General features: G+C 40.4%; 103 protein-coding genes, 5 tRNA genes, 1 pseudogene and 1 riboswitch (2 of these 110 running past the window's edge). Of the genes and pseudogenes, 52 read left to right on the top strand and 57 right to left on the bottom strand.

The window, feature by feature from the left end:
* From HX021_RS02485 to rpe, 3 genes are all read right to left on the bottom strand, one after another.
* On the bottom strand, positions 1 to 67 hold the 5' end (the start) of the coding sequence (locus tag HX021_RS02485; RefSeq protein WP_286588100.1) for an aconitate hydratase. The gene continues 2,198 nt to the left of window position 1, outside the view; only the first 67 of its 2,265 coding nucleotides appear in the window; the start codon lies at positions 65 to 67; the stop codon falls past the left edge of the window.
* Between the two features lie 55 nt (positions 68 to 122).
* The gene (locus HX021_RS02480) at positions 123 to 2,885 is read right to left on the bottom strand and encodes a bifunctional aconitate hydratase 2/2-methylisocitrate dehydratase (RefSeq protein WP_286588098.1); all 2,763 of its coding nucleotides are present in this window, start codon (positions 2,883 to 2,885) and stop codon (positions 123 to 125) included.
* A 302-nt stretch (positions 2,886 to 3,187) separates the two neighbouring features.
* Positions 3,188 to 3,868: a ribulose-phosphate 3-epimerase gene (gene rpe, locus HX021_RS02475; RefSeq protein WP_286588096.1), complete on the bottom strand. Its 681-nt coding sequence runs from the start codon at positions 3,866 to 3,868 to the stop codon at positions 3,188 to 3,190.
* Positions 3,869 to 4,013: 145 nt separating this feature from the next.
* On the opposite strand from rpe, the gene HX021_RS02470 reads away from it, so the two are divergent.
* Positions 4,014 to 6,131, top strand: coding sequence for an HD family phosphohydrolase (locus tag HX021_RS02470; protein WP_286588095.1), 2,118 nt, complete (start codon positions 4,014 to 4,016; stop codon positions 6,129 to 6,131).
* A 127-nt stretch (positions 6,132 to 6,258) separates the two neighbouring features.
* Positions 6,259 to 6,348, top strand: a tRNA-Ser gene (locus HX021_RS02465).
* Between the two features lie 107 nt (positions 6,349 to 6,455).
* Here HX021_RS02465 and HX021_RS02460 read toward each other — a convergent pair.
* The gene (locus HX021_RS02460) at positions 6,456 to 7,703 is read right to left on the bottom strand and encodes a multidrug effflux MFS transporter (protein ID WP_286588093.1); all 1,248 of its coding nucleotides are present in this window, start codon (positions 7,701 to 7,703) and stop codon (positions 6,456 to 6,458) included.
* Between the two features lie 122 nt (positions 7,704 to 7,825).
* Between HX021_RS02460 and HX021_RS02455 the strand changes: the two genes are divergently transcribed.
* The 9 genes from HX021_RS02455 to HX021_RS02415 all read left to right on the top strand — a co-directional run bounded on the left by HX021_RS02455 (position 7,826) and on the right by HX021_RS02415 (position 17,403).
* Complete coding sequence (locus HX021_RS02455) at positions 7,826 to 8,680, top strand: helix-turn-helix domain-containing protein (protein ID WP_286588092.1); 855 nt, start codon at positions 7,826 to 7,828, stop codon at positions 8,678 to 8,680.
* 176 nt (positions 8,681 to 8,856) lie between these two features.
* Positions 8,857 to 9,720: a hypothetical protein gene (locus HX021_RS02450; protein ID WP_286588091.1), complete on the top strand. Its 864-nt coding sequence runs from the start codon at positions 8,857 to 8,859 to the stop codon at positions 9,718 to 9,720.
* Between the two features lie 55 nt (positions 9,721 to 9,775).
* Positions 9,776 to 12,145, top strand: a complete 2,370-nt coding sequence (locus HX021_RS02445) for a hypothetical protein (protein ID WP_286588090.1) — start codon at positions 9,776 to 9,778, stop codon at positions 12,143 to 12,145.
* 317 nt (positions 12,146 to 12,462) lie between these two features.
* Positions 12,463 to 13,395, top strand: a complete 933-nt coding sequence (locus HX021_RS02440) for a TIGR01777 family oxidoreductase (protein ID WP_286588089.1) — start codon at positions 12,463 to 12,465, stop codon at positions 13,393 to 13,395.
* Positions 13,396 to 13,453: 58 nt separating this feature from the next.
* Positions 13,454 to 14,314, top strand: a complete 861-nt coding sequence (locus HX021_RS02435) for a fumarylacetoacetate hydrolase family protein (RefSeq protein WP_286588088.1) — start codon at positions 13,454 to 13,456, stop codon at positions 14,312 to 14,314.
* A 201-nt stretch (positions 14,315 to 14,515) separates the two neighbouring features.
* Entirely contained in the window at positions 14,516 to 15,535 is a 1,020-nt protein-coding gene (locus HX021_RS02430; RefSeq protein ID WP_286588086.1) for a methionine ABC transporter ATP-binding protein, read from the top strand.
* A complete protein-coding gene (metI, locus tag HX021_RS02425; protein WP_286588084.1) occupies positions 15,528 to 16,181 on the top strand; it encodes a methionine ABC transporter permease MetI in 654 nt (217 codons plus the stop codon). The genes HX021_RS02430 and metI overlap by 8 nt, the downstream gene beginning before the upstream one ends.
* Before the next feature lie 15 nt (positions 16,182 to 16,196).
* The gene (metQ, locus tag HX021_RS02420) at positions 16,197 to 17,009 is read left to right on the top strand and encodes a methionine ABC transporter substrate-binding lipoprotein MetQ (RefSeq protein ID WP_286588082.1); all 813 of its coding nucleotides are present in this window, start codon (positions 16,197 to 16,199) and stop codon (positions 17,007 to 17,009) included.
* 13 nt (positions 17,010 to 17,022) lie between these two features.
* On the top strand, positions 17,023 to 17,403 hold the full coding sequence (locus HX021_RS02415) for a YchJ family protein (RefSeq protein WP_286588081.1): 381 nt from the start codon (positions 17,023 to 17,025) through the stop codon (positions 17,401 to 17,403).
* A gap of 112 nt (positions 17,404 to 17,515) precedes the next feature.
* On the opposite strand, the gene HX021_RS02410 is transcribed toward HX021_RS02415, so the two are convergent.
* The gene (locus tag HX021_RS02410; RefSeq protein WP_286588079.1) at positions 17,516 to 18,952 is read right to left on the bottom strand and encodes a dicarboxylate/amino acid:cation symporter; all 1,437 of its coding nucleotides are present in this window, start codon (positions 18,950 to 18,952) and stop codon (positions 17,516 to 17,518) included.
* 13 nt (positions 18,953 to 18,965) lie between these two features.
* Between HX021_RS02410 and HX021_RS02405 the strand changes: the two genes are divergently transcribed.
* Positions 18,966 to 19,112 (top strand): hypothetical protein, encoded by a 147-nt coding sequence (locus HX021_RS02405; protein ID WP_286588077.1) that lies wholly within the window; start codon positions 18,966 to 18,968, stop codon positions 19,110 to 19,112.
* A gap of 15 nt (positions 19,113 to 19,127) precedes the next feature.
* Here the strand turns inward: HX021_RS02405 and HX021_RS02400 are convergent, their stop codons facing one another.
* Positions 19,128 to 19,478, bottom strand: a complete 351-nt coding sequence (locus tag HX021_RS02400; RefSeq protein ID WP_046672889.1) for a 4Fe-4S dicluster domain-containing protein — start codon at positions 19,476 to 19,478, stop codon at positions 19,128 to 19,130.
* 159 nt (positions 19,479 to 19,637) lie between these two features.
* Between HX021_RS02400 and HX021_RS02395 the strand changes: the two genes are divergently transcribed.
* From HX021_RS02395 to HX021_RS02370, 6 genes are all read left to right on the top strand, one after another.
* The gene (locus HX021_RS02395; protein WP_286588074.1) at positions 19,638 to 20,651 is read left to right on the top strand and encodes an acyl-CoA reductase; all 1,014 of its coding nucleotides are present in this window, start codon (positions 19,638 to 19,640) and stop codon (positions 20,649 to 20,651) included.
* A 56-nt stretch (positions 20,652 to 20,707) separates the two neighbouring features.
* Positions 20,708 to 20,911 (top strand): hypothetical protein, encoded by a 204-nt coding sequence (locus HX021_RS02390; RefSeq protein WP_046672891.1) that lies wholly within the window; start codon positions 20,708 to 20,710, stop codon positions 20,909 to 20,911.
* 5 nt (positions 20,912 to 20,916) lie between these two features.
* Positions 20,917 to 21,597, top strand: coding sequence for a cell division ATP-binding protein FtsE (locus HX021_RS02385; RefSeq protein WP_286588073.1), 681 nt, complete (start codon positions 20,917 to 20,919; stop codon positions 21,595 to 21,597).
* A gap of 159 nt (positions 21,598 to 21,756) precedes the next feature.
* Positions 21,757 to 22,305: a nucleotide exchange factor GrpE gene (locus tag HX021_RS02380; protein ID WP_286588071.1), complete on the top strand. Its 549-nt coding sequence runs from the start codon at positions 21,757 to 21,759 to the stop codon at positions 22,303 to 22,305.
* 10 nt (positions 22,306 to 22,315) lie between these two features.
* Positions 22,316 to 23,470 carry a molecular chaperone DnaJ gene (dnaJ, locus tag HX021_RS02375; RefSeq protein ID WP_286588070.1) on the top strand — a complete coding sequence of 385 codons (1,155 nt, stop codon included), beginning with the start codon at positions 22,316 to 22,318 and terminating at the stop codon, positions 23,468 to 23,470.
* 313 nt (positions 23,471 to 23,783) lie between these two features.
* Entirely contained in the window at positions 23,784 to 24,371 is a 588-nt protein-coding gene (locus tag HX021_RS02370; protein WP_286588068.1) for an outer membrane beta-barrel protein, read from the top strand.
* Between the two features lie 49 nt (positions 24,372 to 24,420).
* On the opposite strand, the gene HX021_RS02365 is transcribed toward HX021_RS02370, so the two are convergent.
* Positions 24,421 to 25,206, bottom strand: coding sequence for a C40 family peptidase (locus HX021_RS02365; RefSeq protein WP_286588066.1), 786 nt, complete (start codon positions 25,204 to 25,206; stop codon positions 24,421 to 24,423).
* A gap of 74 nt (positions 25,207 to 25,280) precedes the next feature.
* Here HX021_RS02365 and HX021_RS02360 point away from each other — a divergent pair, with 74 nt between their 5' ends.
* Entirely contained in the window at positions 25,281 to 25,760 is a 480-nt protein-coding gene (locus HX021_RS02360) for a universal stress protein (protein ID WP_286588064.1), read from the top strand.
* A gap of 100 nt (positions 25,761 to 25,860) precedes the next feature.
* Here HX021_RS02360 and HX021_RS02355 read toward each other — a convergent pair whose 3' ends face one another.
* From HX021_RS02355 to HX021_RS02330, 6 genes are read right to left on the bottom strand one after another with little or no spacing between them, the layout of a single operon-like run.
* Positions 25,861 to 27,036 carry an RsmB/NOP family class I SAM-dependent RNA methyltransferase gene (locus HX021_RS02355; RefSeq protein WP_286588062.1) on the bottom strand — a complete coding sequence of 392 codons (1,176 nt, stop codon included), beginning with the start codon at positions 27,034 to 27,036 and terminating at the stop codon, positions 25,861 to 25,863.
* 7 nt (positions 27,037 to 27,043) lie between these two features.
* Positions 27,044 to 28,330, bottom strand: coding sequence for an ABC transporter substrate-binding protein (locus HX021_RS02350; protein ID WP_286588060.1), 1,287 nt, complete (start codon positions 28,328 to 28,330; stop codon positions 27,044 to 27,046).
* Complete coding sequence (gene guaA, locus HX021_RS02345; RefSeq protein ID WP_286588059.1) at positions 28,287 to 29,837, bottom strand: glutamine-hydrolyzing GMP synthase; 1,551 nt, start codon at positions 29,835 to 29,837, stop codon at positions 28,287 to 28,289. Before guaA ends, HX021_RS02350 begins: the two co-directional genes overlap by 44 nt.
* Before the next feature lie 42 nt (positions 29,838 to 29,879).
* On the bottom strand, positions 29,880 to 30,716 hold the full coding sequence (gene pyrF, locus HX021_RS02340; RefSeq protein ID WP_286588057.1) for an orotidine-5'-phosphate decarboxylase: 837 nt from the start codon (positions 30,714 to 30,716) through the stop codon (positions 29,880 to 29,882).
* A 23-nt stretch (positions 30,717 to 30,739) separates the two neighbouring features.
* Positions 30,740 to 31,330, bottom strand: a complete 591-nt coding sequence (locus HX021_RS02335; RefSeq protein ID WP_286588055.1) for a TlpA family protein disulfide reductase — start codon at positions 31,328 to 31,330, stop codon at positions 30,740 to 30,742.
* 18 nt (positions 31,331 to 31,348) lie between these two features.
* Positions 31,349 to 32,092: an RluA family pseudouridine synthase gene (locus HX021_RS02330; RefSeq protein WP_286588054.1), complete on the bottom strand. Its 744-nt coding sequence runs from the start codon at positions 32,090 to 32,092 to the stop codon at positions 31,349 to 31,351.
* 83 nt (positions 32,093 to 32,175) lie between these two features.
* On the opposite strand from HX021_RS02330, the gene panB reads away from it, so the two are divergent.
* The 6 genes from panB to HX021_RS02300 all read left to right on the top strand — a co-directional run bounded on the left by panB (position 32,176) and on the right by HX021_RS02300 (position 39,469).
* Positions 32,176 to 32,991, top strand: coding sequence for a 3-methyl-2-oxobutanoate hydroxymethyltransferase (gene panB / locus HX021_RS02325; RefSeq protein ID WP_286588052.1), 816 nt, complete (start codon positions 32,176 to 32,178; stop codon positions 32,989 to 32,991).
* Positions 32,992 to 33,003: 12 nt separating this feature from the next.
* Positions 33,004 to 33,606 carry a PH domain-containing protein gene (locus tag HX021_RS02320; RefSeq protein ID WP_286588050.1) on the top strand — a complete coding sequence of 201 codons (603 nt, stop codon included), beginning with the start codon at positions 33,004 to 33,006 and terminating at the stop codon, positions 33,604 to 33,606.
* A 91-nt stretch (positions 33,607 to 33,697) separates the two neighbouring features.
* Complete coding sequence (locus HX021_RS02315; protein ID WP_286588048.1) at positions 33,698 to 33,850, top strand: 30S ribosomal protein THX; 153 nt, start codon at positions 33,698 to 33,700, stop codon at positions 33,848 to 33,850.
* 159 nt (positions 33,851 to 34,009) lie between these two features.
* A complete protein-coding gene (locus HX021_RS02310; protein ID WP_286588046.1) occupies positions 34,010 to 35,071 on the top strand; it encodes an efflux RND transporter periplasmic adaptor subunit in 1,062 nt (353 codons plus the stop codon).
* A gap of 6 nt (positions 35,072 to 35,077) precedes the next feature.
* The gene (locus HX021_RS02305) at positions 35,078 to 38,161 is read left to right on the top strand and encodes an efflux RND transporter permease subunit (protein ID WP_286588044.1); all 3,084 of its coding nucleotides are present in this window, start codon (positions 35,078 to 35,080) and stop codon (positions 38,159 to 38,161) included.
* A gap of 6 nt (positions 38,162 to 38,167) precedes the next feature.
* On the top strand, positions 38,168 to 39,469 hold the full coding sequence (locus tag HX021_RS02300; RefSeq protein ID WP_286588042.1) for a TolC family protein: 1,302 nt from the start codon (positions 38,168 to 38,170) through the stop codon (positions 39,467 to 39,469).
* Between the two features lie 37 nt (positions 39,470 to 39,506).
* Here the strand turns inward: HX021_RS02300 and HX021_RS02295 are convergent, their stop codons facing one another.
* Complete coding sequence (locus HX021_RS02295; RefSeq protein WP_286588041.1) at positions 39,507 to 39,773, bottom strand: hypothetical protein; 267 nt, start codon at positions 39,771 to 39,773, stop codon at positions 39,507 to 39,509.
* Between the two features lie 321 nt (positions 39,774 to 40,094).
* On the opposite strand from HX021_RS02295, the gene HX021_RS02290 reads away from it, so the two are divergent.
* Entirely contained in the window at positions 40,095 to 40,820 is a 726-nt protein-coding gene (locus HX021_RS02290; protein WP_286588039.1) for an acyl-[acyl-carrier-protein] thioesterase, read from the top strand.
* A 47-nt stretch (positions 40,821 to 40,867) separates the two neighbouring features.
* Here HX021_RS02290 and HX021_RS02285 read toward each other — a convergent pair whose 3' ends face one another.
* The 16 genes from HX021_RS02285 to HX021_RS02210 all read right to left on the bottom strand — a co-directional run bounded on the left by HX021_RS02285 (position 40,868) and on the right by HX021_RS02210 (position 58,095).
* Positions 40,868 to 41,497 carry a gluconate 2-dehydrogenase subunit 3 family protein gene (locus HX021_RS02285; protein ID WP_286588037.1) on the bottom strand — a complete coding sequence of 210 codons (630 nt, stop codon included), beginning with the start codon at positions 41,495 to 41,497 and terminating at the stop codon, positions 40,868 to 40,870.
* Positions 41,498 to 41,516: 19 nt separating this feature from the next.
* Positions 41,517 to 42,950, bottom strand: coding sequence for a Gfo/Idh/MocA family protein (locus HX021_RS02280; protein WP_286588035.1), 1,434 nt, complete (start codon positions 42,948 to 42,950; stop codon positions 41,517 to 41,519).
* Positions 42,951 to 42,973: 23 nt separating this feature from the next.
* On the bottom strand, positions 42,974 to 44,659 hold the full coding sequence (locus tag HX021_RS02275) for a GMC oxidoreductase (protein ID WP_286588034.1): 1,686 nt from the start codon (positions 44,657 to 44,659) through the stop codon (positions 42,974 to 42,976).
* Between the two features lie 41 nt (positions 44,660 to 44,700).
* Entirely contained in the window at positions 44,701 to 45,945 is a 1,245-nt protein-coding gene (locus HX021_RS02270) for an MFS transporter (protein ID WP_286588517.1), read from the bottom strand.
* A gap of 95 nt (positions 45,946 to 46,040) precedes the next feature.
* Positions 46,041 to 46,958, bottom strand: a complete 918-nt coding sequence (locus HX021_RS02265) for a hydroxypyruvate isomerase family protein (protein WP_286588032.1) — start codon at positions 46,956 to 46,958, stop codon at positions 46,041 to 46,043.
* A 16-nt stretch (positions 46,959 to 46,974) separates the two neighbouring features.
* Positions 46,975 to 47,997 (bottom strand): FAD:protein FMN transferase, encoded by a 1,023-nt coding sequence (locus HX021_RS02260; protein ID WP_286588031.1) that lies wholly within the window; start codon positions 47,995 to 47,997, stop codon positions 46,975 to 46,977.
* A gap of 13 nt (positions 47,998 to 48,010) precedes the next feature.
* On the bottom strand, positions 48,011 to 49,324 hold the full coding sequence (locus HX021_RS02255) for a Gfo/Idh/MocA family oxidoreductase (protein ID WP_286588029.1): 1,314 nt from the start codon (positions 49,322 to 49,324) through the stop codon (positions 48,011 to 48,013).
* 67 nt (positions 49,325 to 49,391) lie between these two features.
* On the bottom strand, positions 49,392 to 50,360 hold the full coding sequence (locus HX021_RS02250) for a formylglycine-generating enzyme family protein (protein WP_286588027.1): 969 nt from the start codon (positions 50,358 to 50,360) through the stop codon (positions 49,392 to 49,394).
* Positions 50,361 to 50,555: 195 nt separating this feature from the next.
* A complete protein-coding gene (locus tag HX021_RS02245) occupies positions 50,556 to 51,146 on the bottom strand; it encodes a hypothetical protein (RefSeq protein WP_286588024.1) in 591 nt (196 codons plus the stop codon).
* Between the two features lie 4 nt (positions 51,147 to 51,150).
* Positions 51,151 to 51,894: a hypothetical protein gene (locus HX021_RS02240; protein ID WP_286588023.1), complete on the bottom strand. Its 744-nt coding sequence runs from the start codon at positions 51,892 to 51,894 to the stop codon at positions 51,151 to 51,153.
* Positions 51,895 to 52,089: 195 nt separating this feature from the next.
* On the bottom strand, positions 52,090 to 52,353 hold the full coding sequence (gene rpmA, locus HX021_RS02235; protein ID WP_046672918.1) for a 50S ribosomal protein L27: 264 nt from the start codon (positions 52,351 to 52,353) through the stop codon (positions 52,090 to 52,092).
* 43 nt (positions 52,354 to 52,396) lie between these two features.
* Positions 52,397 to 52,708, bottom strand: coding sequence for a 50S ribosomal protein L21 (gene rplU, locus HX021_RS02230; RefSeq protein WP_028068281.1), 312 nt, complete (start codon positions 52,706 to 52,708; stop codon positions 52,397 to 52,399).
* Between the two features lie 114 nt (positions 52,709 to 52,822).
* Positions 52,823 to 54,865 (bottom strand): M13 family metallopeptidase, encoded by a 2,043-nt coding sequence (locus HX021_RS02225; protein WP_286588012.1) that lies wholly within the window; start codon positions 54,863 to 54,865, stop codon positions 52,823 to 52,825.
* A gap of 68 nt (positions 54,866 to 54,933) precedes the next feature.
* Positions 54,934 to 56,442 carry a bifunctional GNAT family N-acetyltransferase/carbon-nitrogen hydrolase family protein gene (locus HX021_RS02220; protein WP_286588011.1) on the bottom strand — a complete coding sequence of 503 codons (1,509 nt, stop codon included), beginning with the start codon at positions 56,440 to 56,442 and terminating at the stop codon, positions 54,934 to 54,936.
* Between the two features lie 152 nt (positions 56,443 to 56,594).
* The gene (locus tag HX021_RS02215) at positions 56,595 to 56,939 is read right to left on the bottom strand and encodes a DUF3467 domain-containing protein (RefSeq protein WP_286588010.1); all 345 of its coding nucleotides are present in this window, start codon (positions 56,937 to 56,939) and stop codon (positions 56,595 to 56,597) included.
* A 37-nt stretch (positions 56,940 to 56,976) separates the two neighbouring features.
* Complete coding sequence (locus tag HX021_RS02210) at positions 56,977 to 58,095, bottom strand: M42 family metallopeptidase (RefSeq protein ID WP_286588008.1); 1,119 nt, start codon at positions 58,093 to 58,095, stop codon at positions 56,977 to 56,979.
* A 162-nt stretch (positions 58,096 to 58,257) separates the two neighbouring features.
* Between HX021_RS02210 and lgt the strand changes: the two genes are divergently transcribed.
* Both lgt and HX021_RS02200 read left to right on the top strand, forming a co-directional pair.
* Positions 58,258 to 59,076, top strand: coding sequence for a prolipoprotein diacylglyceryl transferase (lgt, locus tag HX021_RS02205; RefSeq protein WP_286588006.1), 819 nt, complete (start codon positions 58,258 to 58,260; stop codon positions 59,074 to 59,076).
* 293 nt (positions 59,077 to 59,369) lie between these two features.
* Positions 59,370 to 59,942 carry a helix-turn-helix domain-containing protein gene (locus HX021_RS02200; RefSeq protein ID WP_286588005.1) on the top strand — a complete coding sequence of 191 codons (573 nt, stop codon included), beginning with the start codon at positions 59,370 to 59,372 and terminating at the stop codon, positions 59,940 to 59,942.
* Between the two features lie 98 nt (positions 59,943 to 60,040).
* On the opposite strand, the gene HX021_RS02195 is transcribed toward HX021_RS02200, so the two are convergent.
* The 7 genes from HX021_RS02195 to HX021_RS02165 all read right to left on the bottom strand — a co-directional run bounded on the left by HX021_RS02195 (position 60,041) and on the right by HX021_RS02165 (position 71,353).
* Positions 60,041 to 62,221, bottom strand: coding sequence for a DUF4954 family protein (locus HX021_RS02195; RefSeq protein WP_286588003.1), 2,181 nt, complete (start codon positions 62,219 to 62,221; stop codon positions 60,041 to 60,043).
* A gap of 8 nt (positions 62,222 to 62,229) precedes the next feature.
* Positions 62,230 to 64,071 carry a glutamine--fructose-6-phosphate transaminase (isomerizing) gene (gene glmS, locus HX021_RS02190; protein ID WP_286588001.1) on the bottom strand — a complete coding sequence of 614 codons (1,842 nt, stop codon included), beginning with the start codon at positions 64,069 to 64,071 and terminating at the stop codon, positions 62,230 to 62,232.
* Positions 64,072 to 64,227: 156 nt separating this feature from the next.
* On the bottom strand, positions 64,228 to 67,380 hold the full coding sequence (locus HX021_RS02185) for an efflux RND transporter permease subunit (RefSeq protein ID WP_286588000.1): 3,153 nt from the start codon (positions 67,378 to 67,380) through the stop codon (positions 64,228 to 64,230).
* A gap of 112 nt (positions 67,381 to 67,492) precedes the next feature.
* A complete protein-coding gene (locus tag HX021_RS02180) occupies positions 67,493 to 68,548 on the bottom strand; it encodes an efflux RND transporter periplasmic adaptor subunit (protein ID WP_286587998.1) in 1,056 nt (351 codons plus the stop codon).
* Positions 68,549 to 68,562: 14 nt separating this feature from the next.
* The gene (locus tag HX021_RS02175) at positions 68,563 to 69,879 is read right to left on the bottom strand and encodes a TolC family protein (RefSeq protein ID WP_286587997.1); all 1,317 of its coding nucleotides are present in this window, start codon (positions 69,877 to 69,879) and stop codon (positions 68,563 to 68,565) included.
* Positions 69,880 to 69,907: 28 nt separating this feature from the next.
* Positions 69,908 to 70,507, bottom strand: a complete 600-nt coding sequence (locus HX021_RS02170) for a TetR/AcrR family transcriptional regulator (RefSeq protein ID WP_286587996.1) — start codon at positions 70,505 to 70,507, stop codon at positions 69,908 to 69,910.
* Positions 70,508 to 70,681: 174 nt separating this feature from the next.
* Positions 70,682 to 71,353, bottom strand: a complete 672-nt coding sequence (locus HX021_RS02165) for an NUDIX hydrolase (RefSeq protein WP_286587994.1) — start codon at positions 71,351 to 71,353, stop codon at positions 70,682 to 70,684.
* A 184-nt stretch (positions 71,354 to 71,537) separates the two neighbouring features.
* Between HX021_RS02165 and pfkA the strand changes: the two genes are divergently transcribed.
* The 6 genes from pfkA (at position 71,538) to HX021_RS02135 (ending at position 74,849) form a co-directional block, all read left to right on the top strand.
* Entirely contained in the window at positions 71,538 to 72,515 is a 978-nt protein-coding gene (pfkA, locus tag HX021_RS02160; protein WP_502958993.1) for a 6-phosphofructokinase, read from the top strand.
* A 17-nt stretch (positions 72,516 to 72,532) separates the two neighbouring features.
* Positions 72,533 to 73,384: a hypothetical protein gene (locus HX021_RS02155; protein ID WP_286587990.1), complete on the top strand. Its 852-nt coding sequence runs from the start codon at positions 72,533 to 72,535 to the stop codon at positions 73,382 to 73,384.
* 4 nt (positions 73,385 to 73,388) lie between these two features.
* Entirely contained in the window at positions 73,389 to 74,387 is a 999-nt protein-coding gene (gene gap, locus HX021_RS02150; protein WP_286587989.1) for a type I glyceraldehyde-3-phosphate dehydrogenase, read from the top strand.
* Positions 74,388 to 74,563: 176 nt separating this feature from the next.
* A tRNA-Phe gene (locus tag HX021_RS02145) sits at positions 74,564 to 74,639 on the top strand.
* A 47-nt stretch (positions 74,640 to 74,686) separates the two neighbouring features.
* Positions 74,687 to 74,759 (top strand) — tRNA-Gly (locus HX021_RS02140).
* A 5-nt stretch (positions 74,760 to 74,764) separates the two neighbouring features.
* Positions 74,765 to 74,849 (top strand) — tRNA-Leu (locus tag HX021_RS02135).
* Between the two features lie 105 nt (positions 74,850 to 74,954).
* Here the strand turns inward: HX021_RS02135 and HX021_RS02130 are convergent.
* Entirely contained in the window at positions 74,955 to 76,007 is a 1,053-nt protein-coding gene (locus HX021_RS02130) for a S41 family peptidase (RefSeq protein WP_286587987.1), read from the bottom strand.
* A gap of 766 nt (positions 76,008 to 76,773) precedes the next feature.
* On the opposite strand from HX021_RS02130, the gene arr reads away from it, so the two are divergent.
* Both arr and HX021_RS02120 read left to right on the top strand, forming a co-directional pair.
* Positions 76,774 to 77,178 (top strand): NAD(+)--rifampin ADP-ribosyltransferase, encoded by a 405-nt coding sequence (gene arr / locus HX021_RS21655; protein ID WP_502958992.1) that lies wholly within the window; start codon positions 76,774 to 76,776, stop codon positions 77,176 to 77,178.
* 176 nt (positions 77,179 to 77,354) lie between these two features.
* Positions 77,355 to 78,170: a retropepsin-like aspartic protease gene (locus tag HX021_RS02120; RefSeq protein WP_286587984.1), complete on the top strand. Its 816-nt coding sequence runs from the start codon at positions 77,355 to 77,357 to the stop codon at positions 78,168 to 78,170.
* Positions 78,171 to 78,218: 48 nt separating this feature from the next.
* Here HX021_RS02120 and HX021_RS02115 read toward each other — a convergent pair whose 3' ends face one another.
* The 4 genes from HX021_RS02115 to HX021_RS02100 form a co-directional block, all read right to left on the bottom strand.
* Positions 78,219 to 79,199, bottom strand: a complete 981-nt coding sequence (locus HX021_RS02115; RefSeq protein WP_286587982.1) for an AraC family transcriptional regulator — start codon at positions 79,197 to 79,199, stop codon at positions 78,219 to 78,221.
* A gap of 312 nt (positions 79,200 to 79,511) precedes the next feature.
* The gene (locus HX021_RS02110) at positions 79,512 to 79,934 is read right to left on the bottom strand and encodes a hypothetical protein (RefSeq protein WP_286587979.1); all 423 of its coding nucleotides are present in this window, start codon (positions 79,932 to 79,934) and stop codon (positions 79,512 to 79,514) included.
* Between the two features lie 100 nt (positions 79,935 to 80,034).
* A complete protein-coding gene (locus HX021_RS02105; RefSeq protein WP_286587978.1) occupies positions 80,035 to 81,855 on the bottom strand; it encodes a serine hydrolase domain-containing protein in 1,821 nt (606 codons plus the stop codon).
* Between the two features lie 628 nt (positions 81,856 to 82,483).
* The gene (locus tag HX021_RS02100) at positions 82,484 to 82,960 is read right to left on the bottom strand and encodes an RNA polymerase sigma factor (protein WP_286587976.1); all 477 of its coding nucleotides are present in this window, start codon (positions 82,958 to 82,960) and stop codon (positions 82,484 to 82,486) included.
* Positions 82,961 to 83,230: 270 nt separating this feature from the next.
* On the opposite strand from HX021_RS02100, the gene HX021_RS02095 reads away from it, so the two are divergent.
* Positions 83,231 to 83,959 carry a DUF72 domain-containing protein gene (locus tag HX021_RS02095; protein ID WP_286587974.1) on the top strand — a complete coding sequence of 243 codons (729 nt, stop codon included), beginning with the start codon at positions 83,231 to 83,233 and terminating at the stop codon, positions 83,957 to 83,959.
* Between the two features lie 236 nt (positions 83,960 to 84,195).
* Here HX021_RS02095 and HX021_RS02090 read toward each other — a convergent pair whose 3' ends face one another.
* Entirely contained in the window at positions 84,196 to 86,838 is a 2,643-nt protein-coding gene (locus tag HX021_RS02090) for an alpha-L-rhamnosidase (protein WP_286587973.1), read from the bottom strand.
* Positions 86,839 to 87,062: 224 nt separating this feature from the next.
* A riboswitch (TPP riboswitch) is annotated at positions 87,063 to 87,158 on the top strand.
* A gap of 62 nt (positions 87,159 to 87,220) precedes the next feature.
* On the opposite strand from HX021_RS02090, the gene thiS reads away from it, so the two are divergent.
* From thiS to HX021_RS02055, 7 genes are read left to right on the top strand one after another with little or no spacing between them, the layout of a single operon-like run.
* A complete protein-coding gene (thiS, locus tag HX021_RS02085; RefSeq protein WP_286587971.1) occupies positions 87,221 to 87,427 on the top strand; it encodes a sulfur carrier protein ThiS in 207 nt (68 codons plus the stop codon).
* Positions 87,428 to 87,475: 48 nt separating this feature from the next.
* On the top strand, positions 87,476 to 89,290 hold the full coding sequence (thiC, locus tag HX021_RS02080; RefSeq protein ID WP_286587970.1) for a phosphomethylpyrimidine synthase ThiC: 1,815 nt from the start codon (positions 87,476 to 87,478) through the stop codon (positions 89,288 to 89,290).
* Positions 89,287 to 89,928 (top strand): thiamine phosphate synthase, encoded by a 642-nt coding sequence (locus HX021_RS02075; RefSeq protein ID WP_286587968.1) that lies wholly within the window; start codon positions 89,287 to 89,289, stop codon positions 89,926 to 89,928. The genes thiC and HX021_RS02075 overlap by 4 nt, the downstream gene beginning before the upstream one ends.
* Positions 89,850 to 90,482: a thiamine phosphate synthase gene (gene thiE / locus HX021_RS02070; protein ID WP_286587966.1), complete on the top strand. Its 633-nt coding sequence runs from the start codon at positions 89,850 to 89,852 to the stop codon at positions 90,480 to 90,482. Before HX021_RS02075 ends, thiE begins: the two co-directional genes overlap by 79 nt.
* Positions 90,479 to 91,249: a thiazole synthase gene (locus HX021_RS02065; RefSeq protein ID WP_286587964.1), complete on the top strand. Its 771-nt coding sequence runs from the start codon at positions 90,479 to 90,481 to the stop codon at positions 91,247 to 91,249. The genes thiE and HX021_RS02065 overlap by 4 nt, the downstream gene beginning before the upstream one ends.
* 10 nt (positions 91,250 to 91,259) lie before the next feature.
* On the top strand, positions 91,260 to 92,384 hold the full coding sequence (gene thiH, locus HX021_RS02060) for a 2-iminoacetate synthase ThiH (protein ID WP_286587962.1): 1,125 nt from the start codon (positions 91,260 to 91,262) through the stop codon (positions 92,382 to 92,384).
* 4 nt (positions 92,385 to 92,388) lie between these two features.
* Positions 92,389 to 93,099 carry a HesA/MoeB/ThiF family protein gene (locus HX021_RS02055; RefSeq protein ID WP_286587960.1) on the top strand — a complete coding sequence of 237 codons (711 nt, stop codon included), beginning with the start codon at positions 92,389 to 92,391 and terminating at the stop codon, positions 93,097 to 93,099.
* A 133-nt stretch (positions 93,100 to 93,232) separates the two neighbouring features.
* On the opposite strand, the gene HX021_RS02050 is transcribed toward HX021_RS02055, so the two are convergent.
* The 6 genes and pseudogenes from HX021_RS02050 to HX021_RS02025 form a co-directional block, all read right to left on the bottom strand.
* Positions 93,233 to 94,387: a TIGR03364 family FAD-dependent oxidoreductase gene (locus HX021_RS02050; RefSeq protein WP_286587958.1), complete on the bottom strand. Its 1,155-nt coding sequence runs from the start codon at positions 94,385 to 94,387 to the stop codon at positions 93,233 to 93,235.
* Between the two features lie 25 nt (positions 94,388 to 94,412).
* A pseudogene (locus HX021_RS02045) lies at positions 94,413 to 95,561 on the bottom strand (DUF5690 family protein).
* Positions 95,562 to 95,753, bottom strand: coding sequence for a hypothetical protein (locus tag HX021_RS02040; RefSeq protein WP_286587956.1), 192 nt, complete (start codon positions 95,751 to 95,753; stop codon positions 95,562 to 95,564). It lies immediately after the preceding pseudogene.
* A 192-nt stretch (positions 95,754 to 95,945) separates the two neighbouring features.
* The gene (locus tag HX021_RS02035) at positions 95,946 to 96,524 is read right to left on the bottom strand and encodes a helix-turn-helix domain-containing protein (RefSeq protein WP_286587954.1); all 579 of its coding nucleotides are present in this window, start codon (positions 96,522 to 96,524) and stop codon (positions 95,946 to 95,948) included.
* Between the two features lie 154 nt (positions 96,525 to 96,678).
* Positions 96,679 to 97,503 carry a glycoside hydrolase family 16 protein gene (locus HX021_RS02030; RefSeq protein WP_286587952.1) on the bottom strand — a complete coding sequence of 275 codons (825 nt, stop codon included), beginning with the start codon at positions 97,501 to 97,503 and terminating at the stop codon, positions 96,679 to 96,681.
* Between the two features lie 131 nt (positions 97,504 to 97,634).
* Complete coding sequence (locus HX021_RS02025) at positions 97,635 to 98,171, bottom strand: nuclear transport factor 2 family protein (RefSeq protein WP_286587951.1); 537 nt, start codon at positions 98,169 to 98,171, stop codon at positions 97,635 to 97,637.
* Positions 98,172 to 98,550: 379 nt separating this feature from the next.
* On the opposite strand from HX021_RS02025, the gene HX021_RS02020 reads away from it, so the two are divergent.
* The 3 genes from HX021_RS02020 to HX021_RS02010 are packed head-to-tail and all read left to right on the top strand — an operon-like array spanning position 98,551 to position 100,494.
* The gene (locus HX021_RS02020) at positions 98,551 to 99,483 is read left to right on the top strand and encodes a ring-cleaving dioxygenase (protein WP_286587950.1); all 933 of its coding nucleotides are present in this window, start codon (positions 98,551 to 98,553) and stop codon (positions 99,481 to 99,483) included.
* Positions 99,484 to 99,535: 52 nt separating this feature from the next.
* Positions 99,536 to 99,835: a GNAT family N-acetyltransferase gene (locus HX021_RS02015; RefSeq protein WP_286587948.1), complete on the top strand. Its 300-nt coding sequence runs from the start codon at positions 99,536 to 99,538 to the stop codon at positions 99,833 to 99,835.
* Positions 99,836 to 99,873: 38 nt separating this feature from the next.
* Positions 99,874 to 100,494 carry an alpha/beta hydrolase gene (locus tag HX021_RS02010; RefSeq protein WP_286587947.1) on the top strand — a complete coding sequence of 207 codons (621 nt, stop codon included), beginning with the start codon at positions 99,874 to 99,876 and terminating at the stop codon, positions 100,492 to 100,494.
* A gap of 89 nt (positions 100,495 to 100,583) precedes the next feature.
* Here the strand turns inward: HX021_RS02010 and HX021_RS02005 are convergent, their stop codons facing one another.
* Entirely contained in the window at positions 100,584 to 101,867 is a 1,284-nt protein-coding gene (locus tag HX021_RS02005) for a Gfo/Idh/MocA family protein (RefSeq protein WP_286587946.1), read from the bottom strand.
* Between the two features lie 322 nt (positions 101,868 to 102,189).
* Here HX021_RS02005 and HX021_RS02000 point away from each other — a divergent pair, with 322 nt between their 5' ends.
* From HX021_RS02000 to HX021_RS01990, 3 genes are all read left to right on the top strand, one after another.
* Entirely contained in the window at positions 102,190 to 102,381 is a 192-nt protein-coding gene (locus HX021_RS02000) for a cold-shock protein (RefSeq protein ID WP_077434921.1), read from the top strand.
* A 192-nt stretch (positions 102,382 to 102,573) separates the two neighbouring features.
* Complete coding sequence (locus HX021_RS01995; RefSeq protein ID WP_286587937.1) at positions 102,574 to 103,704, top strand: DEAD/DEAH box helicase; 1,131 nt, start codon at positions 102,574 to 102,576, stop codon at positions 103,702 to 103,704.
* A gap of 331 nt (positions 103,705 to 104,035) precedes the next feature.
* On the top strand, positions 104,036 to 104,254 hold the full coding sequence (locus tag HX021_RS01990) for a hypothetical protein (RefSeq protein ID WP_286587935.1): 219 nt from the start codon (positions 104,036 to 104,038) through the stop codon (positions 104,252 to 104,254).
* 120 nt (positions 104,255 to 104,374) lie between these two features.
* On the opposite strand, the gene HX021_RS01985 is transcribed toward HX021_RS01990, so the two are convergent.
* A complete protein-coding gene (locus HX021_RS01985; protein WP_286587934.1) occupies positions 104,375 to 105,559 on the bottom strand; it encodes a thiolase family protein in 1,185 nt (394 codons plus the stop codon).
* 326 nt (positions 105,560 to 105,885) lie between these two features.
* Here HX021_RS01985 and HX021_RS01980 point away from each other — a divergent pair, with 326 nt between their 5' ends.
* Together HX021_RS01980 and HX021_RS01975 are read left to right on the top strand one after the other, a co-directional pair.
* Positions 105,886 to 107,064 carry an acyl-CoA dehydrogenase family protein gene (locus tag HX021_RS01980; RefSeq protein ID WP_286587933.1) on the top strand — a complete coding sequence of 393 codons (1,179 nt, stop codon included), beginning with the start codon at positions 105,886 to 105,888 and terminating at the stop codon, positions 107,062 to 107,064.
* A gap of 30 nt (positions 107,065 to 107,094) precedes the next feature.
* Positions 107,095 to 109,215 (top strand): 3-hydroxyacyl-CoA dehydrogenase NAD-binding domain-containing protein, encoded by a 2,121-nt coding sequence (locus HX021_RS01975; RefSeq protein ID WP_286587930.1) that lies wholly within the window; start codon positions 107,095 to 107,097, stop codon positions 109,213 to 109,215.
* 141 nt (positions 109,216 to 109,356) lie between these two features.
* Here HX021_RS01975 and HX021_RS01970 read toward each other — a convergent pair whose 3' ends face one another.
* From HX021_RS01970 to HX021_RS01945, 6 genes are all read right to left on the bottom strand, one after another.
* Positions 109,357 to 110,808 carry a bifunctional 2-methylcitrate dehydratase/aconitate hydratase gene (locus HX021_RS01970; RefSeq protein ID WP_286587926.1) on the bottom strand — a complete coding sequence of 484 codons (1,452 nt, stop codon included), beginning with the start codon at positions 110,806 to 110,808 and terminating at the stop codon, positions 109,357 to 109,359.
* 140 nt (positions 110,809 to 110,948) lie between these two features.
* Positions 110,949 to 112,100: a bifunctional 2-methylcitrate synthase/citrate synthase gene (prpC, locus tag HX021_RS01965; RefSeq protein ID WP_286587924.1), complete on the bottom strand. Its 1,152-nt coding sequence runs from the start codon at positions 112,098 to 112,100 to the stop codon at positions 110,949 to 110,951.
* 60 nt (positions 112,101 to 112,160) lie between these two features.
* Positions 112,161 to 113,045 carry a methylisocitrate lyase gene (prpB, locus tag HX021_RS01960; protein WP_286587923.1) on the bottom strand — a complete coding sequence of 295 codons (885 nt, stop codon included), beginning with the start codon at positions 113,043 to 113,045 and terminating at the stop codon, positions 112,161 to 112,163.
* 307 nt (positions 113,046 to 113,352) lie between these two features.
* Positions 113,353 to 114,666: a PDZ domain-containing protein gene (locus tag HX021_RS01955; protein ID WP_286587921.1), complete on the bottom strand. Its 1,314-nt coding sequence runs from the start codon at positions 114,664 to 114,666 to the stop codon at positions 113,353 to 113,355.
* A gap of 453 nt (positions 114,667 to 115,119) precedes the next feature.
* Positions 115,120 to 115,199, bottom strand: a tRNA-Leu gene (locus HX021_RS01950).
* A 114-nt stretch (positions 115,200 to 115,313) separates the two neighbouring features.
* Positions 115,314 to 115,343: the end of an SIMPL domain-containing protein gene (locus HX021_RS01945; protein ID WP_286587919.1), read on the bottom strand. Its footprint extends 705 nt past the window's final position; the window shows 30 of its 735 coding nt (coding positions 706-735); its start codon lies off the right edge, out of view — the gene reads right to left on this strand; its stop codon occupies positions 115,314 to 115,316.

The following is a 115,343-nucleotide window of genomic DNA, read 5'->3' as shown; positions in this document are numbered from 1 at the left end:
GGGCTGCAGCAATGCGCTCATCATAACGGCTATAGACCTTTTTAATCATATCTATATCAAATGCCATATCTCTCTAATTTATGTTATTTAATCAATTACTAACCTGTAAATATAAGCTTTTTTTACTTTGTCGAAATAGGTGCAAATTTAGTTAGGTTGATCCCTTTAACAGCTGCTTTATATTCATCAATATTAGGAATGCGCCCTAAAATAGCTGACAGCACGACAACAGGTGTCGAAGCAAGCAAAGACTCACCTTTTTTGCCATCTCTATCTTCAACAACACGTCCCTGAAATAAACGGGTCGAGGTAGCCATTACCGTATCTCCTTTTGCAGCTTTCTCCTGATTACCCATACACAAGTTACAACCTGGACGCTCTAAATACATAATATTTTCATATTCAGTCCGCGCTGTGCTTTTTGGTAGCGCATCACTAAATTCAAAACCTGAATACTTTTGCAAGAATTCCCAATCCCCTTCTGCCTTCAGCTCATCGATAATATTGTAAGTTGGAGCAGCAACAACCAGCGGTGCTTCAAAAGTGACAACACCTTTTTGCTCTTCAATGTTTTTCAACATTTTTGAAACGATTTTTAAATCGTCTTTATGCACCATACATGAACCGACAAAACCTAAGTCTACTTTTTTATTGCCGCCGTAGTAGGTCAAATCGCGAATAGTATCGTGTGTATATCGTTTGGAAACATCTTCATTATTGACATCGGGATCGGCAATCATAGGCTCTTCAATGATATCCAAATCAATGACTACTTCAGCATAGTATTTGGCATTCACATCTGGAGCCAAAGCTGGTTTTGCACCCGATTTAATTTCTTCGATACGCTTGTTGGCTTTTTCAATTAAACCATGCAAAACGTTGTTCTTGTTTTCCATCCCCTTATCAATCATGATCTGGATACGGCTTTTAGCAATCTCCAACGATTCGATCAGCGTATTGTCCTGTGAAATACAGATAGAGGCCTTCGCTTTCATCTCTGCTGTCCAATCAGTAAATGTAAATGCCTGATCGGCAAGAAGTGTACCGATATGGACTTCAATGATTCTACCTTGGAACACGTTTTCACCGGCAAATTGTTGCAACATTTGCGCCTGGGTAGCATGTACCACATCACGGAAATCCATATGCTCTTTCATGCTGCCTTTAAAGGTAACTTTTACTGATTCAGGAATTGGCATTGAAGCTTCTCCGGTAGCTAAGGCTAAAGCAACAGTACCGGAATCAGCACCGAAAGCAACCCCTTTTGACATACGTGTATGTGAGTCACCACCGATAATAATTGCCCACTCATCAATCGTAATATCGTTTAATACTTTATGGATAACATCAGTCATGGAATGATAAACTCCTTTAGGGTCACGTGCCGTGATCAAACCAAAGTCATTCATAAACTTCATCAATTTTGGAATATTGGCTTGTGCTTTCTTATCCCATACAGATGCCGTATGGCAACCTGATTGGTAGGCCCCGTCAACCGTAGGAGCGATTACTGTAGCCGCCATTGCCTCTAACTCCTGTGCGGTCATCAAACCTGTGGTATCCTGCGAACCAACAATGTTCACTTTAACACGAACATCTGATCCAGCATGCAATACTTTACCTGGAGTAACGCCAACTGCATTTTTATTGAAGATTTTTTCGACTGCTGTCAACCCTTGCCCTTCAATGGTAATTTCTTTTGAAGGAGCAAATACTACAGGTGCCTGAACCCCTAAAGTCTGTGCAGCGAATGTTTGGATTTTTTTACCAAATACAATGGCATATGAACCACCCGCTTTGATAAATTCCATTTTTTGAGGTGTCAATGCTTTTGAAATATCAATTAACTCTTGATCACCATTGTATAGTTTCTTGGTTTTCGTATTAATAGTTAATACCGTACCTGTCGCTACTGAATAGACTTCTTCTAAAATTGGCTCATCTTTTTCATTACGTACAACATGTCCATTTTCATCAACTTTCTTCACCCAGTTTTTTAGGTCAATACCGATACCACCGGTAACATCCACTGTAGTCAAGAAAATCGGAGAAATACCGTTAGTACCGCCAACGATTGGAGCGATATTTACAAAAGGAACATAAGGGCTCGCCTGTTTACCAGTCCACAAGGCTACATTGTTCACACCTGACATACGTGATGAGCCAACACCCATTGTCCCCTTTTCAGCGATCAACATCACGCTTTTACCAGGATGTTGTGCCTGCAATTCACGGATTTGTTGTTGTGCTTCCGGTGTGATCATACATTTACCATGTAGCTCACGATCCGAACGTGAGTGCGCCTGATTACCCGGAGATAATAGGTCAGTAGAGATGTCACCTTCACCTGCGATGAAAGTAACCACTTGAATTTCTTCAGCGACTTCAGGAAGTTTAGTAAAAAACTCAGCTTTTGCATAACTCTCCAAAATACCTGTAGCTATAGCATTCCCTTTTTCGAAAGCTTCCTTTAAACGAGCGGTATCAGCATCATATAGGAAAACCTGTGTTTTAAGCACCTCAGCTGCTTGTTCAGCAATATGAATATCAGCACCTAAAGCTAAATCCAATAACACATCAATAGAAGGTCCCCCCTTCATATGCGATAATAATTCAAAGGCAAACTTAGGTGTAATCTCAGCAACAACTGATTCACCTAAGATAATTTCTTTTAGGAACTGCGCTTTCACTACAGCAGCAGGTGCGGTACCTGGCAAAGTATTATAAATAAACAATCGTAAAGATTCCTCTCTATTTGCATTGTCTACATCTTTAATTTGGGCAATTACTTCACTCAGTAACTCCGCTCCATCAATCGGCTTAGGATGTAATCCCTGGCCTTTTCGTTCTACAACCTCTTGTACGTAATCGTTGTAAATACTCATAGGTATCAATCTTTCTATTTTAAGGGTGGATTCGAAAAAATATACTTACACATCTTCTATGGCCACCATGTCTGTAATTAATTTATTTTTATTGGTTTAATTCGGCATAAACCAATATTTTCACTGAACACAAAAATAGCGAAATTCAAATTTTAAATGTATGCATTCCATTTATTTAAGTCAATTTGGAATTAATCTAAACAATAAGCATCCAATCCTGCCATTTCTTTTCAAAACTGTCTATTTTTGTTGGGCTAGGGGTAAAAAAAGAGGTGATTTATTAAATAAATCACCTCTTTCTCTTATAGGGTCTGTACGTTTATATCAATATCTTTCAATGACTGCACGGTCTGCAAGGGATCATCGGCATTAAAAACAAAAGAGCCTGCTACTAATACGTCAGCCCCAGCATGTAACAGTTGGGTCGCATTCGCAGTGGTTACTCCGCCATCAATTTCAATCAGCAGATTATCATTCACGCCAATGGCCATCGCTCTTAATTCCTGAACTTTAGCATAGGTGTTCGGAATAAACTTTTGGCCACCAAAACCCGGATTGACAGACATTAGGCAAACGAGGTCCAGGTCAGCCAATACGTCCTTTAATAAAGATACCGGTGTATGTGGATTTAAGGCTACGCCTGCTTTACAGCCCAGCTCCTTGATAGCTGCAAGTGTACGGTGTAGGTGGGTACAAGCTTCATAGTGCACAGTAATCACCTCTGCTCCGGCATCTTTACATGTTTGAAGGTATCTATCTGGATCGACAATCATCAAATGTACATCTAAAGGTTTTGTAGCATATTTTGCGATGGCTTGCATAACAGGGAATCCAAATGAGATATTGGGCACAAAAACCCCGTCCATAATATCAATATGAAACCAATCGGCCTTACTGTTGTTTACCATCATGATATCATCATGTAAGTGGGCAAAGTCAGCAGCAAGAACGGATGGCGCAATGAGATGTGATTTTGTCGACATGTCGTATTTTTTTTGCAAAGATAACAAGTATTTTTTGTTCAGCACAGTATTCCTTACATTTAATACAAATCGAACCGTATGGACCAGAAGCTATAAAAATAAATTATAACTACATTTGTATCATTAACAAAAAACAGCGTTAACAGTGGGAAGATTAAAAATTAAATATAAAAGAGAATTAAATACGACAGAAAATCTCATTCGAAAAATTGGGTTAATACTCATCACCATCATATTGATCTGTATTTTTCTTCCCAAACAACCCCGTTTCCGATATGAATTTCAAAAAGGGAAAGTCTGGAATCATGAGAATTTAATATCACCTTACAATTTCGCGATCCTTAAAACGCAGGAAGAACTGAATGCTGACAAAAAAAGCATCCTGAATACGATCCAACCTATTTATAATGCAAATACAACCACCAGCAAGGAACAGATTGACCAATTTAATACAGATCTCTCTGAAAAATGGCAAAGCAGTAAGCTTGACACCACACATGAGGACATCGCTGATTACCGAAGTGCAGGAAACGCCATACTGAATCATCTCTATGGCAAAGGGATACTTTCGCTCAATAATAGATTTCAGAACCGCAATAATGATAAATCTCCGGCATCCAGGCATTATAATTTTACGCTCATCCAAGATAAAGTAGCGACACAAAAAAACACGGCTGATTGCTATACCATTGAAAGTTCCTACGGCTATATGGATGACCTAATGCCTAAATTGACCAAGATTAAGCAAAAAGGCTGGCTACAAGAGACTTTGAAGAATTATATTACCATAAACTATATTTATAATGATCAGCAGACTGAAGCATTAGAACAAAATGCAATTACTAATATATCCGCAACCCGTGGTGTGGTTCAAAAAGGTGAACTTATAGCTGAAAAGGACAAAATTATTTCCAATGAAACTTACCAAAAACTTGAATCGTTAAAAAGAGTCTATGAGGATGAAGGAAAAATAAGTGGTAATCAGAGTTATGTTACGCTTGGGCAATTTCTCATCATCTCACTTGCACTCTCCATTCTAATGGTGTTCCTTTTTCTGTTCCGCAAGGATATTTATTTCAATAACCGGTTATTGATGATCATCATGATTGTCATCATAGGTATGTTGGGCGTACTTTCCTGGGCCATAAAAATTAAGATACCAAATTTATATTACATTCCTTTTTGCGCTGTCCCCATTATCATCCGTATTTTGTTTGATACGCGGGTGGCTTTGAACATTCATCTTTTAATGGTCCTGTTGGCCGGACTTTTTGTCCCAAATAGCTTTGAATTTGTCTTTTTACAATTTATCGCTGGAATTGTTGCGATCTATAGCATCAAGACACTGGTAAAGCGGGAGCAGCTATTTGTTTCCTCAGCCATTATCCTGGCGACATACTGGATTGCCTATATTGGACTCGTTATTACCCGGAATGGCTCAATAGATATCATATATTGGTCAGATCTCCTACCCTTCTTTGTCAGTGTGATGATCACTTTGCTGGCCTACCCCATGATCTATGCTTTCGAAAAACTTTTTGGAATTGTCTCAGACCTTACATTAATGGAACTGACCAATAGTAACTCCAAATTATTACGGGAGCTATCTTTCAAAGCGCCGGGGACCTTTCAGCATTCTTTACAGGTCGCCAATCTGGCGGAGGCTGCCATCTATAAAATTGGAGGCAATCCCCTGCTTGTACGCGCAGGAGCGCTCTATCATGATATCGGAAAATTGACCAATCCACAGTTTTTTATTGAGAACCAAAAGACAGAAAAGAATCCACATGATGAGCTTTCCCCAGAACAAAGTGCACAAGTTATCATCTCCCATGTGATAAAGGGTGTTGATATCGCAAAAAAACATCAGCTACCTGAAGTTATCCTTGATTTTATCCGTACGCATCATGGAACAACCCGCGTGGATTATTTCTACAATCTTTTTGTCAAAAACAACCCTGACAAACTTGTGGATGAATCATTATTTACTTATCCTGGCCCTATTCCTTTTTCCAAAGAAACGGCGGTATTAATGATGGCCGATTCAGTTGAGGCGGCATCCAGAGCGCTGAAAGAGCCTTCAGAGGAATCGATAAACAATCTGGTGGATAAAATCATTGAACATAAATTGATGCGAGGACAATTCAATAATAGTAATATTACCCTAAAAGATATCACCGAATCAGCAGTTATTTTCAAATCCATGTTGAAAAGCATCTATCACGTCCGGGTAGATTACGATTTGAGCAAAAAAACATTGTAATTTTAACTCTCAAACAACAAATTGAAATTCAAATGCTTATTGAAACGTTATGTTTTTTTTGTATTTTTTTTAATATTTAGACTTTGCAGAATCAAATAATTGCCTTATGTTTGCAATGTCAAAACACGGAAGGGTGCCTGAGTGGCCGAAAGGAACAGTTTGCTAAACTGTCGTACTGGAAACGGTACCGCGGGTTCGAATCCCGCCTCTTCCGCCAAGACAATGAAAGCTATCTGAACATTCAGATAGCTTTTTTTTTGATCAGCTCAACATCAATTTGTGTGCTCATTCAGATAACTTTCAAAAGGCCATTTTCTGACAAGATCAACTGTTGGATCGACATGGGGCAGTTCTTGGAATCAACGTATCAGCAGCCTTTACATTGCGTTTCCAACTGGGCCTCCGAATAACTAGGAGTATGGTTGCGATCAATAGCAGAAGGATCAGGTAGGAAACTGAAAGTGTCTGTTGATCCCCTATATTAATGGTGTTGGAAATCGAAAAACTGGCTATAGAAAAAACAATATATGATCCTCCACTCGCTAATCCCCCGGCAGTAGCGGCATATTCAGGAAATCTTGTTAATGAATAAGTGAAATAGATGTTGTACGTAAAGCCCTGCCAGAAGTGGAGTAACATCGCAAATATGACAATGGGCAGCAGTTCATGAAAAAAACCAGCGGTCATGAACATGATCAACGCAACCAGGATCTGTGATAAGTTTGCCAACTTCAATTTTTTATGAAACGATCTATTGATTAAATACCGACTAAAAAGACCTCCAAAAAATATGGCAATACCCGAAGCTAAAGCACTGTATCCCGACACCACGGATGATAATTGAAATTTATGCTCCACAATGAACGGTATGCTCATACCAAAGATCATGACCATAGCATAGCTTAGTCCAAGCACCAATATCCCTAAGCTAAACTCTTTTGTAGAAAGCATTTTCTTATACACATCGAAAATGCTTTTCAGCTGAAAACTCTTCCTTTCTTGAATGGTCTCCCCACTGAATTTAAGCTCAAGGAGCAACATGACAAAACCATATAATGCCAGAAAATAAAAATTGGACCTCCAGCTAAAACTATGCTGTAGATACCCCCCAAGAAAAGGGGCAACAATAGGTGCAATAGACCAGACTATGGTCAACATACTGGTATAATGTTTTCTTTTTTCACCTGTATACACATCCACCAGAAATACACGTTTACTGACAACAATGAATGAAATTGCAATTCCCTGGATAAACCTAAGCAAAAATATCAGGGAGATATCTTGGGAAAATATGATACCAATACAGCTTAACGTAAACACCAATAATGAAACAAGGTTTATTTTATAACGCCCGAAGCTATCCAAAATACTCCCCACAAACAATTGCGAAATACCATAACTGAGCAAAAAAATTGTCATAGTGAGTTTAATATTGGAGGCTGAAGTATTGAGGTCCATGGCCATTTGTGGAAAGGATGGAATATATACATCAATGGCAAACCCTGAGATCGGAACCAATGCAAAAGCAAGTACCGTACTGATATTAATATTTTCTTGCCGAAGATTTTTCATATAACAAACGATTTAATAACACAAAATTCTACATAAAAAAATAAAAATATCTGTACATATTTTCCTTAAAATGGTATATTTATATCAATTTGATTTTTTATTTAAATTCAACTAAAAGGATCATGAGAAGAGAGCATTTATATGTACCGTTTGAAATAGTACAGCAAACATTCGATGTATGCCCAAAACCCTGCCATCAGCATTCATTTTTTGAGCTCGTTTATATTGTTTCCGGTACCGGAAAACAGTATATTAACATGCATCAGTTAAACTATAAACCGGGACAGCTCTTTTTGATTGCACCGCAAGATTATCATTGGTTCGATGTAGCTACCACGACACAATCCTTTATCCTGCGTTTCAATAATATTTACATCAAATCAAAAGCGCTCCAAACGGAAAACATCCAGCGGTTGGAATTTATTTTGCACAATGCCAACCACCAGCCCACTTGCCTTTTAAAAAATCAAACAGATAAAGCTCTTGTCCACCCTATCATAGAGGCACTGATAAGGGAAACCGAAAACAAAGACCTTTACCATAATGAAATCACCCAGCAACTTGTCAACACCTTGATTATCATTGTAGCCAGAAATATTGCGAAATATATGCCTCAAAAAATAAGTGAAACAACTGAAGAAAAAATCGTTTCTATACTTAGTTATATCCAGGCCAACATCTATGAACCGGAAAAGCTTCGAGCTGAAGCCATCTGTCAGCAATTTGGAGTCTCAGAAAATTATTTGGGCCGTTATTTTAAAAAGCATAGCGGCGAGACATTACAATCTTATATCAGTACCTACAAATTAGCCTTGATTGAATACCGGCTAAAACATAGCGACAAACGTATCAATGAAATTGTTGCTGAATTAGGCTTTACGGATGAAAGTCACCTCAATAAATTTTTCAAGCAAAAAAGGGGGCTTAGTCCCAAGGCATTCCGTGAGAATTATATGAATACACTGCATACAGCATAATTCGCCAACTTGCCGTTCAGCAGCGCGCAATATTCAAAGAACAATGTATGGCACTCAGCCGAAATACGGTCAGCTCCTATCGCTGCTCCCCCCCTAACTTCACCAAAAAAATACCTGAAACCAGTGATAAGCTTCCCCTAAAAATCATCTATTTTTGTGGGAAAGAACAGTAAAAAATGAAAGTAGTCTATCTTATCGCAATATTTACCTGTACATTCCTTCCTTTTTCAAAAGCGCAGAATGAGCTTACCTTTGATGATGATTTTAATCTTTGGAATCTTCAAAAGGGCCACGAGGCAACTATTTTTGCAAATACGGCCTATATCCGCTCACGACCAAACCTTCAGGGACAAATAATAGATTCACTTTCATTGGGAAATTGTTTAACGATCAGTAGCGAACCATTCAAAGGAAATCGGATTAAAAATTTTTATGCTCCTTGGTACCAAGTCACCTATACCAAAGATGGAGAAAAGAAAAGCGGTTTTATTTGGCTTGGATTATTGGCTCTTGGAAAACAGGTTGATGCAGATGGTTTTGTATACATGTATGGCTTCGAACGTTTTATCAAGCGACCTGATCATGAAGCAGATTATTTCTTAACCACGATCAAACGCCTGAATAAGGAAGGAACGCTTTTAACAAGTCATTCATTTTCTTTTGTCTTTTCGGGACAAATGGCAACCCAAAGTAAAATCCTCCCTGCCATGGGGCTAAAAAATGTAAAACAGATTTTGCGTTTTGAGTTTATCGCTGAAGCCTGTGGGATTCCGACAGATTTTACTTATGTGGCATGGACAGGTGAAAAATTTATAGATCTCCCAAGCAGGTATTCAATCGCTGATGCCGGTGTTTTTTATCACGACGAGAAAATCCTATTTCCATCGGAACACAAAAAAAACAATCAGATCATCTATAAGTACATTGAAGAAGGCGAAGTAATTGATGACAATGCCCTGGATCCGAACTACAATATTTCAAAAAAAGAAGAACAATTTCAATGGGATGGCAATCAATTTAATAAGATTGACAACAGATAATATTGCCCCAAAATTTTCATATCAAAAAGAAAAAACAAAAAGCAACAAATAACAGATGGAAGAAAGAAATATTTATGATTTGTTCTATAGCGGTGAATTGGACATGTTCATTATAGCAGGAGAAAACCAGTTAAAAGAAAACGATCAAGACGCTGTATTGTGGACCCATTTAGCCATCGCCTATCACGACCAGGTATTTTATGAAGGCCATGAAGCTATCTTCGACATCATTCAAGAAAAAATGATTCCTTATTTCCAAAAAGCATTGGAGGTAGACCCAGATAACGAGACGACGCTATACCATATTTTAGATTATGTGCTCAGCAATCAGTCCGTACTGGCACAGATCAACCGCCCCAGGCAACATATCGATTCCAACAACAAAGATGTATTCATCGGTTATGCCCAAAAATTAATCTCAATTCCGGAAATGACGGCATACGGGTACAATTTTTTGGTTAAAATTCATGAAAGTCTCCAAGATGAACCATCCTTATTAATGGCTCTAGAAAATGGAATCAATTATTTTAACGAGGCTTTTAGAGCGGACCGCGAAACTTATGACCACAATTTCTCCATATTCTGGATGAAAAGAGTCTACCTACTGGATCGTACCAAACAAGTAGATGGGCCAACATTGTCCAAACTGATCCGCGATCAATTTGACCGTTTCATCAGCAGCGATGAAATGAACTATGTTGACCTAGCCGAAATTGCTTATGAAAGCAACAATATTGACCTGTCCTTAAAGATATTATCCAAATTAATTAAAGGAGAAAATTCTGCTGCCCATATCCATAAAGAATTGGTTAAATGGCATGGGCGTTTTGAGGATCTTATCGCAGATGGTTACGAAAACTCAGCCGTATTCTATTATCAACTCATTATTGAGCGAAATTATTCCGAGGATATTGGGATACCATTTGATTATTATTATCTGCATGCCTTAAAATTGATTGATCAATATCCGGATTCCTTTGTTGGCTACCATTTTGCAGCGGCCTATCTATACGATGATGAACAGTATGCTGCTGCCATCCCCTATCTACAACAGGCAGGAGAAAGAAAATGGAACGCAACACTATGGCGGCGCTTGGTGGAATGCACCTATCTGGTCTCCGGTGAAATATATACGGAAGTTCCACAATTTGATGACTTGCCCCGCGAGCTTTATAATGAAGGGGTTAACTTACACGATTTTATCGATACATTGGATGATCTTCCTTCAACAGATAGGTTGGCATTGAGCCATTTATATCTCGAGCTCTACCGTCAGGCCCATGAAGCTTTCAAACAATACTTTGAGCAAGGGAAATATGAAAGTGATTATTTTGGAGGTAGTCACAACCGTGCGATGAACTGCAATAACTTCGCGATTGCCTTAAAAACCACCGATCAATTTGAACTTAGTTATGAAATCGCCACCGAAGGGTTAAACTATTCCGATTTTGAAGAGTTACATTACACCCGTTTCTATGCATTATTAGCACTGGAAGATTACGAGCGTTTAAAAGATGTTGTTCAGCAATATCTGAATACCTATCCCATCAGTTTAGAAGAGCTAGCAGAAGAGCACATGGAGGAAGACCAATTATCTGAAGACCACAGCAGTCCTTCATTCCCGAGTGGCTACCAGATGTTTGTGCAGCAGCTCAATGCCAATTATCATTTGGGGCTTTCTGAAGATATTCAGGCAGAAGCTCAACATCTGTTGGAGCAGCTTTACCAGTTCTATATCAATCATCCCAATTTGGATGACTATCATTATCGAGATTTTGAAGCCTCAAAAAATGTGGTAGAAAATATAATTTATCAGATACTGGAAGAGCATGGCCTTGATGAACGCATTGGTTATTATGAAGATATGGCACAAAAATATAGTCGTGAAGCCCAACCCCAATACGTATTAATGCAGCTCTATAATGAAAAGTCTGCTTATAAAGCCATCAACGAGGCGGCTCAAAGGTATCTCATAAATAAGAAAGCATTTATTATTGACGATTTTGATAAAGCCAAAACCTTATACCTCGTGATCAAAAGCTATTACTTCCTTGGTGAACATAAAGCAGGAACGGAAGTATTCCAGCAATATGACAGTTGGGTAGGGACGGTAATGGATCCCGATGATTACGTACTGTGGGTTAAGTTTGGCATTTTACTATTTGCAGAACAAGAAAATATACAGAAAGTCAATGCGTACCTGACCATTTTCAACGATATCTACGCGCAAAATGAATGGAGCTATGATGATGATTGTGAGTCCGTAAAACTTGCCGAAGCATTGGTCAACTACAAAACAGGTAACCTCAAAAAAGCACATCATATCCTGAATGAAGTCTTAGCCTATTCCGATCATTCAGCACTTGCGGATGAATACAAAAGTACATGGAAAAAGCCCGGTTTCTTGTCAAGTTTTAAATTTTGACCAAGATTGACACTTATCGGATGTGTAATCTAGTAAGTACTGTTTTAAATATACAGACCGATAAAAGCAGCGGGAGAATCACACGCTCCCCTGCTTCTATCCCTGGGCTTATCTTTTCCAATCGAATATCCCGTGATTCCCAATAAAACATTCGAAGGGATCAAATTAGGAAGGTCATCCGTATTGATCCATAAAATTAAAGCTGCTATTATTGATCCAAAACAGTATATTAGGGCTAGCATCAGCAAAGCATGACCAAGATCAAACGATAACACGAAATAAATAGATATCAGGACTAATCATAGGAAATTAAATTCATGGAAAAAGTAATCATCACAGGTGGAACAGGTGCAATAGGCCTTCATTTGACGAAATTATTGGTCGCCAATTTCTATGAGGTTATTATCTTCACCAGAAATCCAAATGCTCATCCGCCTCAATCCCATGTCCGTTATGTCCAATGGGATCCTAAAAAGCAGATCATAGATTCCAAATCAATTCAGGAAGCTGATTATATCATCAATTTGGCCGGAGCCAATCTCAATGCATCACGCTGGACAAAATCCTACCAACAAGAAATCATTTCGAGCCGTGTAGAAAGTGGCCAACTGATCTATCAGGCATTAAAACAAATTCCCAATCAGGTCAAAGCTGTACTTTCAGCATCAGCGATTGGTTGGTATGGAGCCGACGACAGCTACAAAAAAAAGCCTTTTGAAGAAGGTGATCCGCAGGGCGGCAACTTCCTATCATGGGTATGTAACCTCTGGGAGGCCAGCGTCAAACCCATTGAAACACTGGGAACAAGGCTGGTTGTTTTTCGTTTCGGCGTTGTGATCAGCAAAGATCAGGGCTTGCTCAAAGAGGTCAATCGTTTACTCCGTTTTAGATTAAATCCGATTTTTGGGTCTGGTAAGCAGATGCTGAGCTGGATTCACATCGATGACCTTTGTCGTATGTTTTTGTTTGCTATGCAGAACAATACAGTCTCTGGACTTTATAATGCCTGTGCTTCTGATCCGATGCCAATCGCTCAGTTTACCAAACGTTTTGCAAAAAGAAGATACGGGCTACTATACCTACCATTTCCAATCCCCGAGGTTCTTATAAAGCTCTTGCTAGGAAAGAAAGGACAAGAAATGGTACTACAAGGTACTTGGGTAAGCAATAAAAAAATTGTCCAGGAAAACTTCCCATTCAAGTATCCTGTTCTGGACAATAATTGTATAGATAATTTACACATTGGTTAATTGTTTATTCCGGTTAATTTCACCCCATTTCAGGGCAAAATCCGTATATTTGCGCCCTATGAAGATTTTTAGATATGGCGCAAAGGGCTCCGAAAAAGCGGGAGTCATTTTAAATGAAAAGAAATACGATGTTTCAGCAGGAAACTTTCAATATAACGGCGATTTTTTTGCAGATATGGCAAATTTGGAAAGACTCCAGGCCTATGTTCAAGAGAATAAAGAACACCTAATGGAAATATCTTCCAATGAACGTATCGGCACACCATTGGAAACACCTTCCAAGATTCTGTGCGTGGGACTCAATTTTGACGATCATGTGAAAGAAACCAAATTACAGCAAGCCGCTGAACCCATTGTTTTTATGAAATCCGTTTCCGCATTTAACGGTCCTTTTGATGGTATTACCTTACCAAAAAATTCTGTTAAATCTGACTGGGAAACCGAACTGGCAATTGTTATCGGCAAAAAGGCTTCTTATGTCAGTGAGGAAGAAGCATTGGACCATGTCTTTGGTTATGTCCTGCACAACGATGTTACCGAACGGGAATTTCAGATTGAAAGAGGTGGCACCTGGGATAAGGGAAAAGGATGTGATACCTTTGCTCCAATAGGTCCATTCATTGCCACAAAAGACGAAATTCAAGATGTGGATAATTTAAAAATCTGGCTAAAATTAAATGGTAATATCATGCAGGATGGCAATACACGGGATTTTATCTACAAGGTTCCCAAACTAATTTCGTATTTAAGCCAATTCATGTCATTACTTCCGGGTGATATTATTTCAACAGGATCACCAGCTGGATCCGGTATGGGTAAATCGCCGCAACGGTTTCTCCGAGACGGTGATATCATTGAATATGGCATAGAAGGACTGGGTTCCGGAAAACATATCGTATCGGCCCACCCGCAATCATAATATGCTGTTCTTTGTCCCTGTCTTTCTGTAGGCCTTCAAAAATACCTACATAAAGATGATGCAGCTCCGCAATCAATGATTAAAACCGGCTACTGCTTAGTCATTTTTTTGTCATTTCATTGTATTTTATCAACTGCATTTGTGTACATTTATAGTGACATCCGCTAGTGTTAAATAAATAGGTAAATCCCAATAGGGTTCATGATTCAACTCAACAACATATCCAAATCATTCAAGGTCAAATCCCATCGGATTGAAGCCTTAAAAAATCTCTCATTGGCTATTGCCAAAGGAGAGATTTTTGGTGTCATTGGGGCTTCTGGTGCCGGAAAAAGTACATTGATCCGCTGTGTCAATTTACTGGAAAGGCCAGATACAGGTCAAGTGATCATTGAAAATGACGACTTGATGTCCATGTCATCAAAGGACTTAATGCTGAAACGGAGAAAAATTGGAATGATATTTCAGCACTTCAATCTATTGTCCTCCCGAACAGTCTCCGAGAACATTTCTTTTCCCTTGGAACTGGAAGGAAAATCAAAAGAATTTATCCAGCAAAAAGTTACCGAGCTCTTAAATCTGGTTGGGCTGGCAGATAAAGCCAAAAGTTATCCCGCCAATTTATCTGGTGGTCAAAAACAACGGGTAGCCATCGCACGTGCTTTGGCAAATGATCCTGCGATTTTGCTGTGTGATGAAGCCACCAGTGCATTAGATCCCGCCACAACAAAGTCTATCCTTAAGCTGCTGAAAAAAATTAATAAGCATCTTGATCTAACCATTTTACTGATCACACATGAAATGGATGTCATCAAAAGTATCTGTGATCAAGTCGCCGTATTGGATCAGGGCAAACTTATTGAAACAGGTCCTGTGGAAACCATCTTTGCCAACCCACGGGAAACAACCACTCAACATTTTATCCAGTCATCTTTGCAGGTTGATATCCCGTTAAATTTTCAGGAACGCCTAAAGGAAAGTGGAAATCCACTGGTAGAGATCTTTCTGACTTCAAACGAAGAATCAATCCCCTTTATCCAGCAACTGGAACATCAGTATCAAGTTAAAACGAATATCATAAGTGCCCAGATCGATTATGTGGGTGAAATGAAATTTGGTGTTATACTCGCCGAATTATCTGGTGAAAAAGAAAATATCAACAGTAGCCTCTCCTATCTCAGGGAAAAGCATGCTCAAACTAAAATATTAGGTTATGTCTGATCAGGTATTTAATTTGCTTCTTTCAGGAACGCTTGAAACGTTAATGATGACTTTTCTATCTGGTTTCTTTGGTTTTCTCATCGGACTTCCTCTTGGCATTTACTTATTCCTGACCAGAAAACACCAGCTGCTGGAAAACAAAAGCATGCATCAGATTGTTTCGCTCATAGTGAATGTGTTCAGGTCTATTCCATTCATTATTCTTATTGTATGGATGATTCCATTCACACGTAACATTGTTGGCACATCCATAGGTATGTCTGCCGCCATGGTGCCCTTGAGCATTGGTGCAGCCCCTTTTATCGCACGGTTGGTAGAAAATAGTTTATTGGAAATTCCTAATGGTTTGATTGAAGCCGCAAGGGCAATGGGCGCATCTACCCAGCAGGTTATTTTTAAAGTATTGCTCCCAGAGGCATTACCTTCTCTGGTCAACAATGCGACAATAACCTTGATTACACTCGTGGGTTATTCCGCTATGGGAGGAGCTGTAGGTGCTGGCGGACTGGGACAGATTGGTTATCAATATGGTTATGTGGGTTATGATACCTTTATCATGAATTCTGTGCTAATTTTATTAATTTTAATCGTATTCTTATTACAATATACAGGAGATTACATATCAAAAAAAGTAAACCATCGTTAACATTAATTGTATCATATGAAAAAATTGAACGCTGCATTTGCAATCTTAGCCTTGAGTCTGATGACTGTTGTTTCTTGCAATAACAAGGCAAAAAAAGAAAGTGTCCTCAAAGTCGGTGTTGTAACTGGTCCTGAAAAGGAGCTGGCAGAAACAGCTAAGAAAGTCGCAAAAGAAAAGTTCAATCTGGATGTAGAGCTTGTCTCGTTCAATGATTACGTTGTCCCCAATGAAGCCCTAAACCAGGGCGATATTGATATTAATGTATTTCAACATCAGCCCTATTTACAAGAACAATCAAAACAACGTGGTTTCACCAAATTGACCATCGTTGGAAATACATTCGTATTTCCGATCGTCGCCTATTCAAAAAAAATCAAAACGATTACTGAATTACAGCCCGGTGCCAGTATTGCGATTCCAAACGACCCTACCAATGGTGGCCGTGCTTTATTACTGCTCCAACGAGAAGGAATTATTGGCTTAAAAGAAAATGTAGGCATACAGCCTAAAGTGACTGATATCGTCAGCAACCCCAAACAAATAAAAATCATTGAAATGGAAGCTCCACAGCTACCACGTGTCCTTGACGACCCGCAGGTTGCTATTGCAATCATCAATAACAGCTTTGCTTCTCAGGCTGGCTTAGACCCCGAAAAACAAGGCTTATTTACCGAAGATAAAGAATCACCCTATGTCAACCTTATCGTGGCTCGTTCGGACAATAAAAATGATGAAAAGGTCCTACAATTTATTCAAGCATATCAATCACCGGAAGTAGAAGCAACTGCTAAAAAGGTATTTAAGAACGGGGCCATCAAAGGCTGGTAATTGATCAATTCATATGATAAATACAGCTAGTCATTGTCCCTGTGGATCGGGAAATTCTTTCGGAGCATGCTGCAAAGCAATCCATATTTCCCATGCTGCTGCAGCTGGTGCCGAACAACTTATGCGTGCTCGCTATAGTGCCTTTGTTGTTCGTAATATTGATTTTTTATACAATACATTCCATCCATCCACAAGACGATTTCAAGACAAAAATGCCATCAGAAAATGGTCAGTGGAGAATAAATGGATGCAGCTCCACATCTTAAAAACAACCTTTCAGACCGTGGAGTTCGAGGCACATTATCTGAATACAGAGATGGAAGTTCAGATCCACCATGAAAAATCTACCTTTAAAAAACTGGGAAACCTTTGGTATTATGTAGATGGCAAATGAACAATACTCAGCAGTTCTCTACCCTATACAATAAATGCTGTTTCAATTTGATTTGAAACAGCATTTATTTTTACAGGTACAGTTGGTATATACACAACTGATTATTTGAGTTTTAAGCCAGCTCTTCTGTATCTTCGCGGTAAGGTGCTTCTTCATCAAATTCACCTTCCCATTTCGCTACCACCACAGTTGCCAAACAATTTCCTACAACATTAACAGAAGTGCGGGCCATATCCATCAGCTCATCTATTCCCAGAATTGCTGCGACAACAAAAGTAGGCAGGCCGAATTGATCTGCGGTCGCAATCAGGATAATTAAAGAGGCACGCGGAACAGCAGCAACACCTTTGGATGTGATCATCAATGTAAAGGCTATCATGAGCTGTTCTCCAAATGACAGATGAATTCCTGCTGCTTGGGCAACAAAAATGGCGGCCAAGGATAGGTAAAGAGACGTGCCATCCAAATTGAAGCTGTATCCTGTAGGGATGACAAATGAAACGATTTTACGCGGGACGCCAAATTTCTCCATGGCACTCATCGCTTTAGGGAGTGCAGCATCAGAGCTTGTCGTCGCAAAGGCTATAGACACTGGTTCTTTGATCGCATTGATAAAACGTCTTACAGGAATTTTTAGATAGAGTGCAACCGGCAGCAATACCAAAGTTAAAAAGCATAACAGGGCAAAATATAAGGTTGCTAACAGCATAAATAAGTTTTTCAAGATATCAACACCTAGATGGCCTACGGTATAGGCCATCGCTGCACCAACGCCGACTGGGGCAAAGTACATGATGATATTGGTAAACTTAAACATCGTTTCGGACATGCTTTCCGTAAAGTCAACCAAAGGTTTACGCTTCTTCTCATCCACCATTGCCAGTCCTATTCCGAATAAAACCGAAAATACGACAATTTGAAGCACCTGATTATCCGCAACCGACTTTACGACATTTTCAGGAAAAAGATCACGGATAAATGAGGTAAACTTATAAACGGGGTGAACATTATCCGGCAGCGTTTTTAGGATATGCTCATCCATACTTTCTTTCGGTGCTGGTAGTTCTTCATGCGGCATATGGGCAACATCAACGCCCACACCTGCACGTGTCAAATTGATAGCACCCAAACCTATAAAAATTGCGCAGGTCGTCGCACAGAAAAAATACAGCATGGATTTCCATGCCATTCGGCCCACCTGTTTTAAATCAGAGTGGCCAGCAATGCCATAGACAAGAGTTGCAAAAAGGATAGGTCCAACAATCGTTTTCACTAATTTAATAAAGCCTTTACTTAGCGGTTGTAACGATATCGCCAAGTTAGGAAAATCCAATCCCACAAATATCCCCATCATCATAGCCGTTAGGATCCAAGTAGTCAAATTTTTCTTAAATAGCGCATTTACAACCAAAACAGCAGCAACTATCCATCGGACAGCCATTAGAAATTCATGCGAAAAGCCTACAACTTCAAATTCGTATAATACAGCAATGATACAAGCTAATGTAACTGTGATCAGGGTTATCAACCCTATTTTGGTTTTTAACATTTAAAAGATTTTAATGGTCAAAAGAACAAAAATAAAAAAATACTATGCTTTTGCAAATATTATTATTTCAAAAGCCCCACTTTCGCAACAAAATATCGGTTTAAAAAAAACTCAAGAAAAAAAAGGCAGGAAAATTGCTTATCCTGCCTTATATTTCTAAAAAGGAATAATAACCTTATTCCGCGTGTAACCAAGCTTTTTTCGCTAACAGCTCATCGTTAGACTCACGTACATCTTCATCATCCACGCAGCAATCTACAGGGCAAACAGCTGCACACTGCGGTTCATCGTGAAATCCAACACATTCGGTACATTTATCTGAAACAATATAATAGACTTCATTAGAGATAGCCTCTTGTGATTCATTTGCATCTAAGGTAACACCATCACCAAAATCAATGACACCATCAAGAGCTGTCCCATCTGAAAATTTCCAAGTTACACCAGCATCGTATATTGCATTATTTGGGCATTCCGGTTCGCAAGCACCACAGTTAATGCATTCGTCTGTAATTTTAATCGCCATTTATAACCTCACAATTATGATAAATAAACTATTTTTGCATTATCAATATGAAAAACAACGTCTGATTTGAACAATAAGGCTAGTTGATTCACGTTGATTAATGTTAACAGCACAAATATAATACAAATTTGTGTATTCATCTTTTAAAAATTTAATATTTTGACAAAGCAACAACGAATAAATGCGTTTGTAAAACTAGGTGAACAGTTGCAGAACCAGCCTGGGGATCTAATACAAATCATGCAGGTGGCGCAACATAAAAATCCATGGTACACGATCAACAACGTCGAAAGCGCCCTTCAGGCAATTATCTCCAATTTAACCTTCGACAAACTCAATCAATGGCTGCTCCCCTATCCGGATGTCAATTCAGCTAAATACGTAGGATTGATTCTGGCTGGAAATATTCCATTAGTAGGTTTCCATGACATTCTTTGTGTGCTTGTCAGCGGCTTCAAGGCAAAAATTAAAGTATCCTCTGATGATGCGGGCTTAACACACTACATACTCAATAAATTACAACAGATTGAACCCGAATTCAGTCAGGCTGTTGAAATAGTTGATAAACTGAAAGATTTTGATTTGGTTATCGCTACAGGTTCAAACAATACTTCCCGTTATTTTGATTATTATTTCGGTACCAAGCCACACATTATTCGACGTAATCGAAATAGTATAGCCGTCATCAGCGGCCAAGAGACTTCGGCGCAATTGCGGGCTTTAGGTCATGATATATTCGATTACTTTGGCCTAGGCTGCCGTTCGGTATCGAAACTCCTCATCCCAAAAGACTATTCAATAGCACAGTTCTTTGAAGGGATCGCCGATTTCAAAACAATCACAGAACATTTCAAATACAACAACAATTACGATTACAACAAGTCCATTTATCTTATTAATGGTGACAAACATTTTGACAATGGGTTCCTCTTGCTTAAACAAGATCCACGCACAGCCTCACCATTAGCCGTCGTATATTATGAAGAATATGAAAATATATCGGCTGTGGAAAACACGCTCCAGGCACAGCATGAAAATATCCAATGCATTGTATCCGAAATTCCATTAAATGTTCAATCGCCGGTCTTTCATTTTGGTGAAAGCCAATGCCCTGCATTGGATGACTACGCCGACGGTGTGAATACCCTGGACTTTTTATTTGCAAACCAATAAGTGGTCTGTTAAATTCATAGTAAAGAAATTGCATTAAAAATACTAACTTTGAAATCATGTATATCATTAAAGTAAAAGGTGTCGCCAAAATTCCTGATTACGTACAGTTAAGGGATGATGCCTTCACCTTGTTGGCATATTTTAGAGTCGACCGGCCGGATAAATCGCTTGATAAGATCGGATTAGGAGAAAAAGCGGAATATATCATGCAATTGGTTAGAGAAATGCCTTTTGGGCAAATTAAGAAATTAGAATTTTAGCTCCCATGATTGAAAATAAAGTAATAACATTAAAAAACGTTGACATCTTCCAGCAGAAACATCTGGTCCTATCCAATGTTAACCTTAGCATTGGTAAAGGTGAATTCATTTATCTTATAGGACAGTCCGGTAGTGGAAAAAGTAGTTTATTAAAAATTATTTACGGGGATTTATATATTGGCAATGGAGAGGGAATGATCGCCGGCTTTGACCTCAAAAAGCTTCATGAGAACGACGTACCTTATTTGCGTAGAAAACTAGGTATTGTCTTTCAGGATTTCCATTTGCTTTCTGACAGAACTATCGAGAAAAATCTGGAGTTTGCATTAAAGGCTACGGGTTGGAAAGACAAGAAAATGATTGATGCACGTATCCTAGACGTTTTAGAAAAAGTTGGTTTACGTTCCAAATTAAAGAAAATGCCACACGAACTCTCTGGGGGTGAGCAGCAGCGGATTGTGATAGCCCGGGCATTATTGAACAATCCTGAAATTATTTTGGCAGATGAGCCTACCGGTAATTTAGATCCCGCAACTTCAGAAGAGATTGTTTTATTATTACGTGATATTGCTAATTCCGGAACAGCCATTTTAATGGCCACACATGATTACACCATCATCCGAAGCATGCCTTCCCGGATTATCAAAACTGGTGATGGCATTTTACAGGATGATGTCAGCATCTAAACAAAAAACTGACAGGTAAAAAGATATTTTTGCAAATTCCGACAAATTGTTAGGCTTTTTTAATAAAATCTGACAAGCTGTCGGAATTTTATTGTTTGGCAAAAACTTTGACAAGAGAAGCATATAGTAAATTTTTGAATCTATTTTAGCATTGAAGATATGAATGAGCAAGATAATTATAATGATGAGAGTCAAGATCAGGTAGAAACCAATTCTTCTGATCAACAGGAGCAGTCTTCCGAGAACCAAGTAGAATTGTCTATTGAAGAAAAATTAGCTACTGAATTGGCAGAGGCAAAGGATAAATACATTCGTCTTTCTGCTGAATTTGACAATTATAGAAAACGTACAAGCAAAGAACGTGTTGAATTGATTCAATCGGCAGGAAAAGATGTAATTGGTAAATTATTACCCACATTGGATGATTTTGACAGGGCCTTGAATGCCATGGAAACAGCTGTAGATGTTGAATCGGTGAAAACAGGGATGGAAATTGTAAACAATAAATTGAGACAGACGTTGTCACAATTGGGTTTAAAAGAGATGGAAGCTATTGGTCAAGCTTTTGACCCTGAATTACAGGAGGCTATCACGACCATTCCAGCACCTACGGCAGATTTAAAGAGTAAAGTAGTAGACGTTATCGAAAAAGGATACTATTTGGGTGACAAAGTTATCCGTCACGCTAAAGTAGTTATAGGTCAATAATATTAAGACAATGTCAAAAAGAGATTATTACGATATACTTGGTGTCGCACGATCAGCGGACGAGAAGGAAATTAAATCAGCATATCGCAAGCTGGCGATCAAATATCACCCGGATAAAAACCCTGGTGATCATGAGGCTGAAGAGAAGTTTAAGGAAGCTGCTGAGGCATACGACATCCTAAGCAATCCTCAAAAGCGTCAACGTTATGATCAATTTGGCCATGCAGGAAACTCTGCCAGTGGAGGCTTTGGTGGTGGCGGTGGTATGAATATGGAAGACATATTCAGCCAATTTGGTGACATTTTTGGTGGTGGACACCCATTCGAAAGCTTTTTTGGCGGTGGTGGCGGTCAGCGCGGAGGTCGTAGAGTCGCTCGTGGCAGCAACTTGCGCATCAAAGTCAAATTGACACTGGAAGAAATCGCCAAAGGTGTAGAGAAAAAAGTGAAGGTCAACAAGCAAGTAGTCTGTCGCAGCTGTGATGGATCTGGTGCCAAAGACAAATCGTCATTCCACACCTGTAAAACATGTGGTGGATCAGGGTCTGTCAGACGGGTAACCAATACCATTCTAGGACAAATGCAAACCACCAGCACCTGCCCTACCTGTAACGGTGAAGGTGTAGAAATTACCGCAAAATGTACGACCTGTAGAGGCGAAGGTCTGGAACGTGGAGAAGAGACAATCTCAATCAACATTCCCGCAGGTGTCAGTGAAGGCATGCAACTTTCTATGAGTGGCAAAGGAAATGCTGCTCCCCGGGGTGGTGTTCCTGGAGATCTCATCATCCTCATCGAAGAAGTACCGCATGAAAGTTTAAAACGTGATGGCCTAAATGTTATTTACGATTTATACATTAATTTTGTTGATGCAGCCTTAGGTACAAGTGTTGAAGTTCCAACCATTGACGGAAAAGCTAAAATTAAAATTGAACCCGGTACACAAGGTGGAAAAATATTACGTTTGAAAGGAAAAGGTATTCCTGAGGTCAACTCTTATCACAAAGGAGATGAACTTGTCTATGTAAATATCTGGACACCGAAAGCAGTATCTTCCGAAGAAAAAGAGTTACTGAATAAACTCAAAGAATCACCAAATTTCAAACCTCAACCAGGTAAGAGTGAAAAGTCTTTCTTTGAGCGGATAAAAGAATATTTCGAGTAAAATCAATTGATCCAACTTGATAAAAGAACCATCTGTGCAGATTGACAGATGGTTCTTTTTTTGCTTTCTTACTTAAAATTGACAAATAATAACAAAAAGTCAGCTCACAAAACTCTTTTTCAAAATAAAGCATTCAAATCAGTTAAAATGGCAATTTTAACCAGCTGATCTACTATATTTTAAGATTTAGGTAAAACATCTAGACAATCCAGTGACAATGAAATCAACTATTATTCCGATATTTGACTAACAAATTAAAAAAGTCAGAAAGTAATTTCTGACATAGTAAACAAACTATTTTAAATAAAAAGACATGAAAAAAGTTTTACTTACATTAACTGCCATCGCAGGTTTAACAGTAGCAGCCAATGCGCAAACTGAAAAAGGAAAAATTATGGTAGGTGGTCAAATTGGTTTTGAAACTTCAAAAGTCAAAGACACAGATATCAAAGCAAATTCATTCTCGATCAACCCTACAGTGGGTTACTTTGTAAGTGACAATTGGGCTGTTGGTACAGGTATTGGTTATAATTGGAACAAAACTGAATCTGATAAAGATAATAGCATTAAAGTTGATGCCTTCCAGGTTTCACCATTTGTTAGAAAATATACTGCAAATGGACCAGTCAGGTTCTTTGCTCAGTTATCCGTACCAATGGCATGGGGAACAGAAACATCTACAACAAATAATGTGGAGGCAAAAGAAAAATTTGAACGATATGGTGTTGAATTGGCTCCAGGTCTTGCCTACTTCCCTACAAGCAAAATAGGTATTGAACTGAAAGTAAGAGGCTTATATTACAACTATAACAAAAACAAAACTGCAGATGTATCAACAAATACATTTGGTTTAGATGCAAATTCATTGGCGCCAACTTTAGGTGTTCAATTCCACTTCTAAAATTGACGAAGTTAACCATAAAAAAGGCTATAATTAATTATAGCCTTTTTTATGGTCCCGTTTCGTGATAGCGTTTTATAATGCGTAGTTTATGGGAATATCTATTCAGTTCGCCATTAAAGATACCCTCACTATCCATTCTGTCGACACGAACCTTAGCAGAAGCATGAATAATGGTATCGCTATCCAGCATAATACCTACGTGTGTGATCCGTCCATCCGCATTATCAAAAAAGGCCAAGTCGCCGGCCTTTATTTCTGAAATAAAATCAACAGTCATACCTATTTCTGCCTGCTGATAGGCATCTCTTGGCAAAGAGATATCGAAACAACCATAAATCAGCTGTGAAAAACCCGAACAGTCAATTCCCCACTGAGAGCGTCCGCCCCATAAATATGGAGCATCTTGATAACTCCGTGCCAGATTGACCACTTCAGACTGAAACATCCCTCTTGAAAATGGGTTAACACTACCCTGATAGTCCAACTCCATTCCTGCAACACTACATTTATCTCGTTTTGTCAAATACAGTTTTGTTCCATGACAGAGAGAGAACTGCTTTGACGCATTATAGAGCAGCCCCCCTTCACGTCCCACCAGATGAGGTTTGCCCTTCAGATAGCCATCCATTGTTTCTTGATGAAGCTGTGTAAACTGTCCATTCTGGATCCAGCCCATATAACTCGTGTCCAACATCCGAATGTAGGTCCATTCAGGTTGTTCATTCAGAATCTCAAATAACTCTCCGAATAACACCTGCGAAACCATCTCACTGCGGTGTGCCTGCTCCAGTCGCAAGGGAACAAGTGCCAGTGTACAAATACCATATTTCATTCGCTAAACAAAACAAAATTGTTAAAACCGTGATTATACATTATATAAACGAAGATAAATTAAATCTAGTAGATATGGAGAATACAAATTTAAAATTCAAAAGAATACTCGTCGCGGTCGATGATGCTCCTTGTTCAGAAAAAGCGATCCAGTACGCCAGAGAAATGGCTCAACTATTTGAAGCCTCCATAGCCCTCGTTACTGTGATACCACCAACCTCGCCTACAAATTTTGGGGCCGACCCTCTATTGGGGCAACAACCTATCATCGTACCGGAAGTTTCGGAAATGGAACAGGAAAATGCGCAGAAATACTTGGAAAAAATAAGCCGAGAATTTACCAACTCCGGAGAAGTGTATCTTTTTAATCGGATAGGATCTATCAAAGAAGAGATCTTGGCTGCTTCTCATGAATGGTCGGCAGACCTGATCATTATGGGATCAAATGGCCGCACAGGATTCGACCATTTCATATCAGGATCAGTTTCCGAATCAGTCATTCGCAAGGCCACCTGCCCAGTGTTGGTCATTCCAAGCAAATGTGACCATAATTAATCCGTTTTTTATCCATGCTCTATACTGCAGCATCAATAGAAAATAAAATCGCCCATTCTTATGCACTAAAAATGGGCGATTTGATGATATAAATTAAAGCCTATTGTTTGATCAAACGAGCGACAAACATACTGTCGGCCTGTACTTCATAACCTTTCAGGGTCTGCATGCTTTCTATCTCAAAACCGAAATTATCCACGATATATTGGACCACGTCTTCATTTTCTGCTTTAAACACAGAACAAGTTATATAAACCAGCGGTTTACCTACCTTCACATGTCCTGCAACATGACTTGCTATTGATTTTTGTAGACTGCTAAATTCGGTAATCTTCGAGGTCTTGAACTGTCTTATCATTTCAGGCGTGCGTCCCCAAGTACCTGACCCTGAACAGGGAGCATCTAATATTATTCCATCAAATTGCTCTTTCCCCAATATTGGTGATGGATCTTTGGTCAAGTCCAATATCTTTTTGCGGTAATGCTTAATGCCTGCACGTTCAAATCGTTCATCCAGATTTCTGAGTATACTCATACGGAGGTCAGATACAAACAAATTAACAGTAGGACAGGCATCCATCAACAATAAGGATTTGCCACCTGATGCAGCGCAGCAATCCCACCAAAATTCCTTTTGCTTAGGTTGCATAAAATCCAGTGTGCGCTGTGAAGATAAATCCTGAACCTCAATTAAACCTTCCAATGCAGAAAAACGCTGTAACGAAGTCCCATTAGCCAGACTGATCGTCTGTTCTCCTATAATGCTATAGGGGATCTGGTTTTCTTCCAGCAGTGCGCGCACAACATTATTTTTTCCCTGTTTTACCCGTATATATAAGTTGGGTTGAACAAGCTGGCTTTTCAAAAAGAGTTTGGCGTCAATTTCCGTAGAAAGATGTTCGTGGAAAGGGAACAGGTCATTGAGTGTCAACATTCCCTCGTCTTCCAGAAATGCGAGCTTCTCAGCCAGGGGAAGACCAATTTTGTCCATATAGGCAGGCTCTAGAAGCGCTACCAAGGTACTATCCTTCTCGCACAGAAATTCGGCGAGCACCAATCGTCGCTGCTGTGACAATAAGGGAGCCGCCATTCCCAAACGAAAGTAATTATAACAGAGCCGGGATATGGATTTTCGATCCGAAGATCCCATCTGCTTATTTTGTTTAAAAAAAGCTGTCAAGTAGCGTGAAAATGGTTGGTCAGCTTCGAATCCATCCATTGCACGTTCAAAATTTCGTATCTGTTGATACACACGCTTTTCATTGAATTCAGCCATTCACCGATTATTTTCTTTCAAATCTCTTGTTGTGGTATACCATAATTCCCAGTGCCCTATTGGCATAGCCCCATTTTGGATAAAATTCAAATTGATAATCACTATTCAATCCCGAAAACTTATCCTTGGTCATACGGCTGACATAATCAACTCCATATTTATGAATCAAACGACCAAAATAAATGGCCGCATCATACCCTTTATAGGAAAACTCTGATGGATCGACCTGATACTGCGTTTTATATTGTGTAATAAACTTTTTGGTATCACCATCAGATTCGTTGACCAGGTTCGAAGATGTAATGGTCAGCCCATAGAAATCCATGTTTTGGAAATTTTCAAAAGAAAGTTTGGAAAAGTTAGGATGTCCATACAATTTGAATTGATGGCTCCCACTCAAAAACCGCTCATCCATATCATCCAGCAATTCCTTGACCAGATTTTTATTTGCTGTACCGCAAACGATATGATTTGATCCAGTCTGCACAAGGCTATTATTTAGTTCAATCAGACTGAAGACAGTTTTGACTTTTGCTTCCGGATTTGCTTTGGTAATTCCGTTGGTCAGATTTGACAAGAATTGTTTGCTCTCATCATCCCCTGCATTATATATCAAAATCTGATCGCCGGTATAAAATTGGTCAGCAATATATTTTGCCATGATTTCTGCATGGGTCCGAATGGATGGAGTCATGGAGACCAAATTTGGCACACTAAACTCTGAAGCCATTGTTGCTGCCAATGGGGAGACCTGAAGAACATTTTTATTACTAAAGGTCTGCGCAAAACTTTTAATCTCTCGTGGGTATACTGGCCCCACGACAATGACGGCGTCTTTCACACTCGCAGCTGTTCCCAGGCTGGCATTATATGCCACATTATCCCTTGTATCGATCACTTGCAAATCAAAGGAACCGCCCTCTTTCGCTACTTTATCTAAGCCTATCTGAAAACCTTGATAAAAGTCTAAAGCCAGTGCAGAACGCTCTACATCTTCAGGAGTCACCGTTTTAGCAATGCTATTTAATTCAAACGGCAATAGAAGAGCAATCTTATTGTTCTTGACCATATGGCCATTGACATTTTGCACATCACCTACTTTTACTGTAGTTTTCTCTTTCTTAGTTTCACTGGGTTTTGTGACTACAGTACCTTGTTCACCCTCCTGATAAGAAGGTGAACGTAATACTGTACTTTTTTTGGTCGTGCAACTCGCCAGGCATAAGGCCACGAGTCCTGCTACCCATATTTTATTCCCACTCAATCGTAGCGGGTGGTTTTGAACTGATATCATATACAACTCTGTTTATTCCTTTCACATGGTTGATAATTTCATTTGAAATTTTAGCCAACAGGTCATATGGTAAATGTATCCAATCTGCTGTCATTCCGTCAAGAGATCCTACTGCTCTTAAGCTCACAACATGTTCGTAAGTACGCTCATCGCCCATAACACCTACAGAACGAACTGGTAAGAAAATCGTACCAGCCTGCCATACTTTATCGTACCAGCCAGCTTCTTTCAGATTATTGATAAAGATCGCATCTGCCTCCTGCACAATCCGTACTCTTTCGGCCGTAATATCACCTAAGATACGAATAGCTAAACCTGGTCCTGGGAATGGATGTCTACCCAATATTGCCTGATCTACTTCCAAAGCTTTCCCCACTCTTCTCACTTCATCTTTAAATAAAGTTTTAAGTGGTTCTACAACTTTCAGTTTCATAAAATCAGGAAGACCACCTACATTATGGTGCGACTTTATTGTTGCTGAAGGTCCCTTCACAGAAACAGATTCGATGATGTCAGGATAAATCGTTCCCTGTCCCAACCACTTCGCTTCTACTCCGTCAGGTAATTCCTTCTGAATCTCTTTGGCAGCTTCATCAAAAACATCGATAAAAGAGTTGCCGATGATTTTACGTTTCTCTTCAGGTTCCGAGACACCAGCCAGTCGACCATAAAAAAGTTCCTTGGCATTAATTCCTTTTATATTGAGTCCCATATTCTTGTAAGAATCAAGCACCTGCTCGTATTCATCTTTACGAAGCAAACCATGATCCACAAAAATACAATGTAAATTTTGTCCAATTGCATGATGTAACAACACTGCCGCCACAGTAGAGTCTACCCCTCCGGATAACGCCATGATCACGTGATCAGTGCCCAATTGTTCTTTCAAGGAGGCTACTGTAGTTTCTACAAATGCGTCCGGAGTCCAGTCTTGAGAACAACCGCAGATATCAACAACAAAATTTTTCAACAAGATTGCACCGTCAGTACTGTGAGTTACCTCAGGGTGAAATTGAATACCATAGGTACGTGTTCCTCTAACCTGATATGCTGCCACGCGAACTTTATCGGTACTTGCAATGATATCAAAATGAGCTGGTACCTCTTTGATTGTATCTCCATGGGACATCCATACTTGTGATTGCATCGGGATGCCTGCCAATAATTCATTTTCATGATTAACAAACTGCAGATTTGCACGACCATATTCACGGATTTCAGATGGCAATACCTCGCCCCCTGATTTTTGGGCAATGTACTGCGCTCCATAGCAAACTCCCAACAGTGGAAACCGCTCCTGAATAGCGCTAAAATCAATTTGAGGAGCATCCTCTTGTCGCACCGAATAGGGACTTCCTGAGAATATAACACCTTTCACAGATTCATCAAAATCTGGCAATTTATTAAACGGGTGTATCTCACAATACACATTTAGTTCTCTGACACGTCTTGCTATTAATTGCGTATACTGAGACCCGAAGTCTAGAATGATAATTTTTTCTGGCATGCAGCAAAGGTAAGTATTACGAATGAATTATTAAATGTCAAATCAGGAAATAATACCTGCTTTTAGCAGCTCTATTTCCATCTCTTTTTGCAGTATTAAAGCTTCTTCACGTGCTCTATCAGCAAAATCACGTCCTTTCGAAGCATATATAATACCTCTGGTGCTATTTACAAGCAAACCACAGTCTTTATTCATTCCATATTTGCAGACATCTTCAAGTGATCCGCCTTGAGCACCAACACCGGGCACCAATAAGAAATGATCCGGGGCATGTGCCCTGATTTTAATGAACCCCTCACCTCTCGTAGCACCAACCACATACATCAGATTATCGATGGTACTCCAAGTGTTCACTTTATCAATGACCTGTTCAAATAACTGAAGACCAGCACGGTTCTCGAAATTTTGAAAATCCAAGCTTCCCTCATTGGATGTTAAGGCCAGCACGATCGCCCATTTGTCCTTAAATTCCAAAAAAGGTGTCACCGAATCTTTTCCCATATACGGTGCAATAGTGATACTGTCAAAACCAAGGCCAGAGGTTGCCTCATCAAAAAATGCCATGGCATAGCGTCCTGAAGTATTACCGATATCTCCTCTTTTGGCATCCGCAATACTGAAACAATCCTTTGGCAAAGCTGCCCATGTTTTCTGTAGCGATTTCCACCCCTTAATACCATAGCATTCATAAAAAGCAATGTTCGGCTTGTAGGCAACACATAAATCAGCTGTCGCCTCAATAATGGCCTTATTAAAACTATAAATAGGATCCTCATCATCCAAAAGATGCTCCGGAATCTTGGTCAGGTCGGTGTCCAATCCGACACATAAAAATGAGCGCTTCGCTTTGATTTGATGGATAAGTTCTGCTCTAGTCATGCTGCTATAATAGATCGTAAGAATTATTTATTGATTAAGCTCTGAATAAATGTTGACACCTCTGTTGTGGCATAGTCTGCCATTCCCTCGTGTCTGGTGGCCAGATTTCCTTCCTTATCCAATATCACTGTCGTAGGAATAGATCCTGAAAGCCATTCTTTGGGAATATCACTGTTCGGAAAGCTGATTGGCAGAGTCAGTTTCTCCCCTTTGACAAAGGCTGCTGCCTTCTCCTTCTCTCCTTCAATTTCCACAATCAGGAAAACAATATTGGCATTGTCCTTAAATTTATCGTAAAGGACATTGATGGAAGGCATCTCTGCTCTACAGGGTGGACACCAGGTGGCCCAAAAATTGACAAATACGACTTTACCTTTCAAATCAGATACGTTGATTGTCTCGCCGAGATGATTCACAAATGAAACAGCTGCAGATTGTGCTGCAGGCACAGCGCCTTGATCAGGCACAGGCTGTGGAGTTTCCAGTTTTGGCTTGAACAATCCAACTTTCATGAGCATCTGCTGAAAATAAGTTCTACTTGTAGGCCATAATAATAAGGCTATGACGACAACAAATACAATATTTCCTATTCCTTTTTTTACCTTGGGATTCATATATGAAAAATCAATGGATTAAGAATCGAATTTATCCAACAGTTTCAACAAAGTAGCAAAATCTTTGGGGTATGGTGCATCAAACACCATACGTTCGCCGTTCAACTCAAATTCTACATGTTTTGCATGTAAAGCAAAGCGTTTCATGATGGGTTGTTCTTCCTCATCCTTTGACAATGTATAGCCCCTTTTCTTTATTTGCGATAGGTACACGGGCTTACCACGATACATACTATCCCCAACAATTGCAGCATGCTGTGTGGCCAGATGGATGCGGATCTGATGCATACGCCCAGTAATTGGTTTACATTCAACCAAGGTGTAATTTTTATAATATTTCAGCGAGTTGAATATGGTTTCGGCAGGTTTACCATTCGCCCGGTCAATAGAAACATTTTTATTCCCTTGATTCAAGATGGGCAGATCAACTACAAGATCTTGAAAAGTATGTGTCCCACCAATAATTGCATGATAGATTTTATTGACTTTTCTTTTCTCAAAAGCAATGGAAATCGAACGATAAGTTTCTGGATTTTTTGCGATCAGCAAAATACCGGAAGTCTCTTTGTCCAGGCGGTGACAGACCTGTGCATCTGCATGGTATTTCTTTGCCAGACGAAGAATATTGATCTCTCCCCCCTCTCTTTCATCCAAAGAAGCAACAAAAGGCGGCTTATTTATAACAATCAAATTTTCATCCTCATGGATTATTAATGCTGAAAATTTGGGAAATTTAAATAGACGGGTTTCGTTTTGTATCATTTTACAAAAATACAAAACACAAGCCATAATATTGGCCAATGTATGATAAAAAGCTTACTTTTGAACACACAATATAAGTTACGATGTCAGTAAACAAAGAAATAAAACGGGTCAGCACAGGGATGCTGCAAGCGATGAAAGAACGTAAAGAGAAGATTTCTATGCTTACCAGTTACGATTACTCCATGGCTAAAATCGTAGACCAAGCTGGTGTTGATGTTATTTTGATTGGAGATTCGGCTGCCAATGTATTTGCCGGTTATGAAACAACTCTGCCAATCACCCTGGATAACATGATTTACCATGCCGCTGCTGTGGCCAGGGGTACCGAACGTGCCATGGTCCTTGCAGACCTTCCCTTCGGTTCCTATCAAGGTTCTCCCAACGAAGCCTACAATGCCGCGGTTCGCATGATGAAAGAATCTGGTGCTCATGCGCTAAAATTGGAAGGTGGACTTGAAATCATCGACAATATCAAAAAGATCATCGCCGGTGGAATTCCTGTCTGTGGTCATTTGGGATTAACACCTCAATCCATCAATAAATTTGGAAATTTTGGTGTACGGGCCAAGGAAGACCAGGAAGCTGCAAAATTAATCGAAGATGCATTGGCATTACAACAGGCAGGTTGTTTTGCTGTCGTATTGGAAAAGATACCGGCCAAACTTGCCAAAGAGGTTACCGAAAAACTTACCATTCCAACAATCGGAATCGGTGCCGGAGCGGATTGTGATGGACAGGTACTTGTCATCAACGACATGCTCGGGATGAATGCTGATTTCAAGCCAAAATTCATGCGGCATTTCGCCAATCTACATGAGCAAATCACAACTGCTGTAGCCAATTATGTTACTGAAGTTAAAGCTGTCCAATACCCCAATAACGACGAACAATACTAACTGTAAAGCAACATGAAATTTTTGATCATTGGGCTTATTATTCTTGTCGCTTATCTGATGATCCGCAAAAAATTCAGTTTTTTCGGATCATCAGATGAACTATCTAAAAATTTAAAATCGGGCTTTCAGTTGATAGAAGCCTCTTCGACCGCGGTTCAAGCAAACCTAAAAAAAACAGTCTCCAATGCGGTTATGGGCATTGTCCTAATCCTGATTATGATACTGCTGTTCGCAAAGATAAAAATCGTCTTGTTTCTTCTGCCAATTGCCTTTTTTCTATTAGGTTATCTTTTTCTCTTCAACAATCACTTTACTAAAATCAAAAACCAACAGATCTGGTTCAACCCCAAGACAAATGATGTTTTTGTTGAACAGCTCAAAGCTGAAAACTATGCCTTCAATATCTTTCAAGATGTACAAGCCGTGCAAAGGATCGAATCCATACAGACGACCAAAGGATTACTTTATGGCTACTATCGGATCAAGCTCAAAGATCATATTTTGGAAATCCCCTATCTCGTTGCAGAAAATAAACCAGTTAATAACCTGTTTTTTGACACATTCGCACACAATTTTAAAATAGATGTCCAAAAAAGAATTTTCCCTATCATTTAGTATATGACCTTCAATAAATTGGGAATACCGAAAGAAAGTAGTATATTTAGATAAATCAATAAAAATTTACAAAACCAAAATATTTTACACTATGGGAAAAGGTGATATCAAAACCAGAAGAGGAAAAATATCAAATGGTTCTTTTGGAAAAAGAAGACCGCATTTATCAAAAGCTTCTATTAAGCCAAAGGTAAATAATGAAGCTCCAAAAGAAGTCGAACCAAAAACGAAAGCAAAGAAATAAATGCACATAAAGCTAGAACAAGTTTCTGGCTTTTTTATTTTTCTGCCTTCCCCACTACTTTTCTCCTCAATTGTAAAATCCTTTTGACAACCGGTTTCATCAATAGAATAAACCTATCTTTAGCCGTCAAATCAAACTACTACATAAGGATTACATTGCATGAACAAAAAAACGACCATCTACATCCTTTTAACCTGTGCCGTCATTGGAGGAGGGTATTTTCTTATAACTTCTAAAAAAGACAAAAAAGAATCTGATAAACCTGCCGTAAGAAAGGATATGCCCATTCCTGCACAAGCTATAATTGCGAAGTCTTCAGTAGCAGATCGATCGATCAACTTGTCGGGAAGTATCGATGCAGAGGAAAAGGTTGAGATACGGAGCGAAGTCAATGGCCGGATCACGAAAATCTACTTTTCAGAAGGGCAGCGCATCCAACAAGGACAGCCATTGATCAAAATAGATGATATTGAGCTGCAGGCACAGCTCAAGCAGGTGCAAACCACCAATCAGCTCAATGCCGAAAATGAACGCCGTGCAAGTCTTCTGCTTCAGAAAGGGGCTATTAGTCAAGAAGAGTTTGATGTCGCCAGTGCAGCACTAAAAACTTCTGCAGCACAGATACAGCTGATTCAGGCGCAGATTTCCAAAACGACGATCCGTGCACCTTTTAGCGGCACCATCGGACTGCGAAACATCTCTGTGGGGGCAATGGTTTCATCCAACACCCTAATTGCCAACTTAGTTAAGGACAATGTTGTCAAAATCACTTTTGCTATTCCGGAAAAATACAGCAATATCATCAAACTAAATTCCGCTATAGAATTTAGTGTTGCCAATGACCCTACAGTCATCAAGGCCAATATTTACGCCATTGAGCCCGAAGTGTCCCTAAATACACGAACCTTGACGGTCCGGGCCCGTGCGATGAATGACCAGGGAAAACTTCGTGTGGGTTCTTTTGTTAATGTCGTTGTTCCGATAGAAGTTGAAAATGATGCCATTTCCATACCAACAGAAGCTATTGTCCCCATTCAGGATGGAAAGAAAGTCTTTGTTCTACAGAATGGATTAGCAAAAGAAACCAAAGTTGAAACTGGAGCCCGTACCGACAAGGAAATAGTCATTTTATCCGGCATAAGCGCCGGTGATACAGTATTGACCACCGGGGTATTGGCGCTAAAAGATGGAGCAAAAGTTAAAGTATCACTCGCTAACTAATTGTCCATGAATCTATCAGCAGTTTTTATTAAACGTCCAGTATTAACAATTGTAGTCAATATCACAATCATTCTGTTTGGCTATATTGGTTTCAGTTTTTTAGGTGTTCGAGAATATCCTTCCATTGATCCTGCTATTGTCTCCGTCCGCACAAACTATGCCGGAGCAAACCCTGATATCATTGAATCACAAATCACTGAACCGCTTGAAAAGGCGATCAATTCTATTGATGGAATTCGAAATATATCTTCGTCCAGTAATCAGGGATCCAGCAACATTACCATAGAATTTGATCTACAGAAAGATCTGGAGGAAGCCGCCAATGATGTTCGTGATAAAGTATCACAGGCAGTCCGCAGTTTACCACAAGATATTGATGCCCCACCTGTAGTTTCCAAAGCAGATGCAGATTCCGACCCCATCATCATATTGACACTTCAAAGTGAAACTAGAGACAAGTTATCATTAAGTGATTATGCGGAGAATGTTATTTCAGAAAGACTACAAACCATTCCAGGTGTCAGTAGCACCCAAATATATGGTCAAAAACGTTATGCCATGCGTTTATGGCTCAATCCAGATCGCATGGCGGCCTATGGTATTACGGCTTCGGATATTCGTACTGCACTGAATAATCAGAATGTCGAACTCCCGTCTGGAAAAATCGTCGGAAATACAACTGAATTGACCGTAAAAACAGTAGGAAACCTATCCAGTCCCGAAGAGTTCAATAATATCATTCTAAAAACAGATAGCTCCCGCATCGTAAAATTTATTGATATCGGACACGCAGAGATTGATGCCGAAAACCTCGAAACGAAAATGGTCAGCAATGGCAAACAATTGGTCGGTGTGGCAATTATCCCTCAACCGGGCACAAATTATTTAGATATTGCTAACAATTTCTATAATATGCTGGATCAGATAAAGGAAGATCTCCCACAGGATATTACCATCAATATTGCATCTGATAATACAAAGTTCATCAAAAAATCCGTTGTCGAAGTAGCTGAAACCCTGATCATTTCTATTGTATTGGTCACGCTGATCATCTACTTTTTCTTCCGTGATTGGGGAATTGCCTTGCGTCCATTACTTGATATTCCCGTTTCATTGATCGCTACCTTCTTTATCATGTACATGTTTGGTTTCTCGATCAATGTCCTCACCTTACTTGCCATTGTATTAGCTACAGGTCTTGTTGTTGATGATGGTATCGTTGTGACGGAAAATATATTCAAGAAAGTGGAAGAAGGTATGTCCCCTATTGAAGCTGCCTTAAAGGGATCAAAAGAAATATTTTTTGCTGTCATTTCCATATCCATTACCTTGGCGGCAGTATTTCTACCCGTCATATTTCTTCAGGGATTTGTAGGCCGGCTATTCAGAGAATTCGGGGTCGTCATCGCATCCGCCGTACTGGTTTCCGCATTCGTTTCACTGACCCTTACGCCCATGCTGAACGCTTACCTGATCAAAGGCGGTGGGCATAAGAAGACAAAGTTCTATGAATGGACTGAACCTATGTTTGTGAACATGAATAAAGGCTATGCCAGTGCATTAGATAAATTCATGAAATTCAAATGGATCAGCTTCCCCATCCTACTTGTTTGTTTTGGTATTATTGGTGTGCTCTTTGCTTCAATCAAAAAGGAAACGGCCCCATATGATGACAGAAGTAATATCTCTGTCAGTATCACCGGACCGGAAGGTGCTACCTACGAATATATGGATCGCTATATGCAGGACTTGGACAAGCTTGTCTACGATTCTATTCCAGAAAATAAAATAAGCCTGAATATCACATCCCCAGGTTTTGGATCGAGTTCTGTCAATTCAGGCCGTATCCGAATGACCTTAGTGGATCCTGAAGATCGTCAGAAGTCGCAGGATGACGTTGCCAAAGAACTGACTAAGTGGACAAAGAAATACGATGGTGTCCGTGTGAATGTTTCGCAGACACCTACGATCTCCATGAATCGTAGAGGGGGGCTTCCTATTCAATATATCATACAGGCTCAAAACTTTGAAAAGCTCCAGGAAAAGATTCCAGAGTTCATGAATGAAGTAAACAACGATCCAACATTTTCTACCACAGACATCAACCTGAAATTCAATAAACCTGAACTTCATGTCGAAATAGATCGTCTCAAAGCACTTAGTCTGGGGGTCTCCGTACTTGATGTATCCCAGTCGTTACAATTGTTATTAAGCGGGCAACGTTTTGCCTATTTCATGCGTGACGGAAAGCAGTATCAAGTTATCGGTCAGGTAGAAAATGACAGAAGAGCGACGCCAACGGATCTCACTTCAATTTATGTCCGCAATAATATGGGGCAGCTTATTCAACTCGACAACCTTGTCAATGTCCGTGAAGAAAGTAGCCCGCCACAGCTCTATCATAACAACCGTTATATGTCTGCAACAGTTTCAGCTGGCTTGGCCCAGGGAATGAGCATGAATGATGGTATTGCAGCGATGGACCGGATAAAAGAGAAAGTGCTGGACCAAAGTTTCACTACTGATCTGAGCGGTGAATCCCGCGATTATGTAGAGAGTAGTTCAAATACCTTATTCGCTTTTGGACTTGCACTGTTGCTGATCTATCTTATTTTGGCTGCTCAATTTGAAAGTTTCCTGGATCCTTTTATTATTATTCTTACTGTACCAATGGCTGTTGCTGGAGCATTGATCAGCCTATGGTTATTTGATCAGACCTGGAATATTTTCAGCCAGATCGGTACGATCATGCTGATAGGTCTTGTGACCAAAAATGGTATTCTGATCGTTGAATTTGCCAATCAGATGCGTGAAGAAGGTATGGAGAAATTTGAGGCTATCATGCATTCCGCAGAATCACGACTCCGACCAATTTTAATGACCAGTCTGGCTATTGCCTTAGGTGCATTACCTATTGCAATGTCTTTAGGTGCAGCTTCCACGAGCCGGATCGGTATGGGGGTAGTCATTGTGGGAGGTACTGTCTTCTCCCTTATTTTGACCTTATTTGTTATTCCGGCAATTTATTACATGTGGTCAAGACCAAAAAAACACAGACCCGAATTTGATAACATTAAAAGTTACGAATAATCAGACATGAAGAGAAATATCATCATATTGCTACTGCTTTGCTCGATCATGTTTCAAGGCCGTGCACAGGAAGTATTGACGCTGGAAGAGGCGCTTACAACAACGCTCAGCAATAACTTCAATATTCTGTTGGCTAAAAATGACAACAATATCGACATGGAGAATACAAGTTTAGGGAGTGCAGGAATGCTACCTGCAGTGACTGGTACCTTCAACCGGAGCAACTCCGTTCAAAATTCCCGACAAGTGCGTGCCGATGGTCAAATCCAACAGGTTTCAAATGCCAAGAACGACAACATGTCCTACGGTGTTAATTTGAACTGGACTATTTTCGATGGTTTCGGCATGTTTGCACGTCGTGACAGATTCAAAGAAATACAGCGCCAGGGTGAAGCCGAGATCAAATTTGAGGTCATTAGCCAGCTGAGCGAGGTGTTGGCCACTTATTACAGCCTGGTTCAGCAAAAACGGCTTATCGATGCCTTGGACACCACAATTACATTATCTAAATATCGTGTTACCCTAGCAAAAAATCGACTGGATATCGGAAAAGGCTCCAAATTGGACCTTCTGAATGCGAAGGTTGACCTCAATACTGACAAAACCAATCTACTGCGTCAACAGGAAAGTTTCAAAAATACGAAAACCTACCTCAACCAACTGATGACGCGTGATCTAAGCCTTGATTTTCAAATTGAAAATGAGATGGAGCTGGACAGTGACCTGAAATTAGGAGACCTTATCCAAATTGCGGACCAACAAAATCCCCAGGTACAACTTGCACTCATCAACAAACGTGTTGCCGAATTAAACTTAAAATCGGTGAAAGCTGAGCGTTATCCAAAAATCGGCCTAAACACTGGCTATAATTGGAACGAATCCCATTCCTCTCTCGGGTTCTCGACTGAAAACAAGAACAAGGGGCTTAATTACGGTATTACGGCATCTGTGAACATCTTCAATGGCTTCCTACAGAATAGGAATGAACGGATAGCCAAGTTTCAGGTAAAAAGTACCGAACTACAGATACAGCAGCAAAAACAGAGTATCCAGGCCCAGGTCAGAACATTATTTCAAACCTATATTACTAATATCGAATTGGCCAGGGTAGAGAAGAAAAATGAGGAGCTTGCCAAAGAAAATCTTAACATCACACTGGATAAATTCCGTATCGGAACCATTACCACCTTGGAAGTTAGAACAGCTCAGCTTAATTACATCAATGCAATGACACGTAGTTATACTGCCCAATACGATGCCAAGGTTTCAGAAATACGCCTGAAAGAATTAACAGGCGAAACCTACTAAAAAAAAGCTCCTGAGATAATATCTCAGGAGCTTTTTTTTAGTAGTCAATTGCAATAATAGATTTCAAGGGTATCAGTACCCCGCTCTTAATCTGAATATATCTGTCAGTCAACGACCATACTGTGGTTTCAATACGCTTTGGTCCGGAATCTGTCTGAAAGGCTATCTCAGTTTTGGATTTAAACTCATTACCCAACCTAAGGGCCCCTTTCAATTTATCCATAAAAATCGCCGTCTTATCTTCACTCGCAGGGATAAATTTAAATTGAGGAATTTCCTCTTTAGCTATTAATTCTCCAACCATAATATTAGCATTTAATGTGTAAATTTAATGTTTAGCGTTTCACCATTTATAACGCTTCAATACCAATCTTATTTTATTATTTTATGCCATTGGCTTATTTAAAGCTACCTATTCCCGTAATAATAATCAATTAAATCATTGAAAACTATCATTTATTTTACAATAAAAAAACGATTACGCTATCAGGAGTTTTTTCTTCCCCCCTACCAGGGCTTTCATACAATTTATACTATCAAAGATATCTGAATATTATGTCATTTCATTTTGATTTTAAACACAAAATCAGTCATATTACCTAATTTTACAATAAACAAAATGGAAATGGAAAAATCAATTTTTGAAAAAGAGTGGGAAATTTATTTCACACAATGTTACTCCAATGGCCGCATCCGTTTTTCAGATCTGTCCAATATTTTGCAACTTACTGCTGGAGAACATGCGACCATTGCAGGTTTTGGTTTTAAAGAAATGGCTAAGCATAACCAAACATGGGTCTTAAGCCGTATCCGGATCGAGATTACGAGATTGCCCAAATGGATGGATATTGTCCGTGTCAAAACCTGGGTACAGGAGCTGGAAGGTGCCCGATCCACACGTAATTTTGAAATTACTGTCAATGGACAGCTTTACGTGACAGCCACCAGCTATTGGGCTGTCATAAATACCGTGAAGCGGAGTTCCGAAACCTTAGCTATTGCTGCTGAAGATTTTCAGACTTACCCTGACCAACCTGCCACCCAAAAACCCTTTTCAAAATTGGATATTTTACAGCCCGTTAGGAATATTGATAATTACATCGTCAAGCTTTCAGATCTGGACATTGTTAATCACGCCAATAATGTGAAATACCTGGATTGGTGTATGGACAGGCTTCCTATTGAACTTGTCCTGACCAATCAGATAAAATCATTGGAAATGAATTATTTAAGAGAACTACGTCATAATGATACTGTAGAAATCAACGGTGATTCTACAGAAAAAGGTTATTTCATGACAGTTTCCAAACAGCAGCGCATCCATTTTGCGCTGGAAGTGGAGACAAAATAAAACCAGACTTTAAATAAAAAAGGAGGCTCAGGCCTCCTTTTTTATATTTAAGCAAATGCTTTATCTCCTTTTTTATAAGGAAGATTCCCATCATATTTTCCTGGAATCTTAACAAAACGCAATGCTTTTGTACAGCCTAATTCTGAATTAAAGAAACCTGTCAAAGTCAATTGCTTGAACATGGTAAACCAATGCGGAGGATCGTTCTCCACGTAGTTGTACAATTGATTCTGCTTCTCTCTATTTTTCTCAATGATCTCTTTTTGATCTTCAGCTTGCTTCTTATTAAACTCATTAGCTTCTTTGTCCAACGCTGCAGCTACCGCAGTCCGGTCTTCGGCAGAAAGTTCAAGGAAAGGCTTACCTTTCACTTCTTTGGCCTTATCATCCAATGTAGCAAAGCCGGTCAAAAATGCTTTTTGTTGTTTTTCAGTATAACAATCACGCACCATCACCGGAATAAAACTTCCCACGCCAGCTTCTTTTGCACCTGGAGTTGCTGTTGCTGGCAAAATGGCTTCAGCCAGGTCACCCAATAAATCTGTTGTTTTAGCATCAAATAATGCTTGTACATCCTTCGTGGCTGAACGCGTACAGCCTTCCAAAAATAAATTGGCGCCTATAACAGTACCTCCTAAAATCAAGGCAACTCGTTGTAATGCTTCTCTTCTATTCATACTACTAAATATCTTAATTTTAGAAATTATATTTCATTTCCCAACCTTGTCTGTAATTACGTTTGACAAATTGATTCACATGATCAAAATTTGTCACCCGCATCTTGTCATTATCCCAAAGTAACTTTAAGTTACGTCCAGGATATTTTCCATCGAGCCGCAGGTCAGCTCCTCTGATCGCCAGATTCGCCATTAATAGCGCTTCAGTCAATGGTCCTGCAATTTCAAACGGCGAGCTGACTTCTTTCTTGCCATAACCTGCCTGACAAGCTTCCACCCATTGTGCATAGTGTCCACCTTCTTGTCCTGGTACACGGGCATATTTCTGAGCAACCTGATCTTTTCTTGATGTAGGCAACAAACGCGCGTTTTGTCCATAGGTATCGGCCAGGATCTTTCCTTTCGTGCCCACCAACAAAATACCATTTCCACCGTCACCAAAGATTTCATTCGGTTCTAGTTCATCCGGACGAGCTGGTTGAATACCACCATCCATCCAGTGTAAAGTCACAGGGCCATTTGTGCGTGGAGTTTTTGGGAATGTCAACGTCGCATGACTGGACGGTGGACAACTTTCAGGGAAATAGCCACGCTTGAATTCATCCACATAAACTGAACCTACTGTAGCTTGTACATCTTGTACATACGTTAACCCCAATGTACTGAAAGGCACTTCCAACAAGTGACAGCCCATATCGCCCAATGCCCCGGTTCCATAATCCCACCAGCCGCGCCAGTTAAAAGGCACTAATTTGTCGACATATTCTTTGTAAGGTGCTGTTCCTAACCATAAGTCCCAATCCAACTCTTTTGGAATCTCGGCTTTCCCGGTTGGCCAAGCAATACCTGAAGGCCATACCGGACGGTCCGTCCAGCAATATACGGTATGTACATCACCGATCAGGCCCGCTTCATACCATTCACGGACAAAGCGCGGTCCATCATTGGATGCCCCCTGGTTACCCATTTGAGTTACTACCTTATATTTTTTGGCTGCATGTGTCAATGCCCTGGCTTCCCACACATCATGTGTTAATGGTTTTTGAACATACACATGTTTGCCTAATTGCATTGCCGCAAGGGCCTGTATGGCATGCTGATGATCAGGTGTCGACACAGAAACGGCTTCGATGTTTTTATGTTCCTTATCCAACATTTCCCGATAATCCTTATAATATTTCGCTTTTGGATAACGTTTCACGGCTTCGGCAGCACGACGGTCATCAACATCACATAAGAACGCCAAATCTGCTTTTCCTGAAGCATGAAATGCATTAATGTCGCTGAATCCCTTACCACCCACACCAATACCTGCAATCTGAAGTTTATCACTTGGAGCGGTAAATCCGTTTCCGCCTAATACATGGCGAGGAACGATCATAAAAGCTGCAGCAGCTGTTGCCGCAGTCTTCAAAAAATCTCTTCTACTCGACTTGTTTGAATTATTTTCCATTGTTATCAATCTTTCTTTAGCTATTAGATGTTACCTTTTTTCAATTCACTAACCGCAAAATCGACCGCACGTGCAGTAAGTGCCATATAAGTCAATGAAGGATTCACACAACCTGCAGAAGTCATACATGCTCCATCTGTCACGAAAACATTCATTGCATCCCATACCTGGTTATTTCCATTCAATACAGATGTTTTTGGATCGCGTCCCATGCGGGCAGTTCCCATCTCATGAATACCTTGGCCAAGTCCATAGACGTTATCGTAAGTATAAGTGTCTTTTACGCCAATGCTATCTAACATTTCCTTCATTTCATTCTGCATGTCGCCACGCATCTTCAGCTCATTATCCTTGATCTCTGCATCAAAAGATAATACAGGTAAACCCCATTTATCTTTTTTGTTTTTATCAAGGGTGATTTTATTTTCATGATAAGGCAGAGTCTCTCCAAAAGCAGTAAAACCAACACTCCAGTCACCTGCTTCACAGATGGCATCTTTCCATGCTCCTCCAACTTCCATCTCGGCTACGGCTCCTGACCAACGACCTCTTCCTGCTGCACCTTGATAACCGAAACCACGGACATAGTCGCGTTTTTTGGTATCACCATCAACATTCACAAAGCGTGGTACATATAAGCCCGTTGGGCGGCGGCCGAATACATAGCTATCCAGATAACCATCTATCTTACCTCCGGCACCACAGCGGAAATGGTGATCCATCAAGTTATGTCCCAATTCACCGCTGCTGCTACCAAGACCACCTTCCCAAACATCAGTTGCTGAGTTCATCAGTACCCAAGTCGAGTTAAGGGCCGAAGCACATACAAAAATTACTTTTGCAAAAAACTCATACGTTTGATTTGTTTCCGCATCAATAATCTCTACCCCCTTCGCCTTTTTCGTATTTTTATCATAAATGATTTTTGTTACGATAGAAAAAGGGCGTAAGGTCAAATTACCTGTTTTTTTCGCAGCAGGTAACGTCGCAGATTGTGTACTGAAATAAGCCCCAAAGTTACAGCCTAACCAACATTGATTTTGATATTGGCAATTGACACGATCATGATGAGGAACAGTGATATTTGCCGTTCTACCCATAATAAAATGACGTTTACCGCCATATTGCTTCTTCAATCGTTCTGCCAGATCTTTTTCAACAATATTCATGGCCATTGCCGGCATATAATCGCCATCAGGTAAGGATGGAACCCCATCTCTATTTCCTGAAATACCCGCAAATTTTTCAGCATAGCTATACCAAGGTGCAATATCTTTATATCGAATAGGCCAATCTACACCGTGGCCATCCTTTAAGTTCGCTTCAAAGTCAAGATCTCCCAAACGGTAAGATTGTCTTCCCCACATCAGGGAACGCCCCCCTACGTGGTATCCACGGTACCAGTCAAAACGTTTAACCTCAGTATATGGGCTCTCTTTTTCATTTACCCAAAAATCCAGGTTTTTTTCATTCAAAGGATAATCCCTACGCAATACAGGATAGTCTTCGATCATTTGTTGCGTACGGCCGCCAGCATGTGGCCATTCCCATGGATTTTTGTTTGGCGCAGTGTAATCTTTGATGTGTTCAATGTTACGACCACGCTCCAGCATAATTGTTTTCAGCCCCTTCTCCGTCAATTCTTTCGCAGCCCATCCGCCACTTATTCCCGAACCGATTACAATTGCGTCATAAGTATTTGTTGCCATCTCTCTTCTAATTATTGTTTTTAAATAGTTATTTTTTCTGTTTAGTTAGTTGCAGTCGTATTATCGATCTTTTCGTCTTTAAAAAGCGCCAAAAAGATGAAAAACACTACTGCTGCAATAATTGCCGGAACGACCCAGGTATGATTCCAGAATCCCGCCAAATCAGTTGCTTTCATTTCTTTGTATTTGTCACCTACGTAACTCGCAACCCAAAATCCAATCAACTGACCGACACCATATGTCGCCAATGTGATCAGCCCCTGAGCGGCAGATTTATACTTCACCCCGGCTTTACTATCGGTATAGATCTGACCTGACACAAAGAAAAAGTCATAACAGATACCATGTAAAGCAATACCGATCAACAGCATAAACGAAAGTTCACCAGCATTTCCATAAGCAAATAATAAATAACGGATCACCCAGGCTAACATACCCACCAAAATCGTTTTCTTAAAACCAAATTTTGTAAAAAAAATTGGCAAGGCCAATAAGAACAGGACTTCAGAAGCCTGCCCAATGGTCATCTTACCCGTTGGGTTTTCCAGTCCAATTTCTGTCAGGAACAAGTTTGCATTGGAGTAATAGAATGCTAAAGGAATACAGATCAATACCGAAGAAACGAAAAAGATCAAAAAGTTCTTGTCTTTCAATAGTTTGATCGCATCCAGACCAATGATTGAGGCAAAAGATGGTTTTTCATTCTCATCCAGCTTCACGGGAGGGGTCTTAGGCAATGCAAATGAAAACACACCTAGCACCAATGAAGCAACACCTGACATCAAAAAGGTGTATTTCAATGCCCCTTCTGATGCTGCAGCATCCCATTTAAAGATATAACTGATTGCTAGACCTGCAACGATCCAACCAATTGTACCCCAAATACGTATACCTGAAAACTGTTTTTCTGGATTGGTCAGCTGTCTAAAAGAAACCGAGCTCGCCAATGCTAGAGTTGGCATATATAAAACCATATAAGCCAATACATAAGGATAAAAAGTGGACATCTCTGTAGCAGCATACATCTGATACATCAATACCGCACCAACTAAGTGCAAAACACCCAAAATTCGTTCTGCATTAAAATAACGATCCGCAATCATTCCTACGATAAAGGGTGCAATAATAGCACCTAAGGATTGAGTCGAAAATACATTGGCCATCTCAAAATCCGTTGCCTGCAGATTTTTGCTTAAAAAGGTGCCTAATGTGACAAACCATCCCCCCCAAATAAAAAACTCGAGGAACATCATGAAAGATAGTTTAAATTTTATTGTTGATGAAATCATAAAAAAAATGGTGTTTTACAATACTACTAATTGGTTTTACCAGCTCAATTTAAGAAATTAAATCTAATTGTCAATAGTACACTATTAAAATATTACAAAAAGCTATCCACTTCCCGATAAGCTGCTACCAATCTATCTTCGCCCTCTTTACCCGCTTTAGAATTCCCATGCTCCATCCCCATAACTCCTTTATATCCCTTATTATAAATATGTTTGAATACATTTTTATAGTTAATTTCTCCGGTAGTTGGCTCCTTACGACCGGGGTTGTCACCAATTTGAATATATGCAATTTCATCCCAGCAACGATTCATATTAGCAATCAGGTCCCCTTCGGTCCTTTGCATATGATAGATATCATACAAGATTTTACAGGAAGGACTGTTTACCGCTTTACACATGGCATAAGTCTCATGCGTTTGCTGAAGAAATAATTCAGGTGTATCACTTAAGGTCTCCAAAACCATGACCAAACCATGTGGTTCAAAGATCTCCGCGCCTTTACGCAATGCGGCAAGGATATTACTAAATTGATTACCCCAAGGCAATTTTCTTTCGTAAAATCCGGGAACCACGGTCAACCATTTGGCATTACAGCGCTTGGCTGCTTCCACAGATTTTTGGCATGTCTCGACAAACTTGTCCACAAATTCTTGTTTACCCGTGGCCAATGAAGTCATCCAATTCTGACCACCATCTACCACAAATACCCCCATGGTCATGCCTAGTTGTCCCAATAAGTCTCCAATTTTCTTCTGTTCGTCAAGTGGTCTGCCCAAATAACCATTATCCTCGATACCTCGGAAGCCCAAATCATGCATATAACGAATCTCATCCAGAAAATTTTCTCCGGCATGATGCTTAAACATCCCTTGATGCGGAGCATAATTTAGATTAAAAGTCTTTCCCTTATCCATACTATTTTTTGTATTTGTCGATGCAAAGGTGTGTCCAGACAACCCAGCACCAGCAGCCAAAAGACTGCTTTTTATAAAATCCGATCGCTTCATTTTAACTTATAATTGATTAATTTTTAAATAATTTACTAAATCCATCCGAATAGATTGTTTGGACAGATTGATCCTTATTCTGGTAAATTACAAAAACTTCGACATTTTTCAATGCCTTCGTCCTTGCAATGATTTGTTCCGGTTCCTGGCCCATCAGAAAATTGTCCAATGCATCAGCATCCATTGCCGTTTTGGCATAAACAGTGACACTCAGCACATTTGTACGATATGGAAAACCCGTCATCGGATCAAGATGATGTCCCAGTTTCTTATTTTTATACTTGATAAACTTCTCAAAACTACCCGCTGTCGTGATTGCACCCAGTTGGAGCTGCACCACTGCTGTCATCACTTGGTCCACCTTATTCTCTCCAGGCTGAACGATGCCAATTGTAAATCCATGCTGCCCTGGAGGACTGCCAAGTGTACGAATTTCACCTCCAACCTCCACCATATACCTGGAAATTCCTTTTCTCTGGAGATAATCAGCCAGTACATCGACGGTATATCCTTGTGCAATACCGTTGACATCAATCTTAACACCGGCCTTCTTTTTAAATAAACGATTCCCACGAACCTTCAAATACTGCATTCCTACCAATTCTTTGGTTTTCATGACTAAGGCGGAATCCGGTATCCCCTGGCCTTTATTTACACCAAAGCCCCACAAGTTGACCAGTGGGGCAATGGTAATATCAAATTGACCATCAGATAATTTATGATACCTAAAGGAAGCAGCAATGACTTTGGCCAGATGGACGTCCATGTCAATATGCATCACACTATCTTGATTGAATGTCGATATCTTCGAATCATTGCGATAAATAGACATCGATAAATCAATCAGGTTCAAGATACTGTCAATTTCATCTCGTTTCACCAGACTGTCTGCAGCAAAGTAGCTGATATGGAATTGGGTACCCTGTGCCGGTCCTTCCAGCCGAATCTTGTTTAATTGCTTTGATACAGTCTGCGCTGGCAGGGCAAAACTCCAAACAGTAAGGACAAAAGCACAACAAAACTTCCAGTTCACCCCCATCTTCCCGTCAATATTAGATATATAAATTCGTATTTTGACCAGGCATCGCGACAGGATAAAAGCCTTCAGGGTTAGGTAACAACTTTGGTTTAGCATCCCAAGCCAACACATCTGGTCCCAATTTAATGGTCGATTTCAAGGCATCGTCCCATTTAATGACCTTACCTGTATAACAAGCAATCCGACCAATAATACCTGTTAATGTACTATATGCTCCATATTCGGCATTATCAAACTTGTACTCACCTTTAGAAATTGCTTCAAAAAGCTCTTTATGTTCTTGTTGATATGGATTTGGATTCCCTTTTGGATCATGACGGTAGATTTCTTTTCCTTTCCAGTCATACAATACAGCTTGTCCATTTGCCGAAAGATAAGCGCGACCTTTGGTGGCCTGAAACTGCTCATCCACACGATTTTGTATCCCCTCAAAATGTCGGCACTGACTGTAAACAACACTGTTATCGGCGTAAGTCAATTCCAATGCAAAATTGTCATAAATCTCACCGTATTCTTTACCAGTACGATGCGCTCTACTCCCTGTCCCCTGGATGGATACTGGATAAGCACCTTTCACCCAATTGGCAATATCAATATTATGCACGTGTTGTTCAACAATGTGATCCCCACAGAGCCAATTGAAATAATACCAGTTCCGCATCTGATATTCCATTTCAGTCTGTTCAGGTTTACGTGGACGGACCCATACGCCACCCGAGTTCCAATATACCTGCCCTGAGGCTACCTCACCAATAGCTCCTTCATGAATACGTTTAATCGCTTCCCGATAGTTGGTCTGATAACGGCGCTGTAGCCCTACAACCACATTTAATTTTTTACGTTTTGCCTCCTCTGCCGCACGCAATACCTGCTGAACTCCAGGAATGTCCACCGCTACAGGCTTTTCCATGAAAACATGTTTTCCCTGACGGACAGCCTCTTCAAAATGAGTAGGTCTAAATCCTGGGGGCGTTGCCAAGATAACAACGTCAGCTAGTTTGATCGCTTCTTTGTAAGCGTCAAATCCTACAAATTTATGATTGTCGCTGACTTCAATTTTATCTTTCCATTTTTCTTTCAGTGTATTATATGTACTATCCAGATTATCCTTAAAAGCATCTGCCAAGGCAACAACCTTAATATTCATTCCTGAATTTAATGCGTCGAATGTAGCACCTGTTCCACGACCACCACAACCTACTAAAGCAATCTTGATAACGTCTGAACCAGCAGCGTAAGCTCCAGATAGAGGTAACGAGCTCAACATCGCACCACCGGCCACGACAGCAGAAGTTTTGATAAAATCTCTTCTTTCTAAATTTTCCATAACAGTTTTATATTGATTATTTAATTTAAAAGCCATACAAGGTTATAATAACCTTCATCGCACCATTTTAAAAGTCTTTGACGGGTTGTTTATCATAATATGCCATAATTTCTTCATGGCTAGGCGGGTTCAATGGTCTGACCAGGCGCATGCCAACAAAAGGGGCCTCAGGAAACCACCAATTGCTTTTAGGCACCTGTGGATCCAGCTGTTTCCACACGGGGTCTGAAGCTCCCCGGGAAGCTGAACGAGCATCTGCGGCTTCGCTATCAAAAGCTCCTCCGCGGACAACATGCGAATACAGTGCTGTTGGTACCACAACTGGGTTAATCAATTCTTTCCCTTCACCTTCTTTGTAGCTATCTGCTTTATATTGGTCATATGTCCATTCAGCAACATTGCCATACATGTCGTAAAGCCCCCAAGGGTTGGCTTTCTTTCCGCCAACTGCATGTGTTTTTTCTTCAGCGTTATCCTTAAACCAAGCATATTCGCCCAATTGAGCAACATCATCACCAAAGAAATAGGGCGTATTTGCTCCGGCTCTTGCAGCATACTCCCATTCTGCTTCTGTAGGAAGACGATAGAATATCCCTGTACGCACGTATAGCCATTTACAAAATTGAATCGCATTGTAATGTGTCATCGCCAGTGCAGGATGCCCCTCTTTGCCAAAACCAAATGTCATGTCCAGATATGGTTTGGTTGGTCGTGTAACAGCATCGATTTCTGGAGAAACCTTTCCCTCTTTACTTTTTGCAATTTCATAATCCTTGTACAAGAAAGGTTCAAACAAATCCCAGGTTACTTCGTATTGCCCCATCCAAAAAGGGTCAATCTTAACATCATGGGCCGGTTTTTCATCGTCCTTTCCACCGGACACTGTTCCCATCTTGAAACTTCCGCCCGGAATCGCAACCATTTTAAATGAAAGATTGGTCCCTTCGATGGATTGTTCATATGGGGCCATTTTATCCTGAGCGATCGCTTGTACTCCTGCAAATAATAAAACGGGAATAAAGATTCTTTTTAACATATTTAGGTTTATTTAAAGACTAAAATATAAAATATGGTGTATACTTTACACTTTGATTTATAACTTTTTTATTACAGTTTAATTCAAACGACGCAATTGAGGTCCGATAGAAAGCTCGCAAAACTCAGATACAGCAAGCATAAAAAAAGGTTTTCCATTCATGGAAAACCTTACAATCTATTCGTTATCGATCTTTTATAAAAGAATCTTGCGGCTGACCGATTTATCTATTGTGATATATCCGGGATAAAACACCGACTTTCCAGCAATATTGATAGAAGGTTTAATTTTTAACGTAAATATCCCCTTTTTATTCTGATCACTGGACATTAAAAAATCCTGTAGGTCCGAATTCATCAAAAGATCATAAATATTCGTAGCAATACGCACATTGGCCACAGTGGATGCTCCAGGCTCAATCTGTAATGATTGGTTGACGATCCCTTCAACAAGCTGTTGATTACCATATAAAATAATATATTGAAACTTGTTGATGGACGCTTTTTTTAAGGTAGGATTATCTATTTTCAGGCGGATGACCGCATCCAAGGGAATATCTTTCCGTAAATAAGCCAGTGCCAAACTTGGAGCTGCCCCCAGATTGACCTCATTGTTTTTGATCAAACGCTGCAATGGTGTTCCGGCAAGCTGGATACTATCCACGGATTCTACGTCAAATTTGCATTTTGCCAAATTCTCGATCTGCGCCTTTTGTCTATTCACCCCACAGCCTGAGATAAACAGTCCAAGCAACACAATACATCCAACTATAATTTTCTTACTCATCGTGTTATTTTCCTCCAAATTTATACAAAACCCCCAGTGTAAACAATGGATAGCCCGCTTTTAAATAATCATTACTCTTAAAACCAAATACCATCCCATTGGTATACTGCAATTTCCAGCCCTTCCCGATCCCCATTCTGGTATAAAACACAGGTTCAACAAGCATATTATCTTCCTTTGCGGCCGGAAGTTTGTCAATTGCAAACTCCTTCATCCGCATATTGCTCAAGCGGATAATGGTTCCATAGTCAATATCACGTCGATTGCCAAACAATTTAAGCGCATCCTTCTTTTCTGATGAAAAATTGACCTGCACAAATACTTTATCAAAGTCCATATCCCTTGTTTCTACTATAGCTTGTCCTGTCGTTGAGGATCTTTTATCAACCATATTGACAGTACCGATCCCGTATCCGCCATATACCTCAAACACACGGTTATCTTTCTGACCAAATCTGGTAAAGTATCCGATGCCCGCTTCCCCCATCTTCTGGGCATAGTCCTTGGTATTTGAGCGATTGTCCACGTAGGAGCCATTGGCAATGACAGCAACATGATCTGTAACAGCTACCCCTAGATTGGCCGATACATTGGCCTTTGTGTTGATGTTTCCCGAAACGTACACCTCTCCAGCCTCTGTAAACATCGGGGCAGAAGGAACATTGGGCATATACATCGAACTACATGAATATAAAGTACCGGCCAATAAGCCACCACATAGCGCATATCCCATTTTATTATACTTCATAAATCGGTATTTATCTTAAAACACATATCCTTTATAAAAATTGTACCAAAGCTTTTACATTTAACAGAAAATAACAATTGCCATGTAAAAATATCAACAGCTTATCGGTAAGGACATCAAGCTGCACAAACAGCTATTTCCAGAAATAAAAAAGGCATCAATTGCTTGATGCCTTTTCAAATATTGTTGCAAACCTTATGCTTGCTCTGTAGGAACTACAGATACATAAGATTTATTGTTAGCTTTTTTACGGAAAACTACTTTACCGTCTACTAAAGCGAACAATGTGTGGTCTTTACCAATACCAACATTCGTGTCAGGATTGTGTTGTGTACCGCGTTGGCGAACGATGATGTTACCAGCGATTGCTTGTTGACCACCGAAGATTTTGATACCTAAACGCTTGCTATGTGACTCACGGCCGTTCTTGGAACTACCCGCACCTTTTTTGTGTGCCATTTCTTTATCTTAATTTAAGACTATTGTCTGATTAAAAATTCAATTATAACGTAATACCAGTGATCTGGATTTTAGAAAATTGTTGACGGTGACCGTTTTTCTTTTTGTAGCCTTTACGACGTTTTTTCTTGAAAACGATAACTTTATCACCTTTTAAATGAGACAAAATTTTAGCCGAAACTTTTGCACCTGCAACGCTAGGTGTACCAATGGTAAATTTACCACCGTCTTCTGCTAACAATACATTGTCAAATTCAATACTAGCGCCTTCATCTCCTTGTAAACGGTGTACAAAAAGGAACTGGTCTTTTGCAACTTTAAATTGCTGTCCTGCTATATTTACTATTGCGTACATTGTTAATTAATTAAATTGTTATTAAATGAACGGCAAAAGTAAGTAGTTTTTATCACAATTCAAAGATAAATTTATCTTTTTACACAAACTCTAACCACCTATCTCAGACCTTGATTACCAGACCAGAATTCTTTTTTCTGGTGCCACATACATTTTAGCCGTGGGCTGCACGTCAAAAGCTTTATAAAATGCCTCCATATTATACACTGGACCGTTTACACGGAATTGCTCCGGACTATGTGGGTCAACCTTCAAACGCAAACGCATCCGTTCATCACTGCTTTTAACACGCCAAACCTGTGCAAAGCTCAAGAAAAATCGCTGATCCGGTGTAAATCCGTCAATCTTCTCATTCCCCTGCCCTTGTTTTGTCAATTTGAACGCATCATAGGCGATATTCAGCCCACCGATGTCTGCCAAATTTTCCCCTAAGGTCAGTGCACCGTTTACATGCTGGTTGTCCAATAAAGTAAAACTTCCATATAATTTGACGACTTGATCTGCACGCTCCGTAAATTGCTTGGCATCTACAGCGGTCCACCAATCATTGAGGTTGCCAGCCTTATCATATTGCCTACCCTGATCGTCAAATCCATGTGTCATCTCATGTCCGATCACCGCGCCGATGGCTCCATAATTGATTGCATCATCAGCATTGGCATCAAAAAATGGGAACTGTAATATTCCGGCTGGGAACACGATTTCATTATAAGGCGGATTATAATATGCATTTACGGTAGGTGTAGTCATTAACCACTCTGTTTTATCAACGGGCTTACTGATTTTACCCACCATTTCTTTATACGCATGCTTTGCCGCTGCTTGCAGATTGGCATAATATGTATCTTTAGCAATCTCTACATCACTGTAATCTTTCCATTTCTCCGGATAACCAATTTTCTTTGTAAATGCTTCTAGTTTTTCAATAGCCTTTTTCTTGGTTTCAGGAGTCATCCAGTCCAGCTTTTCTATTCTGGACTTATATACCTTTTGCAGATTATCCACCAATTCCAACATACGCTGTTTTGCTTCAGGTTTAAAATAGTCATCTACATACAGTTTGCCGACGATTTCACCCAAGCTCCCATCCGCTGAGCTCACCATTAATTTCCACCGTTCCTTTTGTTGTTTCTGTCCATTCAGGGTTTTACCATACAGGTCGAATTTAGCATCTCGAAAATCTTTGCTTAAAGCATTGGCCGAAGCATTCAGCAAATCAGCCTTTAACTTTGTTTTCCAAACAGCTAGCGGCTGTGACTTCAATAAGTTATTCAGTGCAAGATAAAACTTGGGTTGCTGAACAAGAATCGTATCTGTCTTCACCTCCAAACGTCCCAAAATATCTTTCCAGTTCAGATTGGGTGTTTGCTTTTGAAAATCCTGAACCGCAAATTTGTTGTAATTTTTAATGGGATCCCGAAGCTCAACAGGTGTTAGATGAGACTTTGCGATTTCCGTTTCCAATTTCAGCACATCCTCCGCAGACTTTTGGGCATCCGCCCCCTCACCGATCAGACCAAACAATTTCACCAAATAAGCGACATAGGCCGCCCTAATTTTTTTTGCCTTGTCGTCCTGATCCAGATAATAACTTGCCTCGGGTAGATTCAAGCCTCCTTGAAAAAACTGCAGTGCATTTTTATTGCTTATCCGGTCATCGGCCCCCACGTAGAAAGAGAAAAGATCACCATCCCCTTCTTTAAAACCATCTGCAGCATAGGCAATCAGCTCATCCATATTTTGCAGCGCATTGATCTTCTGGATGGTCGGCTCTATCGGCTTTGAACCAAGTTGATCAATGGTAACCGTATCCATTCCGCTAGCATAGAAGTCACCCGCTTTTTGCTGATCAGTTCCTTTTTTGCTGCCAGAATTGGCTGCATTTTCCAATACAGTCTTTAACTTCTCCAGATTTTCATCTGCCAGAATATAAAAAGACCCCCAACCGGTTTCAGAAGCTGGAATTGCTGTATTTTTCATCCAGCCACCATTGGCATATTGGAAAAAGTTGTCACCTGGGTTAACGGTGGTGTCCATACCAGAAACATCAAAAAAATTGGTCCTGGCCGTTTGTTCACTCTCATTGTTCTTATTGGACTGACATGACATCATCATTAAAACGATAGAAAGTGTTCCCCATTTTACTTTTTGTATCATACTTTATAAGATTAAAGAATATAACTAAAGCTAAGCATATTTTGAAGCCCTACAAAAGCAAGACTTCATTATTTCAAAAGTTTTACTTCATACAGGTCTTTACGTCGGTCTTTCATGATCTTGACGGTGCCGTACTCATGGAGATCCCGAAGGGCATACAGATCAACATCTGCAATGAGCACCATTTCAGCATTCGGTGTGGCCTCCGCTTTAATCGCATTATTTGGAAAAGCAAAATCCGAAGGGGTAAAAACCGCAGACTGTGAATATTGAATATCCATATTGTTAACACGCGGTAAGTTTCCTACCGATCCCGCAATGGCGACATAACATTCATTTTCAATTGCTCGTGCCTGCGCACAGCTTCTTACGCGGATATACCCATTTTGGGTATCCGTCATAAACGGTACAAACAGAATCTGCATCCCCTGGTCTGCCAAAATACGACTGAGCTCCGGAAATTCCACATCATAACAGATCAACAAGCCTACTTTGCCACAATCCGTATCAAATACTTTAACCTCACTTCCTCCCACCATGCCGTAATATTTAAACTCATTCGGTGTGATGTGGATCTTCTTGAATTCATCGAGCTTACCACTACGATGGCATAGGTAAGAAACATTATATAGCTTTTTGTTTTCCACGACCGGCATAGAGCCTGCAATAATATTCACATTGTATGAAACGGCGAATTGTTGAATCCGGTCAATAATTTCATTTGTATGCTGTGCCAGTTTTTCCATTGCCAAGCGCTCAGGAAGATCATTGTAGGGACGCATTAAGGGCGTATTGAAAAATTCTGGAAATAGGATAAAATCTGTTCCATAGTCACTCACCGTATCCACAAAAAATTCAATCTGGTCATAGAAAGCTTCGATATTGTCAAACAGACGCATCTCCCATTGCACCAGTCCCAGACGGATCGTCTGTTTTGTGGTGGAAATAGAGCGTGTATCCGCTTCATAATAGATATTGTTCCATTCAAGCAGTGTGGCAAATTCCATGGACTCCGCATCCTCCGGCAGGTAATGTTTCAGGATCTTTTTGACATGAAAGTCATTAGAAAGCTGAAATGTCAATGTTGGATCATAGATCTCCTTCCGTTTTACTTTTTCAATATATACTCTCGGACTCATTTTGTCCGCATAATTATGGTAATTGGGAATCCGTCCTCCAGCAACAATGCATTTTAAGTTCATCTGTTCACAGAGTTCCTTTCGGGCATCATAGAGACGCCGTCCCAGTCGTAGCGCACGATGTTCAGGATGCACAAATACCTCGATTCCATATAAAGTATCACCATCATCACTGTGTTTACTAAACTTACCATCATCAATAATATCATAATAGCTATCATAGATATTATTCTTTTTTGAATTGAGAATAATGGACAATGCACAGGCAACAACACGTCCATCGATTTCCACACACAATTGCCCTTCTGGAAATAAATCGATCAAATCCTGAATATTTTCCCTTGTCCAGGTTTCCCCCACGCCCTGATACGCTTCCTCCATTGATTTCTTTAAATCAACATAATCCTTCTTTGTCAAGTTGCGCACTTGAATATCCATATAATTCTCCTTTTAAAATAGTTTTCATAAAATTAGCAAAAGTCAGGCCCAAGCCCAAACATCAGTATACTCCGGCAACCACAGTCAGTGACAAAAAAAAGCGCCAATTGTTTTATTGGCGCCTAAAATATGCTGAAATAATTTTCTACAGACTATGCTTGACCTTGTGGAGTTCCGAAAGGAAACGCTACGGTAGGATCACCACCTTGTTGTGGTTGTTGTTCAGCAACACCAGCATCCATTTTGATTGGACCGTTCAATGCTTCGAAACGGTTTACGTTATCAACCAATGCACCCAACAAGCGTTTTGCGTGCTCTGGAGTCAAAACGATTCTTGATTTCACTTTTGCTTTTGGCACTCCTGGCATCACACGGATAAAGTCAACCACAAATTCTGTATTAGAGTGAGTGATAATCGCAAGATTTGAGTAGGTTCCTTCTGCTACTTCTTCTGTCAACTCGATGCTCAATTCGTTTTGATTTTGGTTATTTTCCATAATAATTCTAAATGATAAGTTAATATAATCTTAAATTCTATTTTGTAAATGTTCTAAAGTCCTGTCCATCTTCAATATTCAATAATGTTTCGTAAATCAGACGAATCACATGATCGACATCCTCCTTGTGTATCATCTCCACGGTCGTGTGCATATATCGTAGTGGCAATGAGATCAGAGCTGAGGGCACGCCGCCATTACTATAGGCAAAAGCATCCGTATCTGTACCCGTATAACGTGAGCAAGCCTGACGCTGGAATGGAATATTACTCTGCTCAGCAACCTTAACTAACAGTTTATTTAGGTTAACCTGAACTGCTGGAGCATAGGATAATACCGGACCTTTTCCAGCGAATAAATCCCCTTGCGTAATCTTATTGATCATCGGGGTCTGGGTATCATGCGTTACATCGGTTACAATAGCGACATTCGGTTTAATCCGGTCGGCAATCATTTCGGCACCACGCAATCCAATTTCTTCCTGCACCGAATTTACGATATATAATCCAAACGGCAATTTCTTTTTATTCTCTTTTAACAGTCGGGCCACCTCGGCAATCATAAAACCTCCAGCACGGTTGTCCATGGCACGGCCAACATAATAACGATCATTTAAAACGGAGAAGGTATCTTCATAGGTAATCACACAGCCCACATGTACACCCAAAGCCTCTACCTCCTCTTTCGTACTGCATCCACAGTCCAAAAAGATATTTTTCAGCGAAGGGTTTTCTTCTTTTTCTCCCGAGCGGGTATGTATCGCCGGCCAGCCGAACACCGCTTTAACAATCCCTTTGTCCGTATGGATATTGACACGTTTTGAAGGGGCAATCTGGTGATCCGAACCACCATTGCGCACCACGTAAATCAAACCATCCTTGGTAATATAATTGACAAACCAGGAGATTTCATCTGCATGGGCTTCAATCACCACTTTATAAGCAGCCTTGGGGTTGATTACCCCCACGGCGGTTCCATAATTATCCACGAAAGTTTCGTCCACATAAGGCTTCAAATAGTCCAACCACAGACGTTGACCATCCCATTCAAAACCTGTTGGTGAAGCATTGTTTATATATTTTTCAAAAAATGAAAGCGAAGCTTTTGTAACGACAGCTGTCGTTTTCTGTTCTTTTTTCTTATTCTTTTCTGCCATCTTTTCCTTTGCTGTTTACTTCTGTCAAAATATGAAAATTTCAATAAAATGCAAAAGTAAAAATGTTTTTTGGAATATTCCTTTTACAATTCACATTGATTTTGTTGAAAAATAAGATTAAACCTTATCTTTACCTTGATAATTTAAACTGACATAAAATATATGAATTCGATACTAAGTGCTATCCATTGGAATATTGATCCCGAAATGTTCAACTTCGGCGCATTTGCCTTACGCTATTATGCCCTGTGCTGGCTGTTGGCATTTTTTGTTTCCTATGTGATTATGTTACGTATTTTCAAAAAGGAAGGCCGTACACAAGAACAATTGGATCAACTCTCCATTTATATCTTTTTGGGTACCTTGATCGGGGCACGTCTTGGCCACTGCTTATTTTATGATTTTGATTATTATAAAGATCATATCCTCGAAATCTTCCTCCCCTTCAAATGGGACGAATCGGGCTTTCATATCACCGGCTTTGCGGGGCTTGCCTCCCATGGCGGAGCAATCGGTATTCTCATCGCCTTGTATCTCTTCTGTCGTAAAACAAAAACCGACTTTTTATGGCTTGCAGACCGGCTGGTGGTCGTTGTACCAATCGCTGGAGCGCTTATCCGTATCGGAAACTTCTTCAATTCTGAAATGATCGGTACCCCAACAGATCTACCTTGGGCTGTTGTTTTCGAGCGCATCGATCAAGTTCCACGTCACCCAGGTCAACTGTATGAAGCCTTCGCCTACATTCTTATTTTTATTATCATTGCCTCATTGTTCAGATCCAATCCAAATCGCCAAAAGGGCCAGTTATTTGGTATTTTCATGGTACTCTTATTTGGCGCACGTATGGTCTTGGAACATTTTAAAATTGATCAGGAAGCCTTTGAACAAAGCATGGCATTAAATATGGGACAGCTATTGAGCATTCCATTTATTTTAATAGGCCTTTACTTTATCTTTCGTAAACCAAAAGCTAGTTAAAATAATACGCTATCGTTTATAAAACATATTTATTAAGCATCTTTTTCAGAAAAAAGATGCTTTTTTGTACCCATGGTTCAAAGGTGCACCTGATTTCAGGCGTGGATCTGTTTCAAATATTTGTCGAATATCCGTCAAACAGGTTTAAAAATACTGCCGATGCTATCCTATATTTATCCCAAACAATCCATACTCCAAAAAACTACAACATATCCTTTAAATCTTACAAAGGAATGTGAGACAAATTCACGATTTTTGGGTTCAATTTTGTAAATTGAATTAAAATAATCTTCATGAAACTTGCTATAAAAAACATGGTCTGCAACAGATGCATCATGGTTGTCGAAAACGAATTAACCAAGCTTAATCTGCATATTAAACACATCGCCCTGGGACAGGTTGAAATCGAGGAAACGCTGACTAAAGCACAAACTGCACAATTAGCACACAATTTTTCTGCACTGGGGTTTGAGTTAATTGACGACAAAAAGACAGTTTTAATTGAACAAGTGAAGCTTTTAGTACTGGATTTGATCCGTAATCAACACAATAATACCAACCTCAACCTTTCGGAGATCATCAGCAATCAGGTATACCACGATTATAATTATATCTCCAATTTATTCTCTGATGTGGAGGGAATGACGATCGAAAAATATTTTATCAGCCAAAAGATCGAGTATGTCAAGGAATTGCTGGTCTACGATGAGCTTACTTTAAGTGAAATTGCTTATCAGCTGAATTATTCCAGTGTAGCATACCTAAGCAATCAGTTCAAAAAAGTGACTGGTCTCACACCAAGCCACTTTAAACATATCAAAGAGAACAAACGTAAACCATTGGATAAGATCAATGATGCGGGTTAGACCGGTTTTTGCACTATGTGTTGATTACTTAAGCAGATGAGCTAATGAATAGATCAAAAAAATAAAACAGAAAAGGCTTCCGAGCGGAAGCCTTTCTTTTAAAATTGCCCTTTCAAATTAGCAACCCTTTCTTTAAATATTTCGAGTTCATTTTGCTGTTGAATTATGAAGGCATTTTCTTCTAGCTTTCCAACAACAATATCACGTTCTTCTTCATTGGCATACACCATATTTTTAAACGGATTTTTATAGTCCTTAGCTCGGGATTTATAAATTTGTTCCCCAATCCAAATACGGTGTCCTAGCGCTTGATCCAACAAAGATACGATTTTATCTTTGGATATCTCCATGCCTTCCAACTTCAATATCTCAATTAATGACAGCAGCGCATGCTTTTGTTTATCCGATAGATATTCTTTACTTTTTTCATGATAAAACTCATGTACATCCTCCCATGAATCAATCCGCTTGGATTTGATATCATCCAAAAAACGTTGTAGGGCATTGTATTCAATCAATTGACCACCGACATTTTCCCAGCGCGTCCGCTGTTCAGTACGAAGGCTTTCCAGGACATCATCTAATGAAAGTCCTTCTTCCAAGGCATCCATGAGATGCAATACACCGTAATATTTAATAAACGAACGGTAAAGATGATAAGCTTCCCCTACTTTCTGGATGATAGTAGGCCTACGCGAATTTTCCGCTTCCGTCAATACGATGGTTTTATCTTTTAAATCAATATTATTGGCTAACAAAGCCCGTCCGGCCATTAGCTTTTGCTGTCTGGTCTCATGTTCGCCAGGTTGCAGGCTGTCTGCTACCGCCAATGCCAATGTATCCATACCGGTAAACATTTCATTTACCGTATCAGGGGCAAGCATATCATATTCAAAATATTGATTTTTGAAGTTTCTGTTGTCCCGCGACTGATACTTGTTGGCATTGCGTACCAGTGCATACATGTTGTACATAAACCAATAGCCTGGAATTAATACCAACCGGTCATTTTGTACATCGTTGCTCACTAATGTGAAAGGCAGTTGGATATCCAGTTCGTGGAGGAAATCACCTTTTACGATCAGGCAGTAAGAGGCAAATCTCGAATTATGTTTCAGGCTCACACAGAGTCCGGGCCAAAAACCACGCCCGGCAATAATCTCCCCATCCGCTGCCCTGGAGTTGTGGTTGGATCCCACAGTTGCTCCCGCTGCCATATTGCTCTGCCCCATCACCAATGCTGCACATAAAAAAGAATTGTTATGATGCTGCTCATGCGCCGGGAAGATCAGCGAGTTCAACACCTCACAGCAGGAGATTGTTGAATTGTCTCCCAGATAAGAATTGATCAGCCGGGCACCATATTTAAGCTGTGAATAAGAAGCAAGTATAAAACGTACGGCTTTCACACCATAAAATATACGGCAGCCATAGCCAATAATACCATTGACAAGCTCACAGCCTTCACCAATTTGCGTATAAGATTCTTGTGATGAATTGACGGTTACATTCTTCAGCTTATTGACACCTTTGATATAGGCATCCGTACCGATCTTCACATTTTTGATCGTAAAGGTATTTTTAATAATGCACCGATCCCCAATTTCACTATAATATCCCCGCTGTGTGCCAAACTTGTGATCGGTGAGTTCCTCAAAACGGCGCTGCAGATCAGTGTCCTGCCGGTTGCGCGTCCATAGATAAACATCTGCCGCCTGCATACCATCAAAGGGATAAACAGATCGCGCTCCATTTTCGTTACACAGCTCCAACTGGATACGCTTATGCGGTTCTTCACCATCCCTTAAGATACCATTTCCAAACTTCGCCGTACTACCTGTTTCCATCTCTTTGATCTGACTAAGCAGCACATCGTTGCCCACAATGAAATAAGACAGGTACCCCACATGATGGACTGCGACATCATCCCCAAAGTCAGAACTGATAATCGTCGAATGATAAAGCCCGATGGGTAAGCGCAGATTACGGTATTCCAGATAACTTGGATTTAAGTTTCCTATACGGACCAAACCATAAAATTTGCAGCACTGAATCTGATTGGGATCAAATATTGCGGAAACTTTTACCTTAGACCAGTCACTGGACCAATTTCCATTTTCTATTAATTGTTGGATTTCCGCGGCAGTGAGATCCCTGTAGTCACGACGTGGATTCTGTTGGAAACGCAAGGTATATTCGTCCTGTCCTTCCCGAATAAATTCGGCAGGGATAAAGTCATATCCCAGCTGTTCTAAAGGTCTTTTCTTCAATACACTCATGAACCTCCTTATTCTACAGTAACCGATTTGGCCAAATTACGGGGTTTGTCCACATCCAAGCCCAATTCCACACCAATGTAATACGATAACAACTGTAATGGTACGACAGCGATCAAAGGAGCGATGATCTCATCGGCTTCAGGAATCTCCATAAAGTCATCCGATAACGCTTCAGATACGGCGTCACCTTGGGTAACGACAGAAATAATCTTGCCTTTACGTGCCCTTATCTCCTGGATATTTGACACTATTTTTTCATGATAGGCGTCTTTTGTCGCAACAAAGACAACAGGTAGATTTTCATCAACCAATGCAATAGGCCCATGTTTCATTTCGGCCGCTGGATATCCTTCAGCATGAATATAGGAGATTTCCTTTAACTTGAGTGCTCCTTCTAAGGCTACCGGGAAATTATAGCCCCTACCCAAGAATAAGAAATCCCGTGCATCTTTATATTTTTTGGCAATTTGCTGAATCTTCTCAAGCTGCGTATCCAATATCCATTCGACTTTCTCAGGAACAGCATTCAATTCCTTCGTCAGTTCTTGAAAACGTTCTTCATTGATAGACCCTTTCAAGGAAGCAATCTTTAAAGCAATCAGGTTCAACACCGTTAATTGTGCCGTAAAAGCTTTTGTACTTGCCACTCCGATCTCCGGTCCAGCATGGGTATAGGCTCCAGCATCTGAAAGACGGGCGATGGATGATCCAACCACATTCACCACCCCCAAAATAATGGCACCTTGTTTTTTTGCATTTTCCAAAGCAACGAGCGTGTCTGCGGTTTCGCCACTTTGAGAAATAGCCAATATGACATCACCAGGATGGATAACAGGATTACGATAGCGGAATTCTGATGCATATTCTACTTCTACATTAATGCGGCAAAGTTCTTCAATGATATATTCTGCAATCAGTCCTGCATGCCAGCTGGTACCACAGGCGACAATGACTATACGGTTTGTGTTGCTGATTTCTTGTGCAAATTTTTCGATACCGCTTAATGTAATTTGATGCGAATGCAAATCCAGGCGTCCGCGCATCGAATCGTATATCGTATGCGGTTGCTCAAAGATCTCTTTCAGCATAAAGTGATCATATCCACCTTTTTCAATGGCAGACAACTCCAGATCCAATTTTTGGATATATGGAGTGATCCGCTCATTCCCCAGGTTTTTAAGGATCAATTCTTCAGGGCTGATAATAGCCAGCTCGTAGTCGTTAATATAAACAACTTCTTTGGTGTATGCCAGCATAGGTGAAGCGTCTGAACCTAAAAAATGTTCATTTTTACCGATTCCGATCACCAGAGGGCTCCCCTTTCTGGCCGCAATAATACGGTCTGGATGGCCTGCTTCCAACACCAGGATCACATAAGCCCCTACGACTCTTTTTAATGCAATACGAATTGCTTCCTCTAATGAGCATTCATTTTGTGATTGAATCTCTTCAATGAAATTAACAAGGACTTCTGTATCAGTATCACTCTTAAAAGTATATCCCTTGCTTACCAATTCAGATTTTAAGGAAGCATAGTTTTCTATGATACCATTATGGATCATTGCGATACGACCGCTGTTTGAATAATGGGGATGGGCATTTCGGTCTGAGGGTTCACCATGGGTAGCCCACCGGGTGTGGCCTATTCCTGTAGTTGACTGGAGATCCTTGTCATAGACAAACTCTTCTAAATTCGCTACTTTACCTGTTTTTTTGTAAACATCGATCTGATCACCTTTATGCAATGCTACTCCAGCACTGTCATATCCACGGTATTCTAATTTTTTCAATCCATCAATGACGATACCATACGCCTGACGGTAACCTGTGTATCCTACAATTCCACACATGCTTGTCTCAATTTTAAAGTATATATTTTGTTAATGCGGCCGCAATGTAGTAAAAAAAAATTACGCAATCGATTGATTAACCTAAAATTAACATAAAAAAAAGGGAGACTAATTCACATAGTCTCCCTTTTCCTCCTCTTGTGGAGGTCTATTTATTTAATGCTCAGCCACATCAACATGATCATATTCTTCCACCATCAATGCTTCATAGTTAGTTTTTTCCTTCTTACCAAAACGACGCTGAAGGCTATCAAAAATGGAATATACAACAGGCACAACGACCAAGGTCAAAAATAAGGAGGATAACAGACCTCCAATAATAACAATGGCCAGGCCTCTATTCATATCGGCACCATCTCCAGTCGCAATGGCAATGGGTATCATACCAAACACCATCGCAATCGTTGTCATCAAGATCGGACGTAGACGGGCATGGTTGGCTGCCACAAGTGCATCGTGCGTATTGTCTCCAGCTTCTTTCCGATGATTGGCAAAGTCGACCAACATGATCGCATTTTTAGCAACCAGACCGATCAGCATAATGATACCTAAAATGGTAAAGATATTTAAGGTCTGATTTCCTAAAGCAAGGAATAACAATGCCCCAATAAAAGACAATGGGATAGAGAATAGAACGACGAATGGCGTAATAAAACTATCATATAGAGCCACCATGACAAGATAAACCAGGATAATGGATGCCAACAAAGCAATTCCCAATGTACCAAAACCTTCAGTTTGGTTTTCCATATTACCACCCCAGATAAATACAATACCAGGTTTGCGTGGAAGTTTCTCAAACTGGGCCTGCCACTCTTGGGCCACGGTACCCATTGGGCGACCTATGACCTGTCCTTGGATAGATACTGCTGGTGATTTATCGCGACGTTCCAATAAAGTTGGGCCCGAACCGTAGGATACCGTTGCAAACTGCTCCAACGAAATAGAAGCTCCTTGATTATTGATAAATTTCAGATCACGAACATTATCAATACTAGCACGGCCATCCTCACTGTAACGGATGTTGATATCATATTCGTTATCACCAGCTCTATATTTATTGTCTGTATTCCCGGAAAATGCCGTCTGCATGGTCATACCTACCGTAGAAACATTTAAGCCCAATGAGGTCATTTTATCGCGGTCGATCTTCACATTGATCTCTGGATTACCAGCTTCAGAGGTAAGCTTTACTCCTGCTGCACCAGGAATTTTGCGCAGTTGGTCGGCGGCTTTCTCAGCAAACTGTTGTGCGTCTTCTACGGAAGCTCCGATGATTGTCAATTTCAAAGGTGCTTGTTCTGCCCCCATAATACCGACATTCACAGTCTTGATTTTGGCACCGATCAATTTATTTTCCAATTCACGTTTTAACGTTGCTGAATATACCTGGGAATTACCCTCAAAGTTCTCTTTATCCAAAATAACATGGATCTCCGATTTATACCTGGATCCAGTTGTTGAAGCCATCCCGTCAGAAGACTGTCCTACTGTAGTGATGATTTCCTTTACATCGGGTTTAGATTTGATATAAGCTTCCGCTTTTTGGGTCAACAAGTTGGTTTTTTCCAAAGAAGCATCTTTATCCAGCTCCAATTGGATAAAGAACTCACCACGGTCTATTCCAGGAAAGAAATCAGAACCGATGTACCCCTTGACCACCAACATAAAGGAAGCGATCAATAACCCCACAGCAAGTCCGAGGGTTGCCAATTTATTCAAACGGCCTTTTAATGCCCACACCAATAAGCCTGACACCCAGTGCGTAAAACTTGTCAATCCACTTTCAAAGCCATGGATAATCCTGCCAAAGAGCGAAGTCTTGCTCAGGTGTTCCAGTTTACCAAAACGGGAATACAACCAAGGGACAACCGTAAACGATACCAACAAGGACAACATGGTTGAGATAATGACGGTCACACAGAATTGCGCCAAGATATTAGCAACCAAACCTGTTGACATCGCAATTGGTAAGAAAACCACCACGATCACCAAGGTGATTGCCGTAACGGTAAATCCAATCTCTGAAGCACCATCAAAGGCAGCGCGAACTTTATTTTTCCCCATCTCCATATGGCGGTGGATATTCTCAATCACCACGATCGCATCATCCACAAGGATACCAACCACAAGCGACAATCCTAATAAGGACATCAGATTTAAGGTATAACCCATCAATAAAAGGCCGATAAATGTTGCAATTAATGATAAAGGGATGGCCACCATGGTAATTGCCGCATTCCGTAAACTCTGCAAGAAAAACAACATGATGAAACCAACCAGAGCAATAGCGATCATTAAATCATGGATCACATTATCGGCTGCATTCAATGTAAAATCAGACGAGTCATTGGCCACCAAAATGTTGATGTTATTGTCCTTATAATCTTTCTGTACCTGTTCAATGGTCTTCTTTACCCCTTCTGAAACCGCTACGGCATTGGCATCAGACTGTTTAAACACCTGCAACAAAATCGTATTCTGACGGTCCAGGCGGGCTACTTTTTCAATCTCTTTGATCCCATCCTGAACATCGGCAATATCGCGCAGATAGATCTGTACACCTGCAGGAGTCGTTATTGGAAGATTTCGCAATTCTTCAATGGAAGTCACTTTTCCGGCCAAACGGATTGTCGTTCTATTATCACGTGTGCTGACATTACCGGTGGGGAAGTCAAGGTTTGAAGCAGCAACAGTTTGTTGAACCTGCGCAATCGTTAAACCATATCCTTCAATTTTTTTGGGGTCTACAGAAATTTGGATTTCCCGTTCTTCGCCACCGATCATGTCCACTTTTGCAACGCCATTAATCCGTGCAAAAACTGGCTGTATTTTATTGTCCAATAAGTCATAAAGCTCCTTTTCGGATAGATTTGACGTAACGGCCAAACTCATGATGGCCACATCATCCAAGGAGAATTTAGACAGTGATGGCGTCTTTACATCGTCGGGCAAATCATTGACGACAGCATTGATCTTTCGCTGGGCATCTGTCAGAAGGAAATTGACGTCAGCACCGTTATTTAGGGTGATCATTACAATAGACACACCCTCCAAGGAAGTAGATTCAACCTTCTTGATACTCTCCAAGGAGGAAATCGCATCCTCAATTTTCTTGGTAACAGAGCTTTCTACCTCTGCCGGAGATGCTCCAGGATAAACTGTCTGTACCGTGATGACGTTGATCTCAAACTTTGGAACTAACTCGTACCCAAGCTGAGTATAGGAAAACAGTCCACCTAATGTCAGTATGATAAACAATACTATAATTATGCTGGGACGTTTTATGGATATTTCGGTAATTTTCATTAGATTTCTTATTTACAAGTGTTCGTATTCAATGCTTAAAGCACATTACACTCGGTTAGTGAGCCTGCTGAAGCTCATGATGATACCATTTGTTATCAATTTTCTGTATTCATTATTTAATAATTTCAACAGGACTCTGATCAAACAAATTGATCTGACCTGAAATAATCACTTGATCTCCATTTTGCAAGCCACCCAGGATTTCGATAAAATCGCCAAAGTTTCTTCCCGACTTCACATTCGTCTCTATCGCTTTTCCATTTTTCAGCACGAAAATCTTATTGTCACTCACACTGCCTACAAATGCAGTACGTGGTACAATCAAGGTATTGCCAGCAACACCTTCACCGAACATAGCCGTACCATACATCCCTGCACGCAACTTATTTGAAGCATTGTTAACCTCAATCTCTACAGGAAAATTCAAACTACCATCAGATTTAGGCGCAATAAAAGTCACATTACCTGTAAATTTCTGATCGGCATAAACACTTGCAGAGACATCCACAGATTGGCCTATCTTTAAAGTAGCCACATTTTTTTCATCTACATTCACCCGCAATTTCAAGGTAGCGACGTTCACAATGTCAAAAGCTGGAGCTCCAATATTCAGATAGGTTCCCGGCTCTATTTTACGGGCATTGACGATACCGGAAACAGATGTTTTTATCGTTACATCACCGGCATTGAGTTTGGATGCCCTCAAATTATTCTTCGCATTTTCAAATTGTAATTTAACCTGATCCAACTGTTGTTTGGTCACACCTCCAGTAGAGTATGCACTTTCAAAACGATGCAAGTCAGCCTGTGCATTGGTAAATGCCGCTTGTGCATTCGCGACATTTACATCTAATTTATCACCTTCGATAATGGCTAGGGTCTGTCCAGCACGTACATGAGACCCTTCATCGACCAGTACTTTCACTACTCTTCCTGCTGTCTCAGCAGAAACAGTAACTTCTTGTTTTGGTGCAAATGTCCCATTGGCCGTATAACGCAAATCCATCGATGTTATCTTTGCTGTATCTATACGAACTGCGATGGCAGCATTGGTTTTGGCTACCTCTGCAGTTTCAGCTTCATTTTTCTTTTTATTTTTATTTAACACAAAAAATATTCCTGCTAGACCAGCAGCAATAATAAGTAGGGTAATTATTCCGCGTTTCATATTGTATAAGTCAATTATTCGTTAATTAGTGATTTTAATTCGCCATTTGCCTTAATAATTTGTACCTCGGCAACTTTATAGTTCAATAAACTGGTATTGAGATTATTTTCAGCATCGGCCAGAGCCCTTTCAGCGTCAAGTAACTCAGTTAAGCTTGCTAGACCATTATTGAAGTTATTTTTTGTGTCATCCAATACACCCTTGGCCAGTACCACATTTCGACGGTTATTATCAATAGTTAACAAGCTGATCTTTATCTGTGACTTTGCATTTTCTTTGGCCAGATTAAGTCCGAGCTTGGTGTCTTCAAGATCGACTTGTGCTTGTCTGATTTGAATATCGGCCTGATTAATCCTAGCTTTAATTGTTCCTCCCGTAAATATTGGCACGGAAAGATTTAAACCAATACTTGATGTCTTTGGCCAGGTAAAATCCCCCCCTATTGGAAATCCTTTTCCAAAACCATTAAAACCAAAATCACCACCTAAGGACAATTTCGGGTATAGATCAGCAACCTTGGATTTCTTGTTCAATTCGTACAATTCAATCTGCTTTTTCATCAACTGTACTTCGGTCCGGTTTTCGACATTATCGGTTTCAACCGCTATCGTAGGATTGATTTCAAAGGTCTCCTGCGATAATTCAATATCCTCTTCAATCGGTTTACCAATAGCAAATTTCAATGCATTTTCTTTAATCTGTACCGCATTCATCGTTTGTTGTTTCTGCGCTTCCAGATTATTCAAATTCACGACCAAACGGTCCAAATCTATTTTCTTAGCGAGCCCAGCATTCACGAGACCTTCCGTTACGTCTTTTGTTTTCGTTGTACTCTGCAGATTATTTTCTATGGTCTGTAACTTCAAATGCTCTTGATAGATTTCGTAATAAGCATTAGCCACTTTTTCGATTACCTGTTCATCGGTCAACTGTGCGTTGATCTGATAAAACTCTTTTGTTGTTTTAGCAGCCTTCAAGCCAGTAAATATAGATTGGTTAAACAACTGTTGATTTAAAGAAACTACGGCATTTGAATTCCAGGGTTGTCCCATTTTGATTTTTTGGGTTTGTCCACCTGCTTCCAATACCATTTCCGGAATCAATACATTATATTTAAGGGAACCGTTGGCAGTGATTTGTGGCAATGCGCTACCCCTGACCTCATCGATCTGGTATTGAGAATTTTCAAGATCCAACTTTGCCTTCTTCGCCTCCTTTTTGTTCTGCAAAGCAAATTTTATGGCATCACTTAGGCTTAATTGCTGCTGTGCATGACTTTGGAAAACCATCGTACCTAATAAAAGGCTGGCTAGTATTCTGATTGTTTTCATTCCTAATTTATTTATCCTAATTTTATATCTACTTTTTATTTATGCCATTAAAAAATAACTTTGTCGCTAATTTCTGTTTCTGCAATACCTCATCAAAGCGGTCTTGGTTAGGTATTCCAGAAATGATATCTGAAATATTGCACATCAACGATAAGCTCTTCATCAATTCCACATAGATCTCTGCCGTTTCGTATAAATGTTCATCATTCAACTCCCCTTTTTCAGCACCTGTTTGAAAAATTTCATACAACGCTTTGACATCCCGATTATGAAGACATTGAAAAAATTCCTGCATGGAGAGTCCTTTTATCCATTCTAGATTTTCATTCATATGTAATATATAGTACTTACGCACAAATGCATCTCTCAACTCCAGAATCTTCATAATCAGTTCATAAGTTGACCCTGTATGAACGGCCACCATCTGCTCTTCTTCTTCCCGATATTGATCGGTCAACCGCACGATCACATCACGTATAAGCGCATTTTTCTCTGAATAATAATAATATAAATTTGCCTTCGTAATCTTTATATCTTCAGCAATCTCATTCATCGTTGTTTTACTAAATCCATAATGCATAAAACGTCTTATTGCTGCTTGAATGATCTGATCTTTTCTATCTTCCATTTTTCAAAAAACTCCTTTCTACTTTCTGACTTTTACAAGAAATTGTTCAAAAATATAAAAAGTAACATTTCACACAAAATATATTTTGAAAATCATTATGAATTTGATATTTAACTGACAACAAAAAAAGGCAAGCTCTAAACAGCTTGCCTTTTCTTTATAACTCAAATTTTGCTAAAATGCTACAGTATTTTGAAAATGTTTTTGGAATTTCCTTTTGTCCAATTTATACAATCTTGCTGCACGATAAGCGACACCGGTCTGTACTTCGTCCAGTTCTTTTAAGAAGCCATAATTTTGCATTTTCTTTCTAAAATTACGTTTATCGAGGGTTTTATTTAAAATACTTTCATACACTAATTGCAACTGTGTCAGTGTAAATTTTTCAGGAAGCAACTCAAATGCAATCGGTTTATAAGCCAATCGCCTTTGTAATCTTTCTAAGCATAAATCCAAAATTTGCTTATGGTCAAATGCCAGTTCCGGGACATTTCTTACAGGAAACCATTTAGCCTGTTTCATGTAATTTGTAACAGGTTTGGTTTTTAATTTGGTATGGTCCAATTGAATCAGGGCATAATAGGCTACCGTTAATATCCGACCTTTGGGATGCCTTTTCAATCCTGCAAAAGAATGGAGTTGATCCATAAATACATCCTTCAAACCTGTATTTTCATACAGAATTCGTTTTACAGCATCTTCCATTTCTTCGTCATTATCCACGAAGAAGCCTGGCAATGCCCACCAATCCTTAAAAGGATATTCATTTCTTTCAGCCAAAAGAATCTTTAATTCTCCTTCATGAAAGCCTAATATGACACAGTCTACGGTAAAATTACTATACAAAACTTCTAAATTTATTTATGTGCAAATCCTGAGCTAAATTTATCGGCTACTAATCATCGGGTTATCTGTAACAATTATACGCTTCCTAAACGTGATGCGCAAAAAAATAATGAAAAATTTATTCAAAGTGTAGAATATACACTATAAAAATCTTATATTCGTAAAACCTAAAATATAGAGTGTGATAAAAGAAATTAAAAAAATAGGCGTATTAACATCTGGCGGTGATGCCCCCGGCATGAACGCTTGTATCCGTGCAGTAGTCCGCACGGCCCTACACAAGGGTCTTCAGGTAACAGGAATCTATCAAGGGTATCAAGGTTTGATTGATGGTAATTTTAAGGAAATGGACACCCGTTCTGTGAGTAACATTATCCAACGTGGAGGTACCATATTAAAAACGGCGCGTTGTCTTGAATTCAAAACAGCTGAAGGCCGTCAATTGGCATATAAAAATCTACAGGATGCTGAAATAGATGCTTTGGTTGTGATCGGTGGTGATGGTACATTTACCGGTGCTAACTTCTTTTCCAAGGAGTTTCAAATCCCCATCGTTGGTATTCCTGGTACAATTGATAATGACTTATACGGATCAGATTATACCATTGGTTATGATACCGCTAACAATACGGTAATTGAAGCTATTGACAAAATTAGGGATACTGCAGCCTCTCACGAACGTCTTTTCTTTGTTGAAGTGATGGGCAGAGATTCCGGATGCATTGCCTTGAATGCGGGTATCGCCGGTGGTGCTGAGGCTATTTTATTGCCAGAAAAAGAAACCGCAATTGATGATCTAATCCGTCATTTGGAAGATGGCGCCATTAAAAAGAAATCCTCCTCTATCGTCATTGTTGCAGAAGGTGACCAAAATGGTGGGGCTTATTACGTCGCAAAAAAAGTAAAAGAAAAGTTTGATCATTACGACACGAAAGTTAGTATATTAGGGCATTTACAACGAGGTGGGGCTCCGACGAGTTTTGACCGCGTACTTGCCAGTAGATTGGGTTTTGCTGCAGTCAATGAAATTTTGGCTGGAAACACACGGATTACCGTTGGTCTCCGTGGCAATGAAATCAAAACAACTCCAATTGAAGAGGCAATCAGCAATAAGGAAATCAAACTTAGTCCTGATCTATTGGAAATGGCTGAGATTTTATAATTAAAATAGAGCAAACTATGATAGCAGTAGTATATAGTGGATCCCGGTTCTCAGACTGGAGGTTAGCTGATAAAGGCAGAATAACAACCGGCTTCCGCATGAATGGAATAAATCCTTATCTACAAGATGAGCGCTCCATACTACAGCATTTAAATAGAAACACCAACCTGATCAATAACGCTGAGAAGATACGCCGCATTTATTTTTTTGGTGCCGGATCTTCATCAAAGGAACGCAAAGATAAAATCAAAAACGTTCTCGAGCGTTTTTTTATCAATGCCCGTGTAAAAGTCGATCATGATGTCATCGCTTCAGCCATTTGCACATTTGGTGATGAGAAAGGGATTATCGGTATCATAGGGAGTGGGTCCAATGCGGCTTATTATACAGGAAAGAAAATCATAGAGAATAACTATGGCTTGGGTTATATCTTGGCCGATGAAGGTGCGACAAACTGGAACAGCCAGCAATTGCTCAAGCATTATATGACAGATACCCTGCCGGTTGATTTGCGGGACAAACTGGAGAAGGAGTTTACGTTGGACAAAAAGATGATCCTAGAAAAGGTTTATATTGCCCCCCAACCCACAAACTTTTTAAATTCTTTCACTGATTTTGTTTTAGAGAATAAAGATCATCTCTTTATCAATCAGTTGATCAAAAATGGATTGCGGACCTTCATTAAGACCTATATTAAACCTTTAATGAAAGAATATCCTGACAGCGATGTCAATTTTACAGGTTCGGTTGCCTTTAATTATGAAAATATACTCCGGGAAGTTGCAACAGAAGAATTTAATATCGGTATTGGCACCGTTGTAAAGGAGCCGATACATAATTTAATTAAATATTATATCAATAAAAATTAAGAATATGAAAATCGGAATTAATGGATTTGGCCGTATTGGTCGTTTAGCATTCAGAGCTGCTATCAATCGTCCAGAAATTGAAATTGTTGGTATCAATGACTTAGTTGAGCCAGATTATATGGCCTATATGTTGAAATACGATTCAACACATGGTAAATTTGATGGTACTGTAGAAGTAAAAGATGGTAACTTGGTTGTCAATGGAAAAACAATCCGTGTAACTGCTGAAAAAGATCCCGCAAACTTGAAATGGAATGAAGTAGGTGCTGAAGTAATCATCGAATCTACAGGTTTCTTCTTAACACAAGAGTTGGCTCAAAAACACATTGATGCAGGTGCAAAAAAAGTAGTTATGTCTGCTCCAGCAAAAGATGATACGCCGACTTTCGTTATGGGTGTTAACCACAAAGAATTGAAAGCGGATCAAAACATTGTTTCAAATGCATCTTGTACAACAAACTGTTTGGCTCCTATCGCTAAAGTATTGAATGATAAATTTGGTATCGTTGAAGGTTTGATGACAACTGTACATGCGGTAACTGCTACACAAAAAACAGTGGATGGTCCTTCAGTAAAAGACTGGAGAGGTGGCCGTGGTGCATACCAAAACATCATTCCTTCTTCTACAGGTGCTGCTAAAGCTGTAGGCTTGGTACTTCCTGAGTTGAAAGGCAAATTGACTGGTATGTCATTACGTGTTCCTACGGCTGACGTTTCTGTGGTTGACTTAACCGTACGTTTAAACAAAGGTGCTTCTTACGAAGACATCAAAGCAGCCATGAAAGAAGCTTCTGAAGGTGAGTTGAAAGGTATCTTGGGCTACACAGAAGATGAAGTTGTTTCAACAGACTTCTTAGGTGATGCACGTACATCAATCTTCGATGCCAAAGCTGGTATTTCATTGAATGAGAACTTCGTTAAAGTTGTATCTTGGTATGACAACGAGTGGGGTTATTCAAATAAAATCGTTGATTTGGTATTAGAAGTTGGTAAATTATCATAAACATACTGATCAAAGTAATCATAAAGGGCTATTCAATCTGAATGGCCCTTTATTTTTTCCTATTAGGAATCAATATGTTGAAGCTCCAATATAAAAAAAACCACCCGTACCTTTCGTAATTTCAATTAAAGCGTCTATATTTGCAGCATCAATAAAGCAAACAGCTGCATTGAAAAGGTGCCATAGCTCAGTTGGTAGAGCAAAGGACTGAAAATCCTTGTGTCGCTGGTTCGAATCCAGCTGGCACCACCAAAATCACAGAATGCAAGATTCTGGATACATTGAAAAATAATTCCTATGCGAAAATAGCTCAGTTGGTAGAGCACAACCTTGCCAAGGTTGGGGTCGCGAGTTCGAATCTCGTTTTTCGCTCACCTGCCTAGGTGGTGGAACTGGTAGACACGCAGGACTTAAAATCCTGTTCCCGTTAAGGGAGTGCGGGTTCGATTCCCGCCCTAGGTACAAGAAAAGCTCATCATTAGATGAGCTTTTCTTGTTTATGGTCAATTCTACGCTCCCTCTCCGATTCGCTCGTTTTTTTCAGTAATCATCCCAATAGCTGAAACATCAAAATTTTTCAGATTTTATAACCTCTATGGCTTTCTTTAGGTATAATGGTTTAGCTTTTTTTACGGCCAACAGCCATTCGTTTGTTGTTTTGATTTCTGTAAGGTTTAATTGTTGGGCGAGATCAATCGCTAAGGGAATATCGGGTTTTATGCCTTCTTTGATTTTATATATCTTGCCTGTCCGATCTTTGATGACTCCAACGGTTAAATTTACTTGGAAGTTTTTCCCAATGATATAGGGGTAGTTTGCCGAGGTATTTCCTGCGGTAGTCTGACCGACAATTCGCACGTTCTTCTGCCCCTTAAAATGGGCAACCAAGAATTCCGAAGCACTCACCGTTAAGCCACTTGTAAGCACAATAATCGGAATACGATTATTCCTGATTGCAATGGCTGGATTTTGTTCGTATTGGAGATCTAATAATTTGGCTATTTCCTGTTCCTTTTTTGAAAGATTATTTTGTTTTGTCTGAACCCTTTCTTCCTTACCTTTATTATCTATATTGGAATAAGTGTAATCAGTATCGATTAAATTGGCAAGATGCCAAATCATCGGAAACACACTTCCACCAGCACTATTCTCGGTTAAATCAATTATCCAAGCCTTAGGGTTCAATCGATCCAACAGCTGAATTTGCTGTTTTATAGTATCCACGTATTTCCTTTGTTCATAAAAAACATCAGGAAGTTTAATGTAACCGTAATTTCCTTCCAAAAGACGACTTGAATAGGCTTTTGCTGGCAGCCCCGCTTCTTTGTCCGTAATTTTGGTAAGCTTCTCAAACAGATTTGACTCCGATTCGTTCCCAAGAACCTGTTCATCAAAGAATACTGATGAATGCCTGTCTCCCAAACCTTTTATAACCTTTTCGAATAAGGGTTTTAATTTACTTGATTCACTTATATTTTTTGTTTTTTCTAATAGTGCTGCCCGTAGGGAATCCCAGTTCACGGTATTGCTCATGTAGGAATTATTTTCTACAGTATCTAAAAAAGAAACAACCAATGAGCGGATGTCTGATTGCTGTGCCTCCACAGGTAATTGAAGCAACGAAAAAAATAGGAAAAGAAATAGGATATTCAATTATGGAATACGCATTATGATGGAATATTGTTATTGTACTAAAAAAGGCACATGAATTATCTAGCAATTATTACCTAAAGGAAATCAAATATAGTTGAATTCAATTTATACAACTTTTTTAAAGTTCCAAAATTTTGGACATTTAATCTCATTTAAAACTTGAAGAACGGATATTTTAAAATCCTATTAAAATAAAATTTATAAAAGGGTTTTACTTGACGTCCAATGATTACATTTTAAGCTGTATCTTTATAGATTATTAACTTGGTTCTCATTGTTAAAATAGGACTATTTGAAGCAACTGACCAACGAAGAGATAAACTATAAAGGAAATGGTAGATCAGGAAAACGAACAAAGAGATGTTTAACTATTAAAGGTCAAAATAATTGGAACATGGAATTTTCACCATTCAACACTATTGTTAAACGCTGCCTTCAAGGTATGGAGATGGAAGAAAAAGGCAATTGCGAAGAAGCCAGCAAGCTATTTCAACAAGGCTGGAACGAGGCTACTAATGATTATGAAAAATTTCTTGCAGCTCATTATGTAGCCCGGCATCAAAAGACGGTTTCCGACAAATTAAGATGGCTTGAAACTTCTCTGGAGTATGCTTTAAAAATAAATGATGATGTCGCTAAAAGTGCTCTCCCCGCCCTTTATAAAAACATTGGCAAATGCTATGAAGATTTAGGTAACACTGCAAAATCAAAAGAGAATGCTGAATTAGCAATTTTGTGCAAAGAAAATCCTTCCCATAAGAGTACTTTTTATCATGGTACGAAAGCAGACTTGGGGGTTGGCGATTTACTGACAGCAGGTGGAAACTCTAATTACAAGCCAGAGCTTAAAATGAACCACATTTATTTCACCGCATTAGTTAACGGTGCAGGACTTGCGGCAGAGCTGGCAAAAGGAAATGGAACGCCTCGTGTTTACGTGGTTGAACCGACAGGAAGTTTTGAAAATGATCCCAATGTTACAGACAAGAAATTTCCTGGAAACCCAACACGTTCCTATCGTAGTAAACACCCTTTAAAAATCGTTGGTGAGCTAGCAGATTGGGTTAGACAAACTCCCGAAGAAATTCAAAAATTTCGTGAAAAATTAGCGAACAACAAAGGAAAAATCATCAACTAATTTAATAAGCCATAGACAGATAACAACGAACCAACAACATCATAAGCACAAGCATATACTTAACTTTAGATTATGAACTGCAACTCCTGAACAAAATTAAACCATTTAATCTTAAAACCTAAAATCAATCGAACATGTTTAAAATAGTATTAACCAGACAATTTTATTTAGGGCTAATGGCAATAATCACACTGCCCCTTACCTCCTTGGCCCAAAACCTTCCATTACGCTTATTACCATCAGGGCATCTTGTTGTTGAAGCTCAAATCGACGGAAAGAAAGGAAATTTTATCTTCGACACAGGTGGGGGCATCAATCTTTTTTTTGATGATTTTGCCAAAGAGTTTAAAAAAACGGAAAGCTATAATTTTCTCACCGCATTCCGTGCAACAGGGGAAAAAATTACGGCACCTCTTTACCGGTCTTCAACGATACTTTTCAATGGTAAAGAGTTCAAGGATATTCCTTATTCAACATTCGATATGAAATTAGCAGGTATTAATGGATTAATATCTCTTCCAATGCTTTATGATATAGAATTTATCATAGACTACAGCAAACAGCAACTTATTTTTCCGGAAGAGAAATTAAAAAGTGACAAAATTATTCCGATACAGCTGACTACAAACGCAGATCAATCACTTGATATCTCCACTTATATATATTTGAATAATAAGTACAGGATTAACATCCTGTTAGACTCTGGTGCTGGCGATGATTCATTTTGGTTTAGTGATCGATTTGTAACTATCCTAGGATTGGATCAATCCAAACTGGAAATAACGGAAAAAGTGAGCGAATTTAATCCCGAAATAAAGACCAAATATTATAAAGGACATATTGAATCTATATCCAATTCTTTTGCAAAAGTTGAAAATCCACAAGTCTCTTTTGTTGAAGGCTTGATCTATGAAGGAAAGACTAGTATCAACTGGCTGGGTAAAAAGCTTGGTTTCAATTTAAAAGAAAAGAAGATCTATATATTGGATTAGGTCAATGATCTCAGTTATTTCCTGTAGCATACCTTATTTTTTCATGTTTCAACCATCAGCTATAATTTTATGCAATTTCAAAAAATCACGCGGAGACATATCTGTGACTTTTTTAAAATTCCGATAAAAACTCGTCTTAGAGCTAAAACCACACTCAAAGGCCAGCGATACCATATTGTATTGCCGATTTTCGGGTTTTAACACCAATTGTTTAAAGGTCTCCACCCGAAACGAATTGATATAGTCGTAAAAATTTTTACCTTCTTTTGAGTTGATAACCTGGGAAAGCGAACTGGGTGGAATAGCAAGTAGCTTTGCCAGATCTCCCAATGTCAAATCCGGGTCATTGAAACACTTTTGATTTTCCATCAATATCCTGAGTTCCGCATGGATTCTATTCAGCTCAGGATCTTCAATTCGAGTTTTCTCATATTTAATCTTTTCAACTTTGATTGCTGAATTTTGAGTTTCCCCCCAGTCTGTATACCTATTAATGGTATCTGGTAGCAGAACTTCATGAGAAATTGGCGCGTTAGTGAAAACCCCTACCTGACGAATGCCAAAATATCCAATAAAAAAAATAAATAAGGTGATTACTGGAAACATCACGGCAGGTATCCGGGCAAATATGATCGCCAACCAAATCGCTCCCATTCCCCAAATTAGATACCGCATCCAGTCCAGGTTGATTTTTTCAGTATTTGAAAATTGCCTCACAATATTACGTTTGTGCCGGTACAAAAGAAATAGGGATAAAGTAATATAGATTAATCCCGATAATACAAAACCAGTTTCCATGAGGGTAAATAACAGATCGTACTCAACCGCCAAATGGTACAGTCCATTATGCTCCACAACTGCGGTAGGCAAAGACAGAGCTAAAGCGAAAGCCACAGCAATTGCAGGAATGAAATGTATTAAATAACGCCAGGTATATCTTTGTTGGCCACTTACAAAAACAATATACAGATACAAAAAAGGTCCGTGCATATAGGGAAAAGGCAGTTCCCAGCCAAACAGCTTAGGCATTTTTTGTATTTGACCAGAACCATACAAACCGATTAAGATTAAATCAAAAAAGGCAAAAAAAAACCAAACTGTTAAAATCTTGTCAGCAGCACTTTTTTGCCGTTTACTGAGTATCAACAAGAAAAGAAACAATGCTATAGAAATGCCGAAAATATAAATAAAATTCCATGCTGAACTCATAGGTATTTATGCTTCATTTGAACCGATTTATTTTTTATCTATTGCCCGGTATGATTTTTTCAGATCACCTAAAAAAGAATTTGATCTGTAAACGAATACATAATCAAATTCTTTTTGAAAACACCGAAAAAATTATTGTTTAATTCCCTCAAAGCCATAGTCGATATCTGACGCACTGGTCTGTTTGGTCAATACCGTCAGCTTCTTCTTTTCAATTTCATAAGCAAAATAACCTTGATCATCATGACCGTCAACCAGCCCAGGCACGTCTGCTTTGACCTGAATTGTTTTGGTCGTCACACCTGAATAAGGCTCTCCTGATTTCGCAACGATTTTTAACTGTTTATTATCAACTTTACTAACAGTCAGTATCGCATTAAAATGGTTGGTAGTACCTATTCGTATAGTACCTTTAAACGTACCTGTTGCAACGTCAATAGAGCCGTTTCCAGAATTGGGTGTATCGTCTTTATCCTTGCTGCAACCAACAAAAAATACTAAGGCAAAGATCATCATTGCACAATACCTCCTGATTTTTAAACTCGTTTTTTTCATCTTATTTTTATTTTGTTTATATCCGTAAAACTAACTATCCCATGGCCTAAAAAAGTGCCGCCTTATAAGTTGGAACCTCTTTTATAGTGATTAGAAGCCATTATTTCCATATCACAAAAGGTATCAGGCCATAATTCCATAACAGGATCAAAAATTGAGCGACCAGGACAACAAGACAAAGATCAAAGCCCTTTAGGCTTATCTTCGGAGCTGTTAAACACTGGCTCAATGCAAGAAAGTTTCCGAGAGGAAGTAAACATGTTGAACAATATAAAAGTATTGTCGGAAAAGATTTATTTCCTATCCGCGTTACATCGCCCATCGCCATAATAACCACTGATAGTACAAATAGTAAAAACGTAACGGAACTGAATGCCGCTGGTGATTTAAAATGATCAGCTCTTTTTTGAAGGACCTTATACAGGAAAATAAACAGTAGAATCGCATATGCCAAAATCCCCAATAATACACTTATCGTCAGAGCGAAGATTTTCCAACCATTCACTTTTTTTAAGGTCATAATCCCTGTAGTAAGATATGATTCTCCCTGTTTGTCCTTATAGAATAAATGCGAGGCCCCTATCCTGTTTCGGACATAAAAAAGTGCTCCATCTTGCGTTGTCAGCAAGGTTCCTTTTTTTTGAAATGGTTTGACAAATAACCCATTTTTCATAGATGACACCCGAGTATAGGAGCTGATCATGTCGATAAGCTCCATGGGTTCAATCCTTGTCAGGACAGGTACATAATAACCATCCCATTGGGGATCTTGAATAAAAAGTTTCTGTGGCCTGGAATGAGCGGGAACAGGCATCTTCAAGCCTAAATGATCAATTATGACCTGATTAAACAGGTCATAATCTGCAGTTTCACTATCCATATTATGTGCTATAAAGAATCCTTTCTTCTCTTTTGGAAAAAGGTAATACATGGCCCGAAAGCCAACCGTATTTCCTGAATGTGCTAGTCCAACCACGCCATATCGGTCTCGGGATAAAGTTCCAAAAGCATACCCTATGTTAAGCCCCTTTTTTAGAGCTATCGTCTGGTCTGGAACGCCCATTTGATCGATGAACTCCTTTCGTATAAATTCTTTACCATCTAACATCCCCCCATTCAGGATCAATTCCAGAAAAATAGCCATATCCTGTGCCGTGGTCGTAAATTGACCCGCAGGACGTACGTAGATTGGCATTGCGAAAGCAAGCCCTCCACTATCAAAGTGCCCCATTGCCAATTGCTTATGTTCATATTGAGCAGTAAAATGGAATGTACTATTGTTTAACCCCATAGGTTGAAGGAGGTTCCTATCCAGATAATTTTCGTAAGGTTCCCCTACTATAGCCTCAATCAGCATGCCCAATAAAGTGTATCCCATATTAGAATAGGAGAACAATATTCCTGGTTTAACATGGATATCCAATACATCAGGATTTCTTTTATAAAATTCTGCTAAAGGACTTTGAGCTGTAACTTCTGTATTAAAGAAGTGCCACAGCCGTATATCAGACAAACCCGATGTATGATTGAGTAAATGCCTGATTGTAACGGGCTGAACACTTTCCCAAGGATTAATCATGGGTAGATTCTTCAAATATTTTTTGACAGGATCGTCCAATCGGAGCCGGCTTTCAGTTGCCAATCGCAAAATCCCCATAGCAAGGAAAGTCTTGGCGATGGAACCTACATGTACCTGGTCATCTTTATGCATGCGGTCACCTGTTTCCATATTTCTCAACCCGGAGCTGTAGCATGAAATTTGGCCGTTCTTCACGATCGAATATACAGCACCCGCTAATTTTTGCTCTTTGAGAAGAACAGTTATATCGTTCTGTATGGACTGTCCAATCACAAATAATGGAAGTGAAAAGTATAGAACGAAAAAACAACATTTCAAAACAATCAAAACGAGTTTGGCCATGTACTATGAGATTTTAATTTGGCTGATAATTGTCGATGACCTTAACGATGCTTAACTATACTTTAATATTTTGGTTATTTTAGCTGACAGCACTTGATTCTTTATTTTCAATCGCCTCCAAAACCACGGTTTAACTATTACCCAAATGGTGAAGATTAAGATCATTAATGCTGCTAATGCAAATCCGATTAGATACGATGAATGCTCGATAAAATCGAAACAGTATAGGAATATAGCAATTAGAAAAAGGCTTGTACTGGTACAGTATATAATCAGTTCCCGGCGATTCCGCTGGCTATGGATGCGTGGCAACGTTTCCATAAAATCGATACTACTTGATACATACTCCTTTCGTTCACTGTTGATCCTTTGCCAGGAATAAGTGAATAAATAAATAGATATCAAGAGTAAAATTATCTCCGAAATACTTTTAGAAACGCTGTTCAATTGATCGGTATAAATGACGTATCCAAAACAGATAATCGAGAATAAGATTACTGCAATTGACCAAAAAAACACTGTTCTTTTTTTTCTTCTCCTCCAGTGTAACAGCGTTTGATGAAATTCCCTAAGGTCGCTTTCTGGATCCGTCTCAATGGATTGCCAGGCCTTCTTTAAGGCTGTTATATCATTGTTCATCTTCTTTTATTTTTTTTGATAACACTTCTTTTATCCGATAGATCCTTACCCTTACATTGGAATAGCTCAATCCCAATACTTCAGCAATTTTTTCCTGTTTTACGTCTTCTAAGAAAAAACCTATGATGAGCCTATCCAAATTGGGAAGTTCAGCAATACATTGATGGAGCTTAATAAAATTTTTCTCCACCAGATAAGACTCCACTTCCTCCCCCTGTTCAAATCCATAACCTTTGACCAATGCTTCTTTCTTTTCATTTTCGATCTGTCTAAGGCATTTATTACTGGCAATTCGGTATATCCATCCTGCAATATTTTCGCGATGTTTAATCTCGTCCAAGTTTGTGAAGACTGTAATAAAAGTATCCTGCATCACATCCTTCGCCTTTTCAACATCATTGAAATAGCCCAGGCAGACCCTGAATATCTTGCTCGAGTATTTTTTATATAAATATTCAAATTCCATTACAATGCATAAATACCGGAAACTACAAAATGTTACAGATTAAATCATTTTTTTATATCGATCAAACGATGTGGTCCCAAAGCCTTTGCCATACATATTTACATTCGCCTCTTCACGTATAAAAACTGACAATTAAAACTTTTGTAATCTGACTATTGTCCAACGAAAAAGGTATTCTTCTTCCGTAAGTTCTCTTCAATTCAACGGATTAATAATGCTGTTTTATGAGATTTGAATCGGGGTATTATTTGAACAATTAGCGGTGACAACATGAAAAAAGATAATATTTATATAGGCACATCGGGCTGGCATTACAAACATTGGAAAGGTATTTTTTATCCTAATGGTTTAAAGGACGCCGACCAATTGCATTTCTTTATCAGGACTTTTTCGACGGTGGAGATCAACAATTCATTTTATAGACTACCTGCCATCCATACTTTTGAAAAATGGTACAATCAGGTTCCTGATCATTTCATTTTTGCCGTAAAAGCCAGCCGTTTTATCACGCATCAGAAAAAGCTTGATGTCAGCAAAGATATCCTGGACGAATTTATGCAGCATGCAAATTATTTAAAAGACAAGTTAGGGCCTATTTTATTTCAATTACCTCCAAAATGGAAAATTAACATCACACGACTACACAACTTTTTAAAAAATTTACCCAAAAACCATCAATTTACATTTGAGTTTCGCGATCATAGTTGGCATGTCCCCGCTATTTACGAACTCTTGAAGCAGTATAATTGTGCCTTTTGTATCTATGATCTTGCCGGTTATCAAAGTCCGCTTGAAGTTACAGCAGATTTTGTCTATGTACGTCTGCACGGTCCAGGCGATAAATATGAAGGAAGTTATCGCACAGAGCATCTTGTTCGTTGGGCAAACCGGTGTGCCGCTTGGCAGAATGAAGGTAAGGCCATCTACGTTTACTTTGATAATGATCAAAATGCATATGCTACACAAAATGCACAGCTCTTACAGGACCTTTTGAAATAGCTTTTTGACAACATCTTTTCTAAAAAATGGAGCTATCGCTTGATAAAGGAGAATACCGCTTCGAGAAATGCGTTATTTAGTTCGTAATATAAAACATGCCCACCATCGATCTGGACGATGCGCTGATTTGGAAATTGAAATGACCTGTAATGGTCAACACCAATGGCATAATCCTTCTTTCCCGTAATGATCAAAACAGGAACCTGAATACTTTTATTTTTTACAAATTGAAGGAGCTATTTAAATTCCAGCTCCAAGCTATGTTTTCCTGCTTCTAGCGGTATGTGATCCTTGTTCTTAATATTTTTTGGTGGATAAAATGTTGCAGTGGCATTTGCAGGTATTTCAATATCATAAATAATCTTCTTGTTTTGGACTTTCCAACGGGACGATATCTGACCGTATGGAGATTCATAAGTCACTGACGACTGCTGTAGCCCCGCAGGGAATATGGGTTTTAATAATACGTGTTTAAAACCGGGCTGTTCTGGATCGGGTAGGATACCCCCTATGGATTTAAAAAACCAGCCGCCGATCTCTCCAAACATCATATGATTATCCGAGATGTCTCTTGTCGCCTTTAGATCCCAATTTTCAAGTAATGTTGTCGCTCCATTGACAATCCACCAGCCCCAGGAGGGATAAGTATCCTGGACAGCAACTCGATATGCTGTTTCTCCATAACCGTTATCTTTCAATGCATTCAATAAGGCCTTTGCTCCCAAAACACCGACATCCAGATGAAAATTTGTCTCTTCTACCTTGCTGTTCAGATTTGCAGCGACTTTACCCCGTACTTCTTCAGGTACCACTCCCCAAAACAAGGGTACACTCAGTTCCGTCTGTGTCCCTTTACTGTAGATCCCTTGAGCAACATCCAAAAATTTACCGTTGATCGCATCTTTAATCTTCCTGCTGAGCGCTTGGTATTTCCGATGATCCTCCTGCTTTCCGAACATTTCAGCTGCAGAGGCCAAAATTTTAGCATCGACATAAAAATAAACAGATGAGGTAAGCTCCAGATTGGACTGGGACTTGACAGGAACCCAATCACCCCGTCCAAAAGTCGTCAGTCCTGTAGGACTGATGCTATCCACATAATCTACATACCGTTTGATATGGTCATAACAGTCTGCCAGCATTTTTGAATCGCCATAGAAGAGATAGGTCTCCCAAGGAATAATGGCAATGGTGCTGGTCCAGTCCAGTCCATTTGCAGTACCATACCCCCATCCTCCTGTTGGAATAATATCGGGCAGCACACCGTTTTCCTGCTGCTCGTCCCGATGGTCAGCTAGCCATTTTTCATAGACTGTGATTCCATCAAAATTGTAAAAAGCGGTCTCAATGGCCAGGTGTCCATCCCCTGTCCAACCATTCTTTTCTCGCTGTGGACAATCTGTTGGATAGCCCATCAAATTGGATAGATACGCATTATTGGTCGCCTCCCAAAGACTATTGATCAACCTGGAAGATGTTTTCAGCTGCCCTATCGAGCGTACATCACTGTGCATGAAGTAGGCTGTTATCATCGATTTATCCAACTGGATGGGTTCATTGCTGTTTATCTCCACATACCGAAATCCCTTATAACTGAATTTGGACATAAATTCGTCTTCTTTCTTACCACTCAGGATCAAGATATCAGTCTGAAAAGGCTCAAGTTCCTTATCGCCACGGTAATAAACATCAATATTGGACTGATCCAGCCTTCCGTCAGGATATAACCTTTCGCCGTGCTTGATATGAAGCACCGTTCCTTCCTTCCCTTTCACCCGCAGCTTGGTGATACCTGCCATGTTTTGCCCCATATCAAATACATAGGTTTTCGCATCGATTTTTTGCACTGACCGGGGTTCATAGGATCTAACCAAACGAATCGGGGCCATCAGCTGGGAGACCATATTGGATGAAGGTGGCGTTCTATATTGGACCTTATGCCATCCCGAACCAGCAAAGCGAGGTGTATCCCAGCCAGGTATTTCCAATCGCGCATCATAATGTTCTCCCGTATACAAGTTGTTATATAACAAGGGACCAAAAGAAGTCTTCCATCGATCATCTGAGGCAATCGTTTCCTCACTCCCATCGGTATAGATTATCCGTAGATCTAAGCAGAAAGTTGGCCGGTTTCGCCAAGGTGCTTTATCAAAATCCCATACTGCCAAAGGCTGATGGTTATACCAGCCATTCCCTAAAATAACACCCATGACATTCGCTCCCGACTGGAGCTCATGTGTAACATCTTCAACCACATAAAGTGTACGTTTATCAAAGCGGGTATACATCGGATCCAACCGATGATCGCCTATTTTCTTCCCATTGACCGAAAGTTCATAGAGGCCGGCAGCGGCAATATAGACCCGTGCCGATCTGATGGGCTTATTTGTACGGAATGATCTTCTGAAATAAGGCGCTCTCTTTTCATGGATATCGTCCTTGTCCCCGATCCATTTTCCTTTCCAAAGATCCATTCCCAACATCCCGGTTTCAAATGATGCAATGGAAGAGGTATGAGCAATCCCATCCTTGTCCCAGGTCCTGACTCTCCAAAAGTATTTGCTCTGCGGTTTTAAATTCCGGCCACCATAAAAAACAAGCATGGCCGGGCTAAGCTGTTTTCCACTGTCCCAACTTCCGCTATGCCCCTGCGCCAAAAGGAGCGAATCGCTATCAACAAATAATTGATAGGCAGACTGCTTGGCACCCATGCGTATGTCATCCAATTTCCAGCTTAATCGTGGCTTTGGCTGATCCACCCCCAACGGATTTACCAGGTGTTCACATGCCAATTGTACAGGCATCCCCTCCTCCTTAGATCTTTGTGCATAGACAATACTGCTCATACACACGATGGCCATCACTAAAATTTTATGCATGTTAAGGTATAATTGTTATCATTTTTGTATAACCAAGCAACAAGTCTGACTGAACTAGATCAAAGCGTATCCCATGGAGTACAAAAGGTGTTAAATTGTTTTAGTTGGTTCAAAAACGAATATATTAATTATTTTCAACATATTAAACTGCACTGTCCTGCCCCAGTATAATTAAAAATTGTCCACTATATGTTGTAATTTTCAACAAAATAGCCCTATATTAGTCCCAACTTTAGGGGTGTCTGCATCTGCAGGCTGAGATTTTACCCTTAGAACCTGATCCGGGTCATACTGGCGTAGGGAAAAGTAAGATGTCTACAAGGTACATTTCAGTACTTTATGGTGGCCATTCCTAAAGTTTTTACTCAAAAAAAATATAGGAATGGAACTTACTATCAATCATCAAATTCGATTTTTCGATCCCGCCCCCACCTCATTGGAACAGCTAATACTGCTTGAATTGTCTGGAAAAACACAGGGCATTGCTGTGGCCATCAATAACCAAGTTGTTCCAAAAGAGCTCTGGATCTCAACCCTGTTAAAACCTCATGATCATATTCTCCTCATTACGGCTACTCAGGGTGGATAAATCTAACTTAAAAAAATCCTAATTGATATTTCTTAAAACCACAAAGACATGACATCAGCACAAATCACACAAACACCTTTTCCAAACTCAAAAAAAGTTTTTGTCCCTGGAAAACGCTTTCCCATCCAAGTAGCGATGCGCCAGATCACTTTAAGTCCCACCAAGTTGAGTAATGGACAGGTAGAGATCAACCCTGCCATCACCATTTATGATACATCTGGTCCATATACTGATGGGACACAGGAAATAGATATTCGCAAGGGGCTCCCCCGTCTGCGTGATCAGTGGATCAAGGACCGCAACGATGTGATGGAACTGGACACAATCAGTTCGGACTACGGGCAGCAGCGTTTGGCGGACAAAACATTGGATGAGCTCCGCTTTGCTTATAGCCACCGGCCTAAAGTAGCCTTATCCGGCAGAAACGTAACCCAATTACATTATGCAAAAAAGGGCATCATCACCGCCGAAATGGAGTATGTGGCCATTCGTGAAAACCAGCGTATAGAGCAGCTTGCAAACAGTACCCCCGGTATGGATCACCAGCATCCTGGAGAGAACTTTGGCGCCAGACCTGCTGGAAAATACATTACCCCAGAGTTTGTTCGCGAAGAAATCGCTGCCGGTAGAGCAATTATTCCAAACAATATCAATCACCCCGAAAGTGAACCCATGATCATTGGCCGTAATTTTTTGGTAAAAATCAATGCCAACATCGGGAATAGCGCGGTCAGCTCCAGCATCGAAGAAGAGGTAGAAAAAGCAGTTTGGGCCTGCCGTTGGGGTGCCGATACCATCATGGATCTATCTACTGGAAAAAATATCCATGAAACCCGCGAATGGATTATCCGCAACTCACCGGTTCCAATTGGTACTGTTCCAATCTACCAGGCACTTGAAAAAGTAAAAGGTGTTGCCGAAGATCTCACCTGGGATATCTTTAGGGATACATTGATTGAACAAGCAGAACAGGGTGTATCTTATTTCACGATCCATGCCGGTGTCCTACTGCGTTATATTCATTTAACCGCAAGCAGAGTAACAGGCATTGTATCCCGCGGCGGCTCGATCATGGCAAAGTGGTGTCTATTCCACCATCAGGAAAATTTCCTTTATACTCATTTTGAGGAGATCTGCCAGATCATGAAACAGTATGATGTTGCTTTTTCCCTTGGTGATGGATTACGCCCTGGGGCTATCGCTGATGCAAATGATGCGGCACAATTTGCCGAATTGGAAACCTTGGGTGAATTGACTAAAATCGCCTGGATGCACGATGTTCAGGTGATGATAGAGGGCCCAGGGCATGTGCCAATGCAACTCATCAAAGAAAATATGGAAAAACAGTTGGAATGCTGTGACGAAGCCCCGTTTTACACGCTTGGTCCATTGACCACCGATATAGCTCCGGGTTATGACCATATTACCTCAGCAATTGGAGCCGCGATGATCGGTTGGTATGGCTGTGCCATGCTTTGCTATGTTACACCAAAAGAACACCTTGGACTGCCGAATAAAAAAGATGTTAAGGATGGGGTGATCACCTATAAGTTGGCAGCACATGCTGCTGATCTAGCCAAAGGTCATCCAGGGGCACAGTATCGGGATAATGCCCTGAGCAAAGCCAGGTTCGAATTTCGTTGGGAAGATCAGTTTAATCTTTCCTTGGACCCTGATACTGCACGTGAGTACCATGATGAGACCCTCCCCGCCGATGCAGCGAAAGTCGCACATTTTTGCTCCATGTGCGGCCCCAAATTCTGCTCCATGAAGATTACCCAGGAAATCAGGGACAGTGCAGCACAAGGTATGCAGGAAAAATCAAAAGAATTTATTGCACAGGGAAAAGAAATCTATCTATGATCATCGCATTGACAGCAGAGGAAGAGCTTCCAGCAGAATTACAGACCATACATCAGCTTTTTGACCATGGGCTCGATCTCCTGCACCTGCGAAAATATCATTTCACAGATACACAGATGTGCCGATATGTCGCCTCCATTGATGCAACATATCGGCACAAACTTGTGCTGCATTCTCACCCCCATTTAGCTGAACAGCTTCAAATTTACCGTATCCATCTCAATGAGTGCAACAGACAAAACCGATTGGCCGAATCATCTATAAATTCATGCATTTTCTCCACCTCGGTACACCATATCGATCAGTTTAACAAACTGAATAGTAGCTGGAGATACGCTTTACTAAGCCCATTATTTCCAAGCATTTCCAAATCTGGTTATGGTCAGCACAGTGCAATTTTTGAGCAGCTGGAGCAACGGTCAAATTTTAATGTAGGCTTAATCGGCCTAGGTGGAATAAAAAATGACAACTGCCTACTTCCGTTGCAGGCTGGAGCGGATGGCATCGCTTTACTGGGGGCCGTGTGGATGCAGGCCAATCCCTTACAAAATTTTATACAATGCAAGCAAACACTCTCGAAAAACTACAATACATTTCACAAGGACATTCATTGGCCCAACAAAAAAACAATATCCTAAAAGCCTTGGATGACGGAGCCAGGTGGATTCAGATCCGGTGGAAGCAAGCCGACGAAAAAGAATTTCACCGCCTTTCGCAACAGGTAAAACAGGCCTGTGATCAGTATGGAGCCCAATGTATCATCAATGACCATGTCCACCTGGCGAAAGACCTGGATGTTGACGGAGTGCATTTAGGTCTTGAAGATTGCAGCATCGCAAAAGCGAGGGCATTATTAGGTCCCAGTAAAATAATCGGTGGTACCGCAAATACGTTTGAAGATGTACAACAGAGAATCAGGGAAAGATGTGATTATATTGGTCTGGGTCCATTCAAGCATACCTATACAAAGCAAAAACTGAGTCCCCTGCTGGGTATCGAAGGCTACAAAAACATAAGAAACAAGATCAACCTTCAGGGACTTCCCCCAACACCGATTTTTGCCATTGGGGGCATTGACAGTCTCGATGATATTCAACGATTAGTACAGGCAGGTGTCTATGGTGTCGCATTATCGGGTTTAGTGACCCAAACACCACATATCATTTCATCCATTAAAAATATTTTACAATGACCAACTTACACATAGCCAATAGGAGTTTTGAATCCCGTTTATTTCTGGGTACCGGTAAATTCGGCAACCTGGCGGAAATGGGCAGTGCTATTACGGCCTCAGCCTCCCAACTGGTCACCGTAGCGCTCAAACGCGTGCAGCAGGATACCGCACATGACGAGCTAATTGCTGCACTTGACACCACCAAAATAGACCTGCTTCCCAATACTTCTGGCGCAAGGACAGCCGAAGAAGCTGTATTAGCAGCGCAACTGGCGCGCGAAGCTTTAGAAACAAACTGGATAAAATTGGAGATCCACCCTGATCCCCGTTACTTATTGCCTGATCCAATCGAGACCTTACGGGCTACAGAGTCCCTGGCCAAATTAGGTTTTGTGGTCATGCCCTACATCCATGCCGACCCCGTGCTCTGTAAGCGACTGGAAAATGCCGGGACTGCGGTCGTCATGCCGCTCGGTGCACCCATCGGAAGCAATAAAGGGCTACGGACATTGGATTTTTTAGAAATTATTATTGAACAAAGTCATGTCCCAGTCGTTGTTGACGCGGGCATTGGTGCCCCTTCGGATGCAGCTAAAGCAATGGAAATCGGTGCCGATGCCGTACTGGTCAACACAGCTATTGCCGTCTCCAAAACACCAGTTCTCATGGCAGAGGCATTCAAAGAGGCCGTCATCGCGGGGAGAAAAGCCTATGAAGCAGGTTTAGGCACCGTAAGTTCACAGGCTGTGAGTTCAAGCCCCTTAACTTCATTTTTATTTGATTGATACTTCGATTATGACAACATTTAAACCGTTATTGGATCAGTATTCCTGGGATCAGGTAAAGAAGAAAATTTACAGTACCAGGGACCAGGAAGTACAATATGTCCTGGGAAAAACTAAACTCGATCTTACTGATTTTATGATGCTGCTCTCTCCTGCGGCAACAGCATATCTAGAACAGATGGCCAGCCGCGCGCAAGAAATCACACAGCGACGGTTCGGCAAAACCATTCAGCTCTACGCCCCACTATACCTGAGCAATGAATGTCAGAATATCTGTACTTATTGCGGATTTAGCATGGACAATAAGATCAAAAGAAAAACACTGAACAATACCGAATTGCTCCTCGAGGCTATGGCACTCAAATCAATGGGAGTTGAACATGTGCTATTGGTCAGTGGCGAAGCCAACAAAACCGTGGAAATCAATTATTTTCTGAATGCAATTTCATTATTAAAACCTCATTTTTCACAGATATCCATTGAGGTCCAACCCCTTGAACAGAACGAATATGAGCTCCTTCAACAGGCGGGGGTCCATGCGATTTTGGTTTATCAGGAAACCTATCACCGGGAAGTCTATAAGCAATATCATCCCAAAGGTAAAAAATCGAACTTTGACTATCGGCTGGACACACCGGACCGAATCGGTCAGGCAGGCATCCACAAAATTGGATTGGGGGTATTATTGGGCCTGGAAGATTGGCGTATTGACAGTTTTTTTACCGCAGCACATATTGCATACTTGCAAAGGCAGTATTGGCAAACGCGCTATTCCATCTCTTTTCCCCGGTTAAGGCCAGCCGAAGGCTCGGTCGCCCCCAATTTCAATTTGTCAGACAAACATCTGCTGCAATTAATCTGTGCTTATCGGCTATGGAACGACAACCTCGAGATCTCAATTTCCACCAGGGAGAATGAAGCTTTTAGGGATCACATTATCCCTATTGGTGTCACCACCATGAGTGCCGCCTCCAAGACAAATCCTGGTGGGTATGTCGTCGACCCCCAGGCACTGGAACAGTTTGAAGTCAGCGATGAAAGGAGCATGGAAACAATAAAAAAACAGATCCAACAAATGGGCTACGACCCTGTTATGAAGGATTGGGAAAGCAGTTATTCAGGATTTATATATTAGGCCGATGGAAGAACATTCAGTTTTCGAACGCTACAGTAGACAGATCTTTATTGAGGAGGTAGGCGTTTCCGGACAACGTAAGGTCATGCAGACAAAAGTCCTTATTGTTGGTGCTGGCGGTTTGGGTAGCCCAGTATTGCAGTATTTAGCTGCCGCGGGGATAGGTCAGATTGCTTTGGCAGATTTCGACCGGGTGGAACTACATAATCTGAATAGGCAGGTGATCCACAGCATGAAACATATCCATGCAGCAAAAACAGCCAGCGCAGCTGACTACATGGCTGCACACAACAGTACAATTGATTTTCAGCCAATACAAGTTAAAATTGAAGCAAGTAATGCCAGGGAGATCCTTGCACCGTTTGATATTATCGTGGACTGCTGCGATAATTTTCACACGCGTTATCTGCTGAATGACACTTGTGTCGAATTGGGCAAACCACTCGTATATGGCAGTATCTATCGCTTCGAAGGTCAGATGGCCGTATTCAATTACCAAGGGAGTAAACATCTGCGTCACCTATTCCCTGTCGCCCCCCTTCCGGAGCAGGTCCCTAACTGCGACGAGAATGGTGTGCTCGGACCACTACCAGGCATCATCGGAAGTATGATGGCCATGCAGGTGCTCAAAATAGCCATAGCATTGCCCGTAGACTGCAATCAATTGACTTTAGTGGACACCTTTCAGTGGCGGTTTACAAAAATTTGTTTCTAATCAGCGATTGCTGAAATGAGCCCTGAACATTTTTTATCCGTTCCCTATCACTTATTCACCTGCAAAAGCCTCTTATTACTCAAGGGCTTTTGCGGATGAATAAAAGGAGCTATCCTAGCTCAGAACGGTCTGCTTAAACCAGTTTTTCAATGCTTTTTTCAGCATAGCCTGCACTTGCCGTCATTCCTTTACCACCAACTCCCGTACGGACATGTATCCGTGAACTAATATCAACTTCAAGGATATGATCTTTATGCTGTGAATAAAAACCTGCCCAAGAAGATGAAATCCATTGACTTTTCATCGGAATGATCCGGTTTGCCTCAGCAATCATAAGTTCATTGATATGGGAACTGACGGAGAAACCTAAATCGTCCAGACGATTACCGGCCGCATATTCATGGGAATCTCCAATAATAATACTTCCATCAGTGGCTTGTTTGAACAGGATATGGATACCATATTCACGCAATTCTTTATAACGTTCTGGCACAGGGATGGTATGGAAGGACGGACAATATTCTTCAAAACTTTCATAGCGGCGGATCGTCAGTCCAGTCAGTATATTTCCAGGCAGGTAGATCTGCTCTAAAGGCTGGGTACGCATCATCTGCAATTTACTAATCTCAAGCCCGCTATCATCAAACAATGAGCGATATAGGAGCTTAAATTCATAACCATTACAGATCACTACTTTTGTTGCTTCAAAGACTTCCAAACAGCTGGTGGTCAGGTGCACCGAAGCATTGCCTTCTTCACATGCAATCACCGTGGTATCATACTTAAGGGTATAGTTGTCAAATGCCCTTTGCATATAAACATGTAAGCGCTGGATCATGGTTTCTGGTTCAACGCTGAGTTCCTGATGAAACACAATGGCCTCCTTTACATAGTCGGCATTTATTGCTGGGTATTTTGCCAAAACCTGCTCTTTGGACCAGAGTTCATGCGCATATCCTTTCGTTTGATAATGCGCAGATAATTCATGGATAACCTGTACTTCATCCGCATCCGAAGCGATGTAGATACTGCCATTGTTACGGACAGAAAGATCCATCTCTTTTTGAATGGATTGATATATTTCCAGTCCCCTTACGCCATACGTAAACCATTCGTCAGCCATACCCGACGGTACAACCTGGCCAAAATTACGTACGGTAGACCCCGAGGGAAAATTATCCTTTTCGAGCTGAAGTACACTTAAGCCTTTTTTCAATGCATGATACGCATGGAAAGTTCCTAAGATTCCACCGCCAACAATAATTAAATCGTATCTATCTGTTTTCATTTTTTATATATTATCTGTTTTCCAATTAACTGATCTGTACTTCACCATTGGAGGCTTGCCAGGGTGTCATCATTTCATTTTCTTTTCCCTTCTTCATCTCTTCTTTTTTGCGTACAAAATAAATAAGGGAAAAGATCGCCAAAATAGCCCCAATAATGGAGGCCAGGCAGACCAAATGAATAAAATAGCTCCCCCAAGTAACTGAATTTGGCAAAAATTCTTTATTCATTAAAATCAGGAAGCTCCCTAGATACCCAACAGAATCAGCCATATACATCACAAAACCGATGTTGCTTTTCATGCGATAAGTGGCAATCATACGTTCAAAAAACAGGGCATTATAAGGTATATAAGCCATGTAGAGCCCTAAGCCCACCAATAACATCCAGGTAAGTCCACTAATCCACTGTAAGGTAAATAAATAGGTCGATATTCCTGAAGTCAAAAAGCCGAAAATAATCAGGTAATGAATCCATTTAAAAGCTTTCAGGTTGTTTTTGACCATAATTAAGCTGCTGATCAGCAGCAACACAACCAGGGCAATTGTACCATCAACTTTGGCAAAAATACCGGCCCCCTTTAGGTGGAGCATTTGCCAGATCTCAATTTCAAAATTATCCCGGACATCACGTAAAATTGTTAGCATCGTATAGATGACCACCGTTATTAATATGCCAGGCATAAATGTTTAAAAAAAATGCTTCCGCATCCCGGCATCCATAGTGACCCGTTCAGTACGCAGGCTCTTATCCCGCTCAGTCGGATCGGGAGCATTCTCCAAAATCCAGACACAGAAAACAAACGGCAGGAAAAAGAGCATGCCTGTAAAGAATGGCATCCAAAATTCGTTGACCTGGAAAGTAGCCATCAACCACCGGCCTACCGTCTTGATGAAACCAGAGGCAAAAATTAAACTGACAGACATCACTGCTCCCATGATCTCTGTAAACCGACGCCCTTCCAGGTAACTAAACACCAAACCCCAAACCATGCCCAATGGAAAACCATTGATAAAAAGAAAGACAACATTCCAAGGTGTTGGGCAGAAGGCAAATGCCAGCAGACCTGCCCAGGAAATGCATATCAACGTAATCAAATAACGCCCCCTATTCCGTTGCTTACACTCTGAAATGAATTTAATCCCATAAAATTTGGACAGCAAATAACCAAGCATCTAGATGATGACCATGCACACTTTATAGTCTATTCCCCAAATAGACTCATCCGCAAATGACGAAGCTGTAAATGATTTCCGGAATGAATACATACTTGTATAACATAAAAATGCTGTAATAGCCAATAAAATGGCAACAGAGCGTTCATCTAATCCTTTAATCCACCTTTTTAATCGCTGGTTCAATTCCATGATTTAAAATTGTTCACAGACCTCATTGTCCGCAATCAAAAGTAAATTTTGGAAATTAACACAACACTAAACTTTTGTTAAGTATTTATAAACAAATATAATCATATCCTTTTTTTCAGAAAACATAGGAATGAAAAAAAAGCATCATTGAATAATTCAATGATGCTTTTTTTATGGATAAACAAATGTTATTTATTTTTTATGGTCGAAGAAATACACAATCAGCATTAATGCTTTGTCCTTCCCTATATTCCGGGGAGTATGCGACAGCCTACCGTTGAAAAAAATGGAGTCCCCCTCTTCCAATGTTATCTTTTGATCAGGAAAGGAATATTCAACTTGGCCACTGATGATATATTTATATTCATAGGCTTCAGTCACGACCATTGGGCGTTCCGCGTCAGGAAGTAACTCCAAAAGGACAATATCCATGGTGGAGCTCTCCAGTGTCGAAGTAAAAATACGTTTATAATGAAACCCCACTGCCTGCTCTTTTTCGAAAGAGGTATAACTATCTTTTTTTCGGACAATCACAGGACCAGCATCCAATTCGGAATTAAAGTCTTTAAAAAATTCATTTAAGTCAACTTCCAGCGCATTGATAATATTGATCAGTACCAACAACGATGGTATGGTCCGGTTGTTTTCAATTTGTGAAATAAGTCCTTTACTAACACCAGCCTTATTGGCAACTTCCTGGATCGTAATCCCCTTTTCTTTACGGATCTCTTTGATCTTAAAGCTGATTTTAAATATTGTGTTATCTTCCATAATCTGGCTCAAAAGTAAACATTATTTTTGTGCAAGCTATGTTAAGTTTTTATCACTTTCCATTGCATTGAATGTTATTCACAAACATATCATGTGCATCAGTACTGAAGTTATGTATCCAGCGGATTATAGCGATGTGTTTGGCTATTATTTATTATTGATAGACTTTGACCCAGTCCACACGCATTTCCACCGGCAACTGATCCGGTGCGACTTCTCCAACCCAGCTTCCGCCCAGCTGCTGATCTATTAAAATGTAAAACGGTTGGTCATAGGGCCATTGTGAAGGATCAACGCCACTTACGCGCGGATAGGTGAAAGTGTCTTTACCGTTAAGCTGAAAAACAATCCGGTCGGGATACCAACTTATCCCGTACACATTATAGTCTCCGGCTTTGATCGCTGCCGTGCCGAAGTGCTTAGGATGATCTTTTTTTCCTAGATCTAAGGTATAATAGGAATGGGTGGTTTGATAAATAATATCATCAAAATTCAGGTGTTCCATGATATCAATTTCCCCGTTCTTGGGATATTTGCCGTATTTGTCCAGCTCAGCCAACATCCACATGGCCGGCCATGCCCCTTTTGCACTGCCCAATTTGGCCCTGATTTCTATACGGCCATACTGAAAAGCAAATTTCCCTTTACTCCATATTCCTCCGGTCAAAAATGGTCTTGCATCTGTACTCCGGTCTGTATTTGTTATACCTTTCAGAATCAGCTCTCCGTTTTCCCATCCAAAACAAACATCATCGGTGCTCATATGCCGGTTCCAGTCAGATCCACCAGCGGGGATCCGGCTCCATTTGCTGGTATCCAGTGTTGCGGAGCTGAAGCTTTCTTCCCATACCAACTTCCATTTTTTTGCCTCACGACCAGCATGCTGTAGATATACGTGAGCATGTTCTTTGGGATGATGGGAAACAGTACATGAAGATAAAAACAGATAAAAAAGGCTGAGCCCTAGGATTCTTTTCATTTAGATTAGTTATTTTTTGCCAAGTACAAATTATACATCCAAATCTACAAATAATTTACTGTGCACATAAAAGAATCTTCCCTTTCTCTGAAGCATCCGGTCGCAAAACAATAAGAGGCAAGGTCTTCGTCCTAAAACATGGGGTGTTTATTTGCTGATTCTTCTGGCACATCCTGCTGTACATCCCAATGCTCTACAATCTTGCCTTCCTCCAAACGGAAAATATCAATCGTGGATTTCAGGCTGCCGTCCGGATTTTTGTTTTTGAGATGTATAAAAACCAGATCGCCATCTGACGCAATATGCTGTACATCGATTTTTGTTTTGGGCTGCCCCTCAAACCACTTTGCAGCAGCAAGCTTAAACGCGGCAGCACCATCAGCCACGGTGGGATTATGTTGAATATAGTCAGGAGCAACATATTTATCGATAGCTTTGAGGTCTTTATCCCCAAACAACTGCTGGTAAAAATCTAAAACGATTCTTTTGTTTTCTTTATTCAGATCCAGCTGTGTTTGCACTTCTTCAGCATGCTTATTTTCTACCGGTTGCTGACATCCAATGCACCAAAGAAAAAAGGTTACAGGCAACACCCAGTACATCCCCTTAATTGTACACATGATCTTATTTTTCATTGCTTTCCTCCTATTCTGTGCAGGCCATTTCATATCCGCATCGTTGACAAGGATATACCTATTATATAATAAGTAACAACACCTGCCACCCGATTTTGTTTGCTGAATGGTCCATTCGCGATCAAGAGGCTGAACAAATCCCCGATTGAGAAAGATGGCATGATAATTGAAAATAATATCAGTGTATAATATTCAGAATATACATTTCATAAATTTAGGTTAATAATTGGTTAGGTTAAAGCACCTGAAGTCCCCAACTTCAGGTGCTTTTCTTTGAAAAGCATCTTACATGGCAAGAGTTACCAACATATTAAAACAAAAACGTGCATTTGTGTTTTTATTAACCTAGTTCAATTAATTTTCTTTTTATCCATCGTAATTTTACGTTAGTTAAGAACATAAAAAAATAGATATGGACACTAAAATATTAGGTTTGCACCACATTACAGCAATTGCTGATCAGGCAAAACGGAATTTGGATTTTTATACCCAGGTCCTTGGAGTTCGTTTAGTAAAGAAAACTGTCAATTTTGATGATCCGGGCACTTATCATTTCTACTTTGGTAACGAACAAGGAGACCCTGGAACCATTCTTACATTTTTTCCATGGGAAGGCATAGGTAAAGGAACCAACGGGGCCGGTATGGCTACCCATATCGGTTATTCCGTACCAGAAGGGAGCCTTGAATTTTGGAAGAATCGTTTGAAAGAACATCACATTGCGCTAGCTGAAAATGAAATTTTTGGTGAAAGACTGATCAGTTTCACGGATCCTGATGGTTTACAGCTTCAATTCGTTGAACCTAAAGCAAAAGATAACCGAACAGCATGGACAACGAAAGAGCTCAACGATCAGCATGCATTGAAAGGATTCCACAGCATTACATTATCATTAAAACAAGCTGACCCAACGTTGAAAATTCTGACAGATGTTTTGGGATACAGCATTCAAGGACAGGAAGGCGGACGGTACAGATTAATCACCGATAGTATTGATACGGCGAATATTGTCGATATTATTGAAGATCCGAATTTATCCTATGGAAGAAATGCGGCTGGTACAAACCACCATGTCGCCTTCCGTGTAAAGGATGATAACATACTGATGGAATATCGTGAGAAAGTACTTTCGGCCGGATTGGATATCACACCAAAAATCAACCGTGACTACTTCTTCTCCCTTTATTTTCGTGAACCAGGTGGGGTATTGTTTGAACTTGCGACCGATAATCCAGGATTTACAGTTGATGAACCATTGGAAAGCTTGGGAACTACCCTCAAGTTACCAAAACAGTATGAAAATTACCGTTCACAGATCGAAGCTGGATTGCCCAAAATCGATTAATGAACCCGATGAATAACTGCATCACAACAAATAATATTAAAAAAATAAAACTATGGAAAAAACTGAAATCGTATTGGACCAAAATCAACGTGGAGAACTTCAATTATTCTCCGATGATAAAAAAGCCGGATTAATGAGCATTGCAATTATTGATGGCAACCTTGTTGTCTATCATACCGAAGTGGATGAAGCTTATGAAGGCAGGGGATTTGCGAAAATACTCCTGGAGAAACTTGTATCCCATGCCCGTGAAAACAACATGAAGATTGTTCCTTTATGTCCTTACGTAAATGCGCAATTTCACCGTCATCCGGACACCTATGCAGATGTCTGGTTTAAGAAAACAGTATAAGTCAGACAACATAACAAGTATTAAAACGAAAGAATACCATGAGGCATTCAATTGATATAAAGATGGCAGGTCAGGCCTTAGAACAGACCGAAAAAGTACTGATCATGATTCATGGCCGTGGTGGGAGTGCTGAGGATATTCTGGGGATGTCTGCTTATTTAAATGTTGGGGATTATGCATTGATAGCCCCACAGGCAGACAACCACAGCTGGTATCCCTACTCTTTCATGGCGCCTGTACAAGACAATGAGCCTTGGCTCTCCTCGGCCATAAATGTCATTGAACAGGCTGTAGCGCTTGTTTTAAGCAAAGGAATAAAAGCAGAAAACATCCATTTCTTTGGATTTTCTCAAGGGGCCTGTTTAGTGCTCGAATACCTGGCCCGGCATGCCAAACGTTATGGTGGTGCAGTGGCCATCATTGGCGGGCTGATTGGTGAAGAAATTAATCGCAATAATTATACGGGTGACTTTGCACAGACACCTATTTTTATCGGGACAAGCAATCCAGATTTTCATGTTCCAGTGGAACGGGTCAAAGATACCGTGGCGATCCTTGAGGAAATGAAAGCGAATGTAAAGTTATCAGTATATCAAAACTTTGGGCATTCCATCAATCAAGAAGAAATTGATATCGCCAATCAGTTTGTATTCCTGTAATGGGTGTGGACATAGGATGAATAGGCATGTTCGCTTATCGACTCAGCCTTGTGGGTAGGCTATTTGGTAAGCGAACATGCATCTATGATTTATATAACCGGGTATCTATACCCATTATGATACACCGAAGCAAGAAGCTTGTCAGCCGTTTTATTCTTGAAATGCTGTTTTTCTTTATTCCAATAAAGCTTCTCGCCAGTTCTGAAAGCTATATTTCCCATTTGGGAAAAAATAGCGATGTGTGCACCTACCTCAATGGGCGCGTTTAACAACTGTGGATTTTTCTTTTGGATAGCGTCCACAAAATTCTCCATATGTTTTTCCAGGCCATTATCTAATGATGGTTGTAATGCAACAGCTTCCATCCTTCCCTTTTCGGGAATCACCTCCCAGCCGGCACGATTTAATACCAGTGTGCCATTATTACCAATAAAAGCAACCCCATGATTACGGTGATAAGGTCCCAGGTCAATGCCTTTCGCATGTTCCCATTGAATATTAAAATCATCAAATTCATAAACTGCAGTCATGGTGTCTGGGGTTTCACCTGCATCGTCCGGAAAAGCAAACTTTCCGCCCGAAGCCATGATGGATTTGGGGTCGGAGACTTTCATGCCTAACAGTGCGTAATCCAGCATATGTACTCCCCAATCTGTCATCAGCCCCCCAGCATAATCCCAAAACCACCTGAAATTAAAATGAAATCGATTAAGGTTAAAAGGACGTTTTTCGGCAGGCCCAAGCCAATCCATATAATGCACACCAGCAGGAGACGGTTCATCAGGTTTAACCGGGATACTGCTTTTCCAACCCTGATACGACCAAGCCTTCACCAGGCGTATCTTGCCGAGCTTACCTGAATGGACAAAATCAATGGCATCTTTAAAATGTTGCTGGCTACGCTGCCATTGGCCAACCTGAACAATTGCATTCTTTTTCTTGGCTGCCTGTACCATCAGCTGGCACTCCTGAATTGAATTACCGATAGGTTTTTCGACATACACGTGTTTGCCGGCATTAACTGCATCCACCATTTGAAGGCAGTGCCAATGATCTGGTGTCGCAATGATAACAGCATCGATCGCCGCACCTCTCAACATTTTTTTATAATCTACAAAAGTTTCTACGCTGATCTTTCTTTCCCTAAGTTCCGCCGCTCTCTTCTTTAATATATTTTCATCCACATCACAAAGCGCAGTACAAACCACATGACGATTCTTTAACAATGCATTCAGATCCGACCACCCCATCCCGTTAACGCCAATAAGTCCCACACGAATAGGTTGCTCTGAAAAATTAACGGCATGGGCCTGATGTAAAAATGAGGACGCGGCCAAAATACCCGTCGTTCTGATAAAGTCTTTTCTATTCATGGAATACTGGTTTAAATTCTAGTGGTTTTAGTTCCCGATGAAATTACGAAATCAATTTTAGACCTTACAAAAATCATTGTAAAATATATATAGACAATCCATTAGGGTTTCCTTTGCCTCATTTACCGATCTGTTACAGAAGATGGCTGTGGTCATGCTGTATTTTAAAAATCCAGCTGGCAGGAAAAACCATGCATGCCCTCCCTGGGGACAGCATTAGGCTGGAAATAATTTCACAGCACAAAAAAAATGGAGGATTTAAATAAAAAAACAGCAGATTACTCATTTATTATCCCTACCTTGCGGAACTTAATTAAAAATAATGAATACAGGTAAAATTAAATTTTTCAATGAAACTAAAGGTTTTGGTTTTATTACACCAGAGGATGGTAGTGCAGACGTTTTCGTTCACGTTTCTGCTCTTAAGAACCAAGTATCTGAAGGAGACGTTGTAACTTATGATGTAGAAAGAACTCCAAAAGGAATCAACGCTACAAATGTAAAATTGGCGTAATCCAAAAAATACACTTTCTTGTTAATGGGGTAATTCTTGATGATTTATCCCATTTCTTTTTAGTATTCTCCCTTGTTGTTTTCATCCTATTTATGTTCTAAGCAGCTAAGATATATTGAACAAACCAGTACATATCTTTGAAAACAGTACGTTCGAGGGTTTATTTAAGACTAATTTCCCAGTCATATTTTCATGGAATTTAAACAACTCAATTTAATCTCTCCGCTCCTAAAAGCGGTTACTGAGACAGGATACACAAGTCCTACCACAATACAACAAAAGGCTATTCCTATTATATTAAATGGGAACGATCTCATCGGATGTGCCCAGACCGGTACAGGAAAAACCGCGGCTTTTGCCTTGCCCTTACTGCAACGCCTGTCGGAAAGACAGGGACATATCCAAGGTAAAACAGCGCCAATCCGGGCATTGATCCTGACACCTACCCGTGAACTGGCCATACAGATCGGAGACAATATCAATTTATACCGTAAGTACTTAAAACTAAATTACTGTACAATTTTCGGTGGGGTAAACCAAGATAAACAAGTTAAAGAAATAAAAAAAGGAGTTGATATTTTGGTGGCCACACCAGGACGCTTATTGGATCTGATGAATCAGAAATTGGTTTTCCTGGACAAAATAGAGGTACTGATACTTGATGAAGCCGACAATATGCTGGATATGGGATTTATCCACGATATCAAAAAAATACTGGCGAAGTTACCCGAAAAAAGACAAACGTTATTTTTCTCGGCGACGATGCCAGCAAATATTCGCAAATTCGCCCAGGGTATACTTCATAAACCCATTGAAGTGGATGTGACACCGGTAAGTTCTACAGCTGAAAAAGTAAATCAATCGGTATATTTTATTGAGAAAAAAGAAAAAATAAAATTACTCACCAGTCTCCTTAAACAGTATAAACGTGAACGAACCATTGTCTTCTCCCGTACCAAACACGGTGCGGACAAAATTGTCAAATTGTTGAGCAAAAATGGTCTCCATGCTGCTGCAATACATGGAAATAAGTCACAAAATGCAAGACAAAGAGCATTAGGAGAATTTAAGGACAGTCGCATCAAAATATTGGTTGCAACAGATATTGCTGCGCGTGGAATAGATATCGAACAGTTGCCATTGGTCATCAATTATGATCTCCCCAATGTACCGGAGACCTATGTCCACCGTATCGGCCGGACCGGTCGAGCAGGATTGGAAGGACACGCCATTTCTTTTTGTGATGTGGAAGAAAGACCTTATCTGGCTGACATTGAAAAATTGATCGGATTAAAAATTCAGGTCAATAAAGCGGTTAAATAACCTCCGCTTCAAATCATTAGCATATGTTGAGCGTCAACAAAATAGGGGCTCAACATATTTTTGACATCCTTTACCGTCAACCACTAACCAGCTCAATCCTTCTAAAATTTTTCTGGCAATGAAAGAATCCTTTATTGCGCAACACTGCAAAATTCATACCTATCTATCACAAAAATTAATAGTTTCATTACAATTTAATCACTTTAAACTATTAATTTCAGATTATTCTTCTTATATTGAGAGTATTGTAATTAGCAGGTCAAATGATTGTCTACGCTATTTTGGTTAAACCTGTCTGATTTTTCACGAATCAGGCCTAATATGAAACACAATGGAAAAGCTCATTTTCGAAACCAATGCACAACATCCCAGCCTTGTGGACCAGATCAAACAAGCAGTTGAAAAACTAAACGGTATTCATGAATGGAAAATAGACTTAGATTCTATTTATAATCTTTTAACCATAGAAGGCATCCGTCTCAATCCTACGGAAATCGAGTCGGAGCTGGCGCTTCATGGTGTAGAGGCAAGCCGCCTTTATGAAGAATAATTTCAGGATGTATACTGACCTCGCCCCCATTTTCGAACAACGTACCAAAACGTCGTAAAAACAAAAGCAATCCCTTCGTCCAGATAATATATAATTGTATAGTCTTACCTGGACGAAGAATTACAGCAATACCTTTTTGATAATCATTCCCGAGGCACCGCCACCACCATTACAAATTGCAGCGAGTCCCAATGTTCCGCCTTCCTGTTGCAGGATACTGCTCAATGTGACAACGATTCGGGCCCCCGAGCAACCCAAGGGATGCCCCAGAGAAACTGCTCCCCCATAAACATTCACTTGACGGAGTGGCAATCCAAGGATTTGGGCATTCGCTAGCGCTACAACCGAAAAAGCTTCATTAAATTCAAAGTAGTCAATATCTGCAAGGCTTAGCCCAGCTTTTTTCAGCACTTTTTCCGTTACAAGGCTTGGTGTTGTCGTAAACCATTCGGGCTCTTGTTCGGCATCTGCATAAGCGATAATCTCCGCTAGCGGACGTAGTCCCAGTTCCTCCATTTTTTCCGCGCTCATCAGCAGTACTGCCGCAGCGCCATCACTCAATGTCGAGGCATTGGCAGCTGTGACCGTTCCATCCTTCTTAAATGCAGGTTTAAGCGCGGAAATCTTATCAAAGTTGACCTGGGAAAACTCTTCATCTCTCGAGACAATTTGCTCCCCTTTACGAGTTTGAATAGTGATGGGCTGTACTTCTGCGGCAAACTTATTTTTTTGCCATGCTTCCAGGCTTCGTTTATAGGAATTTATGGCATAATCATCTTGCTCCTTCCGACTGATCTTATATCTTTCAGCACATAATTCAGCAAAATTTCCCATGGCTTCATGGGAGTACGCATCACTTAATCCATCCCGCTGCAAACCATCGGTCAGCTTTTGTTCACCAAATTTGGCGCCCCAACGCAGACTATCGGTATAATAAGGAACCCTGCTCATGCTTTCCATCCCACCGGCAATTACAATCGCTGCATCATCCAATAAAATAGACTGTACAGCACATGCAATGGCTTTCATCCCACTTGCACATACCTTATTTACTGTGGTGGCAGTGACATGATCAGACAACCCCGCCAGACGGGCAACCTGACGGGCTGGGGCCTGGCCGAGACCGGCCTGTAAAACACTGCCCATGATAATTTCATCAACAAGTTCACCAGAAATACCTGTTTCATCAAGTACCGAACGCACCACATGGGCACCAAGTGCTGTTGCTGCAACGGACGATAAACCACCTCCAAAACTCCCAATCGGGCTACGCTTTGCGGCGACTATAAATACACGCTTTGACATGCTATTGAGTTTATAATTGTTTGCTAAAACCTGGCCGGTCAATGGTTATCTTTAACCGCGCCTTCTATCTCCTAAAGATAAAGAATATAACTGAGAGAATACAGCAACCTGATTTCATTTTTTTTAATAAAACAGAATAAATGAAAAATAAATATTTAATAAACCTCCCTACATAGTCAATTTAGCAAAAAATAAGCAATAAAAATTTGTAAAAAAGCCATTTGTTTTCACTAAATTCGTTTAGGTATCCATGTCTACGACAGACATTCCTATTAAATGCCTATTCAACTAGGCTCCAACAATAACCAAAAGTAAAATAAACGATTATGCAGACAAGCAGGTTGACCGCTGAACATCACATTTTTCGCGAAACACTACGCACATTTATTCAGAAAGAAATTGTTCCCCATATTGAAGATTGGGAAGAAAAGGGAGAAATTGACCGGAATATCTGGAAGAAAATGGGCGCCATGGGTTTTATGGGGCTCAATTACCCGGAGACATATGGTGGGCTAGAACTGGATTTCTATTATTCAATGATTTTTTGTGAAGAATTGTCCCATTGTTTTTCAGGTGGCTTTGCTATTTCAGCCTTGGTCATTCAATATATGTCCGCTCCTTATTTGCTCAAATATGGTTCCGAAGAATTGAAAACACGTTATTTAAAGCCTGTAATTGCAGGCGAATTGATCAGTGCCGTGGCCATCACGGAGCCAGGTGCGGGCTCAGATGTCAAGCAGATTAAAACAACCGCAGTCCGTGAGGGAGATGATTATATTGTTAATGGTTCCAAAACCTTCATCACCAATGGATATTATGGTGATTTTTTTATCACCGCCGTAAAAACAGCACCAGATCAGGGCTCCAAAGGGATCAGCTTATTGCTTATTGATCGAAATGCCATAGGTGTTACTGCCAATAAGATCAAAAAATTGGGTTGGCACGCATCCGATACTGCTGAGCTGGGATTTGACAATGTCCGCGTACCGGCTTCCCAGCTTATTGGAACGGAAGGAGAAGGGTTCCATTACCTGATGAATGGCCTGCAACTGGAACGGCTTACCGCTGCTATCCATAGTTTGGCGACCGCAGATTCTGCATTGAAATATACCTTGGATTATATCAGTCAACGGGACGTCTTTGGAAAAAAAGTCCAGGAATTTCAGTCGATCCGCCATCGTATTGCTCAAATGGTCGCAGATATGGCGACCACGAAAGCCTTCGTTCAACAGTGTTGTGATCTCCAAAATCGGAATGAATATGCCGTACAGGAATGCTCCATAGCCAAACTACAGGCCAGTGAACTTGCTGTTCAGGTCATCAATCAGTGCATTCAGCTTTTTGGCGGCTATGGTTTTACCGAAGATTATAAAATAGCACGCTTGTATCGGGACGTCCGTGTAGGCACTATTATCGGCGGCACCTCTGAAATTATGCTCGAAATCATCGCTAAAATAACAATTGATAAAGTCAACTATTCATCGAATATTGCCGGGTCAAAATAAACTGCTCGTGTACAACAACACTACTTTGTCATGAATGAAAATAAGACATATCTCACACATCCGCTCTTTGAAGTTCAATGTGACGCTCAACATATTGTCACCGTAAGACCGCTCAGCGATGCTTCAGTTATAAACCCACAAATTGCAGACCATATGGGCCAATTCGTCGACTTGGTCTCACAGCTGCTTGAACAGAACGAAATCCGTGGACTGGTTTATACCTGTCCACTTCCTCAGGGATCCATGGATTACGTTCAGCTATTTGAACAATTTGCCCAAGGACAGGCGAATATTGATGAAATACAATCCACCATACGGAGATCAGCAAACTGGGTTTCTTATGGGAAACCTATCGTTTCTATTTTTGAAGATAGCTGTACAGCTATCGGACTGGCAGCCATGCTCTGGTCGGACTATCGCATTTCGGATCACAAAATCAAACTGGGCTTTCCGGAAAGCAAATTTGGCCTATTCACTGGTTTTGGTAGCACCATCCACTTACCCAGGATCATTGGCTCAAGCAATAGCTTTGACCTCTTAACGAGCGGTAAACTGCTAACGGCTCAAGAGGCTCTTGAATTAGGCCTGCTGGACCAGCTGGGTACCAAAGATGAAAATATCCCCATGGCCAAAACCTGGATATTGAACAATCAAACGTCATTCACCCATACCCATAAAAGCTCCCCACCAACGGAAGAATTCAAGGAACACATCTCTGCTATACAAATGAAAACCAGAGACTTACTACCGAGTACAAATGCTGTGATCGCATTATTGTCTGACTTACCTGTAGCAGACTTAAAAGATGCTGCTGCTAGAGAAACGATGGCCTTTCAGAATGTATTCAACAGCTCCGAACCCGCGCATATGATCCGTACGCTTTATTATGGAATTCAGCAGGCAAAAAACAGCGATCGAGGCAAGCCTAACAAACACCCTGATGTCCGTAAGATAGGTATCCTCGGTGCCGGAATGATGGGCTCAGGCATAGCCTTCGAAGCTGCACGGGCCGGTATTGAAGTGCTGTTAAAAGATGTTAGTCTTGCCCAGGCCCAACAGGGTAAAGCCTATGCTGTAAATCTATGTGACAAACTTGTGGCCAAAGGGCTGATGAACACGGCACAACAGCAACTGCTTCTTTCCAACATAACCCCCAGTGCTACCACGGCTGATCTCCAGGGCTCTGACCTAATCATAGAAGCTGTATTTGAAGATATCAACCTGAAAGCAACAGTAAGCCGTGAGAGCATCCCATACTTGACAGAACAGGGTATTTTTGCTTCCAATACAACATCGCTTCCAATAACCACGCTAGCGTCTGTAACAAACAAGCCCGAGTGCTTTATCGGCATGCATTTTTTCTCTCCGGTGGACCGCATGCCACTGGTTGAAATCATCTGTGGTGAAAAGACCAGCCACAGTACATTAACAAAGGCTGTTGCCATAGCTTTACGCCTGGGAAAAATTCCCATTATTGTCCATGATGGCCCAGGTTTTTTTACTTCCCGTATTTTTTTCAATTATCTGTTGGAAGCCATCACCATGTTGCTTGAAGGTATCCCGGCGACAGTGATTGAGCAGGAAGCTTGGGCAGCTGGTTTTGCCGTTGGCCCCCTTGCGGTGCTTGATGAAATTTCCCTGGATTTGATGCTCCATGTTTACGATCAGCTTCCAACGTTGCATCCTAGTCAGCAACGTGCATATGCATATTTAAAAAGTATGATTGACCTGGGCAGGCATGGACGAAAATCGGGACAAGGCTTTTACGATTATAATAAAGATTCCAGAAACAAAATCATCTGGCAGGACCCGGCTATTACTTTCCTAAAAGAAATTCCCGATCAACGGATCATCCGTAAAAGACTTCTACATGTAATGGCATTGGACAGCTATCGTTGCCTCGAAGAAGGTGTGCTGGAGCAGCCCATCGATGGTGACATCGGTTCAATCCTCGGGGTGGGCTACGCCGCACAAACAGGCGGTGTATTTGGACATATGGACCAGACAACACTTCCCATCTTTGTGCAGGAGTGCCAATCGTTTATCCCTCATGGTGAACAATGGGAGGTTCCTGAATCCTTACGAGAACTGGCTGGCAAAAACTTCGCATTCTACCAGGGTTTCTCTTCAAACTGGCCATCCCATGCCTAATATCAAATGTCCTAGGTAGGAAAATGATCTCCATGGCCGGGCATTCCATGAAGAAATTCTTAGTAGATGGGCGATCAATAAAAAAAGGCCTTTGATAGGAACGCTATCAAAGGCCTTTCAGTACTGGCCTATACCTTTCTATTAACGTTCAAAAAGATCCATCAGACCAGCAACATCCTGTTCGATAAAAGTATCATAATCCAGGGTCACTCCAAGTAGTTCCTGCTGTTGTTTTTCTGAAAAAACACGGGCAAGATTGCGCTTATATTTTTCAATCAGTTTAGGGATTCCTTCTTCCCTGCGTCTTGGATGGCCAATGGGATATTCAACAACCAGTTCTGGCAGCACAGTGCCATCCTTTAATACAACCGTCAATGCATTTGAAATGGCCCGTTTTTGAGGATCATGATAATCTCGTGTAAACTGAGGATCCTCCACACAAGAGATCTTTTCACGTAAAGCATCAATACGGCTATCTGCGGCGACATGATCTTCATAATCTTCGGCTGTCAGACGACCAAAAATAAGCGGTACCGCCACCATGTACTGAATACAGTGATCACGGTCGGCCGGGTTATGCAAGGGGCCTTTTTTATCGATAATCCGGATCGCCGCTTCATGTGTCCGAATAGTAACACGGTCAATATCATGGCTATTTTTTCCGAATTGTAGCAACTGCTGATGCAATTGCATCGCTGCTTCAGCAGCCGTTTGCGCGTGGAATTCGGCTGGGAATGAAATCTTGAACAGAATATTTTCCATGACATAAGAGCCGTATTCACGCTGGAATTTAAAGGGATTCCCCTTAAATGAAACATCATAGAAGCCCCATCCGGGTGCGGTCAATGCCGATGGGTAGCCCATTTCACCTGTTTTTGCAATTAGTGCCAATCGCACAGCACGGGATGTAGCATCACCTGCAGCCCAGGATTTTCGGCTTCCGGTATTTGGAGCATGACGATACGTACGCAATGCTTGTCCGTCCACAAAAGCCAAAGAAACTGCATTGAGCAGTTCATCTTTGCTCAGACCCAGTAACCTACCGACTACCGCTGTAGAAGCGACTTTCACGAGAATGACATGATCCAATCCTACTTTATTAAACGAATTTTCCAGAGCCAGTACTCCCTGGATCTCATGCGCCATAATCATCGCTTCCAGAACCTGGTTCATTTTCAGCGGTTTCTCCCCTTTAGCAATTCTCGTCCGGCTCAACCAATCCGCAGTGGCCAAAATACCGCCCAGATTATCAGAGGGATGCCCCCACTCTGCCGCAAGCCAAGTATCATTAAAATCCAACCAACGAATAATAGTCCCGATATTAAAAGCCGCTTGTATGGGATCCAGCTGGTAGTTTGTTCCGGGTACCTTCGCTCCCTCAGGAACAATCGTCCCCGGAACAACAGGCCCCAATAATTTTGTGCAAGCAGGGTACGTCAATGCTTCCAAACCGCAGCCGATGGTATCTAAAAAACAGTAAAAGGCCGTGTTCCAAGCAACCTTACTCTGAATTTTATAATTTAAAACATAGTCCACAATTGCCTCCAAAACCTGATCAGGTTGAGGTCTTTCATTTATTATAGTTGAGCTCATTACTTTATTTCTTGGTTGGACTTACATCCTTATCTAATTATTTTTGCGACCTGTATTTTTATTGACTAAGGCAGCGCATTCTCTTATACCGATGACTTAAACAACCACCACAACATCCTATCAGTCACAAATATAACAACCTATCTTTCCGAGATCGGAACAAAAGGCCGGTCATCCGGACCAATATAGGTTGCACTCGGACGGATGATTTTTCCATCCTGTCGTTGTTCAAAAACATGTGCTGACCAACCGGTGATGCGCGACAATACAAACAGTGGGGTAAACATTTCAGTGGGTACCCCCATGAGATGATAGGACACAGCTGAATACCAATCCAAATTTGGAAACATCTTCTTTTCATCCCACATCACTTTTTCCAGGCGTTCGGCAATTAAGTAGAGCGTCATATCACCGGCTTCTTCGGACAATTCTTTGGCAACCTGTTTGATCACCTGGTTTCTCGGGTCTGAAATGCTATAGACAGGATGCCCAAAGCCTATGATCACTTCTTTGTTGGCCAAGCGTTTACGAATATCGGCTTCGGCTTCATCAGCATTCGCGTAGCGGCTCTGAATCTCAAATGCGACTTCATTTGCTCCTCCATGTTTCGGCCCTCGCAAAGCCCCAATCGCACCGGCAATACAAGAATACATATCCGATCCTGTTCCAGCAATTACCCGAGCAGTGAAAGTTGATGCATTAAACTCATGTTCGGCATACAGGTTCAATGAGATCTGCATCGCCTTTACCCAGGATTCCGGCGGAACTTTTCCATGGAGCAAATGCAAAAAATGCCCCCCCAAAGTAGCGTCCGAAGTCTCTACCTGAATTTCACGGCCATGCTGACTAAAGTGATACCAGTATAACAAGGCTGAAGCCATAGAGGCCATAAGACGATTGGCAATGTCCCTTGCTCCCGCAATGGAGTGATTGTCCTTTTCAGGGCTTACACTTCCAAAAAAAGACACATACGTGCGTAACACATCCATGGCATGTGCCGTCGAAGGTAATTGTTTCAGTACCTGCTGAACAGTGATCGGTAAACCCCGCTGACTGATCAATTGGCTCTGATAGGTCGCTAATTGCGACTGAGTAGGTAAATTACCATATATCAACAGATAGGCGACCTCTTCAAAACTTGCCTGATGCGCCAAATCTAAAATATCATATCCTCTATAATGCAGGTCGTTGCCACTTTTCCCTACTGTACTGAGTGCTGTATTACCTGCGGGGACACCAGAAAGTGCTACGCTTTTCTTCGGTTTAAAACCAGTTTCATTTGTCTCTTTCATCTGAATAATTTAAGTCTTCATGATCGAACCCTTTCTCATCGTTAGGTGAACAGGTTGACCTTATGTTTTATCATTATTGAACAATTGATCCAATCGATTTTCGTATGCATAATAATCGATGCTTTGGTAGAGTTCCTCCCGTGTTTGCATACGCCCCAATACTTGTCCCTGATCACCATCCTGACGAATATGGTGATAGACTGCTGTTGCAGCCTGGTTGGCTGCCCGGAATGCTGATAAGGGATACAGAACAATGGACACATTAGCCTGTCTTAACTCATGCAGATTGAACAAAGGTGTCTGCCCAAATTCGGTAATATTGGCCAATATGGGCAGGCCTGTTGCTTCGCTAAAACGCACATACTCGGCCAAATTATGGACAGCTTCAGCAAAAATAAAATCAGCGCCAGCTTCTTTATAAGCGACAGCTCTTTCTAATGTCCGTTCTAATCCTTCTGAAGCCAGGGCATCGGTACGTGCACCAATAACAAAGTGCGGATCGGTACGTGCATCAACCGCGGCTTTCAGACGGTCAACCATCTCTCCTTTAGCAACAATTTCCTTTCCAGGACGATGTCCACAGCGCTTGGCCCCCACCTGATCTTCCATATGAACAGCAGCAGCACCAGCTTTAATCAACGATTTGATCGTTCGCGCCACATTAAATGCAGAGGGTCCAAAACCGGTATCAATGTCCACCATCAAAGGCAGTTTACACACGTTTGTAATACGGTCCACATCAATTAAAACATCCTGAAGTGTCGTAATGCCCAGATCAGGCACCCCCAATGAGCCAGCAGCAACGCCACCACCGGAAAGGTATAATGCTTTAAACCCCGCCTGTTCGGCCAAAAGGGCATGATTTGCATTGATGGCTCCTACGACTTGTAAGGGCTTTTCATTCGTCATTGCCTCCCTAAAAAGATAACCTGGAGAATTTATCATAATATCGAAATTTAGATTCGCATAATCCATCAACCCTCCGGATAAAAATCTAGCGATGATTTAATGGACAGTATTTAAGTTTATTTTCAGTCTGAGGAATAATTTTTCGGATTATTTCACGACGTCAGATCATTCATCTTAAAGATAGCAATTATTGCGGTAATTCAGCAAATTATTTTCTACACTGCCATCATTTAACCAAAGAAAATACGGTATATCACCAAAAAAACCATTTCTAATGACTTATTTGTTGTTATAAAAAAATAGAGAAAAATAGGACCTGCCTCCCCCGCTAATGGTCAGGATGTTAATTCAGCTGAAATGGCAATGGGTCCTTTAAATGAAATTCAAACTCCAGCTCCTGCTCAGCCCTTGCTATCTTTAACCGTATTTCTTTTCCTTCTTCAGATTTAAATAGATTATTGATAGATTCCAGTGAATAAGAAGAAGCTGACCTGCCATTGATTTTCAGAATTTTGTCTTCGGCTTTCAAGCCTGCGATTGCAGCGGGTGACTCTGCCCTGACCATAGCCACTTTATATAGATTTCTCAACACAAAACGAAACTGAACGCTATTATCCATTCGGATTTCTATTCCTCCATCTTTCTTTAAAGCCACAGGCACTTGTTCTTTTTCATAGGTTATCCCATCATGTATAACTTCAAGCCCACTCATATTGAGGTAGTAGAACTTATCAAAGTTGCGGTTCTTTCTCAGGTAAATGGCCTTATTTGGATAGTCCAACACAATCTTAAATCGGCGTAGAAGTTCATTTCCAATGGAGCCGATCCGTTCGCTGACAAAAGCTGCGTGCTGCAAGGATGTCAATTCAGGGTAGGCAACAAGTGGAAAATCCATGGTAAATTCTCCTATTTTCAACGATTTGATCCGGTTTCTCTTACCATAAATCTCACCATTAAATCCCTGACCTATATAATCCAAAATATAGGGTGATCGAATGGAAAAGCCTTTCAGCCTATCCGGGATGAGCATTAAGGCATCACTATTTCCCATATCAATCAAGACACGGCCTTTGATTTCTGTGGAGTCCTGATCAAAAGCAACCGAAACATAAGGCCTGTTATTTATCATATCCATTGGTAAGCGTTGCATTTTATGGAGCCCTTTGGGTACTACTCCTTGCTGATATAAGGTGATCCGATGTTTGAGAAAATCCAATTCAACACAATGCCCCTGAAAAAAACGGCTGCCCATGATACCATTGATTTCTACGCCTATACGTGTTGAAATATCGATATGTGCGTTATTGAGAATATAAATTGGATGATCTAGATCTTCATATACATGAGCCACATTAACCTGGTTATTTATAGACAAATAACCATCTAACCCTTCATCTTTACCTAAGCCCTGGAATTTATTGACAAAAACCGCGCTATCGATCGAGTTCAGCGTTTCGCCAAAAATCATGGTTTCTTTCACGCCTGTATCCAGTAAGAAATTCATGGGATAGCCATTGACCTGAACCGGAATAATCACTAGATTATGAACAAAAATAAAAGGGAATTTAGCCTTACTTTTTTCTTTTAAAACAAAGCCACCCTGTCCCCGTGTGAAAAGAGAGCACAGCAATGCCAGTGTTAAAAATACAATTTTCATCCAAGTTTATATTTGGTATTTCCAATTTAAACAAGAATATTCAGAATAAAAAGGTTTCTATAAAAAAAGCTGCATCAAGTACTTATGGCGTAATTCCATCGATCAGCCCTCCCCCTCCGCTGCTTCACTGCTGCATCTTTCTTCAATTTTAAGCTCCTTTGATCGGAATTTCTTACCCTTAGACTTAGGACAACATATGCCTTCCCTCGCTTATCAATAAACAAAGAGCGAGGATGGTCCAAAGTGAGACTAAGGAAATATCAGAGAATCAGCAAAGTATCAAGAAATAGCAAAAATATGCGGGACCATAAATTAGACAGGTATGAGGTTTATTTAACAGGCCATTGTGTGGGCACACTTTCAAAGATGGCTTCATTTGGGGACAGCCAATCATGTTCAATGGAATATATGCCAAACATAAAGCCCTCTCTACGTCATGTAAAGAGGGCTTTGTACCCGGAGCCGGAGTCGAACCGGCACGGTTTCCCACTGGTGTTTGAGACCAGCGCGTCTACCAATTCCGCCATCCGGGCATTTCCATTTGGAATGATGCAAAAGTAGGCTTTTTATTGAAAAGGCGAAAACTTTTTGAATAAATTTTCTACCATCCACAATAGAGTACTGAAAAACAGCCAACTATTTTTTCATCAGTTGCTCAGAAAGCTTGCTTTCACGGT

This window comes from Sphingobacterium sp. N143, from assembly GCF_030325625.1.
GTDB lineage: Bacteria > Bacteroidota > Bacteroidia > Sphingobacteriales > Sphingobacteriaceae > Sphingobacterium.
Note: the sequence above shows the minus strand (reverse complement) of the source record. Positions and strands in the feature narration are given on the sequence as shown.

Excerpts from the sequence above, each read along its gene's own strand:
- HX021_RS02480 (WP_286588098.1), bottom strand. The coding sequence starts at position 2,885 with ATGAGTATTTACAACGATTACGTACAAGAGGTTGTAGAACGAAAAGGC.
- rpe (WP_286588096.1), bottom strand. The coding sequence starts at position 3,868 with ATGTCGACAAAATCACATCTCATTGCGCCATCCGTTCTTGCTGCTGAC.
- HX021_RS02460 (WP_286588093.1), bottom strand. The coding sequence starts at position 7,703 with ATGAAAAATCTTCGGCAAGAAAATATTAATATCAGTACGGTACTTGCT.
- HX021_RS02455 (WP_286588092.1), top strand. The coding sequence starts at position 7,826 with ATGAGAAGAGAGCATTTATATGTACCGTTTGAAATAGTACAGCAAACA.
- HX021_RS02450 (WP_286588091.1), top strand. The coding sequence starts at position 8,857 with ATGAAAGTAGTCTATCTTATCGCAATATTTACCTGTACATTCCTTCCT.
- HX021_RS02445 (WP_286588090.1), top strand. The coding sequence starts at position 9,776 with ATGGAAGAAAGAAATATTTATGATTTGTTCTATAGCGGTGAATTGGAC.
- HX021_RS02440 (WP_286588089.1), top strand. The coding sequence starts at position 12,463 with ATGGAAAAAGTAATCATCACAGGTGGAACAGGTGCAATAGGCCTTCAT.
- HX021_RS02435 (WP_286588088.1), top strand. The coding sequence starts at position 13,454 with ATGAAGATTTTTAGATATGGCGCAAAGGGCTCCGAAAAAGCGGGAGTC.
- HX021_RS02430 (WP_286588086.1), top strand. The coding sequence starts at position 14,516 with ATGATTCAACTCAACAACATATCCAAATCATTCAAGGTCAAATCCCAT.
- metI (WP_286588084.1), top strand. The coding sequence starts at position 15,528 with ATGTCTGATCAGGTATTTAATTTGCTTCTTTCAGGAACGCTTGAAACG.
- metQ (WP_286588082.1), top strand. The coding sequence starts at position 16,197 with ATGAAAAAATTGAACGCTGCATTTGCAATCTTAGCCTTGAGTCTGATG.
- HX021_RS02415 (WP_286588081.1), top strand. The coding sequence starts at position 17,023 with ATGATAAATACAGCTAGTCATTGTCCCTGTGGATCGGGAAATTCTTTC.
- HX021_RS02410 (WP_286588079.1), bottom strand. The coding sequence starts at position 18,952 with ATGTTAAAAACCAAAATAGGGTTGATAACCCTGATCACAGTTACATTA.
- HX021_RS02405 (WP_286588077.1), top strand. The coding sequence starts at position 18,966 with ATGGTCAAAAGAACAAAAATAAAAAAATACTATGCTTTTGCAAATATT.
- HX021_RS02400 (WP_046672889.1), bottom strand. The coding sequence starts at position 19,478 with ATGGCGATTAAAATTACAGACGAATGCATTAACTGTGGTGCTTGCGAA.
- HX021_RS02390 (WP_046672891.1), top strand. The coding sequence starts at position 20,708 with ATGTATATCATTAAAGTAAAAGGTGTCGCCAAAATTCCTGATTACGTA.
- HX021_RS02385 (WP_286588073.1), top strand. The coding sequence starts at position 20,917 with ATGATTGAAAATAAAGTAATAACATTAAAAAACGTTGACATCTTCCAG.
- HX021_RS02380 (WP_286588071.1), top strand. The coding sequence starts at position 21,757 with ATGAATGAGCAAGATAATTATAATGATGAGAGTCAAGATCAGGTAGAA.
- dnaJ (WP_286588070.1), top strand. The coding sequence starts at position 22,316 with ATGTCAAAAAGAGATTATTACGATATACTTGGTGTCGCACGATCAGCG.
- HX021_RS02370 (WP_286588068.1), top strand. The coding sequence starts at position 23,784 with ATGAAAAAAGTTTTACTTACATTAACTGCCATCGCAGGTTTAACAGTA.
- HX021_RS02365 (WP_286588066.1), bottom strand. The coding sequence starts at position 25,206 with ATGAAATATGGTATTTGTACACTGGCACTTGTTCCCTTGCGACTGGAG.
- HX021_RS02360 (WP_286588064.1), top strand. The coding sequence starts at position 25,281 with ATGGAGAATACAAATTTAAAATTCAAAAGAATACTCGTCGCGGTCGAT.
- HX021_RS02355 (WP_286588062.1), bottom strand. The coding sequence starts at position 27,036 with ATGGCTGAATTCAATGAAAAGCGTGTGTATCAACAGATACGAAATTTT.
- HX021_RS02350 (WP_286588060.1), bottom strand. The coding sequence starts at position 28,330 with ATGATATCAGTTCAAAACCACCCGCTACGATTGAGTGGGAATAAAATA.
- guaA (WP_286588059.1), bottom strand. The coding sequence starts at position 29,837 with ATGCCAGAAAAAATTATCATTCTAGACTTCGGGTCTCAGTATACGCAA.
- pyrF (WP_286588057.1), bottom strand. The coding sequence starts at position 30,716 with ATGACTAGAGCAGAACTTATCCATCAAATCAAAGCGAAGCGCTCATTT.
- HX021_RS02335 (WP_286588055.1), bottom strand. The coding sequence starts at position 31,330 with ATGAATCCCAAGGTAAAAAAAGGAATAGGAAATATTGTATTTGTTGTC.
- HX021_RS02330 (WP_286588054.1), bottom strand. The coding sequence starts at position 32,092 with ATGATACAAAACGAAACCCGTCTATTTAAATTTCCCAAATTTTCAGCA.
- panB (WP_286588052.1), top strand. The coding sequence starts at position 32,176 with ATGTCAGTAAACAAAGAAATAAAACGGGTCAGCACAGGGATGCTGCAA.
- HX021_RS02320 (WP_286588050.1), top strand. The coding sequence starts at position 33,004 with ATGAAATTTTTGATCATTGGGCTTATTATTCTTGTCGCTTATCTGATG.
- HX021_RS02315 (WP_286588048.1), top strand. The coding sequence starts at position 33,698 with ATGGGAAAAGGTGATATCAAAACCAGAAGAGGAAAAATATCAAATGGT.
- HX021_RS02310 (WP_286588046.1), top strand. The coding sequence starts at position 34,010 with ATGAACAAAAAAACGACCATCTACATCCTTTTAACCTGTGCCGTCATT.
- HX021_RS02305 (WP_286588044.1), top strand. The coding sequence starts at position 35,078 with ATGAATCTATCAGCAGTTTTTATTAAACGTCCAGTATTAACAATTGTA.
- HX021_RS02300 (WP_286588042.1), top strand. The coding sequence starts at position 38,168 with ATGAAGAGAAATATCATCATATTGCTACTGCTTTGCTCGATCATGTTT.
- HX021_RS02295 (WP_286588041.1), bottom strand. The coding sequence starts at position 39,773 with ATGGTTGGAGAATTAATAGCTAAAGAGGAAATTCCTCAATTTAAATTT.
- HX021_RS02290 (WP_286588039.1), top strand. The coding sequence starts at position 40,095 with ATGGAAAAATCAATTTTTGAAAAAGAGTGGGAAATTTATTTCACACAA.
- HX021_RS02285 (WP_286588037.1), bottom strand. The coding sequence starts at position 41,497 with ATGAATAGAAGAGAAGCATTACAACGAGTTGCCTTGATTTTAGGAGGT.
- HX021_RS02280 (WP_286588035.1), bottom strand. The coding sequence starts at position 42,950 with ATGGAAAATAATTCAAACAAGTCGAGTAGAAGAGATTTTTTGAAGACT.
- HX021_RS02275 (WP_286588034.1), bottom strand. The coding sequence starts at position 44,659 with ATGGCAACAAATACTTATGACGCAATTGTAATCGGTTCGGGAATAAGT.
- HX021_RS02265 (WP_286588032.1), bottom strand. The coding sequence starts at position 46,958 with ATGAAGCGATCGGATTTTATAAAAAGCAGTCTTTTGGCTGCTGGTGCT.
- HX021_RS02260 (WP_286588031.1), bottom strand. The coding sequence starts at position 47,997 with ATGGGGGTGAACTGGAAGTTTTGTTGTGCTTTTGTCCTTACTGTTTGG.
- HX021_RS02255 (WP_286588029.1), bottom strand. The coding sequence starts at position 49,324 with ATGGAAAATTTAGAAAGAAGAGATTTTATCAAAACTTCTGCTGTCGTG.
- HX021_RS02250 (WP_286588027.1), bottom strand. The coding sequence starts at position 50,360 with ATGTTAAAAAGAATCTTTATTCCCGTTTTATTATTTGCAGGAGTACAA.
- HX021_RS02245 (WP_286588024.1), bottom strand. The coding sequence starts at position 51,146 with ATGAGTAAGAAAATTATAGTTGGATGTATTGTGTTGCTTGGACTGTTT.
- HX021_RS02240 (WP_286588023.1), bottom strand. The coding sequence starts at position 51,894 with ATGAAGTATAATAAAATGGGATATGCGCTATGTGGTGGCTTATTGGCC.
- rpmA (WP_046672918.1), bottom strand. The coding sequence starts at position 52,353 with ATGGCACACAAAAAAGGTGCGGGTAGTTCCAAGAACGGCCGTGAGTCA.
- rplU (WP_028068281.1), bottom strand. The coding sequence starts at position 52,708 with ATGTACGCAATAGTAAATATAGCAGGACAGCAATTTAAAGTTGCAAAA.
- HX021_RS02225 (WP_286588012.1), bottom strand. The coding sequence starts at position 54,865 with ATGATACAAAAAGTAAAATGGGGAACACTTTCTATCGTTTTAATGATG.
- HX021_RS02220 (WP_286588011.1), bottom strand. The coding sequence starts at position 56,442 with ATGGATATTCAAGTGCGCAACTTGACAAAGAAGGATTATGTTGATTTA.
- HX021_RS02215 (WP_286588010.1), bottom strand. The coding sequence starts at position 56,939 with ATGGAAAATAACCAAAATCAAAACGAATTGAGCATCGAGTTGACAGAA.
- HX021_RS02210 (WP_286588008.1), bottom strand. The coding sequence starts at position 58,095 with ATGGCAGAAAAGAATAAGAAAAAAGAACAGAAAACGACAGCTGTCGTT.
- lgt (WP_286588006.1), top strand. The coding sequence starts at position 58,258 with ATGAATTCGATACTAAGTGCTATCCATTGGAATATTGATCCCGAAATG.
- HX021_RS02200 (WP_286588005.1), top strand. The coding sequence starts at position 59,370 with ATGAAACTTGCTATAAAAAACATGGTCTGCAACAGATGCATCATGGTT.
- HX021_RS02195 (WP_286588003.1), bottom strand. The coding sequence starts at position 62,221 with ATGAGTGTATTGAAGAAAAGACCTTTAGAACAGCTGGGATATGACTTT.
- glmS (WP_286588001.1), bottom strand. The coding sequence starts at position 64,071 with ATGTGTGGAATTGTAGGATACACAGGTTACCGTCAGGCGTATGGTATC.
- HX021_RS02185 (WP_286588000.1), bottom strand. The coding sequence starts at position 67,380 with ATGAAAATTACCGAAATATCCATAAAACGTCCCAGCATAATTATAGTA.
- HX021_RS02180 (WP_286587998.1), bottom strand. The coding sequence starts at position 68,548 with ATGAAACGCGGAATAATTACCCTACTTATTATTGCTGCTGGTCTAGCA.
- HX021_RS02175 (WP_286587997.1), bottom strand. The coding sequence starts at position 69,879 with ATGAAAACAATCAGAATACTAGCCAGCCTTTTATTAGGTACGATGGTT.
- HX021_RS02170 (WP_286587996.1), bottom strand. The coding sequence starts at position 70,507 with ATGGAAGATAGAAAAGATCAGATCATTCAAGCAGCAATAAGACGTTTT.
- HX021_RS02155 (WP_286587990.1), top strand. The coding sequence starts at position 72,533 with ATGATAGCAGTAGTATATAGTGGATCCCGGTTCTCAGACTGGAGGTTA.
- gap (WP_286587989.1), top strand. The coding sequence starts at position 73,389 with ATGAAAATCGGAATTAATGGATTTGGCCGTATTGGTCGTTTAGCATTC.
- HX021_RS02120 (WP_286587984.1), top strand. The coding sequence starts at position 77,355 with ATGGCAATAATCACACTGCCCCTTACCTCCTTGGCCCAAAACCTTCCA.
- HX021_RS02115 (WP_286587982.1), bottom strand. The coding sequence starts at position 79,199 with ATGCCTAAGCTGTTTGGCTGGGAACTGCCTTTTCCCTATATGCACGGA.
- HX021_RS02110 (WP_286587979.1), bottom strand. The coding sequence starts at position 79,934 with ATGAAAAAAACGAGTTTAAAAATCAGGAGGTATTGTGCAATGATGATC.
- HX021_RS02105 (WP_286587978.1), bottom strand. The coding sequence starts at position 81,855 with ATGGCCAAACTCGTTTTGATTGTTTTGAAATGTTGTTTTTTCGTTCTA.
- HX021_RS02100 (WP_286587976.1), bottom strand. The coding sequence starts at position 82,960 with ATGGAATTTGAATATTTATATAAAAAATACTCGAGCAAGATATTCAGG.
- HX021_RS02095 (WP_286587974.1), top strand. The coding sequence starts at position 83,231 with ATGAAAAAAGATAATATTTATATAGGCACATCGGGCTGGCATTACAAA.
- HX021_RS02090 (WP_286587973.1), bottom strand. The coding sequence starts at position 86,838 with ATGCATAAAATTTTAGTGATGGCCATCGTGTGTATGAGCAGTATTGTC.
- thiS (WP_286587971.1), top strand. The coding sequence starts at position 87,221 with ATGGAACTTACTATCAATCATCAAATTCGATTTTTCGATCCCGCCCCC.
- thiC (WP_286587970.1), top strand. The coding sequence starts at position 87,476 with ATGACATCAGCACAAATCACACAAACACCTTTTCCAAACTCAAAAAAA.
- HX021_RS02075 (WP_286587968.1), top strand. The coding sequence starts at position 89,287 with ATGATCATCGCATTGACAGCAGAGGAAGAGCTTCCAGCAGAATTACAG.
- thiE (WP_286587966.1), top strand. The coding sequence starts at position 89,850 with ATGCAAGCAAACACTCTCGAAAAACTACAATACATTTCACAAGGACAT.
- HX021_RS02065 (WP_286587964.1), top strand. The coding sequence starts at position 90,479 with ATGACCAACTTACACATAGCCAATAGGAGTTTTGAATCCCGTTTATTT.
- thiH (WP_286587962.1), top strand. The coding sequence starts at position 91,260 with ATGACAACATTTAAACCGTTATTGGATCAGTATTCCTGGGATCAGGTA.
- HX021_RS02055 (WP_286587960.1), top strand. The coding sequence starts at position 92,389 with ATGGAAGAACATTCAGTTTTCGAACGCTACAGTAGACAGATCTTTATT.
- HX021_RS02050 (WP_286587958.1), bottom strand. The coding sequence starts at position 94,387 with ATGAAAACAGATAGATACGATTTAATTATTGTTGGCGGTGGAATCTTA.
- HX021_RS02040 (WP_286587956.1), bottom strand. The coding sequence starts at position 95,753 with ATGGAATTGAACCAGCGATTAAAAAGGTGGATTAAAGGATTAGATGAA.
- HX021_RS02035 (WP_286587954.1), bottom strand. The coding sequence starts at position 96,524 with ATGGAAGATAACACAATATTTAAAATCAGCTTTAAGATCAAAGAGATC.
- HX021_RS02030 (WP_286587952.1), bottom strand. The coding sequence starts at position 97,503 with ATGAAAAGAATCCTAGGGCTCAGCCTTTTTTATCTGTTTTTATCTTCA.
- HX021_RS02025 (WP_286587951.1), bottom strand. The coding sequence starts at position 98,171 with ATGAAATGGCCTGCACAGAATAGGAGGAAAGCAATGAAAAATAAGATC.
- HX021_RS02020 (WP_286587950.1), top strand. The coding sequence starts at position 98,551 with ATGGACACTAAAATATTAGGTTTGCACCACATTACAGCAATTGCTGAT.
- HX021_RS02015 (WP_286587948.1), top strand. The coding sequence starts at position 99,536 with ATGGAAAAAACTGAAATCGTATTGGACCAAAATCAACGTGGAGAACTT.
- HX021_RS02010 (WP_286587947.1), top strand. The coding sequence starts at position 99,874 with ATGAGGCATTCAATTGATATAAAGATGGCAGGTCAGGCCTTAGAACAG.
- HX021_RS02005 (WP_286587946.1), bottom strand. The coding sequence starts at position 101,867 with ATGAATAGAAAAGACTTTATCAGAACGACGGGTATTTTGGCCGCGTCC.
- HX021_RS02000 (WP_077434921.1), top strand. The coding sequence starts at position 102,190 with ATGAATACAGGTAAAATTAAATTTTTCAATGAAACTAAAGGTTTTGGT.
- HX021_RS01995 (WP_286587937.1), top strand. The coding sequence starts at position 102,574 with ATGGAATTTAAACAACTCAATTTAATCTCTCCGCTCCTAAAAGCGGTT.
- HX021_RS01990 (WP_286587935.1), top strand. The coding sequence starts at position 104,036 with ATGGAAAAGCTCATTTTCGAAACCAATGCACAACATCCCAGCCTTGTG.
- HX021_RS01985 (WP_286587934.1), bottom strand. The coding sequence starts at position 105,559 with ATGTCAAAGCGTGTATTTATAGTCGCCGCAAAGCGTAGCCCGATTGGG.
- HX021_RS01980 (WP_286587933.1), top strand. The coding sequence starts at position 105,886 with ATGCAGACAAGCAGGTTGACCGCTGAACATCACATTTTTCGCGAAACA.
- HX021_RS01975 (WP_286587930.1), top strand. The coding sequence starts at position 107,095 with ATGAATGAAAATAAGACATATCTCACACATCCGCTCTTTGAAGTTCAA.
- HX021_RS01970 (WP_286587926.1), bottom strand. The coding sequence starts at position 110,808 with ATGAGCTCAACTATAATAAATGAAAGACCTCAACCTGATCAGGTTTTG.
- prpC (WP_286587924.1), bottom strand. The coding sequence starts at position 112,100 with ATGAAAGAGACAAATGAAACTGGTTTTAAACCGAAGAAAAGCGTAGCA.
- prpB (WP_286587923.1), bottom strand. The coding sequence starts at position 113,045 with ATGATAAATTCTCCAGGTTATCTTTTTAGGGAGGCAATGACGAATGAA.
- HX021_RS01955 (WP_286587921.1), bottom strand. The coding sequence starts at position 114,666 with ATGAAAATTGTATTTTTAACACTGGCATTGCTGTGCTCTCTTTTCACA.